This is a genomic window from Desulforamulus hydrothermalis Lam5 = DSM 18033 (assembly GCF_000315365.1).
GTDB classification, from domain to species: Bacteria; Bacillota; Desulfotomaculia; order Desulfotomaculales; family Desulfotomaculaceae; genus Desulfotomaculum; species Desulfotomaculum hydrothermale.
The window spans coordinates 115,344-230,686 of record NZ_CAOS01000003.1 but is presented as its reverse complement, the minus strand read 5'-3'; the positions used below and the strand labels follow the sequence as shown (position 1 = coordinate 230,686).

Below are 115,343 nucleotides of genomic sequence, written 5' to 3'. Positions count from 1 at the left end.
AAGCCGGTCTACTTCCCGCTGGGCCAGTTTTTGCCATAAGACATCCACAAGGCGAAGGACAGCCTCCGCCCGGGTTGCCAGAGCAGCTTCACCTTCCGATGGTAAAACCATACCGAGATGCTCCAGAGCAATATCCGGCAAATCATACTGTGTTTCAGCGGGGTTGAGCAGATAGGCTGCCACCATGGTGTCAAAGGCCAGATTCTGTAATTTAATGCCGTGGTGATGCAGCAGCCAGATGGCAGCCTTGGCATCGTGAAAATATTTTTTTATGGCGGCATTTTCGCAAACAGCTTTCAATATATTTAAACTGCCACCGGCAGGATTATCCGTCCTTTGTACAGGCAGCCGGCAGACATCCCGGTTTGGCACAGCCAAACAGATGGCCTTAATGCCTTGGTGCCGATCCCCTTCCAGCACAAGAGCCACCCGGCCGGCATAGCTGGTTTGCACCAATATTTCATCCCAGCCTGCCTGGTCGGCCACAGTTTGCCAACCTGCTTGATAGGTGTCCAGGGGCGGCAGAGCAGCCGTATTATCCCTGGCTGTGTCAGCCGGCCGGGCGGTTGCCGGTTGGCGTGTCAGCTGTTTAATTAAACTTTTAAATTCCAGCTCTTTAAAGATTTCTAAAAGTTTTTGCTGATCCGGCCCCCGCCAGGAGCACTGGGAAAGATCCAGAGCCATAGGTGCGTCCCGCATGATGGTGGCCAGTTTTTTTGAAAGCAGGGCTTGTTCCTCTTTACCCTGCAGCAGCTTGCGGTATCTGGGGGAGAGGTGCGGCAGGTTGGCCAAAATATTTTCCACCGAGCCGTATTCTTTCAGTAAGGCGACGGCGGTTTTTTCACCGACGCCCGGTACGCCGGGGATATTATCTGAGGGATCCCCCTGCAAGCCTTTCAGGTCAACAATTTGGCCGGGGGTTACACCAAACTTATCCCAAACTTTACCTTCGTCGAACAGCTCTGTTTCGGTAATGCCTTTTTTAGTTAGTATTACTTTGGTTTTGGGTGATACCAGCTGCAGGGCATCCCTGTCGCCGGTCAGGATTAATACGTTTAGCCCGGTGGCTTCAGCCTGGTTAACAATGGTGCCGATTAAGTCGTCTGCTTCATATCCTTCCATTTCAAAATAGGCAATGCGCATAGCCTTAAGAATTTCTTTGGCCAGTATGAACTGTGGCCGCAGTTCCTCCGGCGTAGCTTTCCGGGTACCTTTATAATCGGCATAAACCTGATGGCGAAAGGTTATTTTGCCTTTGTCAAAGGCTACGGCCACCAGGCCGGGTGCCTGTTCTTTCAGGATTTTCAGCATCATGTTGGTAAAGCCATAGACAGCGTTGGTAACCACCCCTTGACTGTTGGACAGCAGGGGGATGGCATGAAAAGCCCTGTGTATTAAGCTGTTGCCGTCAACTACAATTAATGTATCAAGGGACAAGTCAAGCACCTTCCTTATTTAGCATCATTAGTATTTTCAGCAGCCCGCTGCAAAATACCTTCAGGTCTTGAAAATAAACCTCAAGAGAACACCCAGGCAGGACTTTATTAAGAACCAGCGAAATTTAATAAGGTGAAATCATATAGTTATGAGGTGATCAATTGTTTAGAAGGTATATCCTAGCCATGATTTTGTTTTGCTTTATCTGGTCTGTGCCTGCCTATGCCGAAGAAGATAAGGCGTTGGCGGGGGCTTCGACCATTGGCGAGGTTTTTGGCTATATCAGTCGCTACCACCTTAAACAGACGGATATTGACCAATTAACCAAGGCCGGTATTAAAGGTATGCTGGAACAACTGGAGGACCCCTATACGGTATATTTCCCGCCCGGCGAGCTGGAACATTTCAGCGATGAATTAAACGGCGATTTTGAGGGCATTGGCGCCGAACTGGAAATAAAGGATCAGTATCCCTGTATTGTCCGGGTGCTAACGGGTACGCCGGCCGAGGCGGCCGGCCTGCAAAAGGGGGATGTTATCCTGGCGGTGGACGGTCAGGATGTGGCAGGCAAGGAAATATATGACATAGTTTCAATGTTGCGGGGGGAAAAAGGCACCCATGTTAACCTGACGGTAAAAAGGGACGGGCAGTCGGAGATAACTGTCAGCATTACCAGAAATACCGTAAACCTTCCCACGGTTCGTTCTGAAATGCTGTCCCATGGTATTGGCTATCTTGCTATAGAAAGTTTTGGTATGGAAACCGGTGCCGAATTTGCTGAGGCGTTAATAAAATTGCAGCAGTCAGGCAGCCGCTCGTTAATTATTGACCTGCGCAACAACGGCGGCGGTTATGTAGATGCAGCGGCAGAAATTGCGTCTTACCTGCTGGGTAAGGATAAAACAGTTTTTGTTACAGTGGACCGGGCAAAACACAGGGACGCCTTTATTACCGAACTTGATTCTCTGATTGAGGAGATGCCGCTGGTGGTGCTGGTGAATGAACAAACTGCCAGTGCAGCAGAAATCTTGGCCGGTGCCCTGCAGGACTACCAAACAGCCGTTCTGGTGGGAACTCCTACCTACGGTAAAGGCACTGTTCAGGATATTATCCCGCTTAGCAATGGCGGTGCTTTGAAATTAACCACCGCATATTATACCACACCCCGTGGGCGTTATATTGACGGCAGCGGTTTACAGCCGGATCATTGTGTTACCATACCGGAACTGCAGTTATCTATTGCTAAACAGCTGCTGCATCCAACTAAGCAAGTGATTCAATTTACCGCCGGCCAGGCTAAAGCTGTTGTCAATGATGAAATAATCCCTGTACCCGGCGGATTGTTAAAGGAACAGGGGTCAGCTATGGTACCCCTGCGTTTTACCCTGGAGGCCCTGGGTTACCAAGTAGCATACGACGGCCGGTCCCAAACTGTTAAGGTGACCGGCAAGCAGCAAGTTTGGCTGTTGCCTACAAAGAAAACCAACAGCCTGTTAAATGGGTTAACTAAACAACTTCACCTCCCGCTAAGGGAAAAGAACAACACAGTTTATATTTCGGCAAAAGACCTGATGTACCTGGGGCTGCAGGTAACCGTACAAGAAAACAAAGTTACTGTCAGCAGCAAGTAATACCGGCGGGAAGTTCCGCCGGTATTTTTTTGCCATTGAAGTCATATTTTTAAAAAACAGAGAAGGAGGGGGGAGATGGCTGAATTAACAAACTTAATTGATACCGTTTGGCAATGGCTGACTACAGTGATCGGTGCCCTGGGCTACTGGGGGATTGCTGTCGGCATGGCCCTGGAAAGCGCCAACATTCCCCTGCCCAGTGAAGTGATACTGCCCTTTGGCGGCTACCTGGTGTTTTGCGGGCGGTTGGATTTTTGGTGGACTGTGCTGGCAGGTACCCTGGGAGGTACCTTTGGTTCGGTGGTTTCTTACTGCCTGGGGCGCCTTGGCGGCAGGCCTTTTTTGGAAAAATACGGCCGCTGCCTTGGCCTTAACCGTCAAAAACTGATGATGGCCGACCGTTGGTTTGCCCGTTACGGCGAAGCTACCGTTTTTTTTACCCGGTTAATGCCCGTTGTTCGTACTTTTATTTCACTGCCCGCCGGCATTGCCGGTATGAATTTGCAAAAATTTGTCTTCTATACTGTATTGGGATCACTGCCCTGGAGTATCTTACTGGTTTATGCCGGTTATGCCCTGGGTGAAAACTGGCAGGCCATAAAGCCCTGGTTTCATCGGGCGGATGTTGTGGTGCTCATATTGTTGGGAGGTATCCTGATGTACTGTTTGTATCGCAAGCGGCAAGCCAAAAGATAACCCCGGGTATTATCCCGGGGTCAGAGTGTTGCCAAACATTAGCGGTGGTTTATGATCCCCTTTGGCTCCTTACGCTCATCAAGTGCTGTGACCGGTGCTTCGACAAGTCGCCGACAGGGGATCATAAAACCACCTCACTTTGTTTTACAACCTTTGTCGACAGTCTGCCCCGGGTATTATCCCGGGGGTGTCTTGGGAGGGGCCTCACCGGAGGTTTTTTTTAGTTTTCTTGAAATTAACGGCCAGGCCAGCAAGGTTAGCAGGATCAGCAGTAAAGTTATCTTGGTGGCCATACCTTCCGCCACGCTAAAACTGTGTCCCAGGGCGGTATAAATAATAATTTCGGGCAGTTTGCCTACGGCGGTGGCGATAAAAAAACCCCGGAAGGTCATCTTGCTTAAACCCGCCACATAGCTGATGATGCTGGAAGGTATGACCGGGATTAAACGGGCCATAAAGACCATCCAGGGGCCTTTATGGCAGCTCATGCGATCCACTTTGGACATTTGGGTTTCTTTGACAAAGCGGCAAACCAGCCCCCGGCCAAATCCCCTGGCCAGGAAGAAGGCGATGGAGGAACCGATGACAGAACCGGTTAAGGTTATTAGGATGCCGTACCAGAGGCCAAAGATAAAACCGTTGGCCCCTGCCAGCAAAAACAGCGGCAAGGGTGTAAACAGTGTCTGCAGTACCATCAGCAACAAACTGATAACAACCGTCATGGCACCAAAGGAGCGCAGATAGTCTGCCAATTGTTCCGGACTGCTATAGAGTGGTGAGCTACCCCAAAAGTGCCAGTGCGTATTTCGGGTATAATACAGAGCAGCTGTCACAATTATGCATACGGCAATTAATATAAAACTTTTACGTTTTATCATTATAGATAACCCCTAACTCATCGATTGCGGCCCAGCATTAATATATCAGAACCGGGATGTTTTGAAAAGAACCAGGCAATTCTTACCGGGTTATCATATATTATTAGGTTTAATTTTAAAAGGTATAAGGCCAAGTAAAATAATTCAGGGACTTGCCCTGAATCAGAGTGTTGCCAAACATTAGCGGTGGTTTATGATCCCCTTTGGCTCCGGTCTACGCACCGACAGCACTGTGATTCGCTCCGGTCGCCCTTGGGGTCGCCTCAAACGGGCCATCCTGGCCCGGTTCGGCTGGCGCCCACATCCTGTGGGCGCCCCCCCAATGGCTCCTTTCGCTCATCAAGAGCTGTGGCCACGCGTCGACTAGTCAGGGGGGGGGGGATCATAAAACCACCTCACTTTGTTTTACAACCTTTGTCGATACTCTGAATACAGGGACTTGCCCTGAATTTTTGCCTGTTTAATCAATGGCAGGAGACCCCATGGTCAGCAGTTCTGATACCGTCACCAAGCGGTACCCCTGCTTTTGCAGTCCCTCCAGCACCGGTGGCAGAGCAGCCGGCGTTTGCAGACAGGTATCGCTGGCATGCATTAATATAATGGCTCCCGGCTTAACCTTTTTTAACACATTATTGACAATAACATCAACGCCTGGTTTTTTCCAGTCCAGGGAATCCGCACTCCATTGAATTACTTTATAATTAAGTTCTTCGGCGGCAGTTAAAACCAAGTTATTCCAGTCACCGTTAGGGGTACGGATAAGGTTAGGTGCGACGCCGGTTACTTGTTTTATTTTTTCATGGGCAGCGAGTATATTTTTCTTTATTTCTTCTTTGTTATACTGGCTGAGATTTACATGTTCTTCGCCATGGCTGGCAATTTCATGGCCTTCGGATACAATCCGCTGCGGAAATTCAGGATGCTTAACTACCCAGGGACCGGATACAAAAAACGTGCATTTAACATCATACCTTTTTAAAGTATCGAGTACCGGGCCGGGTACTTTGGTTCCCCAACTGATATCAAAGGTTAAGGCTGCCACTTTTTCATCGGTTTTAACTTTATAAATTGCATATTTTTTTCCTGTCACCGTCACCGCTTGCTGGCGGTAAAGTAAGGTACCGAAAAATAACGCACAAATAAATATGGCACCCAGCAGCATTAACTGTTTTCTGCATTTGCGCCAATCAAAAATATATGCCTTCATTTTACAAAACACCTCCCTGTCAATTATTAATACTTGCCTGCCTTGGCAAATATGATATTTTATTGCAATTGTTACCTGTTATGGGTCGGCCCTTAGAGAGAAAAAATAGGCAGGGAGGCGGATACAAGGTGAATATTAAAAAAATCAGTAGGATTTTTATGCTGGCAATATGTTTGAGTTTGAGTTATCTTGCCGAGGGCCATGCCAATCCACTGCCGGAGCAAAAGCTGCCTGAGGTTAAAGCTTCTGCGGCCTGTTTAATGGATACGGCCACCGGTCTAATTTATTACGAAAAAGAAGGAGACAAGCGGCGGGAGCCTGCCAGTTTAACGAAAGTAATGACCGCCATTCTGGCAATCGAAAACGGCAATCTTAAAGATGTAGTTACGGTAAGCAAAAAGGCGGCAGTTATTTCCATGGGCCAGGATATTGGGCTGCAAACCGGTGACAGGTTGTATTTGGAGGATTTACTTAAAGCCGCCTTGATGCATTCAGCTAACGATTCCACTGTTGCTATTGCCGAACATATTGGCGGCAGCCATGATATGTTTGTCAAAATGATGAATGACAAAGCCCGGGCCCTGGGAATGCTGCATACCCATTTCGCTAATACCAACGGATTTCATCACCCCGATCATTACACCACAGCTAAGGACCTGGCTATACTTGCTTCTTATGCCTTAAAAAATAAAACGTTTGCCGAACTGGTCAAGACTCAGGAAGCTACCATTACCTGGCTGCCGAACCGGGATGAATTGAAAACAGGCGGCGCGGCTGACCGGCTGCCTGTGCGTCGGCTGGTGCTGCATAACACCAACCGCCTGCTCCAATCAGATTTTAAAGGGATTGACGGTGTTAAAACCGGAACCACCCCACGGGCGGGCAACTGTTTAATTGCTTCCGCCACCAGAGAGGGCAGACAATTGGTGGCTGTCATCCTGCACAGCAGTAATCGCTGGTCGGATGCCATTAAACTTTTGACATACGGCTTTACCGAGGTAAAACCGGTTGTGCTGGCCGAAAAGGATGAAGTGATGGCAGAACTGCCGGTAATCGGCGGGACAGATAAAAAAGTCACCCTGGTGGCAGCTCAAAAGGTTGAAGCATACCTTGTGGCAAGCGATACAGAAAAAGTGGTACGCCGGATAACCTTAGCTCCCGCTCCGGCTGCACCGGTTAAACAGGGCAGCAAACTGGGCACAGCCACCTATTATCTTAACGGCCGGGAGATCGCTGCGGTGGATTTGGTGGCTAACCGCCGGGTAGACCGCTTATCCTGGTTCAAACGTTGGTTTAGCTAGTACGGCCAAAATAGATAGGTGCCCTGGTATATGCAGACAGGGGATTATTAACTAAGCCACAGATTTTACAGCCAAGATCGCATTATTGATAAAGATGAATATACAGGCGGTTTAATAATTCCCTGTTAGCTGCTGCCAGAGCATTTGTTAGGTTTATCTAATTTATGCTTGACTTTTTAGCTGCTATTGTGCATAATAAGTAATGCAACTGCAGGAGATAAGGGACGTTAGCTCAGATGGTTAGAGTGCTGCGTTGACATCGCAGAGGTCACTGGTTCGATTCCAGTACGTCCCACCAGAAGCCCTTAAGGGGCTTTTTTCTTTTAATTTTCCGGGCCAGGCGGGCGTCTCTTTGGCAACCCCAATGGCAACCGGAGAATTATAGTGCTGCCGGTGCGTTGTCCGGATCTAAATAGGATTATAACATCGATAAATGTTTGTCGACGCTCGAAGGGCGCAATCATCCTGATTGCGCCCTTAATACCTTCTAACGAAAGTTTAAACTGTACCAACTGTACAGCTTACCTGCAACCTCAACCGCCTTTGCCGATCATGCGAAAAATTAAAAAAACAATAACAGCCAGCGCCAGAAACGAACCAATGCTTGTCCAGTCCAAACTACTCCCTCCTTTCGTATAATACAAAATTCGCTATGCTTGCTGTTAAATCCTTTCCTTATCTTCACCGGCCGGGTAAATCTTTAATCAAGGAGCCGAACCCCAAAACGGGGTGCCGCAACGAACCGGCCACCCGGCTCGGCGACACCCCGTTTCTCTTATGTGCTGATGCCATCCTATCGCTGTTTGACACCAATAATTTCTTTAATATCGTTTATTACCGGGATAACTTGTTCCGTTAGGTTGTCTAATTTAACCAACAACTGTTGAATCTTTTCTATTTTTTCTTCCGCTTTTTGAATGGTTGCTTTAGCGTCCCAGCGGGGGAAAAAGCTCCCCCTGGCTGCCGCAATTTGACGCCGCAAGGATTGAATTTCTTTTTGGCATAACTGTTTCAGTTCCTCAGTTTCCTGCCACACGAAGAAACACCTGCCTTTTTTCCCATAATATTGCTGTGGCTGAGAATTGGTGTTTCTTTATGCAATATTTATCTGACTGAAAATTTTAAAAACAAAAATCTTTAGCGGACTTGCTTAATATACTTGTTTTAAGATGAAAAAAGGCCAAAAGAAAAGGGGTGGACTTTTTGGCTAAAAGAAGGAAAAAAAACAACAAAGTAACCAGGGAGCCGGTTAAACGAAAGAAGATTATTCTTTTTACCTCACGAGGCAGTGAAGTAAAAGTCCCCGATTACACCTGCCTTGCGAAAAAGAAAAGAAAGCAGGACCAGGGGGCGTTTGTTGATGCCACCTGCCTCCAACAGCAATGCTCCCTGCCCTTAATAACAAACCACACGTCTGCAGGCGGTCAAGCAGTAATTTACGCAGGAAAACCGGTAAAAAAGGCCGTCAGAAAAAAACGATATCCTGCCATAACTCCCTTTGTACCGGTTAGCTGTTTGACTGACGCCATATCAAAGGTAGCTGCCCTACCTTCAGTATCCCCTGTCAAATCTTTTTACCCGTACCGGCAAGTAACAGGCAGAAAAAGGTTTAAGGGAACAAGCCGGTTTGTACCGGCCGGCTGTCTTACCGACCAGGTAGCCCGGGCGTATATCTGTTTGCCGCCGGCAATTTCAAGTCCGGTTGTACCGGTGGTCAGCCAACGAAAAACGGCCGCTAATGAAATTATTTTAACTGTAAGGAGAAAACGACGCCCCCAAAGCCGGCCGACAGTTTTTGTACCCCCTCAATGCATCACGAATCAAACTGCAACTGTATATATCAGGCAGCCGCAAGCGGTCAAAAAGCGGTTGATTAACCCTTACCCGGCTTTAGCCGGCCCGGCGCCGGATATTGTAGGCGGCGGATATGGCAGGCGGGTTAAAATAACAGCTTCCTTGCCCTTTATACCGGCCAATTGCGTGACTGATCAAATATCCCAGCCTTATCTGCCGGCGGCGCCGGCTGCACATGTTATACTGCCTTTACCAAGCGGTTATCGTTATATTGATCGTCCTAACAGCCCGGATATTGTAGGGCCGTCAAGAATAAAAAGCAAGAAAAAAAGCAGCCGGTTGGTGCCTTTTGTGCCTAAAAGCTGCACAGTGGATACAGTAAAGCCCCCGCCTCAATTACACTCCGCTACTGACATGTTGGCCCAAACGGCACCGGTTGCCCGGCCTGCGGCGGGCTCGCCATCTTGGCTGCCTGTGGCAGCACTTGTTCTGGCAATATTAGCTATTATAGGATATTTTTTGTACAAATGATTTAAGCTACGGCTGCCTGAACAGCAAATTTCCTCAATTACTCCATAGTAAGGTTTCTGCTATATTTTTTACATGGGATAGCAACAGCGGATTCTGCTTATACTGCAATTAAATCAATTTAGCTTTAATTTTTCGCTGTTTTTGCACCAGTATACCAAATAAGACCTCTCATATACTAATAGTAAAGGAAGGGGTGATAGAGGAGATGAATCAATGCCTCTCCATAGGTGCCACCCAGCATATCGACCTGTTAAAGAACTTGCTGGGCCGGGAATTGAGCATGAACGAAGGTCATTACATTAATATTAAACTTACCGAAAAACCGGCGGGTAATATTACCTTTTTATCATGCAATTTTAACGGAACGCTGTGCGGTGGCAGGCGTCATGATGATGAGTTGCTGTTCCGGCATTTTGTAGCCGATATTATTTCGGATTTAATAATAAATCACTGGGAGAAGGCCATCTTAACTGATTTTATTAGGGAAAATTATTATTTTTTTAATGAAGATGAGCGGAAAGTTATTTTCCAATATGCCCAGTCCTATACCAACGGCGAACGGGTGTTGCCGGGCAGAATGGACCGCCTGGACAGGAAAAATTTGATTATCAAAAAACTGGTGGAGTTTTTGGAACAAAACGACAGTATAGTTATTGACGGTTTTATTAATTTTCGTCTTAAAGAATACTTAAATGAAATTAAAGAAGCGGTAGACCAAGCGGTAGATGATTATTTAATGGAGCGGGAGTACCGTGAATTTATACAATTGCTCAAGTATTTTGTAGAAATTCAGGAGCCTAAGGCAGAGCTGGTTAATGTTTTAATAAATGACAAGGGAACCTATAAGCTTTTTGATGCGCAAAACTATCCTATCAGCAGCGAGTTTTTGGAAGGATTTATTTTAGATATTATTGACCATGAAATAAATTATGACGATTTGCTGATCAGCGCTTTGATTACCATAGCTCCCAAAAAAATAATTTTCCATGGAGAATCCTGCGACCAAAACGGGATGGTGGCGGATACCATTGCCACTGTCAAGCAGGTTTTTGAAGGCAGGGTCAGCCAGTGCAACGGCTGTCAATTATGTCAAAAACAGCAGCAATAATAAAGGGTGCCGGTTGTTGCTAAGACAACCGACACCCTTTTTGTATGGCTGCTCTTGCACCGGCCGGTACATTTTGATATAGTTAATGTCGTCAATTGACGAATTGGAGGTAATTTGCCAAATGCATTGGTGGACGGCCATACTGATACCTGTCATTGGGGCGTTTATCGGTTGGGTAACCAACTTGATTGCGGTAAAGGCTATTTTTAAACCGTACCGGCCCATACACATCTTGGGCCTGCCGTGGACTATTCAGGGGGTAGTACCCAAAAGAAGGGCGGAACTGGCCAGAAGCATCGGCGAAGTGGTGGAAAAAGAACTGTTAAAAGTGGAAGATTTGATAAACCAGATGAAATCCCCTGAGGTGCTGGATAAAATTGTGCTTTCGGCTAACGATTCCATCCGCAACATGGTGGTAGACCGTATCCCGCCCTGGGTGCCTGTTACCATTAAAACGGTAATTTTGGAAATGATGGGGGACATGCTGAACAAACAGATGCCTCAGGTTATAAACCAAATTGTTGATCAGGCCGGCCGCAGCGTCATTGAAAAAGTGAGGCTGGCCCAGCTGGTGGAGGAACGGCTGAATGCCTATGATATTAAATACCTGGAAAAAATAATTTTATCAGTGGCTGCCAGGGAATTAAAACATATTGAAATCATTGGCGGCGTATTAGGTTTTATCATTGGTCTGGTGCAGGTGGCCATTGTTTACCTGGCAGCTTGACAATTGACAGCAGTATCAATATAATGTTGCCGTAGCTGAATATATGCGATGACGAGGAAAAGTAGGTCAGGACGGTCGTTCAGAGAGGAGGCGCCGGGGCTGTAAGCGCTTCCCGATGCAGCTGACAGAAAACCACCTCGGAGCAGTTTGCTGAATCTCAGTAAGCAAACCGGTGGTGCGGCGCCGTTATTGCCTTTGAGGTGGGAGATATGTTCTCCAACCAGGGTGGAACCGCGGATAGATCCCGTCCCTGAATTAGCAGGGGCGGGTTTTGTTTTTGTTAGGCATGCGAAAGGAGAGAAAGCAGATGATTAAAGTTACCCTTAAAGACGGCTCAGTACGGGAGTATCCTGCCGGCACCACAGTGCTGGAAGTGGCTGCCGGTATAAGTCAGGGTTTGGCCCGGGAGGCACTGGCCGGCAAAGTTAACGGTAAGACGGTTGATTTACGTTACCCGCTGCAGCAAGATGCTGTGGTAGAATTATTAACCTTTCAAGATGAAGAAGGAAGGACTGTTTACCGGCACAGTACGGCCCACATACTGGCGCAGGCGGTCAAAAGACTGTTCCCGCAGGCTAAACTGGCCATCGGGCCGGCCATTCAAGACGGTTTTTATTATGACTTTGATGTGCCACAGCCCTTTACGCCGGCCCAATTAGAACAAATTGAAGCGGAAATGAACAAAATCATTAAAGAGGATTTGCCTTTTGAGCGGGTAGAACTGTCCCGGCAAGAGGCGCTGGCGCATTTCCAAACAAGCGGTGAGCCTTACAAAGTTGAGCTTATTAATGACCTGCCGGAGGATGCCGTAATCTCTTGTTACCGGCAGGGAGAATTTGAAGATTTGTGTGCAGGCCCCCATGTGCCTTCCACCGGCCGCATTAAAAGTGTTAAGCTGATGAGCATTGCCGGTGCCTACTGGCGAGGCAATGAAAAAAACAAAATGTTGCAGCGTATATATGGCACTTGTTTTCCCAAAAAAGCCATGCTGGACGAGTACCTGTTCCGTATTGAGGAGGCCAAGCGGCGGGATCATCGCAAGCTGGGACAGGAATTAGATTTGTTCAGCATTCAGGAGGAAGGTCCCGGCTTTCCTTTCTTCCATCCCAAAGGCATGATTATCCGCAATGAACTGGAAAACTTTTGGCGCCAGGAACACAAGAAACGGGGCTACCAGGAGATCCGCACGCCTGTTATATTAAACCGCGGTCTGTGGGAACAGTCCGGCCACTGGGCCCATTATAAAGAAAACATGTATTTCACCAAAATTGATGAGGCCGATTATGCGGTAAAACCTATGAACTGCCCCGGCAGTATTCTGGTGTATAAAACCAGCTTGCACAGCTACCGTGATTTACCGCTGCGGCTGGCTGAACTGGGCCTGGTGCACCGCCATGAATTATCCGGCGTACTGCATGGCTTGATGCGGGTACGCTGCTTTACCCAGGATGACGCCCATATCTTCATGCTGCCCGGTCAAATTAAGGATGAGATTATCGGAGTCATCGACCTGTTTGATTACTTCTATAACACCTTTGGTCTGAACTATCATGTTGAATTATCCACCCGCCCGGAAAAATCCATGGGATCAGATGAAATGTGGGAAGTGGCCACCAATTCTCTGCGGGATGCCCTGGCAGCCAAGAACATGTCTTATAAAGTAAACGAAGGTGACGGGGCCTTCTACGGGCCGAAAATTGATTTCCACCTGCAGGACAGTCTGGGCCGTACCTGGCAGTGCGGCACCATTCAGCTGGATTTTCAGATGCCTGAAAAATTTGATTTGACTTATGTGGGGGAAGATGGTCAGAAGCACCGCCCGGTAATGATTCACCGCGTGGTGTTTGGCAGTATCGAACGTTTTATCGGGATCCTGACCGAGCATTTTGCCGGCGCTTTTCCGGTTTGGCTGGCGCCTGTGCAAGTACGGGTCATGCCCATTACCGACCGGCATCATGCCTATGCCGGAGAGTTGGTTAAGAAGATGGAGGACCTGGACATCAGGGTGGAATTAGATGCCAGAAACGAAAAAATTAACTATAAAATCAGGGAAGCCCAGACGCAAAAAATCCCCTATATGCTGGTTATCGGTGACCGTGAAATGGAACAAAACGCTGTGGCGGTTCGCCGGCGGGGCCAAGGAGATATCGGGGCCATGGCGGTAGATGAGTTTATCGCCAGGGTTCAGGACGAGATTAAACAAAAGGCCATATTCCAGTAACCGCTTCAATTTATGCGAAATCCTTGACTCATTGGGCAGGATATGGTATATTACTTTAGGCGTTACAAGTTAACAGCTTTTGATGAAGAAGAAGCAGCCGCTTCTCACCTTACAACCATGGTTCGTAAGGTTACGGTGTTATACAATAAGTGTTGCTTGTTGTATTGCGTCTGTAAGCGGGTGTATTGCACCCGCTTTTATATTTGGTTCCACTTAATACTATGGAGGTGATTATGTATTTCGAAAGAGCAGCGCATCAATGAGGAGATTCGAGCTCGCGAGGTACGGGTGGTAGATGCCGACAACAACCAGCTGGGTATCATGTCTGTAAAGGAAGCATTGCGGCTGGCCGAAGAACGTCAGCTGGATCTGGTGGAAGTGGCACCCCAGGCCAAACCCCCCGTTTGCCGTATTATGGACTATGGCAAATTCAAATACGAGCAAAGCAAACGGGAAAAAGAGGCCAAGAAAAAGCAGCGTATTATCCAAGTAAAAGAGGTAAAGCTGCGCCCCCGTATTGAGGAACATGACTATATAGTCAAGGCCAAAAATGCCGAGCGTTTTTTGAAAGACGGTGACAAAGTAAAGGTTACCATTATGTTCCGCGGCAGAGAAATTGTTCATACAGAACTGGGCAAGAAATTACTGGACCGCCTGGCTGAAGATTTAAAAGAACTCTGCCTTGTGGAAAGGCAAGCTAAGCTGGAAGGTAAGAATATGATTATGATTTTGGCACCAAAAAATGATAAGCAGGACTAGAAAGGAGTTGCCTTGATGCCTAAAATTAAAACCCACCGCGGTGCTGCTAAAAGATTTAAGAAAACTGCCACCGGCAAAATTCGTGGCTGGCACGCTTTTCACAGCCACATTCTTGGTAAAAAGACTGCCAAGCGTAAGCGCAACCTGCGCAAGTCTTTAATCATCAGCGAGGCGGATGCCGGACGTCTGAGCAGACTGCTGCCCTATTAATCGCTGCTAATATTGTTCAAGTAAAAGGAGGTTATTATCATGCCACGGGCTAAAAGCAGTGTGGTTTCCCGTCGTAGACATAAAAAAATTCTCAAACTGGCTAAGGGTTACAGAGGTTCCCGCAGCAAATTATTCAGGGTGGCCAATCAGGCCGTTATGAAAGCCCTGTTTTACGCTTACAGAGACCGCCGTCAGAAAAAGCGTGATTTCCGCAAACTGTGGATTGCTCGTATTAACGCCGCTACCCGTATGAACGGCCTGACCTACAGCCGTTTTATCAACGGTCTGAAAAAAGCCGGCGTTGAAGTTAACCGCAAGATGCTGGCCGATCTGGCTGTTAACGATGCCAAGGCCTTCAGCCAATTGGTGGAAGTGGCAAAAGCCAACCAAGCTTAAGAGCACTGAATATAAAACATGTATACCAATAAATAATAAAGCATGGTCATAACGCCATGCTTTTGTCTTTTTTGATTTATTGCAGATATTGGTACCCACTGCTGTGAGATTTGATATAATTTAAACGTTAATTCTTTTACCCGAAAGAAGGGAATCATTTGCAAACCAAGAAAGGTCTTCTCAGCCATCCGCCCAGGGTGCTGGTTGGTGGCTTTCTGGTGGTTATTTTAATTGGTACCGTACTGCTAACTTTACCTGTGTCATCCGCTGCCGGACACGCCACTGATTTCTTAACGGCACTTTTTACCGCCACATCGGCCGTTTGTGTGACCGGTTTGGTGGTGGTGGACACCGGCACCTACTGGAGTACCTTCGGTCAACTGGTGATCATCAGCCTGATTCAAGTGGGCGGGTTGGGGTTTATGACCATGGCGGTCATGTTCTGGCTGCTGCTGGGGCATCGCGTCACCTTTCAAGAACGCATGTTAATCCAGGAATCTCTTAATGTAATTGAATTAAGCGGGCTTATCAGGTTGGCTAAACAGGTAATTGCCCTGACACTTATTATAGAACTGACAGCAGCGCTGCTGCTGGCCCTGCGTTTTGTACCGGAATTAGGGCTGGCCCGGGGTATTGGTTACAGCCTGTTTCATGCTATTTCAGCCTTCAATAACGCCGGTTTTGATTTGTTTGGCAATTTTCGCAGCCTGACCGGGTATGTGGATGCCCCCCTGGTGAATATTACCGTTACCGGCACTGTTATATTGGGTAGTCTTGGTTTTACGGTAATGGCTGACCTGCTGCGTTACCGGGAAAGAAAAAAGTTAAGTTTGCATACCAAGCTAGTGCTTTTGGTTACTGTTATTTTACTGCTGCTGGGTATGTCGGTTTTTTTGATGCTGGAATATAATAACACGTTGGCCGGCCTGAGTGCCGGCGGCAAGTTTTGGGCCAGTTGGTTTCAAGCGGTAACGCCCCGTACGGCCGGCTTTAATACCGTTGATGTGGCGGCCATGCGACCGGCTACTTTATTTTTTATCATGATACTGATGTTTATCGGCGCTTCCCCGGGCTCTACGGGCGGCGGCATTAAAACCACCACCTTTGGCATCCTTTGCTTAGCGGTGATTTCCCTGGCCAGGGGCAAAGAGGATGCGGAGATCTTTAACCGCCGTATTCCTAAAGAACAAATTTATAAAGGGATGGGCGTTGTCTTTTTGGCCTTGTGCTGGGTGGTTTTTGCAACTTTATTGCTTGACGTTACGGAAAAGGCAGATTTTCTTAAAATAATGTTTGAAGTGGTGTCAGCCATAGCTACGGTGGGGCTTTCGGCAGGATTAACCGCCGGTCTTTCGGCAGCAGGCAAAATCATTATAATAATTACAATGTTTTTAGGGCGCCTGGGACCCTTAACCATTGCTTTTGCCCTGGCTGTCCGGCAAAAGCGAAAACAGAAGTATCGCTATCCGGAGGAACGGGTTATTATTGGTTAGGAGGCTGTTCTTATGAAACAATTTGCAGTGATCGGGCTGGGGCGTTTTGGCAGCAGTGTCGCCCGGACTCTGGCCAAAATGGGTTATGAGGTTTTGGCCTTGGATAACAGCGAAGAACGTGTTAATGACATTATTGAAGATGTAACCCATGGAATACAGATAGATGCTCTGGACGAACATGCCCTGAAGGCGGTTGGTATCCGCAATTTTGATGTGGTGGTGGTGGCTATTGGTCAGGATGTACAGGCCAGCATACTGGCCACTGTAATATTGAAAGAAATGGGTGTAAAATATGTGGTGGCTAAGGCACAAAACAAACTGCATGGCAAGGTATTGCAACGCATAGGGGCAGACAAGGTGGTTTTTCCGGAACGGGATATGGGTGTTAAGCTGGCCCATGCCTTGGTTTCCAAAAATGTGATGGAACAGATTTCCTTGTCGGCCGATTACAGCCTGGTGGAGATGCTGGCGCCTGCACAGTTTGTGAATAAAACCCTGGCCCAGTCTGAAGCCAGAAACAGATACGGGGTAAGTATACTGGCTATCCGGCGCGGTGACCAAATGATTATTTCCCCCGGTGCTAACCAGGTGATTCAAAGCGGGGATGTACTGGTTGTAATTGGCAAAACAGAAAAACTACAACTTTTTGAAACGGTAGAGATATGATGCTTACTTCAGCCCAAAATCCGAAAATCAAGTACATACGCAAATTATCCCAACGGGCCTTCCGGCAAAAAGAGAAAAAATTTGTGGTTGAGGGTATCCGTTTGGTGGAGGAAGCGCTGCACAGTGACTGGCGCACCGAGTGTTTTGTATATACTGCCCAGGCTGTTCAGTCACCACGGGGGGCTCATTTGCTGGCTAAAGCGTCACAAAGGGGAGCCCAGCTGTTTGAGGTGACAGAAAGTATAATGGCTGATCTGGCGGCCACCGAAACCCCTCAAGGGGTACTGGCGGTGCTCTGGCAGCCTGATTACCGGCTGCCGGATTTACTGGCAGCAGCCCGGCCGTCACTGGTGGTAACGGTGGACGGGGTGCAGGATCCGGGCAATCTGGGTACCATCATCCGTTCCGCGGATGCGGCCGGTGCCGATGGGGTGGTTTTACTGAAAGGAACGGTAGATCTTTATAATCCGAAAACCCTGCGGGCCACCATGGGGTCTTTGTTCCACCTGCCGGTGGTAACCGCAGCAGATGTTAAGGTTACTCTGGACTGCCTGGCAGCCGCCGGCATTACTTTAGTGGTGGGAGATCCGGCGGGCGGGCAACCGATTTTTCAGGCTGACCTCACCGGGCCGCTGGCTCTGGTAGTGGGTAACGAAGGTTCCGGACCACAGCCGGCCGTTTATGAATACCGGCATCGGAAAGTAACCATTCCGATGCCCGGGCAGGCGGAATCTCTCAATGTGGCCATTGCCACTGCCATCATGCTGTACGAAGTTGTCAGACAGAGGACATAAAATTCAGTAAACTTCCTTGTTTTGCAAAAACCCTTATGATATAATCAATGTCGAAAGGTCCCCAAAAAAGCATGAAAGGTTGTGGTTACATGCTGCTAACCGCCGAATTTTTTTGGAGGCTGTTCGAAGCAACCGGTTCTGTAAATGCCTATATGATTTACAGAAGATTGCTTTTACATTAAATATGGTCTAAGGGTTATGACGGGGAGAAGTACGTGGATTTTTTCTTTGCAGGGAGAGAGGGTCGTGACTGAAAGCCCTCTTAAAGAAACTCTTCGGAAAGTTCGCCCCTGAGCTGCCATCTGAACGCGTGATTTTTATGCCAGTAGGGTGTGCCGGTTTCTTCTACCGTTATCAGAAGTGGATAACTTATTAGTTTATCCTCTGAGTGGTTCTTTACGGTTTTGTAGGAACAATTTTGGGTGGTACCACGGAGATATTCCGTCCCTGCTTTCAGGGGCGGTTTTTATTTTATGATAGATTATACAGGAGGTTGTTATGGAACAGAGGCTAAGAGAATTGGCTCAAGAGGCTTTACGGGCTCTCGAAGGGGCTAATACGCCGGAAGAACTTAATCATATCCGGGTGCACTACCTGGGTAAAAAAGGTGAAGTTACACAAGTTTTGAGAGGCATGGGTGCTTTGCCTGCCGAGGAGCGCCCCCGCATCGGTCAGGTTGCCAATGAAGTAAGGGAACAGATTGAAACAGCCCTGGCAGCCAGGAATCAACATGTGAAAGAAGCCCAAAGGTCTCTCCGGTTGGCAGCCGAAACCCTGGATGTTTCCCTGCCGGGCGTCCGGTTTGACCTGGGCAAATTGCACCCGCTGACCCAGGTGCTAAGGGAAATTGAAACAATTTTCCTGGGGTTGGGTTTTCAAATTGCAGAAGGCCCGGAAATTGAACTGGATTACTATAATTTTGAGGCTCTTAATTTGCCTAAAGACCATCCTGCCAGAGATATGCAGGACACCTTTTTCATTAATCCCGAGGTATTATTGCGTACCCACACCTCCCCGGTGCAGGTGAGAACCATGGAAAAAACCGTACCGCATGTACCGGTGAAAGTTATTTGCCCGGGTCGGGTTTACCGGCGGGATGATGACGCTACCCATTCACCCATGTTTCACCAGGTGGAGGGCTTGGTGGTTGATAAGCAGATTACCTTTGCAGATTTGAAGGGTGTACTGGCTACCTTTGCCCGGCAGATGTTCGGGCCGGCTACCCGTACCCGATTGCGCCCCAGCTATTTTCCCTTTACCGAACCAAGCGCCGAGGTGGATATTTCCTGCTTTAACTGCCAAGGCAGCGGCTGCCGGGTTTGCAAAGGCAGCGGCTGGCTGGAGATTTTGGGCTCCGGCATGGTGCATCCCAGGGTGCTGGAAATGTCCGGTTACAATCCGGAGGAAGTTACCGGCTTTGCCTTTGGTATGGGGGTTGAACGGATTGCCATGCTAAAATACGGTATTGACGATCTCCGTTTGCTGTTTGATAATGACATTCGTTTTCTGGAACAATTTTAAGTTAGCTGTCGGGAGGTCATAGAAGATGCGAGTTTCCTACCAATGGTTGCGAGAATATGTAGATGTTGATATAAGTCCCCGGGAACTGGCCGAGCGGCTGACGCTGGCCGGGCTGGCAGTGGATGCCGTGGATGAACCGGGGGCAGGCATCGAAAAAGTAGTCACCGGCCGTATTTTAAAAATTGAAAAGCACCCCAACGCCGATAAGCTGGTGGTGTGTACCGTTGATGTGGGCCAGGGGGAACCCCTGCAAATTGTCACCGGGGCCACCAACGTCCGTGCGGGGCACGTGGTGCCGGTGGCGCTGGAAGGGGCCAAACTGGCCGGCGGCCTGCAGATTAAGCGGTCTAAATTAAGAGGCGTTGAGTCCAGGGGGATGTTGTGTTCCGGTCAGGAGTTGGGCATGGAAACTAAGCTGCTGACGCCGGAAATGGCCCACGGAGTACTTATTTTACCTGAAAATGTGGCTGTCGGGGTTGACGCCAGAGAAGTGCTGGGTCTTAACGATGCTGTACTGGAACTGGATCTTACCCCCAACCGGGGTGATGCACTGAGCATGGTGGGGGTAGCCCGGGAAGTGGCAGCCTTGCTCAATAAAGAATTAAAAATGCCAAATCCTCAACCGGCTGAGAGCGAAGAAAAAATAGATCGCCAGGTTAGAGTGGATATTCAGGCGCCCGATTTATGTCGCCGTTATGTGGCCAGGTTAATTAAAGGAATTAAGATCGGTCCTTCCCCCATGTGGCTGCAAAACCGGCTGCGGGCAGCGGGTGTCCGCCCCATTAATAATGTGGTGGATGTGACCAACTATGTTATGCTGGAATTGGGGCAACCGTTGCATGCTTTTGATTATGATAAGATTAATAACGGTCACATAATTGTTCGCCGGGCAGCGGAAGGGGAAAAAACAGTTTCCCTGGACGGCGTAGAACGCACTCTGAGTGCTGATATGTTGGTTATTGCGGATGCCGCGGGGCCGGTGGCGGTGGCAGGTGTCATGGGGGGCCAAGACAGCGAGGTAACCGAAGCTACGGTAAATGTCTTAATTGAATCGGCTTACTTCCATCCCACCTGCGTGCGTCGCACCTCAAAGGGCCTGGGATTGCGCTCGGAATCTTCTTTGCGATTTGAAAAAGGTGTTGATATTAACGGCTGCCTGAAGGCGGCGGAGCGCGCCGTGGAATTAATCCGGCAATTGGCCGGCGGTACTGTGGTGGCGGGTGTGGTAGATAATTTTCCCCGGCCTGTCACTGAGAAAACCGTCTCTTTGCGTCCTTGGCGGGTTAACCGGGTGCTGGGAGTAGATATTCCCAGGCAAGATATCGTAGATATTATGCAGCGTTTGCAATTCAGGGTGCAGGAGCAGGGCGATGACTTACTGGTTACCGTTCCCACCTGCCGGCCGGATATTACCGGTGAATGGGATCTGGTAGAGGAAGTGGCCCGTATCTACGGCTTTGACCGGATTCCTGAAACCCTGCCCTTCGGAGCTTCTACCCAGGGCAGGCGGACACCGGAACAGCAGTTGCTGTGGGAGATCAGGGATGTCATGACCGCCTGCGGTTTTTATGAAACCGTTACCTATAGTTTTGTTCACCCCCGCATTTTTGATTTAATGAATTTACCGGCGGACAGCCCTTTCCGCAACGCTGTCAGGCTGCAGAACCCTCTCAGCGAAGAACAGTCGGTGATGCGTACCGTGCTGGTGCCCAGTTTGTTGGAAGTGTTGCAACGCAATTTGCACCGCCAGGTGCAGTACGGTGCTTTGTTTGAAATTGCGCGGGTCTTTTATCCGGTAGAGGGTCAGGCGTTGCCGGAGGAAGTACCGGTGTTAGCTGCGGTGGCCGTTGGCCAGCGGCCTCGAACCTGGAACCAGCCGGCTTTGCCCATGGATTTCTTCTTTATGAAGGGAGTGGCGGAACAATTATTGGCTTCTCTGGGCTTTACCGAAACAGTATTTGCCCGTCACCAGGACCCCAGCTTCCACCCCGGCAGGTGTGCCCGTATTGAAATAAACGGTCAACTGCTGGGTGTTGTGGGTGAGCTTCACCCGGACGTTATTGAAAATTACGAGCTGTCCCAGCGGGCTGTGGCACTGAAGCTGGATTTGCGGCAGCTGATTCTGGTTAAGCGTCCAATTAAGCAGTACCGGGGTTTACCTAAATTTCCCTTGGTGGAACGGGATTTAGCGGTTTTGGTAAAACAGGAAGTGTTGGCTGCCGAGTTGTTGTCTGTCATTAAAAAAGCCGGGGGCAACCTGCTCAAACATGCGGATATTTTTGACGTTTACCAGGGCTCCCAGGTACCGGAGGGTTACAAAAGTGTAGCCATCAGCATGGTATTCCAGGCCCCCGACCGAACCCTCACCGACGAAGAAATCAATGACAAGATGCAGCGCATTACCAATTCCCTGACGGCCCAAACAGGGGCGGTGTTAAGACAGTAAAACACAGGCCTTCACTCCGTTGTCGGTTTCAACAGGTTTGCCGGTCCGCTTGGGCCGGCGCCTGTCCGGATTTTACTAATTTGCCTGGATAATTGTAATAAATGCAGGATTTTGCAGGTTGACAGCGAATTAACAAACAGCAAAGGTTGGGGGAGGTACGTTTCATGTCCGATGTTACTAACAGGGTGGAGGTCGAGATCTTTGGTGAGTACTACACCTTAAAGGGCAATGAATCCCCGGAATACATGATTAAAGTGGCACAAATTGTTGATAAAAAAATGTATGAAATAAGCCAGCGCAATACCAGGCTGTCTGCTAATAAACTGGCTGTATTAACCGCTGTTAACCTGGTGGATGAACTGCTTAAATTGCAGGAGCAGTACAATAACCTGCTGCAAATGATGGATCCTGCCAATGATAACTCCGGCAACTCATGAGCAATCATGAGTTTTATTTTTCATGAACAGTCTTTTTATAAGATAACGTTAATTTGTAAAATATATAATTATTACAAAAACGGAGCGGTGTCCATGCAAAATTTTGAGATTGCCTGGATTTTCAGCGAGCTGGCTGATTTGCTGGAAATCAAAGGCGAGGATTTTTTTAAAGTGCGGGCTTACCGGCGGGCGGCCAAGGCACTGGCTCGTCTGGAGCAGCCGGTGCAGGAATTATACCGGAGCGGCAAGCTTTCCCAGGTGCCGGGCATCGGCAAGGCCATAGCAGCTAAAATAAAAGAAATTATTGAAACAGGAAAACTGGCCAAACACCAGGAACTTCTAAAGGAGATTCCGGCCGGTGTGTTGGCTGTTAGGCAGCTGCCCGGGATCGGGGCCGGGCGGGCCAGGGCCTTGTTTAAAGAATTGGCAATTACCGACTTGACTGAGCTGGAACAAGCCGCCAAGGAACGCAAGGTGCGTTCCTTAAAAGGATTTAGCGCCAAGCTGGAATCAGATATTCTGCATGGCATTGAAATGATGCGTAACCGCCAGAACAGTATCCGGCTGTCGGTAGCCCGGGAATTGGCGGCTGAATTAAAGGAATTCATTAAACTGTTACCGGGCGTTAAGGCGGTGTCTGAGGCCGGCAGTACCCGCCGCTGGCGAGATACAGTAGGTGATCTGGATCTGGTGGTTGCGGCCGACGATCCGGCAACAGTGCTGCATGCCATGGCCGCCTATCCCAGGGTGAAAGAAGTGGTGCGGCAAGAGAGTCAGCGCATGGTTGTTAATACCTGGTGGGGGCTGGCAGTGGACCTGCAGGTGGCAGACCCGGCGGCCTACATAACCACTTTGCACCGTAATACGGGTTGTAAAGCCCATTATGCCAAATTGCAGGAAATTGCCCAACAACAAGGCTTGCACCTGAACCACCGGGGTTTGTTTAACCAGGCCGGGCAACACCTGCCCATACAACATGAACAAGACATTTATGAAACCCTGCAAATGACATATATACCGCCGGAACTGCGGGAGGACAGGGGTGAAGTAGAGGCGGCCCGGGCCGGCCGGCTGCCCGCTGTTATTGAACTGGGTGATATTAAAGGGGATTTGCATATTCACACCACCTGGAGTGACTCGGCTTTGCAACTGGCGGATGTGGTACAGCTTTGCCGCCGAAAGGGCTATGCCTATGCGGCCATTACCGACCATTCCCGTTCCCTCAAGATTGCCAGGGGCTTGGAAATAGAACGGCTGCAGGAACAGCACCGGCTTATCCGGGAAATGAATGAACAAATGGAAGATTTTACCCTGCTCACAGGGGTGGAGGCAGACATCCTGCCCAACGGTGAGTTAGATTACCCGGATGAAATATTAGAAACTATGGATGTGGTAATTGCTTCGGTACACACCGGTTTTAAGCAGAGCAAGCAAGAGATCACCCGCCGGATTATGCGGGCCATGGAAAATGAACATGTGGATATTATTGCCCACATGACCGGCCGCATTTTAGGCCGCAGGGAACCCTATGAGGTGGATATGGAAGCTCTTATTGAAACAGCAGCAAAGACAAAAACCGCCCTGGAGATTAATGCTTCTCCCGACCGGCTGGATATTAATGAAATATATGCCCGCAAAGCCAGGGATGCCGGTGTAAAAATCTGCATCAACACAGATGCCCATGATGCCAAAAGGCTGGATGAAATGCCCTACGGGGTGGCGGTGGCTCGCCGGGCCTGGCTGGAACCGGGCGACGTTATCAATACACTGGATCTTCCTTCCCTGCGGGAGGTGCTGCGGTAATGTATCAACCGCTGCCCGAAGCGTTTTATGCCCGGGATACTGTTTTGGTGGCCAGAGAATTACTGGGCGCTTTACTGGTGCATATTAATGATGAAGGAATTACGGTTGGCAAAATAGTGGAGACCGAGGCTTATTTGCAGGGCGATCCGGCCTGCCATGCTGCCAGGGGTATGACGCCCCGTAACAGTGTTATGTTTGGCCCGCCGGGCCGTGCTTATGTTTATTTTACCTATGGCCTGCATTATTGCTTTAATGTGGTAACTGCTGCCGCAGGGATAGGTGAAGCGGTGCTGATCCGGGCAGTAGAGCCCCTGGCAGGTATACACTTGATGAAAAAACGACGGGGCAGGGAACGGTTGACTGAACTGTGTGCCGGTCCCGCCCGGCTGGTACAGGCCTTTGGCATCACCAAACAACATAATAATACAGATCTTACCAACGGCCCGTTATTTATTGCCGCTGCGGCGGCACCACCCCCGCAGATTCACGTTACCACCCGTATCGGCATAAAAGAAGGGGCAGATTTACCATTACGTTTTTATATTAAAGGAAATAAATTTATTTCCAAGAAGTAAAAGACAGTAAATCAGACTTTAGACAAAGGTTGAAACAAGTGAGGCGGTTTTATGATCCCCTGTCGGTGGTAGACCGGAGCCAAAGGGGATCATAAACCACCGATAATGTTTGTCGACACTCTGAGTAAATAATTTTTAGAGAGGGGAAATTATCGGATGAAATTAAAAGAAATCTACGACTTAATTATTAAAATGGGTATTGAATACGATCCCCGGGGCAGCGAGACGGTACAAAAGCAGTTGGCCAAAGAGAAAAAGAAAATCGAAGACCTAAAGGAAGAAGAAAGAAAAGAGGTCGACCCGGATCGTTTATTTAACCCGTATACCGACACCCGGGTGCTTTATGGTGACCCGGAACGGCCAATAAAACGCATTTTGGCAGGCATTGACATGGAGGTGGGCGAGGTGCTGCTGGCCGACCGGCTGGCTGAGAAGGGCCGCCCGGTTGATTTAATCATGGCCCATCACCCGGAAGGCAAGGCAACTGCCGGCTTGTATGATGTTATGCACCTGCAGGAGGATTTGCTGGCCCAGCTGGGTGTTCCCATTAATGTAGCCGAGGGAATTATGGCCGGGCGGATTGGTGAAGTGCGCCGGGGTCTGATGCCGTTAAACCACAACCGGGCGGTGGATGCAGCCAAATTGCTGGATATCCCCCTGATGTGCTGCCATACCCCTGCGGATAATATGGTAACCGAATACGTACAAAAGAAAATTGATCAAAGCAACTGCGAAACACTGGGCGATATTATCAAAGTATTAAAGGAAATTCCCGAGTATGCAGAGGCTGTGAAAACCGGGGCCGGTCCTACTGTTGTAGTGGGTTCCAAAGAACGTCGGGCCGGCAAGGTGTTTGTTGATATGACAGGCGGTACCAGCGGTTCCGAGGATGCCTATGCCAAACTGGCTGCCGCCGGGGTGGGTACCGTCGTGGTAATGCATATCAGTGAAAAACACCGGAAAGAGGCAGAGAAAAATCACGTCAATGTAATCATTGCCGGCCACATGGCCAGTGATTCCCTGGGCATGAATCTGATTCTTGATGAAATTGCCAAACAGGGTGTGGAAATCCTGACTTGTTCAGGTTTAATCAGGGTGCAAAGATAATTCCGGATAGGAGGCTACCCCATGAACCATAGACCCGAGCTGCTGGCCCCGGCGGGTAGCTGGGAAGCGTTGGTGGCGGCTGTGCAAAACGGGGCGGATGCCGTTTACCTGGGCGGCAAACTATTTAATGCCAGGCAATCAGCCCAAAACTTTGACAACCATGAACTGACCCGGGCGGTAGAGTACGCTCATATTCGTGGGGTTAAGATTTATGTTACGGTAAATATATTACTGGCGGATGAAGAGCTGGAGGAAGCCCTGGGCTTCCTCCGCTTCCTGCATAACGCAGGCGTGGATGCCGTTATTTTACAAGATTTGGGACTGGCCAGTCTGGCCCGAGAAGTGATACCTGAACTGTCCCTGCATGCCAGTACCCAGATGACTGTACATAACATACCCGGCGTACGTTTGCTGCAGCAGGCGGGTTTTGAACGCATAGTGTTAGCCAGAGAACTAAGCCTGGCAGAAATTACTGATATTAAACAGGCCACCGGGGCAGATCTGGAAGTTTTTATTCATGGTGCCCTGTGTATCTGTTATTCCGGCCAGTGCCTGATGTCCAGCCTGATTGGCGGCCGCAGCGGCAATCGCGGCAAGTGCGCCCAGCCCTGCCGGCTGCAGTACCAATTAGTGGACGAAAAAGGCAGGCGGCTGGCGGATCCGGGCCGGGTGGGAGAGTACCTGCTAAGCCCCCGGGATATTAATACCAGCCATCTTATCCCGCAGTTAATCGAGGCCGGGGTTAACTCCTTTAAGATTGAAGGACGTATGAAACGTCCGGAGTATGTGGCTACGGTAGTTCGTGTATACCGTAAAATAATTGACCGGGCTTTAAAAAACCCGGCTGACTTCCGGGTAACGGCTGATGAAGCCAGGGAATTGGCACAAATTTTTAATCGTGATTTTACCCCCGGCTATTTGCTTGGCAACCCGGGCAGCGATTTAATGAGTTTCAAACGACCCAACAACCGTGGCATAAGGTTGGGCAGGGTAAAAGGCTTTAACCAGGACAATAAAACGGTGGAAATTTTGCTGGAGGAACCACTGCAAGTGGGGGACGGGATAGAAGTTTGGGTGAGTGAAGGAGGCCGCCGCGGTATAGAGGTTAACAGCATTTTGTTGCAAAACCGGCCGGTTGATTTTGCTCCCGCCGGCACTCTGGTGGGTTTAACGATACCGGGCAAAATTAAACCAGGCGACCGGGTTTTTAAAACCCACGATGCAGCGTTGATGGAAAGGGCCAGGGAAAGTTTTGCCTCAGCCCGGGAGATTAGAAAAATTCCTCTGCAATTTTATGTGCGGGCCCGTTTGGGGGAACCTTTATACCTGCGGGTAACTGACAACCAAGGGTTTACCGCCGAGGGTTTAAGCAGTGAAGCATGCCAGCAGGCTCGTAACCGACCGTTAACCTTTGCTTATTTAAAGGAACAACTGGACCGGCTGGGCAATACTCCCTTTGCCCTGGCCGACTTGCAGGCTGACCTGGCAGAACAGGTTATCTTGCCGGTAAAGGAAATAAATGAGCTGCGGCGCCGGGTGCTGGCTGACCTGGCTCAAAAGCGAGCAGCGGCCTGGCAGCCATCCGGGCCGGCGGAGCATGTTTATCAACAGCGTGTGCAGACGGCCCTGCGCAAGATCCGGACGCACCGGCCGGCCCCACGGGAACCGCTGCTGGCGGTTAATGTAACAGACATTACCTCCTTACAGGCGGCAGTCAGCTACGGGGCGGATATTGTATACTTTGGCGGCGAAAGTTATCACTCTAAAGGAATTATCACCCCCAGTGATTTGCAGCAGGGGGCCGAATTTTGCCGTAAAAACGGTGTATCTCTGGTGCTTAATTCGCCGCGCATTTTGCATGACCGGGAGTTGCCAAACTATCTCAGTTTACTGCAACATGTTAATGACCTGGCCATAGACGGCATTTTGGCGGGCAATTTGGGTTTGTTGCAAATTATCCGGGATTATACCGACAAACCGGTGATCGGAGACTTCCCCCTTAATATTTTTAATAGCGCCGGCATCCACTTTTTAAAGGAACAAGGAGTTGCCAGGGCGGTGCTGTCGCCGGAATTAAATATTAAACAACTGCAGGATCTGGCTGCTGTCAGCCCACTGCCTGCGGAAGTTCTGGTGCAGGGGGCGCTGCCCCTGATGAGCTCCCGGTACTGCCCGCTGGGCAGCGTGTTGGGCAATTTTGCTACCGGCAAAACATGCACTCGTCCTTGTAGGGGCCGAGAATACGGCTTAAAGGATCGGCTGGGGTTGATCTTTCCCCTTGAAGTGGATCGCTACTGCCGCATGCATTTATTTAACGCCAAAGATTTGTGTGTTATTGAAGACCTGCCTTTGCTGTTGGATGCCGGAATTGCCGTGCTGCGCATAGAAGCCAAAAAGGAAAATCATGCATATGTGGCAAGGGCGGTTAACCATTACCGCCAAGCTATCAACAGATACCGTCATGGCATAAGGGATCAGCGGAAGGACAGGGAAGCCAAGGAAGATTTAGAACGGCTGAGTAAGGCCGGCCTTACCAAGGGACATTATTTCAGGGGAGTTATTTAAGGGAGTTTTTATTATGGAACGAACTATTAAACGGTTGGAATTTGATAAAGTGCTGGAACAACTGGCAGCTTGTGCCCAGTCTGAACCGGCACGGGAAAAAATTAAAGACCTGGTTCCCGGTAGCGACCCGGCTTTGATTAAGCGCCGGCTGGCAGAAACCAGCGAGGGCAGGGAGTTGCTGCGGTTAGACCCGCTGGCCGAGTTGTCCGGCTGGCATGATATTCGGGATGCCCTCGCCAGGGTCTCCCGTTACGCTGTATTGGCAGCGGAGGAATTATTGGCCGTGGGGGAAACCCTGGCGGCTTCCCGCCGGATTAAGAAGTTTTTTAACGAAAAGAGCCACCGCTATCCGCTGTTATCTGAAATTGCAGCATCATTAACGCAGCAGCCGCAGTTGGAAAAAGATATTTTACGGGCTATTTTACCCGGGGGAGAAATAGCGGATCATGCTTCGCCTCAATTACTGCAAATCAGGCGAGGTATCCTACGGGCCCAAAACCGTATCAGGGAACGGGTAGAAAGCATTATCCGGGCGCCGGAAAATCAAAAATACTTGCAGGAACCAATTGTTACGGTCCGCCAGGATCGCTATGTGATACCGGTTAAACAGGAATACCGCAATCAAATTCCTGGCATTGTGCATGATCAATCTGCCAGTGGCGCCACCCTGTTTGTGGAACCGCTGGCCGTGGTAGATGCCAATAACGAAGTACGCCGTTTAATGGCGGCAGAAAAACAAGAAATACAAAGAATCCTGGCGGAACTGTCCCAGGGCGTCAGTGCGGTTGCCCAGGAACTTTCCCTGGCTTTACAGGCACTGGCTGAGCTGGACTACATAATGGCAAGAGCCCGCTACAGCCTTAAGTTAAAGGCCTGGAGCCCCCAGATAACAGAAGGTTCACCATATATTTATATTAAACAGGGGCGCCATCCCCTGTTGCCCGGCGATGCGGTACCGGCCACCATAGAGTTGGGCAAAAACTTTAAAACCCTGGTTATTACCGGACCCAACACAGGAGGTAAAACTGTTACCTTAAAAACGGTGGGCCTGTTTGCCTTGATGACCCAGGCAGGGCTGCATATCCCGGCGGAAGCGGGGACGACCATGGGCGTTTATAAAAAAATATTTGCTGATATCGGTGATGAGCAAAGCATTGAGCAATCTCTCAGCACTTTTTCTTCCCATATGACTAATATTGTGCATATTTTGCAGCAGGTCGACGAGGATTCCCTGGTATTGTTAGACGAGCTGGGAGCGGGTACCGACCCCACCGAGGGGGCGGCCCTGGCCCGGGCCATCCTGGAAGAACTGCATAACCGGGGGGCCTGTACCATTGCCACCACCCATTACAGTGAGTTAAAAAATTATGCTTATACAACGCCCGGGGTGGAGAATGCCAGTGTGGAGTTTGATGCAGAGACCCTGCGCCCCACCTACCGCCTGTTGATCGGCCGCCCCGGCCGCAGCAATGCCTTTGAAATTTCTGCCAGGTTGGGTTTGCGGCCGGATATTGTTAACCGGGCCAGACAGTTTCTCACCACAGAACAGGTGCAGGTGGCCGAATTAATTAATAAGCTGGAAAAAACCCAGCAGGCAGCGGAAAAAGACCGGGCAGCAGCAGCAGCGCTGCGGCGGGAAAGTGAGCAGCTGCAGGAAGAATACCGTCGCCTGGCGGAGGAGTTAAGGACTAAGAAAGAGGAGATTTTAGCCCGGGCCCATGAAGAAGCCGGCAGTTTTGTACGCCGGGCCCGCCTGGAAGCGGAGGAAGCCGTGAAAGAACTGCGAGCCAGGCTGGCGGAGGAAAATACTAAAAACCGGGAAGAAGCCATCCAGCAGGCCCGCAGTAAATTGCAGCAGGTGACCAATAAAGTAACAACCGGCGCACCGCAGCCTGCCGCTGCCGGTGAGGTGCCCGACCAGGTGAAGCCGGGGGAGGAGGTATTTCTTCCCAAGTACAACCAGAAGGCCTATGTACTTAGCGTGTCGGGGGAAAATGTTCAGGTACAGGCAGGTATTTTAAAGATGGTTGTGCCTGTTCAAGAGCTGCGGCGGGTTAATACACCCCGGGTTACCACCGGTGAAAGCAAGGTGGGAAAGGTGTTGACAGACAAGGCGTTAACAGTCAGCACCAGCTTGGATTTAAGAGGCATGACCGGTGATGAAGCCTGGCCGGAAATTGAAAAATACCTGGACGATGCCTTTCTGGCCGGCCTCAACAGCGTTATTTTAATTCACGGCAAAGGTACCGGGGCCCTGCGAGCGGCGGTACACCGTGAATTAAAAAGCCATCCCCGGGTCAAGTCCTTCCGGCTGGGGGAAGCAGGAGAAGGCGGTGCCGGAGCCACAGTGGTATATCTCAAGTAACAATTAAACTGTCAATAACCCTGCATTTGGGCAGGGTTATTGACAGTAGACCAAAGGTCTGGGACCGGCCTGTAAGGCCTGGTCCTTTTTTATCTTTTGCTTATTATTAAATATTTTTTTCAGGTTAATTACAAAAAGATAAAATTTTAAGGCAATGCCAATACTGCCGGTTATTTATATGTATACTTTTGACAAAGGGGGGATTTGAGGGAAAGTGTAAAAAAAGCGGGCTTGCGCAGGATAAACTTTAATTAAATTGAGGTGAGGCTTATGACGGAAGTATTGCTGGCCAGGTGGCAGTTTGGCATTACTTCGGTGTACCATTTTTTATTTGTTCCGCTGACATTGGGTTTGTCTGTTTTGGTGGCCGTTATGCACACCATGTATGTCAAAACGGATAATGAAGTTTATAAAAAAATGACCAAATTTTGGGGCAAGCTGTTTTTGATTAATTTTGCCATGGGTGTGGTTACCGGCATTGTGCAGGAATTTCATTTTGGCATGAACTGGTCAGAATATTCTCGGTTTGTGGGTGACATTTTTGGGGCTCCCCTGGCCATTGAAGCATTGTTGGCATTTTTTTTAGAATCAACCTTTTTAGGTTTGTGGATTTTTGGCTGGGATAAGTTGCCCAAGAAATTGCATGCCTTAAGCATCTGGTTGGTGGCTGTGGGCAGTAACCTATCGGCTTTGTGGATTCTGATTGCCAATTCCTTTATGCAGCACCCGGTGGGTTATACCATCCGCAACGGACGGGCCGAAATGACAGACTTTTTTGCCCTGATTACCAATCCCCATGTGTTTTACCAGTTTCCGCACACTGTCCTGGGCGGTTATGCAACCGCAGCTTTTTTTGTTATGGGCATCAGTGCCTATTATTTGCTGCGTCAAAAACACATGGATTTATACCGACGGTCATTTAAAATAGCAATGATTTTTGGACTGATAAGTATTCTGGCGGTAACCCTGGTGGGGCATTGGCAGGCCCAGTATTTAGTGCAGTCCCAGCCCATGAAAATGGCGGCGGCAGAGGCTCAGTGGGAAACAGCCGACCCGGCTGCTTTTGCCCTGGTGGCGGTGGTGGACGAACAAAGGCAAACCAACAGCTTTGAGATTAGCATTCCGAAACTGCTTAGCTTCTTGTCATTTAACAGCTTCAGCGGCGAGGTAAAGGGGCTTAAGGATTTACAGGCGGCAGCTGTGGCTCAATACGGCCCGGGCAATTATCTACCGCCGGTCAGCTCGCTTTTCTGGAGTTTTCGCATTATGGTGGCGGCCGGCGGCTGGTTGGTGCTATTGTCCCTACTAAGCTTTTACTACTGGCGATCCAACCAACTGGAAGCCAAGCCATGGCTGCTCAAGGCCCTGCTTTGGAGTATCCCGGTACCGTACCTGGCTAATACTGCCGGTTGGTACCTGGCGGAGGTGGGGCGTCAGCCCTGGATAGTTTACGGTTTGCAAAAGGTGGAACATGCGGTATCGCCGGGGGTGACGACTGGTGAAATCATCACTACTTTAATTGGCTTTACACTGATTTATGGCATTTTAGCCCTGGCAGAAGTTTACCTGCTGGTTAAATTTATTCAACAGGGGCCAGACTACCGGCCTGAGACTGTTGACCTGCCCAGCACCGACAAGGGGGTGTCTTTATGGACTTAAACATACTTTGGTTTATTCTTATTACGGTGTTGTTTATGGGTTTCTTTTTCCTGGAAGGTTTTGACTACGGGGTAGGAATTTTGCTGCCCTTTTTAGGTGGTAACGATACAGAGCGACGAGTGATTATCAATACCATAGGACCGGTTTGGGATGGCAATGAAGTATGGTTGATTACAGCCGGAGGGGCGGCTTTTGCGGCTTTTCCTAACTGGTATGCCACTCTGTTCAGTGGCTTTTACCTGGCACTCTTTATCATCCTGACGGGGTTGATCGTGCGAGGGGTGGCTTTTGAGTTTCGCAGCAGTGACAGAAACCCTGTCTGGCGCAACCTGTGGGATGCCATGATCTGTGCAGGCAGCTTTATTTCGGCGTTGCTGTGGGGTGTGGCGTTAACCAACTTATTGCAAGGGGTGCCCATTAATGACCGCATGCAATATGTGGGAACTTTTTTTGACTTGTTAAGTCCCTACACTCTGGCCGGCGGGTTAACCACTTTACTGGTATTTACCCTGCATGGCGCACTTTTTATAAGCCTGAAAACAGAAGGGGAGTTGGCGCAACGAGCCGGTTCCCTGGCGGGAAAACTTGGGGTGCTGGCTTTGCCGGTATTTCTCTTATTAATCCTGCTTACTTATGTGCACACCGACCTGTTTGGCAAAAGCGGTGCAGCAGCAGTGTTACTGGGGGCCGCCGGGTGTTTGGCTTTGACCTGGCTGTTGCTGCGGAGCGGGAAAAACGGTTGGGCTTTTGCTGTTAACGGTTTAACCATTGTCCTGTTTACTGTTTCCATATTCTGGGGCCTTTTTCCTCGCGTGATGGTTTCCAGTCTGCGGCCCGAGTGGAGCCTGACAATCTATAATGCGTCGTCCAGCCCCTACACCCTGCAAGTGATGACTGCGGTAGCCCTTGTCATGGTGCCCGTTGTATTATTGTATCAGGGTTGGACCTACTGGGTATTTCGCCGTCGGGTTACCGTAAAAGATTTGCATTACTAAATCCGGCCACCTACGATGCAGTCCCGGCAGGGTCATAAAACCACATCGGCTTTGTTTTTACAACCTTTGACAACAGTCTGGCTTAGATTTAATTTGTGTAAGGGGTTAGATGGCATGATTGACCGACGGCTGCTGCGTGAAGCTAGGCAAGTTCGCCTTTTACTGGCTTTTACCATTGGACTTGGATTGTTGACCGGATTCGTGACGGTACTGCAAGCTGCTTGCCTGGCCCGGGTGGTGAATCGGGTTTTTCTGCAAGCGGGAAGCCTTAAGGAAGTGTGGCCCCTCTTAAGTATTATGTTGGTTTTAATTTTTATCAGGTGGCTGTTTTCCTGGGGCAGCGAGATTTTATCCCACCGGGCGGCTGCCCGCATAAAAGATAACCTGCGCACCCGCTTGTTGCAGCACTTATTTGGTTTAGGTCCGTTTTATGTTCGGGGGGAGCGGACCGGTGAACTGGTTAACCTGGTAACAGAAGGCGTAGAGGCTTTGGAAGATTACTTTGCCCGCTATTTACCGCAACTGGTGTTTGCTGTAATGATACCACTGACCGTGCTGTTTTTTGTCTTTCCTGTTGATTTAACTGCCGGACTAACTTTTTTTCTCACTGCACCGCTGATACCCTTGTTTATGATTTTGATCGGGAAATGGGCAGAACATTTAACCAAACGCCAGTGGGCTGATTTAAGCCGCTTAAGTGCCCATTTCCTGGATGTTTTGCAGGGACTTACCACCCTGAAAATATTTGGCAGAAGTAAAAGTCAGCTGAATGTGATAGCCGGCATAAGTGAAAATTTTCGAAATTCCACCATGGGCGTGCTGCGGGTGGCTTTTCTGTCAGCTTTGATGCTGGAACTGCTGTCCACCGTCAGCACCGCTTTGGTGGCGGTTGCCCTGGGTTTGCGCCTGGTGTATGACCGTATTTCATTTGAACACGCCTTTTTTTTGCTTTTACTGGCACCCGAATTTTACTTGCCTTTACGGCAGCTGGGCGGCCACTTCCATGCCGGCAGGGCCGGTCTGGCGGCTGCGGAACGGATATTTGAAGTTTTGCAAAATCATGTACCGCCAACCGGCAGCAAGCAAGACAGGCAGCAAATTAACGGGCAGTTGCATATCTCTTTCCGGGAGGTCAGTGCCTGTTATTCGGCCGGCCGATGCCCGGCATTACAGGAAATTACCTTCGATCTGCGGCAGGGAGAAAGGGTGGCCCTGGTGGGCCCCAGCGGCGCCGGGAAAACTACCGTAGCCAACCTGCTGATGCGTTTTATAGAGCCTGCGGCAGGCCTTATCAAGGTCAACGGGATACCGCTGGCGCAAATACCGGTCGATCAGTGGCGCAGTTTAATTTCCTATCTGCCGCAGCAGCCTTATCTTTTTTATGGGACGGTGGCCGACAATATTCTGTTGGGGCGGCCGGGTGCGTCCCCGGAACAGGTCAGAAAAGCAGCGGCGATGGCCGGCGCCCACGAGTTTATCAGTCAATTACCCCGGGGTTATGATACACCGGTGGGAGAACTGGGCCTGCGGCTGAGCGGTGGCCAGGCCCAACGTATTGCATTGGCCAGGGCCTTTTTAAAGGATGCCCCTTTGTTGATATTAGATGAAGCTGCCACAGGTTTGGATGCTGTGGCCGAGCAGGTTGTGCAGGAAGCAGTGGCGCACCTGATGAAGGAACGCACAGTTTTAATAATTGCTCACCGTTTATCCACTGTTTACCAGGCTGACCGTATTTTGGTTTTAGACCGGGGCCGGCTGGTGGAGCAGGGGCGGCATCAGGAATTACTGGCCAAGCAAGGGCTATATTATCAGCTGCTGAATGCTTACCGGGGTGAACCGGTATGAAAATATTGAACTTTTTGCTGCGTTTGCTGCTGCCTTACCAGCAAACGGTGATATTAGCCGGTTTGCTGGGTGTTTGCACCATTGGCAGCAACATAGGATTAATGGCTGTTTCGGCCTATTTGATTGCCTGGGCAGCGTTGCAGCCGCCGGTACTTCATTTAGTGGGATTGGCGGCGGCGGTGCGTTTTTTTGGCCTAGCCCGGGCGGTAAGCCGCTACCTGGAAAGATACTTGTCCCATCAGGTTATTTTGCAAATTCTCAGCGGCCTCCGGGTATGGTTTTATCAGAAATTGGAACCACTGGCACCGGCCTGCCTGCTTGATGAACGCAGCGGCGATTTATTAAGCCGTCTGGTGCAAGATGTGGAGACATTAAAGTATTTTTACCTCAAGGCGGTTGGACCGCTGCTGACAGCATTTTTGATCATGGTACCGCTTGTGGGGTGGCTGGCCGGATTTAATGTAAAATTTGCCTATATTATTATATTTTTCTTTTTGCTGTCCGGGATTGTGCTGCCGCCGGTAATTACGGCCCTGGGGCGTCGGGCGAGGATACAAAGGGCAGAGGTCAGGGCCAGGCTGTATGCCCAGCTGACAGACAGTCTGCAGGGGCTGACAGAAATAATTGCCTTTGATCTGGTTCCGCAGCGGCTGAACTTAATAAAACAGACAAGCAGAGAGCTGCTGGGATGGCAAAAACAGTTGATGGATTTAGGCGCATTAGGCAATTCCCTGAACGGTCTGGTTATGCATTTGGCTATGTGGGCGGTCTTGGTGACGGCTGTGGCCATGGTTGAAGCCGGACTTCTGCCAGGTATATATTTAGCAGTGCTGGCTTTAGTTGTGCTAAGCAGTTGGGAAGCGGTGACGCCGTTATCTTTTATCAGTTCTTATTGGGAAGAAAGCAGGGAAGCAGTCAGGCGTCTATTAAAAATTTGCGAGGCGGAACCGGCCGTGCAAGATCCGGCGGTTGCCGAGACCACGCCGGATAATTTTAACCTGCAGGTAACCGGCCTGCGTTTTCGTTATCATAATGAGGGTCCCTGGGTATTAGATAACCTGCATTTGCACTTGCCCCAGGGAGGGCGGGTGGCAGTGGTGGGGCCCAGCGGTGCCGGCAAAAGCACTCTGGTAAATCTGCTGCTGCGTTTTTGGGACTATCATCAGGGAGAAATTTTATTAGGCGGTAAGAGCATCAAAACATACTGCCAGGATGATGTTCTGAAATTAATTGCAGTGGTGCCACAGCGTACCCACCTCTTTAATGCCACTATAAGAGAAAACATTTGGCTGGCCAGACCCCAGGCCGATGAAGAAGAAATAATTATGGCAGCCAAGCGGGCCGGTATCCATTCTTTTATTGAAAGCTTGCCGCAAGGCTATGAAACTTATATCGGCGAGGGTGGCTTTAAACTCTCAGGCGGCCAGCGGCAGCGTTTAGCCATTGCCAGGGCGCTTCTAAAAAACGCTCCCATACTGCTGCTGGATGAAGCCACAGCGGGACTGGATCCGATCACAGAAAAAGAGGTACTGGCTGATATTTATAAATTAATGCAGGGACGAACCACTCTGGTGATTACTCACCGCTTAACAGGCCTGCAGGACATGGATGAGATCCTGGTTTTACACCGGGGACAGGTAGTGGAAAGAGGCCGCCACGATTATTTGCTTCGGAAGCGCGGGCTGTACTGGGCAATGTGGCAACAGTCACACGACAGGTTGTATTAAAATAAGCAAAGTTGCTTACAGTTTGTGTTAAATATTTGTTGAAACAAGCAGGTATTTAACAATATTTAACTAATTAATACATATAGAGCTTTTAAAAAGGATGTGACATTTGACTATTGGGCAGAATAAGTAAATTTATGTTACCTTTCTTATTCAGCAGCCTGTTGTTGGCCGGTGCAGCACCGTCAACGGCAGCCGACGGCCATAAGGCTAATATTGTCGTAAACGGTACACCGGTAACGATTGCAGCGGGGGATCAACCGGCGGTAATTTTGCAGGGAAGAACTTATGTGCCTTTGCGGGTTATTAGTGAATATCTGGGTTGCCAAGTACAGTGGCTGCCGTCGACCAGACAGGTGGTTATTAACAGGGAACAAAGCCAAACTGCAGGTTTGCCCGACCGTCCGGTTAAGCTCCGGGAGATACAGATTATTGTGGACGGTAAAGAGCTAGCCATCTCCCCCGAGGTGGGCCAGCCCTTCATCACTGCTGCTAACCGCACTGTTGTACCATTGCGCGTAATTGGGGAAGCCTTGGGCTGCCAGGTGAACTGGCGCCAGGCCGAGCGTACTGTTGAAATATACAAGGCACCTGAAACTGTTCCGCCAGCGCCGGTTGTACCTGTTGAGCCGCCGGCAACCGATATTCCTGCAGTTATGCCTGCAACTTCAGAGGTAGCTTTATTACAGGAACTGGCATCATTTAAAACAAACCTGCGGTTGCCGGATAAAACTATTATCTATTCTGAAGATTTGCTGAAGATGGATCCTGCCGGTTTTAGTCCGGAACACATGCAGCTATTCAGGCAATACAGGGATCAGCTGAGAAAATATGACACTCGGATCAAATTGCCTGACGGCAATATGATAAATACGGCAGATTTGACCATCTTAGGACCATCTATCGCTTCGGCGGACCAGTTAAGAGCCTGGATTGCAGCAGAAACGCCTCGCATTAAAAATAAAATGGAACAACAACTGAACCGTCAGTTTATTCCCATTCCTGATCTGGCAGACCTTTATATTAAAATTGGTGCTGCTTATGGCATAAGGGGAGATTTGGCTTTTGCTCAGGCTGCCAAAGAAACCCACTACTGGCAGTTTACCGGGGATGTCCAACCATGGCAAAATAACTATTGCGGCCTTTGGGCCACCGGTACTCCTTGTACCGGGCAGGAATCTCTCAATGGGGCTGATCCGGCCCAGGTACGTTTTGAACCCGGTGTACACGGGGCAATTTTTGCCACGCCGGAGGCCGGTGTGGAGGCGCATATCCAGCATCTTTATGCCTATGCCACCACTAACCCGTTGCCTCCCGGCAAGGTGCTGGTTGACCCGAGATTTACTCTGGTAAAACGGGGCATTGCTCCCACTTGGCAAAAATTAAATGCCCGCTGGGCAGTGCCCGGCACCACCTACGGGCAGAGCATTATTCATGACTACTGGAAACCCGCCTTAACTAAATAAATTAAGAGGCTGCCTTAAAGTGCAGCCTCTTTTTTATGGCGGCACTTAACGTAACCGTTTGATAACTCCGCAGGCTAAACGTTTGCCGGCTTTACCAGCAGGCTGGCTGCGGTAATCGTCCGGGTTTTCATGTATAATAACAGTTTTGCCGACAGCCTGTGCGACATGAAACTTGTTGGTAAAAAAACACATTCTGGCATAACCGTTATTGGAGAACAATACCGGAAAATCCCCGGCATGGTTGCCATGGGGCTGATCTGTGGGATTCCAGTGATCACCGGCAGCCTGGAAAGGGTTGGTGGGATCACCCACCTGGCAGCTTTGGTTGGCATGGATATGAAATCCGTGGGGACCAACGGGATCCTGGCCGTTCCAGGCCGGACGATAGGGCGGGAGACCGTATATTTCTACAGTGACCCAGGTACCGCCGGTTACTTCTTGCAAGTACATCACACCGGTAATTTGAGGAGCAAGCGGTCCCCCGTAGATTTCGGCAACACCGGTTATGCCGGAGCAGTAAGCGGTCTGAAACATTTTCATTATGGCACCTCACTTAATAAAGTTGATCAAGCCAAATTCCGCACTGCTATAATATGTAAACCAAAAGAAAACGGTTATTTCTTAAATAATTAAAACAAAAGAGTTTTGCATAAATATACATATATAGAAATAAATATTATATCATTTTACAGTTGACTTATGAATAGGGCTGTTATAATATTAAAAAGAAAAATTGAACATAATGCCTCATCTTAGCATTATAAAGGTGGGGTAGAGGTTGCGGGTTATTAAGAGTACTTGTAATGAGACAGGGAGAGTCGGTGATTTACAAGGAAAGGAATGCCCGCCGAAGTGTTGGGAGTGTCCCGCTCTCAATGCTGGGGTTGTGCCGAACAGGTACAACACTGTCACAGGAGGTATTTCCTTCATATTTCCTGTGGAGCACTATCTTACTATTTTCAGAAGGAAAGGGGGAGGCATATACTTTTGCAAGCAACTGGCGGTATTCCTCTGGTTGTTTTTTGTTTTGATAATATATACTAATAAAGGAGATGTGTTTATGGAATATCAATGGCTTTCTGTTTTACCGCCTGTGCTGGCCATTGGTTTGGCATTAATCACCAAAAGAGTGCTTCCTTCCCTGGCTTTAGGTATTATATCCGGTGCGTTCATTCTCAGCCAGTACCGGCCGGCGGCTACGTTAAATAAAGTATTTAGTATTGCCAGTGAAAAATTAACCGATCCATGGAACTTATCTATTTTATCTTTTCTGGTGATTTTAGGTATTCTGGTTCATCTGGTAACCGTTGCCGGTGGTTCTGCGGCCTACGGCAAGTGGGCTGCCGGCAAAATTAAGTCCAGGTCCGGAGCCCAGTTGGCCACACTGTTTCTCGGGATCATGATTTTTATTGATGACTATTTCAACAGTTTGACCGTTGGTACCGTCATGCGACCGGTGACTGATAAATTCAACATTTCCCGGGCCAAGCTGGCCTATATTCTGGATGCCACGGCTGCACCCATTTGCATTATTGCGCCTGTTTCCAGCTGGGTAGCTACCATTTTGTCAACCATGGGCGATAAATTTAAAACTTCAGGCGTTAATATGGAACCCTTTTCTGCCTTTATCATGACGGTTCCCTTTAATTTTTATGCCTGGTTATCGATTGCCATGATGCTGATTATTATTTTATACAAAATAGATTTTGGGCCTATGGCTGTCCATGAAGATAAAGCCCTCTTAAGCGGGGACTTGGGTGGCTTAAATATAGCTGAGAGCGCTACGGAGGAAGTCAGCCAAAAGGGGACGGTATGGGACTTGGTGATTCCGATTGCCGGCCTGGTGGTGTTTGTGTTAGTTGCCATGACCTATACCGGCGGTTATTTTGACGGCGGCATGACGGTTTTAGATGCAATTAAAAATACTGATGCTGCCAAGTCTTTGCTTTACGGCGGCTTGGCTGCCCTCGCGCTCAGTTTACTGATGTTTCTGCCCAGAGGAGTTGTTGCAGTCGGGCAATTACCCCGGGCTTGCTACAGCGGCTTTAAGGCTATGCTGCCTGCCAACCTGATTCTTATTTTTGCTTGGACCATCGGCGGCATTATCAGTGAACTGGAAACCGGTGTATTTTTGGCTAATCAATTGGGAGATAAACTGCCCTTCTGGGCATATCCTGCCATTGCTTTTATACTTTCCGGCTTTATGGCCTTTGCTACCGGCACCTCCTGGGGGACCTTTGCCATTATGATCCCCATTGCCGTTGATCTGGCCTTGGTGGTAGATCCCCAATTATTGATTTTGTTGATGGCATCCGTACTGGCCGGGGCGGTTTACGGTGACCATTGTTCACCCATTTCCGATACCACTATTTTGTCTTCCACCGGTGCCGCTTGCAAGCATATTGACCATGTTAACACACAACTGCCCTATGCTTCGCTGGTGGCTGGTATATGCTTTGTTGGCTACATTATCTCGGCTTTTCTGACAAGGATCACAGACAGCCTGCTGTTAAATGCTGCTTTCTCGATGATTATTTCACTGGGCCTGTTGGTCATTGCCATGAATTACTTGCATCGCATAAAAGCAGCCAGAGAGGCCAAAAGCAAAGTATCCGTAGTATAAGAGCCTCCAAAGCGAAGGGGGCAAGCAAACCTTACCATGCCGGTGTGCTGATCGGGGTTAAAGGAGGTTGTGCCCACAGCCTAGGAGCTGTCTCTAAAGGGTAACTCCAGATAACTGAAGCCACAAAATAAACAGAAAAGCATCCCGTTTCGCGATTAAAAGTGGGGCGGGATGCTTGTTTTTCATGTTATTTTGACATGAAAGCGGGGCTTCAAAATTGGAAAATGACCATTGAGAAAGCCCTTATCTTATTTAATTATCTTAGGTTAATGTCAGCAATCTGTTGCTTGTTTTTTCCTCGGATCGCTGTTAAAATATCTTAATTAACTCCGGCCTAAGTACCACATAAAGGGGATAAATTCATGAACGTTAGAGCGTATTCCGAAACGACAAAGCCAACATCGTCCGGTTGGACGGGTTTTTTACACTTGCTGATTGTTTATATTGTTTGGGGCAGCACCTATTTGGCGATCCGCGTGGCAGTTGGTCAAGAAGGCGGTTTTCCGCCTTTTACCATGGGCGCACTACGACTGCTGCCGGCCGGTTGTCTGTTGTTGCTGGGATCGTTTTTGTTCAGGCAAGCCCTTAAGCTGTCCTGGCAGGAGCTGAAGATATTGGCGGTGTCCGGTGTCTTTCTCTGGCTGGGTGGAAATGGTCTGGTCATGTGGGCGGAACAATATGCTGACTCAGGTTATGCAGCTTTGCTGGTGGGCACCACGCCCATGTGGGTAGCGTTAGCGGAAGCGGTGCTTGACAGAAAGGCGCCTGCCAAGCTGTTAGTACTATCTCTTTTATCGGGTTTTGCAGGTATAGTTGTTTTATCGTTACCTGTACTGCGACATGCTTCACAAGCCAATATTTTAAGTATTACGGCCTTACTATTGGCCCCCCTAAGCTGGGGGATGGGTTCGTTGTTGCAACGCAGGAACCCGGTTTCTTTAAGCCCGGTAGTAAGCTCCGGCTACCAGCAGATTTTTGGCGGTCTGGGTTTTGCCATGCTGGCTTTGCTGCTGGGTGAACCGATGCCCAATCCATCTGCTGAGGCCTGGTGGGCTTTTGTTTATTTGGTTGTGTTCGGTTCATTGCTGGCCTTTACTTCATATATTATGGCCTTAAGGCTGTTGCCCACCGGCATTGTTATGACTTACGCTTATGTTAATCCCGTGGTGGCAGTATTTTTAGGCTGGTTAATATTACATGAGCCAATCAGTTTGTGGACTATCGGTGGTACTACCCTGGTTCTGCTGGGGGTTGCCGGTACTTTTCGCAATCAAAATGTAAAGGTTAAAGTTAACCCAGTTACAAAGGCAACAGCAACTGTTAATAAATAATTGACCGGCCAGGGGGGCCGGTCTCAGAGCGTCGACATACATTATCGGTGGTTTTATGATCCCTTTGGCTCCCGGTCTACGCACCGACAGCACTATGATTCGCTACGGTCGCCCTTGGGGTCGCCTCAAACGGTCCATCCTGGCCCGGTTCGGCTGGCGCCCACGTCCTGTGGGCGCCACCCCAATGGCTCCTTTCGCTCATCAAGTGCTGTTAGCGGTGCTTCGACAAGTCGCCGGCAGGGGATCATAAAACCACCTCATTTTGTTTCACAACCGTTGTTTACAGTCTGTGACCGGCCAGGTGGGGCCGGTCTTTTGTTAGTCTATTCTTTGCTTGCTTCTCTAAAAGCAGCTTTGATTTTGGCCATGCGTTTTAGATCAGCTTTTTCATCAGCTTGCCGGCTGCCGGTAGTACCGGGAAGCCAGCTGTCGTTATTATTGGGTTGCTTGGTTGGTATATCATTGTTTGGCTGGCTGTCTGCAGGTTGCGATGTTTCAGGTGTTGGTAAAAACGGTGTTTTGTATTTTTCTGCTGCAGCAGGATCAATCCCGTTGGCGTTATGCAGGGTACACGTTTTTACCGGCGCTCGCAGGGCATAATCTGCTACATTGGACGGCACTGCGTAAGGAAGTTTAATTACCACTTTGGTAATCCGCTCCGGACAAAATTCATTGGGCAGATCGCCGGTGGTAGCACAAACCTCCATCACCTGATGCAAATTATCCGTTTCTGTGGGAACCGTACCGGCTGCAAACAAATCGGTAACCAGATGGTCCGGCGGGGTATTGGGTCCCGGCAGCAAACCGGATTTGCTGTCTACGGTAGCAGTAACAATACCTTCAGGTTTGTTAAACGGGCGAACGGGCACGTCCGCTAATACTTTACTCATAACCTCCCGCCAGATCATGGCCGGGTAAATACCTCCGTATGCCTGGGGCATTTTCTTTGGCGCATCATGTCCAATCCAGACAGCACCAACCAGTTCCGGGGTGTAGCCGATAAACCAAATATCTTTGCCTTCATCTGTAGTGCCGGTTTTACCCGCTACCGGTCTGGCGCCAAGATTAGCCCGGGTACCGGTGCCGGACTGTACAACCGAGCGCAGCATATCTGTGATCAAATAAGCAGTAGTGGCTTTCATAACCCGTTTCTTCTCGGGTTTAAACTCGTCAAGCAGAGTACCGTCAGGACCTTCTACCCTGGTAATGGCATGGGGCTTGACATAGATTCCCTGGTTGGCGAAGGCACCATAGGCGCCTGCCATATCCAGCGGCACTACCCCGGAACTGACCCCGCCTAACGCCATAGCCAGGCCGTCCCGATTGGCATCCAGCGTGGTAATGCCCAATTCATGGGCAAATTTTACCGCTTTTTCCAGGCCGGTTTGCTGCAGCAGTTTGATGGCTACGATGTTAACCGAATGCGTTAAAGCGGTACGCATGGTAATTAAACCCCTAAAATTACCGTCAGCGTTTTTAGGGCTGTAATTGCCAAAACTGGTAGGTATGTCATCAATCACTGACGCAGGTCCCAGGCCATTAAATTCAATGGCCGGGCCATAAGCTACGATAGGTTTAATGGCTGAACCGGGTTGGCGTCCTATTTTGCGTCCGTCGGGCAACACCTGGTACTGGGTAGCCCGGTTAAGCTGCCGCTGTTGCTTGTGTTCTCTGCCGCCGACAATTGCTCTCAGGTAGCCTGTACCCGGCTCCATAAAGACGGCCGCACCCTGGGGTTGGAGCAAGCCGTTTTTGTCAGGCGGGTAATTAGGAAAGTTTTTTGCATTAGCCATGGCTGTTTCGGCTGTTTTTTGAATTTTTGGGTCCAGGGTGGTGTAGACCTTAAGCCCGCCCTTATAAACCATATCGGGACCGTATTTTTGCACTAACTTTTCCGTCACATAATCAATAAAGTAAGGGTAGGGATACCTGGAAGTCGGCATTTGGGTGCCGTCCGGCAGTGGTTTGGCCGCTGCTTCCTGGCGCTGTTGTTCGGTGATTTTGCCTGCTTCTTTCATACGCAGTAATACTGTATTGCGACGGTTTAGCGCCAGATCATAATCTTTTTGCTGTTTTTCCAAATCTTGTTGTTTGTTTTTATCAAGTTTTTGTTTATTTGCATCCTCCTCAAGGGAGGAAACACTGTCCAGATAGCGGGAATAAACTGACGGAGCCTGGGGCAGCCCGGCCAGAAAAGCGGCTTCCTCCAGGGTCAGTTCATCTTTTTTCAGGTCTTTGCCAAAATAGGTTTGGGCAGCGGACTGAATACCGTAAGCACCTTGCCCAAAATAAATTTTATTGAGATACATTTCAAAGATTTCGTCTTTGGTAAAATGCCTTTCGACCTGCAGGGTTAAGACAATCTCCTGCAGCTTTCTTTTAATGCTGCGTTCCGGCGATAAATATGACAGCTTAACTAATTGCATGGTAATTGTACTAAAACCTTCTCGAATCTCGCCGGAAGCAAGGTTTTTAAACAATGCCCGGCCCAAACTACGAAAGTTAATACCGTGATGGTCATAAAAGCGGTCATCTTCAGTGGCCAGAAAGGCATCTTTTACCACTTGCGGCACTTCGTCCAACTTTATGGGTTCGCGGTTTTCTGTGCCGATTCTGGTGACTAAGTTTCCGTCCTTATCATAAACAGAAGTGGGCACCATATTCTCCAGCGATGCCGGATTAAATGCAGGCATATCTGATAACGCATAGGCCACATAACCCAGGGAAGCAATACCGCCAAGCAAAAATATAAAAACCGCTATCAGGAACATTAAGCGACCGGGCCGGAGCCTTCGGCTTTTGCGTCTGGTCAAAAGAATCTCTCCTTTATGGAAGATTAAAGCTCAACGATAACAGAATTATAACACAGTTGCCGGTTTTCTTGACAGACATTTTATTATTCTTGTCACATACTGCTGGCTCTGGTATAATTATTAAGATTTTGCAGGGCTATACTGTAATTGCTAAACAAGTTTTGCAGTAGTTTCTTGAAAGGAGTTTAGTAAATGCTAGACCTTCAAAAACAGTTGGAAATCATTAAAAGAGGCACGGCTGAAATTGTGCCTGAGGAGGAACTGGTTGAAAAATTAAAAAAATCAATTGCCAATAATAAACCTTTACATATAAAACTGGGTCTTGACCCTACAGCGCCGGACATTCACCTCGGGCATACGGTAGTGTTGCAAAAACTCAGACAGTTTCAGGAATTAGGTCACCAGGTTACCATTATTTTGGGCGATTATACCGGTCGCATCGGCGACCCGACCGGCAAATCGGAAACTCGTAAGCAGTTAACCGAGGAAGAGGTGTTGGCTAACGCTCGCACTTATGAACAGCAGATATTTAAAATACTGGATCCCCAAAAAACCAAAGTACAATTTAACAGTACCTGGCTGGCTCCGTTAAAATTTGCCGATGTGATCAGATTGGCGGCTACCACCACTGTGGCCAGGATGTTGGAAAGGGAGGACTTTTCCAAACGATTTAAAGAAAATCTTCCTATTAGTATACATGAATTCTTTTACCCTTTGATGCAAGGTTATGATTCGGTAGCTCTGGCGGCTGATATTGAGCTGGGCGGTACGGATCAAAAGTTTAATTTATTAATGGGGCGTACATTGCAAAAAGAGTTTGGCCAGGAACCCCAGGTAGCCTTGATGATGCCGATACTCGAAGGCTTAGATGGCGTTAACAAGATGAGTAAAAGCCTGGGCAATTATATCGGTATTGATGAACCACCGCAGGAAATGTATGGCAAAACCATGTCTCTTCCTGATGAATTAATGGTAAGGTATTTTGAGTTGGTGACACCGGTTCCCTTATCTGAAGTGAGGGCCATTGCCAGGGGATTAGAAGAAGGGACACTTCACCCCAGGGATGTTAAAATGCGCCTGGCACGAGAAATTGTAACTTTTTACCATGGAGCAGCAGCAGCTCAGCAGGCTGAAGAACATTTTACAAAGGTATTCCAAAAACGAGAATTGCCTGATGAAATAGAACAGTTCACTGTTACTTCAGACCTGTATGAAGAAGGATTGGTATCCTTGCCCAGGCTGCTTACCAAAGCAGGTTTGGCAGCCAGCAACAGTGAAGCCCGTCGGCTGATAAAAGAAGGTGCGGTAAAAATAGACGGAGCCAGGGTGGCTGATCCTAACTGGCGTTTTCAGCCTGAGGAAGGAATGGTAATCAGGGCCGGTAAGCGTCGGTTTGCTAAACTATCCCTAAAATAACAGACAAGTTGCTGAGGATTATCACCTTTTGCTTCACCTCCACATATAGATATCATGTGGAGGTGAATGTTTTGTTTAAAAGGCAAAGACAAGTGTCCGGAAAACTCTTGGCGTTGCTGCTGCTGCTGGGCTTGGCAATTGTTTTTATATTTATTGATCGCTGCCTGCAGCCAACTCTGTTTGCTATTGCCAGGGTGCAAGCCATTCAAGCCGCCACGGAGATTATAAATAAATCAGTCATGGAACATCTGGCCCGACAACATGTTGAGTATCGGGATATAGTGCAAGTTCACAAAGACGACCGGGGAAAGATTGTGCTGGTGCAGGCGGATACCATTAAAATAAACCGTCTGTCAAATGAAATTACTTTAAACATTCAAGAGCAATTTCGGCAGTTGGACAATGAAACCATCAGAATACCTGTCGGTCAATTGTTAGGTATCCGTTTAATGGCTGCTTTGGGGCCGCAGCTAAGCGTTCGTATGATTCCCCTGGGGATTTTACGAGTGGATATTATTGATAAGTTTGAAGGTGCAGGTATTAACCAAACCAGACACCTTATATGGCTGGATCTTAATTCGGAATTTCAAATTGCTGTTCCTTTGTATAAAGAAGTATTTAAGGTACACACCAAGGTACCACTGGCCCAAGATATTATTGTAGGCGACGTGCCGCCGGCAATTCTAACCCTGCCGGGCGGAGTGTTGGGCAATTAAAAAATAACTGTGAAAAAATAAATTTATCAGTAAAATAATCTTCATGTGATATAATTTTGAGCAAGGCATTAAAACATAAGGTGAACAGAAGGAGCGGAGTAATGGGTAAAAGCCTTAAATTACAAGATAAATTTACTTTTTCTTGTCATGCCCAATTGGCTTGTTTTAAAAAATGCTGCCGGGATATAAATATTTTTTTAACTCCTTACGATGTATTGCGGATTAAGAATTATTTAAAAATATCCTCTGAAGAATTTTTAACCGGCTATACTCATGTCTTAAGAACACCTAAAGTCGGGTTTCCGGTGGTTATTCTTAAGATGCGGGAGGACAACCTGGTTTGCCCTTTTATTTCTGATGTGGGATGCACTATTTATCAGGTGCGCCCGTGGTCTTGCCGTATGGCGCCCTTAGAGGTGAGGGGGGTCGGGGAGTATGGTGTTGCCTTTGATCAAGCCCGTTGTCTTGGCCTTAATGAAACCAAGGAATGGACTGTTCAGGAGTGGATGGATAACCAGGGGTTAGCTGCCTATGAAGAGCCGGAAAAATATTTCAGCCAAATACCTTCTAAAATTAAACTAACCGGCGCAAAAGAGCTGGATTCATTTATTATGCAAATGATTTTGTTGGGTTGTTATAATCTGGATGAATTTAGAAGCATGCTAAGGAGTCATCCCGTTTTAACACAGGATGTTGGGGAACTTGAGTTGCAGCAAATCATGTCTGATGATGTTGCTTTAATGAAATTTGCCTTTAAATGGTTGCCGGAACAGCTTGGCAAACTGCAAAATTTATTACAAATCAAACTGATTTTAAATAAAAACAGTTAAACTGTGTTGGCAGGGGTTACCAAACCACCCTGCTCATTTTATTTTGGCTCTAAAATAAATGTTGGGGTGACAGGAAAAAGAAAAGCATTTGGTCGAATACCTTAGTCGCCAAACCAAACCCTCAAAGAGGAGGTATTCTTCCAAATGCAATTTCAGTCTATCAGAAATTTTATTAATTTGAAAGATGTTATTATTAGCAATGTTGAGCATTTTGACAGCCACTCTGAAATCTCTCTATCAATGCCCGTTAGACCCCATAAGTGCCCTGCTTGTGGGACATTAACTAAATCTATCCATGACTACCGAACTCAAAAGATTAAGGATATTCCCTGGCTAAATAAACCCCTTTACTTAATATATCGCAAGCGACGATATAACTGCCGTAAATGTAACAAGAAGTTTTACGAACAAGTTGACTTTGTCGGTAAATATCAAAGAATGACTAAACGACTGATTATGGCCGTTGTGGATAGGCTCCGCTCAAACTCCAGTATGTGCTCTGTCGCTGATGATTTTTCTCTCTCTCCATGTACTATCACTAGAATCCTTGATTACCTATCCTATAGCCTTAAGGAATTGCCTACTGTCCTCTCTATTGATGAGTTTAAAGGCACTACTGACAAAGGTAAATACCATTGCATTCTGGCTGATCCCATTAGTTCCAAAGTCCTTGACATCCTTGAAAGCCGTACCCAGGATTATCTGGTTAGCTACTTTAAAAAGTTTAATAATCTCGATAAGGTTAAGTATGTTGTTATTGATATGTGGGGCCCTTATAAGCGGGCTGCCGAACTGGTTTTTCCTAACGCTACGATTGTTATTGATCGCTTTCACTACGTCAGAAACTGCATTTGGGCTATTGATAAGGTCAGAAAACGTGTTCAGCAGTCTTTACCTTATGAAAAACGCCGATTTTTAAAATTCAGCCGTAGACTCCTTCTCTCAAGACCCGATAAGTTAAGCGATGATTCTAAAATCAAATTGGCCAACATCCTTCGTTTTAATGATGAACTTAGAGTTTCTTATCTTTTGAAAGAACAGTTCATGGATTTTGTAAAGGCAAGTTCCTCTGTTGAAGCAGAATCAAAACTTAACCGGTGGCTAAATCTCGTTAAACAACATAAAATCAAAGAATTTTACTACCTGGCTAATACAATCGTAAACTGGAAAACTGAAATTCTAAATTCATTTGATGTCCCTTACTCAAATGGGTGTATTGAAGGCTACAACAACAAAATTAAAGTCATCAAGCGTAATGCTTTTGGTTTTAGAAATTTTAATAGATTCCGCTCACGTATTCTTCACTGCTGCGCTTAATTTTGGACATAAAAATATGGCGACAGGTATCCGTAGACACCTGTCACCCCAACATTTGACATAGAGCCTAAAAATTTTAATGATGATCACCGCTTGGTACCCTTTCAGGCAGACCCTCGGGCTTTCTGTAGACACCCCGCGGTACATAGTGGGTGTGCAACAGCTTATGGGATTTTTCGCCCAGAGGTTGACCCAGGAATTCTTCGTAAATTGCTTTAATGGCCGGGTTTTCGTGAGATTTGCGGATAGGCAGGTCTTCGTCAGCCTTATAGATACCACCGATACGCTTGAGGCGTACTTCCAGGTTGGTGGGGATGGGCTGGCCGCCGCCGCCGATGCAGCCACCGGGGCAGCACATGATTTCAATAAAGTGATAATCTGCTTCACCGGCCCGTATTTTATCCAGCAGCTTGCGGGCATTGCCCAAAGTGTGAGCAACCGCCACTTTAACGTCCAGGTCGCCAACTTTTAGAGTGGCTTCTTTAATACCTTCCATACCGCGAACCGGAGTTAAGTTGATGTCCGGCATCGGTTCTTTGGTAATTACTTCGTATACGGTACGTACGGCAGCTTCCATAACACCGCCGGTAGCACCAAAGATAACCGCAGCACCGGTGGAAAGACCCATGGGAGCATCATAATCCTCATCCGGCAGATTTTCCCAATCAATGCCAATTTCCCGCAGCATGCGACCCAGTTCACGGGTAGTCAGTACAACGTCAACATCCTGATAACCGCTGTCTTTCAGTTCATCTCGCTGGGCTTCAAATTTTTTAGCGGTGCAAGGCATGATTGATACGCTGACAATACTGGCGGGGTCAATACCTTTCTTTTCAGCATAGAAGGTCTTAACCAGGGCGCCAAACATTTGCTGGGGTGATTTACAGGTGGACAGGTGAGCCAGCAGGTCAGGATAGTACATTTCAATATATTTAATCCAGCCGGGGCTGCAGGAGGTAATCATTGGCAGCACGCCGCCTTCGGTAACACGCTTAATAAACTCGTTGCCTTCTTCAATAATGGTAAGGTCGGCTGTGAAGTCAGTATCCATTACGCTGTCAAAGCCCAAGCGACGCAAGGCTGCTACCAGTTTGCCGGTGCTGACGGTGCCGGGCTCCATGCCAAATTCCTCAGCAATGGCTACACGCACGGCCGGTGCGGTTTGCACCACCACGTGTTTGGTGGGATCATCCAAGGCTTGCCATACTTTACCGGTATCGTCCACTTCGGTAATGGCGCCGGTGGGGCAGACCAGGGAGCACTGGCCGCACATGGTGCAGTTAACATCCATAAGGCCCTGATTAAAAGGAGGAGCAACAATGGTTTCAAAACCGCGGTTTACCGCACTGATGCACTTAACGCCCTGTACCTTTTCGCAAACAGCTACACAACGGCGGCACAGAATGCATTTACGGGGATCCCGGACAATTGAGGGTGACGAACTGTCAATATCGTCCTTGCTGTGGCTTTGGGCCGGTCTTACGAAACGTATTTCTTTAAGACCCATGGCCTCTGACAAAGCTTGCAGTTCACAGTTGTTGTTGCGCAGGCAGGTATTGCATTCCTGCGGGTGGTTGGATTGAATCAGTTCCAGGGTCATTTTGCGTGAAGCCCGTACGGCCGCAGAATTGGTTTTGACAACCATTCCTTCGGCCACGGGAGTTACACAGGCAGCCTGCAGGGCCCGGGCACCCTGGACTTCAACCACGCAAATACGACAGGCGCCAATGGCATTAATTTCCTTCATATAGCAAAGGGTAGGAATATTAATACCAATTTTTTTGGCAGCTTCTAAGATGGTTGAACCCTGTTCAACTTCAACTTTTATATTATCAATCGTCAGTGTTACGGTTGCCATGCCTTTTCCCCTCCTATCCTCTAGGATTTTAGGCCTTTGCGGGGCATTTTACAAACGCCGGCCGGGCAGACTTTATCCTTAATGTGTGCTTCATATTCATCGCGGAAATAACGCAGGGTGCTGAGGATGGGGTTCGGAGCAGTTTGACCCAGGCCGCAAAGGGCAGAAGCCTTAATGGAGTTGGCCAGTTCAATTAACAGTTCCAAATCGCCTTCCTTGCCTAACCCCTTTGTGATTCGTTCAAGAATTTCCAGCATACGCTTGGTGCCAATGCGGCAGGGGGTGCATTTACCGCAGGATTCGTCCTGGGTAAAGCCCAGGTAGAATTTTGCCAGGTCAACCATACAGGTTCCTTCGTCAACGATAATCATACCGCCGGAACCAACAATGGAACCAAGGGCAGCCAGGTTTTCATAATCAATCGGTGTGTCAAGATAAGCGGCCGGGATGCAACCGCCGGAGGGACCACCGGTTTGGGCAGCCTTAAAGGCTTTACCGCCCGGTACACCGCCGCCAATATCTTCTACCATTTCCCGCAGGGTAATGCCCATAGGCACTTCCACCAAGCCGGTATTGGTAATTTTGCCGGCCAGCGTGAAGACTTTGGTACCTTTGCTCTTTTCGGTACCCATAGAGGCATACCAGTCGCCACCGTTAATAATTATTGGGCAAATGTTAGCCCAGGTTTCCACGTTATTAATAACGGTGGGTTTGCCAAATAAGCCGGAAACGGCGGGGAAGGGCGGACGTGGCCGGGGCTCACCGCGACGACCTTCAATGGAGGCCAGCAGGGCGGTTTCTTCGCCGCAAACAAAGGCGCCGGCACCAACCCGGATTTCAATATCAAAACTGAAATCACTGCCCAAGATATTGTTGCCTAACAGGCCCACTTCTCTGGCCCGGTTAAGGGCTTTGGTGAAGTGATCAATAGCCCTGGGGTATTCCAAACGAATGTAGGCATAACCCTTATTGGCGCCCACCGCAAATCCACCAATGGTCATTGCTTCAATAACAGAATAGGGGTCATCTTCCAGTACAGAGCGATCCATAAAGGCACCCGGGTCGCCCTCGTCGCCGTTGCACACGATGTATTTCTGGTCTGACTTTTGATCTAATACGAATTGCCACTTAACGCCGGTGGGGAAGCCGGCGCCGCCGCGACCGCGCAGGCCGGATTTTTTAATTTCATCTACGACCTGCTGGGGTGTCATTTGCTGCAGAACCTTTGCCAAAGCAACATAGCCGTCCATGGCAATGTATTCTTCAAGGGAAGTTTGGTTAATCAGGCCGCAGTTGCGCAAGGCATTGCGTTTTTGCTTTTTAAAGAATGTCATGTCTGATTTGCGGGGTTGTACGGTTCCGTCAGGAGCGTGGTAGCAAAGCCGCTCCACATATTTACCTTGTTTGAGGTGGGAAGTAACGATTTCTTCAGCATCTTCGGGTTGCACGCGGCAGTAATAATATCCTTCCGGGAAAACCGTGATAACCGGTCCCATTTCGCAGGTACCCATGCAACCGGTTACAACCAATTTGACAGTATCTTGTAAGCCGTGACTGTCTATCGCTTTCCGGAGAGCTTCCAGGGTATTTTGGCAACCGATTGATATACATCCGGTACCGCCGCATACCAGCACATGATATTTATAATTGTCAGAGGGTTCTTGACCCAGACGTAATTTAACAGCTTCCTTAGCAGTTGCTCTTAATAATTCGAGTTCAGTAAAATTCATATATTTCACCTCCCTGGAGGTATTATTCATATTTGGCCAGAATTTCAGCTACTTTTTCCGCTGTCATTCGCGGGTAAACTTCTCCGTTAACGGTCATTACCGGCGCAATGCCGCAAGCTCCCAAGCATCTTACCAGATCCAGGCTGAAGCGGCGGTCTTCGGTGGTGTTGCCGGCCTTAATGCCCATTTCTTTTTCCAGCATGGCTTGTACTTCGGGAGCACCTTTCACATAGCAAGCGGTTCCCAGGCAAAGGTTGACGGTATGTCTGCCCCTGGGGCGGAGGCTGAAAGCTGCATAAAAGGTAGCTACACCGTAGACATCACTGAGGGGAACGCCCAATTCCTCGGCTGTTCTAACCAAAAGATCTTTGGGCAGGTAACCTTGGGATTCCTGGATGGCGGCCATTACGACAATAAGGCCGTTGGGATTGCCCTTATATTGCGCAAACAGGGCATCCAGCTTATTATCCTGTTCACATTGGCATTTGCACTCTGCACCCATGCAATGGTTCCTCCTTTCGTCGGAAGCACTTTTTTTGCTGCCTGTTTGTACACTGTGTCTTGGCAGATAAAGGGCTTGTACTGCTTGGTTGTAAAAAGAAAGGCAGCTTTATAGTTGTCTTGCTAGCCCACCAAAACCCTTAACCATTTGATAATTATGAAGAATCAAAAAATAATGCTGATACCACCACCTTCCAAAAAATAACTGTCATGACTTTACTATAACTGATTGAAATACTAAATAAAAGAGGTTAAGGGGAAAAATAAAATTTTCACATTGAATATATTATGATTAAACCCTGGCGTTAAGACCATGTGATTTTGTCGGTTAACAGTTATGGTAAATTAATCAGTTAATAAAAATTAACCAGTTGACCGTAACAATCATAGGCAGGATTTATCTCCGGGGGAGTGTCGGCAACCAAATAGATAAGTTGATCATAAGCGTCGATGCATGGCTCAAATTTTGGTAAATTTAGGCTTTCTTCCTTGGTGATGGAGTATTTGGCAATACTTGTGATAATCATTTGCCCGTTGACCAGTTGTTGCGTACCCAACCGTCACACCTCCATTCCCTGTATAGTATTTTAACGGTTTTCATTGTTGAAAAATGTCTGAAAAATGACATAATTGAAAAATAAAATAGATAAATTAAACTAATTTAAACATTATAAATATTCTTACAATTAACTACAATAATTCTAACCTAGAACGTTCGCGAGCGTCAAGTAGTTTTAAGGGTATTTTAAAGGGTTTTTTCGACATGAAATATTACGGCGAAAAAATTATATATTATTATAAATCAGACTGTAGATAAAGGAAATTCAAGTGGTTTGATGATCCCCTGCCAGCGACTTGTCGAACCACCGGTTATTGCACTTGATGAAAGAAGGAGCCGCTGGGGTGGCGCCCACAGGATGCGGGCAACAATAAAAGGTGGTGGAAATTGAAAATTCCACCACCCCGCGCTGAATAAAGCCGTAAAAATAAAGTTATTTTGTGAATCTCCGACGGCAGCTTGCCAAATCAGCGTAACAGCATTTAATGAAAAGCATTGGCATTTCCACAGGTTTTCCATTTGGGCGCCTGCCGTACCGGCCGGGAGGCCCCGGTGAGATTAGAAATACTCCGCCATTACCTGTTTGCCCTTTTGTTTTAACATATCCGCCAGTTCTCTGACAAACCGGCTTTTCACAATTGGTTTGGCCGGCAAGCTCAGACTACGCTGCGATTTATTAACGGCCATGCCAATAAGAAAAGATACTGAATCAGCTTCCAGCAAAGCCACCGCCAGCCGGTGCGCATCATACTGTTTTTCGGGAAGATTCGGCCGGGAATTGCTGGCCAGGATGTCCAGCACCTCGCTTAATATTAAGGTGCCGTCCGTTACCATAGCCAGTCCGGGCACATCGGACAGCTTTTGACCTGCAGGCAAGTAGCGGGCCACCATGTTGGCGGTACTGGCCCCACAGATGAATTTTTCGCCTGGCTCCGCTAAAAACAGGGCCACCATTCTGGCGTCGTCTTCAGGGTACTTAGCCGGTCCGATTATTAAACAAAGATGTTTTTTCGACATAATGACATCACCAAACATATTTTAACATAAAAAAAAGGTGCTAACTACTGTCAGCACCCAGAGTATCAAAACTTATGAACAGCTACTGCAGTTGCAGCCGCAGTTGGCTTTGATGAAAGCCAGTACATTATCCGGTTCGACGTTTTGTATTTGGCCGTTTATTTTAACGGATACGCCGTTGCCGCAGTGTTCAAGGCAGAAAACGCCTTTCAATTTAACCGGAAAGGGCAGCAGTTTTTCCACTACAGCCAGAGAGCCTTTCTTTAAGCAACCTTCGCCCAGGCAAACGGTAATCTCCGGGCCTGTCCCGTCTTTAATGAGGATTTCGTTGCCGACTATACGTTTTTTAGGCTGGTAATGGGTGTGCAAATCATGATGGGTTTCATGGTTGCAGCAACCACCCCAATATTTTTGGAAAATATTTTCCAGGTCTTCATTGTCCTGAGCCTTATGCAATTCCAGCTGGGCATCAATATTATAAATTTCCTTGGCGCGAGCCAGGCGGTGTTCCTGATCGTTAACGAAGGGCTGTCCGCCGCCGCCGACGCAGCCTCCCGGACAAGCCATAACTTCAACGGCATGTACCTCAATTTGTCCGCTCTGAATTTTCTTGATCAATTCTTCTGCGGCAGCTAAACCGTTAACTACGGCCAGCGTTAATTTGTGTTCACCGACATTGATGCCGGCTATCTTAGTGTTTTCCATGCCTCTGGTAAATTCAACGTCAACCCGCCCTTCGGCATTCAGCATTTTGCCTGCAACATATCTTACTACAGATTCCATCACGCCGCCGGTTGTACCAAACAAAACACCGGAGCCGGTAGCCTGTTGCATGGGTTGGTCAAACTCCGAATCCGCCAGGGAACTGAAAATGATGCCGGCTTCTCTGAACATGCGGGCTGCTTCGACGGTTGTTAAAACAGCGTCCACGTCATAAGCGCCTTCAGTCATAAATTCCGGCCGTTTGGCTTCGTATTTCTTAGCGGTACAGGGCATGATGGATACCACAAACATGTCTTGTGGTGCAATGCCTAGTTCTTTGGCATATTTTTTCTTTAATAGCGAGCCAAACATTTGCTGCGGCGAGCGGCAGGAAGATAAATTATTTAACAGTTCCGGATGGAATTGTTCGGCATATTTGACCCAGCCGGGGCAGCATGAGGTAAAAAGCGGCAACTTTTCACCTTTCACCAGCCGGCTGAGAAATTCGTTGGCTTCTTCAATGGTGGTCATATCAGCGGTAAAGACGGTGTCAAAAACTTTGTCAAAACCGATTTTGCGTAAAGCTGCTACAATTTTTTTGGTTACATCAACAGAGCCAAGGCCAAACTCCTCGCCCAGGGCAGCCCGGGGCGCCGGGGCAATCTGGCAAATGACGGTTTTCTTGGGGTTCCGGATTGCTGCCCATACTTCGTCAATGGCAGTAGAATTTGAAGTTAAAGCGCCACAGGGACAAACAGCTATACACTGGCCGCAGTTAATGCAAGCGGACTCAGCCAAGGGTTGGTCCATGGCAGCCACTATTTCAGTGCGGGAACCGCGGTTTTTAAAGTCCCAAACACCGATGCCCTGGATTTCTTTGCACACCCTGACGCAAAGGCCGCACAAAATACATTTGTTGGGATCCCGAACCACCGACAGGCTGGAGGTGTCCAGCGGTGCCGGTGCAGTGCGGCCGGGATAGCGCAGGCGCTTAATGCCGTAATCACTGGCATACTTTTGCAGCTTGCAGGCACCGCTGGATTCGCAGGTGGTGCACTCGCGGTCGTGATTGGCCAACAGCAGTTCCAAAACCATTTTGCGCACTCTGTTAACACGCTCGGAATTAGTGTAGACGACCATTCCGTCCACCGGAGCGGTAGAACAGGAAGCCTGAATACCCATGCGCTCAATTTCCACTACGCACAGGCGGCAGGCGCCGGCAATGGTTAATTCCGGATGATAGCACAGGGTAGGTATTTCGATACCGGCCTTGCGTGCTACGGATAAAATGTTCTTCTCATCGGTAAAGTCTATTACTTGTCCGTTAATGGTTATTTTACCACTCATCACGTCACACCCTTTCACTAACTAAATATTCCAATAGTTATCTGATAATAATGGAACCAAATTTGCATTTTTCCATGCAGGCACCGCACTTCAGGCAAAGATCCACATTAATGACATGGGGCTGCTTCTTATCTCCGGTAATGGCACCGGCCGGACAAACCCTGGCACATACTGTGCAGCCTTTGCATTTAGCAGGATCAATATAGTATTCTTTTAAAGCCTGGCAAGCGCCGGCCGGACACTTCTTATCCCGTACATGGGCAACATACTCATGGCGGAAGTAACGGAGAGTGGTAAGAACCGGGTTCGGGGCGGTTTTGCCCAGGCCGCAGAGGGAACCGTCTTTAACATTTTGCGCTAATTCTTCCAGCAGCGCCAGATCCTCCTCGGTACCCTTACCCTCGGTAATCTTGGTCAACAAAGCTAACATTTGTTTGGTACCCTCACGGCAGGGAACACATTTACCGCAGGATTCGTTTTGGACAAAACCCATAAAGAATTTGGCAGTTTCAACCATACAGGTATCCTCGCCCATGACAACCAGACCGCCGGAGCCAATCATAGCGCCTACCTTCATGAGCTCATCATAATCCAAAGGAAGATCCAGTTTATCTTCAGTTAAGCAACCGCCGGAGGGTCCGCCGATTTGTACAGATTTATATTTTTTGCCTTCCCGTAAACCGCCGCCGATATCAAACACAATTTCCCGCAGGGTCATACCCATGGGGACTTCCACTAAACCTGTGTTCTGAATTTGACCGGCCAGGGCAAAGGTTTTTGTGCCGGCGCTGTTTGGTGTACCGAAACTTCTGAACCAGTTGGCGCCGTTATTAATAATGGCGGGCAGGTTAGCCAGTGTTTCAACGTTATTAATAATAGTGGGGCAACCCCATAAACCTTTGACAGCCGGGAAGGGGGGGCGGGGCCGAGGCATGCCGCGTTCGCCTTCAATAGAAGCAATTAACGCTGTTTCCTCACCGCAAACAAAAGCACCGGCACCTTCTTTAATGTGAATTTTAAAACTAAAATCAGAGCCTAAAACCCGGTTGCCCAGCAATCCCAGGGCTTCCGCATCAGCGATGGCCTTGCGCATGCGCTTAATGGCCAGCGGGTATTCTGCCCGGGCATAAATATAACCTTCGTCTGCCCCAATGGCGAAACCGGCAATCATCATACCTTCCAGTACTGAGTGCGGGTTGCCTTCCATTACGGAACGATCCATGAATGCACCCGGGTCGCCTTCATCACCGTTGCAGATAACGTATTTTTTAGGGCCCGGTTGCGAGGCGGCAAAGGACCATTTGCGACCGGTAGGAAAGCCGCCGCCGCCGCGACCGCGCAGTCCGGAATCAGTCACTTCTTTTATGACATCTTCGGGTTTCATGCCCTCAAGTATTTTGGCAATAGCCTGGTACCCGTCATGGGCAATGTAGTCATTAATATCGTCCGGGTTAATACGTCCGCACTCTTTTAATGTAACTCTTACCTGACGTTTATAAAAAGGAATTTCATCCTGTGTTTTAACTTTTTCCCCGCTGTTGGGATCCTGATAAAGCAAACGTTCAACCACGCTGTTGTTGATAATAGTAGTTTCAACGATTTCGGCACAATCCTCCGGCTGAACCTTGCAGTAAAGCAAACCGGAGGGTTCAAAACGCACCAGCGGACCCAACTGGCAGAAACCATGACAGCCGCTGATGTTGACGCCGATACCTTCATGACTGACATCCTTAACCAGGTCAACTTCTGCCAGTAAGCCATGTTCAGCCACCAAGTTTTTTAAGCGCTCATATACTTTTAACGAACCGTTGGCCACACAGCCGGTACCGGCACAGACCAAAATGCGCATGGTTTGTTCGGCCAGTGCAGCCTTCGCTTTTTGTTGCAGCTTATATAAATCTTCACGTGATTTAAGCATTGATGGCCCCCCTTAGTTTTCACTGTTAGACTTAGCTAATTTTCTGACAATCTCCACTATGCCATCCGGTGTCATTTGCCCGTGAACTTCTTCATCAGCAACCACAACCGGGGCCAATCCGCAGGCACCCAAACAGGAAACGGTTTCCACGGTAAACATCAGGTCGCTGGTAGTGGGGTTGTCAGGCGTAAGGGACAACTCTTTACGCAGTGCCATCATGATGGGTTCGGAGCCGCGCACATGACAGGCGGTACCGTCGCAAACCCGGATAACGTATTTGCCTTTAGGTATGAGAGAAAACTGGGCATAAAAAGTTGCCACCCCCAGAACAGTGGCAGGGGAAATTCCCATAGCCGTGGCTATGTACGTCAGTGCTTCTTTTGGCAGATAACCGTATTCTGCCTGAGTTTCTTGCAGAATGGCAATTAAGTGAGAAACCTTGCCTTCATGGGCATCAATTATTTGCTGTAACTTTAAAAATTTTATCTCTCTGTTTTCCATCATAAAACCCCCTTTGGTGTAGAAAGCCCCTAATAACCTCATAACAGACCGTAGTTTGTGACAATTGTCAGCCATCACCCCTTTTCTAAAAAAGCAAAACTATACAAGAAAAATAAAAAGGAAAGTGTTAATTTTCATTAAATAATTTAACTATTTGGAGTGAAAACTTAACTTTCCCTAAATAGCCAAAATTGAACATCTTGTTTTTATTTTTAGACAATTAACTAGACAAATTAATTATATAATAATTAGTCAAATCTTACTATTCTAAACCTGCCAATCAGCCTTCAAATACTCCCAAAATGCATTAAAATATATAATAATTACAAATTTTTGCCTAAATTTTAATTAAATGTGAAAGATTCTGAATATATTATAAGCATGCAAATATTTCCTTGTCAATTAAAGAATATCAAATGCAAAACAAAAACGTCTAATAAATTGCACAAATTAACAATATAGTATAACTAAATTTACTATTAAAAATTTAATTAAAAATCAGACAATAGTGATAATTTATTAGTTGAAACAAAGGCTTTTTGTGAAGTTTTTCATCAAGCTGTTTTAGTTTGCGCCTGGTGCTGCAGTTGTGATATTATGAATTTATTAATGGCCTGGGGAGGCTTGTCAATAATTATGAAGGAGTTAGCTGACAAACTAACACAGTGGATTAAGCAGGAAGTGTTAAAGGCGGGTGCCCGGGGAGCGGTAATTGGTTTAAGCGGTGGCATTGATTCTGCCTGTGTAGCTGCGCTTTGCAAAAAAGCTTTTCCGGATCACGTATTAGGTGTAATTATGCCGTGTTACAGCAATCCGCAAGATGCTGAGGATGCCAAATTGGTGGCAGAAACATTGGCGGTGCCCTATCAGGAGATAAACCTTAATGAACCTTTTGATTGGTTTGTGCGGCGTTTTACCGGTCAAGACTATGACTTATACAGTTGCGATCTGGCAATTGCCAATATAAAACCGCGCCTAAGAATGATTACCCTGTATTATCTGGCCGCCAGACATAATTATCTGGTGGTAGGTACCAGCAACCGGGCTGAACTGGTAGTAGGCCATTATACTAAATATGGTGATGGTGGCGTAGATTTGTTGCCAATTGCCAACTTAGTTAAATTTCAGGTGAAGGAACTGGCTAAAGAATTAGGCATTCCTCAGCGAATAATTGATAAGGCGCCTTCAGCCGGTTTGTGGTTTGGACACTGCGATGAGCAAGAAATGGGTATTACTTATCAAGATCTTGATCATTATATTCTTACCGGCGAAGCTTCCGAAACGGTCAAGAAAACCATTCAAACTTTAGAAAGAAAACGAGCTCATAAAAGATTTATGCCACCCATGCCGCCGGAGTTCTAACTATACATAAAAAATTAACAGAAATGTGATAAAAGCTGGGTTCATCCGGTAAGGTCCGGAATGAACCGGGCTTTTTTCAAGAGTGAGGTGTTTTTATGTCAGGTCATTCCAAATGGTCCACGATCAAGCGCAAAAAAGCCAAAATTGATGCTCAACGAGGTAAAATTTTTACTAAAATATCTAAAGAAATTATTATTGCAGCGAGAAACGGCGGTCCTGATCCGGCCGGCAACATGCGGTTGAAAGCTGCCATTGAAAAGGCTAAAGCGGCTAATATTCCTAATGAAAATATACAGCGAGCCATTCAAAAGGGTGCCGGCGGCGGCGAGGGTACCCAGTTCGAAGAATTTACTTACGAAGGATACGGACCGGGCGGTGCCGCTATTTTACTTTATGTTGCCACTGATAACCGTAATCGCACCGCCGGGGAAGTGCGACATATTTTATCAAAGCACGGTGGCAATCTTGGTGAGTCAGGCTGTGTCAGCTGGTTGTTTAAAGAAAAAGGAATCATTATTATTGACCGCCAGGAGACCGGCATCAGTGAAGATGATATTATGCTGCTTGCGGTGGAGGCCGGTGCAGAGGATGTCAAGGTGGAAGAAGACAGCTTTGAAGTGATTTCCGCACCGGAAGATTTTGCAAACGTTAAGACTGCCTTTATTGAACAGGGAATTCCCGTGGCGGATGCGGAAATTGCCATGGTGCCCCAAACCACAGTTAAGCTGCAAGGGGAAGAGGCCGAGAAGATGGTTAGAATGATTGACTTGCTGGAAGATAACGACGATGTGCAAGCGGTGTACACTAATTTTGAACTGGCTGATTAAGTTTTGAAACCGGGTGCTGCCCGGTTTTTATTTCTTCAGGTATAATCCCAGTTAAATTGGCAATACTAGCCATTTGAAGGAGTGGTTAGTATGTTGCTGAGATTTGTCTGGATTGCGGCAGGCGGTGTGATGGGCGCAGTGTTGTTGGGAATTTTGATTATGGGCGGCCGTGTACAGCAAGCAGACAGCGGTGCTGTTCTGTCTGTGCTGCAAGTTTTTGCCCAGCAGGTTCAGGCCACTCTGCCGGCGGATTTTGTTATTAAGGAAGAAAAAATATATTTGTGTGGTGACAGTGAAGAAACGGCCAGAAAAACGGCGGCTTCTTTGGGAATTAAGACGGCTCGGGAATTACAGGATGCTTATAACGGTTCTGAATATACAACAGAAATATTTAAGGACCAAGCGCTGGTTAAACAAAAAGTTAACGACTTTTGCAGTTATCACCGTTCTTTCCGGCATTTAGGTATTCATAACAATTATTTGGCGGTATACCAGGGTCCCTTGGGCTATCAGCACAAATTGCTCAAAGTAGAACGGTCTTTTCCTATGTCAAGTCTCTCGGCAGCCTTTCAGGTAAAGCTACAGCAGGCTATGGAATATCACCGGATGACACCGGAAACACAGGCTAAACTCCGCTATGAGCTGGAATTTGCCAATGAAGAAGCACTCAATGCCATTTTAGAAAACCTGGATGAAATGCAGGACTAACGACCCTTGATTCAAGAGTTATTTATTTTTAATTTATTTCCTACAGAACAGAAGTTTGTAGTATAATATTGGCAGCTAATATTATTAGGAGGCCAAAATGATTATTTTAGGCATTGACCCAGGCACTGCCATAACCGGTTTTGGTTTGGTGGAATACTTGGGAAACAGCTATCGGCCCATTGCTTACAGCTGCCTCAGAACAAGCCCGGATCTTTCGCCGGAGATAAGATTGCAAAGGCTTTACCAGGGCCTGCAGGAAATTATTAACAGCTACCGACCTGAGTTTATGGCGGTGGAGCAGTTATTTTTTAATAAAAACACCCGCACTGCTTTGGCAGTGGGGCATGCCCGGGGCATTGCCCTGTTGGCCGGAGCTAATGCAGGTATTCCGGTAGCTGAGTACACACCCTTGCAAGTAAAACAAGCAGTTACCGGCTATGGCAAGGCGGCAAAACAACAGGTTCAGTTTATGGTCAAGACACTGCTGTCCTTAAAGGAGATTCCACAACCGGATGACGTGGCTGATGCTTTGGCGGTTGCCATTTGCCATGCTCACTGGAGTACCAAGCCGGGAGGACTAAAAATAAAAAATGATTGACTTCATTTGCGGCAAACTGGCTGCCGGCGGCTCGGGCTGGGCCGTGCTGGAGGTGCAGGGGATTGGCTTTTATTTGCATGTGCCGGCCGCTACCAGGCTGCCGGCTTTAGGACAGGAAATAAAGCTGTATGCCCATATGGCTGTCAGGGAAGACGGTATACAGCTGTACGGTTTTGCTGATCAAGAGCAGCGCGATTGTTTCCTGGCGTTGTTGAATGTGGCCGGGGTTGGTCCTAAGGTAGCTCTGGCAGTGGTATCCCACCTGCCGCCGGGACAATTGCAGGCAGTTATTGCCGGCGGGGATGTTCATCAACTGGTCAAGGTGCCGGGGGTTGGTAAAAAGACTGCCCAGCGCATTTTACTGGAACTGAAAGACAAGTTGGCCGTACCTGTTGTATCCGCCGGTACGGTTGTCCCGCAAGACACCGCAGGCTCTGACCTTACAGCGGAAGATGCGGTGATTGCTTTGGTTTCACTGGGTTACGCCCAGACAGAAGCCAGGGAGGCTGTTGGCAGAGTGCAGACCAAGGCTGCAACCAAAGACGTATCCACCCTGATCAAAGAGGCATTAAAAGTATTGGCGCCCATTAAATAACCAGGGAGGAAAACATGATTGATAGATTGCTATCTGCGTCAGTACAATTAGAAGACAGTGAATTGGAAACAAGTTTGCGCCCGAAAAAATTAAGCGAATACATTGGGCAGGCTAAAGTAAAAGAAACCATTGACATCTTTGTACAAGCAGCTAAACAAAGGGGGGAACCCTTGGATCATGTGCTGCTGTTTGGCCCGCCAGGTCTGGGCAAAACCACTTTGAGCAACATTATTGCTAATGAAATGGGGGTTAATATTCGTATTACTTCCGGCCCGGCCATTGAGAGGCAGGGGGATTTAGCTGCCATTCTTACTAACCTTGCCCCCGGTGATGTGCTTTTTATTGACGAAATACACCGCTTAAGCCGGTCGGTGGAGGAAATCTTATATCCGGCCATGGAAGATTTTGCCTTGGATATTGTGTTGGGGAAGGGCCCCGGCGCTCGTTCCATTCGCTTGGAATTACCAAAGTTTACTCTTATCGGTGCCACTACACGGGCGGGCATGCTGGCTTCCCCGCTGAGGGATCGCTTTGGCATTATCAGCCGCCTGGAGTTTTACAGTACGGAAGATTTGGCCATGATCATTACCCGGGCAGCCGGAATCCTTCGGGTCGCCATTGAAAGATCAGGCGCTGAGGAAATTGCCCGGCGTTCCCGGGGTACCCCCCGGATAGCCAACCGCCTGTTGAAACGGGTGCGTGATTATGCTCAGGTAAGGGCAGCGGGGGAAATTACAGCAGCGGTGGCGGCAGAGGCATTGGAATTCTTTGAGGTTGACTCACTTGGTCTGGATCATACCGACCGGCAACTGCTGCGTACCATTATTGAAAAGTTTAATGGCGGACCGGTAGGGCTTGACACCCTGGCGGCCTCCATCAGTGAAGAAGCAGATACTGTAGAAGATGTACTGGAACCCTTTTTAATGCAGTTGGGTTTCCTTGCCCGGACACCCCGGGGCAGAATTGTCACTCCTTTAACCTACCGGCACTTAGGAATCCCTTGTCAAAACACGGGTTCTCACCAGGTTGAACAAAAAACGCTGTTTTAAAGGCGGGTATTATGAACAGCGGTAATAAATGTTAGCCGGGAGGAAGTAAAATAAGTGAAGAAAGACTGGCGTTATAAATTTTAAACAACGGGCGATATTATTTATCATCACAAATCAACATACAAGGGAAGTAAGTTTATATGAAAAAAATTTTGCTGCATACCTGTTGCGGTCCCTGCACCATTTACCCGCTGGCAAAGTTAAGACAGCAGGAATTTGAAGTTTACGGGCTGTTTTATAATCCCAATATTCATCCCTATACTGAATTCCAAAAAAGACTTGATCAATTGGCACAGTATGCTGGACAGCAGAATTTAAAAGTAATATTTGACGATACCTACCGGTTGGAAGAATACCTGCAGGAAGTCGTCCACCGGGAGGCCAGACGCTGTCAGATATGCTATTATATGCGCCTGAAAAAAGCGGCTCAAATGGCTAAAAAGGGGAAGTTTGATGCTTTTTCCACTACCCTGTTGGTCAGCCCCTTTCAAAAGCATGATTTAATCAGACAACTGGGAGAAAGCCTGGCTGAGCAATATGGCATACCCTTTCACTATGAAGATTTCCGCCCCGGTTTTCCGGAGGCAGTGGCAAAATCAAAAGAATTAGAAATGTACCGCCAGCAATATTGCGGCTGTATCTTCAGTGAAAGAGATCGGTATTACCGACCCCGGCGAAATGCTGTCAACAAGGTGGTTGAAAAAAATGACACCCTTTGAATCTATGGCTAAATTGCTATTATTGGCCGGTTTGCTGCTGTCCTTGCTGGGCGGCTTGCTGCTGCTGGCCGGCAAGCTACCGGGTTTGGGTAAGTTGCCGGGCGATATATTTATCCAAAAAGGAAACTTCACTTTTTATTTTCCGGTGGTTACCTCTGTTATATTAAGCATACTGCTGACTTTCATTTTAAATATCTTGTTCAGGCGTTAAAACATGCTCTTTGGACTAAGAAGATCGTGAACCGATTTGTTGACAGTGCAGGCGTCCTGTTGTTGACACAGGACGTTTCTTTATTAACCGGCCGAAAAGCAGGAATTTGCCAATAAATGTCGAACAAAGCATAAGTTACCTGAAACAACAAAAATGACGGGCGACTGCCAAGGTTCGGCGGTTATAACCTTAGAAAAATTTTGGCATACTATTACCCAGGCATTGGGATTAATTGCCCGGAAATAACAAAGGAGTTAATGCTTTGAAATTAATAGATTTTGATTATCATTTGCCGGAACAGTTGATTGCCCAGGAACCTCTTGAAAAACGTGACCAATCAAGGTTAATGGTGGTTCACAGGGACAACCGGCCCCTTGAACATAAAGTATTTCGCGATCTGGTGGAATATTTGCGGCCCGGCGACGTGCTGGTGATGAACGAGAGCAAAGTATTACCGGCCCGTATCTATGGCACAAAAACTTCCACCGGCGCTAAAATAGAAGTATTGCTGCTCAGGCAGATTGCCGAAAGACGTTGGGAGGCCCTGGTGAAACCGGGCAAGAAGGCCAGGGTAGGGGATATGCTGGATTTTGGGGAAGGTTCAATGACAGGCAGTATCCTTGACCATACCGAGGCTGGCGGCAGGATCATAGAATTCAGTCACCGGGAACCTTTTCTGCAAGTGTTGGAGCGGCTTGGTACCATGCCGTTGCCGCCTTACATCAAAAAACCACTGGCAGACCGGCAACGCTACCAGACGGTATACGCCCGGCAAGAGGGATCTGCAGCAGCTCCCACCGCCGGGCTTCACTTTACCCATGAGTTGCTGGATGAAATAAGATCCATGGGAGTTAAGACTGTAACAGTGTTGCTGCATGTGGGCTTGGGTACCTTCCGGCCGGTACAAACGGAGGACATAGAACAACATGTTATGCACAGCGAATATTATGAGATTGCCCCCCAGGCAGCGGAGGAGATTAATAAAGCTAAAGAACAAGGCGGACGGGTCATTGCCGTAGGCACTACCAGCGTAAGAACCCTGGAAACTGCCGGCAATGCCAAGGGGTTGGTATTACCCGGTTCGGGCATGACTGATATTTTTATTTACCCCGGTTATAAATTTAAAATAATTGACGGTTTGATTACCAACTTTCACCTGCCCAAGTCTACTTTATTGATGTTGGTAAGTGCTCTGGCGGGCAGGGAAAAAATATTGGCTGCTTACCGTACGGCAGTACAGGAAAAATACCGTTTCTTCAGCTTTGGAGATGCCATGCTGATTATTTAGGAGGAAACATGCCGGTTAAAATTATTATTGAAAAGGAAGAAAAACATACCAGAGCCAGGCTGGGCAAACTTTACACACCCCACGGGGTGGTGGAGACACCCATTTTTATGCCTGTGGGTACCCAGGCAACCGTTAAAACCATGACACCCGAAGAAGTATGGGAGACAGGCGGCCGGCTGATACTCAGCAATACTTATCATCTGTACCTACGGCCGGGACACGATTTAATCCGGGAGGCCGGCGGGCTGCATCGCTTTATGAACTGGCACGGGCCTATACTGACAGACAGCGGCGGCTTTCAAGTTTTCAGCTTAGGCCCCTTGAGAACCATTACCGAGGAAGGCGTTGAGTTTCGTTCCCATATTGACGGTTCCAAGCATTTTTTTACGCCGGAAAAAGTGATGGAAATAGAACAGGCACTGGGAGCAGACATTGCCATGGTTTTTGATGAATGTGCCCCCTACCCCTGTGACCGGGAGTATGCTCTGGCTGCCTTAGAACGCACAACCCGCTGGGCAGCCAGGTGCCAAAAGGCTCATCACAGGAAAGACCAGGCCTTGTTCGGGATTATTCAAGGCGGTGTTTTTAACGACCTGCGTGCACGCAGTGCCCGTGAATTAATGGAATTGGACTTTCCCGGTTATGGCATCGGGGGATTGTCGGTGGGGGAGCCGAAAGAATTGATGTATGATGTTTTAGATCATTTAATTCCCTTGTTGCCTAAGGACAAGCCCCGTTATTTAATGGGGGTGGGTTCGCCTGATTGCCTGATTGAAGGTGTGATACGCGGGGTTGATATGTTTGATTGTGTGCTGCCCACCCGAATTGCCCGCAATGGAGCAGTGTTTACTCATAAAGGCCGCTTAACTGTGCGCAATGCTGAATATGCCAAAGATTTTCGGCCTTTGGATGAACAATGCGACTGTTATACCTGTCGCAATTATTCCCGTGCTTATATCCGGCACTTAATAAAAGCAGATGAAGTATTGGGAATTCGCTTAACAACCATCCATAATTTGCATTTTATTCAGCGTTTAATGGATAAAATAAAAGAAGCCATCCGGCAAGACAGGCTGTTAGAGTACCGGGCTGAATTTTTATCCCATTTCCAGGCAGGTTAAATTTGTGCTGTTGGCAGGGAAAACCTGACATGAAGCAGAAAAAGTTGTTATGCTAGCAGAAAGGAGGGTGCAATTTGGATTTAGGACCACAAACGGCTTCTATTATTTATATTGTTGCCTTGTTTGCCATTCTTTACTTTTTAATGATCCGGCCGCAACAAAAAAGACAAAAGCAGCATGCTGCCATGATCAAAGCATTAAATATTGGCGACAATATTATAACCGTTGGCGGACTGCTTGGCTCGATTGTAAAGATTAAAGACAACACGGTTGTTATCAGAGTGGCAGATAAAGTACACATCGAGGTATTAAAAAACGCCATTGCTCAAGTGACAGAAAAGAAAGAAACCGAGTAATCGATTAGAAAAGAGAGTAGGCAAGGCCTACTCTTTTTACAATCAATGCGTTAAATACAGGAGTGAAGCAAGGATGAGTATCACCCTTGAAGACGTCAAGCAGAATCCTGTGGTGGATGCCTGCATTAGGAAAGGCAATGAATATTTGGGAGTTATGGGGTTCACAGAACACAGTTACCGCCATATTAACCTGGTGGCCAGCATTGCCAGAAATATTTTAGAAAAACTGGGCCGGCCGGCCCGGGAGTGCGAGCTGGCAGCCATTGCGGGCTATTTGCATGATATCGGCAATGTTATCAGCCGTAATGATCATGGTATTTCCGGTGCCAATATCGCATTTAATCTGCTGTTAAATATGGGTATGCCGCCGGATGAAGTTTGTACGGTGGCCTCAGCCATTGCCAACCACGAAGAACAGTACGGTTATCCTGTCAATGCGGTGGCGGCGGCTTTGATTGTAGCGGATAAGTCGGACGTTCACCGGTCAAGGGTGCGTAACCAGGACTTTGCCACCTTTGATATTCATGATCGGGTTAACTATGCTGCTTCACATGCTTTTGTTTATGTTAATGATGACCGCCGCACCATCACCATGGAGCTAAGCATTGATATAGAAATTTGTCCGGTGATGGAGTATTTTGAAATATTTCTCACACGAATGATACTATGCCGCCGCGCAGCCAATTACCTTGGCTGCAATTTTGAGTTAGTAATTAACGGCGCCAAGCTGTTATAAACGCTCATACTTAATTGACATGCGATTTTGGCAGGTATATAATTAAATTTGTTTATTTGCAGTATATAAAGGGGGAAATTGGAGATGAAATGGGGCAAGGTACTCAGACTGTTCGCAGTTATTATTGCCGTAGCTGTTATTGCTGTTGCCGGCACACAGCCCATCTTCCCAAATGTCAAATGGTTGCCTTTAACCAAAGAAATTCCGCTGGGCCTGGATTTGCAGGGCGGTGTGCATGTAACCCTGGAGGCTAAAGATACGCCGCAGGCCAAGGTGAATGACGAAACCATGAAGCAATTGCTGGAAACCATTGAACGGCGGGTAAATGCCTTTGGTGTAGCCGAACCAATTATCCAGCGGGAAGGCAAAAACCGAATTATTGTCGAGCTGGCAGGTATTAAAGATCCGGAAAAGGCTGTTAATGAAATAATAAAAACAGCTTATCTGGAATTTAAAACCGAAGACGGTAAGACAATCCTTACCGGTGCTGATTTGAAAAATGCGGTAGAATCAAAGGACGCTGTTTCCGGTTTGGTGGAAGTGGATCTTGAATTCAACAAAGAAGGCACAGAAAAATTTGCCGCCGCCACCTCTGCCAATGTCGGCAAGCGGATAGCCATCATCTTGGACGGTCAAGTTTTACAAAACCCTGTGGTACAAGAACCCATTACCGGAGGTAAAGCCCGCATTACCGGTTACAACAGTTTGGAAGAAGCCCATACCATTGCCGTACTGCTGAAATCCGGTGCCCTCCCCCTGAAAACGGATGTTATCGAAAAGCGTACCGTAGGCCCCACCTTGGGTGCTGATTCCCTGGATAAATCGATTAAAGCAGGCATCATTGGCATTATTGCAATTTTAGCTTTTATGCTGGCTTATTACCGGATACCAGGCATGGTGGCCAATGTTGCACTGGTAGTATACGCACTGATTGTGCTGGGTATTTTTGCGGCCATGCATGTGGTGCTGACGCTGCCGGGAATAGCTGCTTTCCTGTTGTCTATGGGTATGGCGGTGGATGCCAATGTTATTATATTTGAACGCTTAAAAGAAGAACTGAAAAGCGGCAAAACACTGCGTACGGCCATTGATGCCGGATTTAAGCGGGCCTTGGTGGCGGTGCTGGATTCCAACGTAACCACCTTGATAGCCGCTGCCGTACTGTTTTACTATGGTTCCGGCCCCATTAAGAGCTTTGCGGTGGCCCTGTCTGTAGGCATTTTAACCAGTATGTTTACGGCCATTACCTTTACCAAATGGCTGCTGCACAGCACGGCTGATACCGGCATCAAAAACACAAAACTCTACGGGGCGTAAGGGAGGTAAAAAGTATGTTTCATATCATTAAAAATCGTAAGATATACTATATTCTCTCCCTGGCCATCATTGTCCTGGGGCTGGTTTCATTAACCACCCGGGGGCTTAACCTGGGTATCGATTTCACCGGCGGCAACCTGGTGGAATTAAGGTTTAATAACCCCACAACAGTGGAACAAGTACGGACGGCCTTAGATGAATATGATTTGGCCGACAGCAAGATCCAGAGCAGCGGCGAAAACACCTTTATTATCCGGACTAAAGCGATGTCCCAACAGGAAAGCGACAAAGCCTTTAACGGCATCAGTGAAAAACTGGGCGGGGCTACCCTGTTGCGCAATGAGCTGGTAGGGCCGGTCATCGGTAAGGAATTAACCCGTCAGGCTTTAATGGCTTTGGCAATTGCATCAGTACTGATGGTACTGTACATTACCTGGCGTTTTGAATTTTTGCAGGCGATGGCTGCCATCGGTGCCCTGCTGCACGACGTGCTGGTGATGGTAGGTATGGCCTCCCTGCTGCAAGTTGAAATAGACAGCTCCTTTGTGGCAGCTGTATTAACCATTATTGGTTATTCCATTAACGATACAATTGTTATATTTGACCGTATTCGTGAAAACCTGCGTCAGAACCGTAAAGAAGATTTGGCTGACCTGGTTAACAAATCTTTGTGGCAGACCATGGCCCGTTCCATCAATACCGTGTTGACTGTGGTGTTTGTGTTGTTGTCCCTGTTCTGGTTTGGTGGCAGCACCATCCATAACTTTGTCACCCTGTTGCTGATCGGTATTATCAGCGGAGCCTACTCATCCATCTTTAACGCCGGCCCTGTCTGGTATGATTTAAGGCGCTTGAACAGGGAACGCAAACGTGCTGCCAAGGCAGCTGCCTAAAATAAAAATACTGCGCGGGGTAACCCCTCGCGTTAATTTTTTATAACTGCAAGGAGGAAGTTTATGCTGGAGCAAATAAAAAGCGAAATGTCCCGCAACCGTATTATTGTGACTGTTATCGGACAGGATAGGGTTGGCATTATTGCCCGGGTTGCCACCATACTGGCAGACCATCAAATTAATATTCTGGATATCAGCCAAACAATTTTGCAAGAGTTTTTTGCTATGGTGTTAATTGCCGACATGGAAAAGAGTTCCCTGGAGCTTGACTCGTTAAAAGAAAAACTAAATCAACTGGGGAAAGAAATGGGTGTCAAAATTGAAGCCCAGCACGAGGATGTTTTTCGCTATATGCACCGCATTTAGTCATAGGGTTAAATGAGCAGGAGGTTGTCATGTACAGCATCAATGAAGTTTTAGAAACCATACGCATGGTGCAAGAAGAAAATCTGGACATTCGCACCATTACCATGGGTATCAGCCTGCGGGATTGTGCGGATGCTGATTACAAAAAAGCTTGTCAAAAAATATATGACAAGATAACCGGCCGGGCTGCCAACCTGGTGCGTGCCGGAGAGGAAATAGAGCGGGAATACGGTATTCCTATTATTAACAAACGAATTTCTGTTACCCCTGTGGCACTGGTGGCAGAAAGCAGCAATGCCGATAATTATACTGCCTTTGCGGAAGCAATGGATCGTGCGGCTAAAGAAGTTGGCGTTAATTTTATTGGCGGTTTCTCTGCTTTGGTTCATAAAGGTTTTACTAAAGGTGACCGCATTTTAATTAACTCCATCCCGGAGGCCTTATCTGTCACCGAGCGGGTGTGTTCATCCGTTAATGTGGGTTCTACCAAGGATGGCATCAACATGGATGCGGTCTATCTGATGGGACAGGTCATTAAAGAGTGTGCCGAACGTACCGCCCCGCAAGACGGGCTGGCCTGCGCCAAGCTGGTGGTATTTTGCAACGTGCCGGAGGATAACCCCTTTATGGCCGGTGCTTTTCACGGTGTGGGAGAGCCGGAGTGTACCATTAACGTAGGGGTCAGCGGTCCCGGCGTGGTGAAAAATGCAGTAGAAAAAGTAAAGGGTTGCGATTTTGGCACTTTGGCAGAAACCGTGAAAAAAACTGCCTTTAAAATAACCAGAATGGGCGAACTGGTGGGCCGGGCAGCCGCCCAAAAATTGGGGGTGCCTTTCGGAATTGTTGACCTGTCCCTGGCGCCTACGCCTGCTGTCGGAGACAGTGTGGCGGAAGTATTAGAGGCTATGGGCTTGGAAACCTGCGGTACCCACGGTACCACAGCGGCGCTGGCTCTTCTGAATGATGCAGTGAAAAAGGGCGGCGCCATGGCTTCCTCTTATGTAGGCGGTCTTTCCGGGGCATTTATACCCTTAAGCGAAGATGCCGGCATGATTAGGGCTGCTGAGCAAGGGGTATTAACGTTAGAAAAACTGGAGGCCATGACCTGCGTATGTTCGGTGGGCTTAGACATGATTGCCGTTCCCGGGGATACCACAGCGGAAACCATTGCAGCAATTATTGCTGATGAAATGGCCATCGGCATGGTGAACTTTAAGACCACTGCCGTACGCATTATTCCCGCCCCCGGCAAAAAAGTGGGGGATCATGTGGAGTTTGGCGGCTTACTGGGACATGCACCGATAATCCCAGTAAAAACAGCTGCTGCAGTAGATTTTGTGTCCCGTGGCGGACGCATACCGGCTCCCATACAGAGTTTGAAGAACTAGTGCTGTTGTTTTTCAGACAGGCAGTTAATAGCTGCCTGTCTGAAAAGTACTGTGGGCTGTTGAGTGCCGGAGCACCGGAAAATCAAGGGCCTTTTTCTTTTGCCTCTGTGGCGAAAATTTCGTTCGGCAGATGCTTTATGTTATAATGCTCTTGAAAAAAGGTTTACGAATGTTGCCGAAGGCAAGGTTTATCAAACTGTTGATAAAATTTTGGCATGAGGTGTATTTGTGCAGCCCCTTGTATTTGTTATCAAACCGGAACATGCGAAAACCCGCCTGGATGTTTTTTTAGCGGGTGTTTGCCAGGATATCAGCCGGTCTTATATACAAAAACTGATCGATGAAGCAATGGTGACAGTAGACGACCGGCCGGTTAAGGCCAACCATAAATTAAAAGCCGGTGAAAAAGTTTGCCTGATTGTCCCGCCGGCGGCGGAATTGAAGGTGGAACCTGAGAACATTCCGTTAGACATTTACTATGAAGACAGTCACTTAATAGTCGTGAATAAACCCAGGGGGATGGTTGTTCACCCGGCTGACGGTACTGTTTCAGGCACTCTGGTAAACGCCCTGCTGTACCATTGTCAGGACTTGTCAGGCATCAACGGTGTGATGCGTCCCGGTATCGTCCACAGATTAGACAAGGATACTTCCGGCCTTCTGATGGTGGCCAAAAATGATAATGCTCATCAAGCGCTGGCTCAACAGTTGAAAGATCGCACAGTGACCAGGCGCTACCTTGCCCTTGTCCATAACAACCTAAAAGAAGAACAGGGAACGGTTAATGCGCCCATTGGCCGTGACCCCAGGGACAGACAAAAGATGGCGGTTATTGAACGCAACTCCAAACCGGCCGTGACTCATTACCGGGTGGTGGAACGGTTTGGCCGTTACACCTTAATTGAGTGCCGCCTGGAAACAGGGCGCACTCACCAAATCAGAGTGCATATGTCGTACCTGGGATTTCCGCTGGTGGGTGACCCCAAATATGGGCCAAGCAAACCTCATTTCAACTTGGACGGTCAACTGCTGCATGCCATGGTGCTGGGTTTCCGGCATCCGGTCAGCGACACTTACTTGGAATTTACAGCCCCGCTGCCCCGGGTGTTTGCAGATGTTCTGCAGTATTTAAGGGAAAATTTTACACCGTAAAGATCTTCAGCCAATACCAGATAAAAAGAATGTCCCGGGGTACACTAAAAGCCGGGAGGGTTTGGCGTGGAACAGCTTAAACATCAATTGTGTGCGCTGCGGGAAAGGATAGATGCGCTGGCCAGGAATATGGAAAAAATGAAACTGGCTGAGTATGTGGCACTGTTGGAGGATACCAGGCGCTTGCTATGGGTGAACTTTATTTCAGGCATTGCCCGGGGCTTAGGTATTGCGGTGGGTTTTACAATTTTGGGTGCGGCGGTACTGTATTTTTTGCAAAAATTATTATTGCTTAACTTGCCGCTGGTAAGTGATTTTATTGCGCAGATTGTTCAAATGGTGCAAATAAAAATGTATTGAAGAAAACTAGCGAAACCAGTTGAGCGCTTCGACGAAAAGGGCGGTCACTCCGGCGGCCATTAAGGGGCCTACCGGCTGACCGTTAAAGAACAGTATACCGATCACCGACCCTAAAATAAGACCAAAAATAATGCCTGGGTTTATCTGCATCAACTTTAAACCCTCACTGTTTAAATGAGTGGCCAGCACGCCAGCCAAAACAGCCAGCAGGCCGGGCAAAGAGGTTATATTATATAGAAGTTCGCCGGTTGTAACTTTGTCGGTGGCGATGGGAATAAGGATTGAGAGAAGCAGAAAAAGCAAACCCACCTCTAAACCGTGGGTTTCCAGATAAGGAAACAGTATTTCCAGTTTGCTGAATTGCAGGACTAGCAAAATACAGGCACAGACGGAAATGAGATTAGACCTGGCTGCCAGACCGATGAGAAGTAATATGAGCATGGAAATTTCGCCCCCGTGCATTGTCTTAGCTCCTTTTCCGGACAAGTTTATTACAATATATGCACACCTGTCCGGTTCTAGCACAAAGGGCAGACCCCCGGCCGGCAGGCCGGGGCTGTGCTGCAACGGCATTTTAGGGTTCAGGCAGAGGGTCACCAATCAGCGCAGTCCCTGCTTAATAAATGTTTACGTTCTCTGCAGTACCGCCTTTAATGTATCCGCCCTGAGACCAGCCCGCAAGGCTTCCAGGGCCAGAACTTCATGGGGATTAATGTTGCCCATGTTGACATTGGGGCCAAAACGGATAATTAGTTCCTGCTGCTGTTCTTTAAGCGGCGCTTCCCAAATTAATTTAGAAGCGTCCCGGACGCTGTAAACTAATTCTTCCAGTTCGGACATAATGAGATTGCCTTCCCGGTCGTACAGTCCTACAGCTTTGCCTGATTCCCGCCCCTCCACTATAACATGGCAGGCGCCGCAGGACAGGTCATGGTTAACTAACCTGATAATATCTTTTATCTCAAATTCGTTGTCAGGGTCTTTTTTACCTACCTCTGAAAGTACCTTAAAACCCATTTCGCAGGCTGTGGAGATGGCCTGGGCGCGCAGCTGCAAACTCATATCAATGGTGCCGTCAGAAATTTCTACCGCAGTAAAGCCAAAATCTCGGGCCATTGCCAGGTATTGCCGCAGCTTGTCTTGGAGCACCGCCACTTCTAAAAAGGTACCACCTGGGTAGATGTCCACACCGTGGGAGGTAACCAGATGAATTTTTTCCTCCAGAACCTCATTGTAATACAGTGCGGCGGTACCAAAACCCAACTTTAAAAAATCAATATAATCACCTGCCAAATTTAACAAATCTCTGGTTTCTCCCAAACCAAGGCCTTTGTCAATAATCATGGTAATACCGGTGGTGCGTGGCTTAGCGGTCCGTTTTCCCATCGGAAATTGCAGCAGTTCCTGCCACATTTTTTCTGTCCCTTTTTTGGTCATCAGGCTAACACAACTCCTTTCCGGGCTCGCTCACGGTTAAGCGAGATCCCTCTGGCACCTCCTGTACATACCCGTATCTTTGGGAGTGGTTTACCTGAGTTTAATCTATGCCAACAGTAGAGCAGAGGTCACATGTTTCAGAGATCGCCATTATTTACCTGTCCATCCTTATTTCCCCTTGGCATCTCCGGCAAAGGCTTACGGGCTACCAGCAGCTCATGGGGGCGACCGGCCAGGCTGTTATAAATATAAGCCGGCCTGGCTACCGGTTTGACCATGATTTGTTTTGAGACTTGCTGATCTTCCGGGCTGTTAGACGGCTGGGAAGCCTGGATGGCTCTGACCTTAATCAAAAAGAAGGCCAGTAATCCCGCCGTTGCTGCCAGTCCGGCGGCAGCCCAAAACATGATGTGCTGTCCGATGCCCACCAGCCAGCCAAACAAGGGGGGGCCTGCCGCAACACCAAGAAAACGAACGCCGCCGTACAGGGAAGTGACCAGCCCCCGTTCATCTTTATCTGTGGATCCTGTAATCAAAGTATTTAAACAGGGCAATACCAAACCGGTGCCGATGCCGGCCAGCGAGATGCCGCCGAAAAAAGCATAAATATTGTTAAATACGGGCAGCGTCAGCAGGGAAGCTGCCATTAGGCCCAGACCGGAAACAACCAGCCACTTCATAACGGCTACATGCTTTTTAATTAAAGCTCCGGTAATATAAGAGGTGGTGCTCATAAATAAGACAGGCACAGCCAAGGCAGCTCCTTTTAGTAGGCCATCCATGCCAAATTTTTTTTCCAGATAATCTGACAAATAAAATAACACGCCAAACAGGATTAACAAGGCGGCTGATCCGGCGAAAAAGCAGCTGAGCAGTAAAGGCGCTTTCTTTTTAAAGATTTTTCGGATGGCGTTAAGGTACTGCTTTACTGTTTTGGGTTCTTGTTGCCTGTCAGGTTCTTTGGTGAGAAGCCAGACGGCTAATATTACCACGGCAATAATCAGGGGGAAGAAGAAAAAGACAGCCCACCAGGCAATCAGGCCAAGTAAAGAACCCAAAATGGGGCTGGCCACTTTACCCATGCCGTTGGCAGCCTCGATAACCCCCAGAGATTTAGCCCTTTCTTTTCCCTGCCAAAGGTCGCCGCAAAAGGCCATAGCGATGGGGGCGGTGCCCGCCGCACCGATGCCCTGAATAATCCTGCCCCCCAAAATTAAAGGAAAAGCCTGTTCTTTTAAAAAAACAGCGCCTCCCCCGGCGATTAAACCGCCCAGCCCATAAAGAAACAGGCTGGGAATAATTACTTTTTTACGCCCGAAACGATCGGATAAAAAACCGGCTAAAGGGATAACCAGGCCAGCCGGAACTGAAAAAAGGGTTATGATCAGGCTGATCTGCATTTGAGATACCCGGAGAGTTTTGGCCATTTGCGGCAGTACCGGAATTAACATGGAATTTCCCAAGACCATAATCAGTGGCACCCCGGCCAGGGCGGCCAGGGTAAATTTATTTACCGGTTTATTTTTATCTCCTGCTGCGGCTGCCTGTGCCAAACATACCACGTCCTTTATATAAACTTTAAAATAAGGGCAAATGTATTCTTTCTCTGAAAACTTATTGCTATGCATTTTCCCCTCTGCTGCGGCATATCTAAGAATAGGTAATGCTGACAAGCGGCGGAGGTTAATTATGTTTTATGTTGCCGATAAAATTGTCATAGCCATGGCCTTGCTGCGTTGTTGTTCGGCCAGCTTGGAATTAACGGCTGCTTTTCTGATGATAAAGTTTGGCAGAGTGGAAACGGCTTTGAAAATTAATGCTTTACTGGCTATGGTGGGTCCTACGGTGATGGTGTTGGTGACCACCCTGGGCCTGGTGGGGCTGGCCGGTAAAGTTTCATTAAGCAAAATGGGCATTATCCTGGCCGGGGTGGCACTTATTTTTTACGGTATCAGCCGACCGTAACCCAGATGAGACAATCTTGCCGGGGCTTATGAGGCTCAGGCATCTGTCAGTACCGTGCAGCGCAGGCATTTGCTGCGGTCATCACAAGCGGATGGGTCGACAGTCCGGTATAAACATTTCTTAATGGCATCCGGTGGTTGACAGGGGCGGCGGCGGGTGCTAAACTTATACCAGCAAAACCTTTAATTTGGTCCAGTGAGGCCGGTAAGGAACATAAAGAACCTTATTTTAGGTTAAACTATGCGTGCTTACCGTAACGGTAAGCGTTTTTAATGCCTATTGGCTGGAGGTGTCCATTAATTTTATGAATGAGCGGGATCTCAAGGAAAAGGCGCAGATTCTGGACGACAAAGGAATGAGACGGGCGCTGGTGCGGATTGCCCATGAAATTATTGAACGCAACAAAGGGGTAGAAAACGTAGCTTTAATCGGTGTACGCCGCCGCGGAGTTCCTCTGGCCCAGCGACTGGCCAAATTTATCAGTGACATTGAAGGCACCACTGTGCCGGTGGGGATTTTAGATATTACCCTCTACAGGGATGATTTAACTACCCTGGCTAATCAGCCCCAGGTTCACCAAACAGAAGTGAACTTTCCGGTTACCGGCAAAAAACTGGTGCTGGTGGATGATGTGCTTTACACAGGCCGTACGGTGCGGGCTGCCCTGGATGCCATTATGGATCTGGGCCGGCCGGAAGTGGTGCAACTGGCGGTGTTAATTGACCGGGGACACCGGGAAATTCCTATCCGGGCAGATTATGTGGGGAAAAACGTTCCCACTTCTCGTAAAGAGGTGATTTCCGTCCGGTTAACCGAGATTGACGGCGAAGAAAGAGTTGTTATTTTAGAAGGAACAGAATAACTCTACCTGACAAACCTTTAAAAGCGGTCCAGTGAGGCCGGCAAGGTGATTCCCGGGTGGGAATGCAGGCAGCAATGCAAAGATTGCTGAATTTATAGCCTTATTGCCGGCCTCAGCCAGGTATTACAACCTGGTTGGGGCTGTTTTATTTGTAACCTGTAACTGCTAACCAATAATTTAAAGGAGGGATGGGTGTGTTTTGGCAAAGAAAGGACCTGCTTGGCTTAAGACAACTGACACCGGAGGAAATAAACCTGATTCTGGATACTGCGGTACCTATGAAGGAGATAATCGGCCGCAAAATTAAAAAAACACCCACTTTGCGGGGACGCAGTATGGTAACCCTGTTTTATGAAAACAGTACCCGCACCAGAGCCTCCTTTGAGCTGGCAGCCAAGTTTCTCAGCGCCGACACCATAGGACTGGCCGCCTCCGGCAGCTCGGTGGCCAAAGGTGAAAGCCTGCGGGATACCGGCCTTACTCTGACGGCCATGGGAGTAGATGTGGTGGTGATGCGCCACCCGGCCAGCGGTGCTGCTGAGTACCTGGCTAAATGCATACCGGCGGCAGTAATCAATGCCGGAGACGGCACCCACGAGCACCCAACCCAGGCCCTGCTGGACCTGTTCACCATCAGAGAAAAAAAGGGGAGCCTGGCAGGACTGAAGGTAGCCATCGTAGGAGATATTCTGCACAGCCGGGTGGCCAGATCAAATATATGGGGACTCAGCAAACTGGGGGCGGAGGTAAGGGTAGCAGGGCCGAGCACCTTGCTGCCGCCGGAACTTGAACAATTAGGAGTTAAAGTATTTACAGAAGTGGAAGCCGCCCTGGAGGGGGTAGATGTAGTAAATGTATTGCGCATCCAATTAGAAAGGCAACAGCAAGGCTTATTTCCCACCCTGCGAGAGTACAGCCGTTTATTCGGTATCAACCAGAAGCGGCTGCAATTAACCGCACCGGATGCCTTAATCATGCATCCGGGCCCCATGAACCGGGGCGTGGAGATTGATCCACAGGTGGCCTACGGCAGCCGGTCGGTCATAAATGAGCAGGTTACTAACGGGGTGGCAGTTCGCATGGCGTTATTATACCTGTTAACAGGAGGTGAATATCATGCGCTTGCTCATTAAGGGCGGCACGGTTGTTGACCCGGTGGCTGACAGCTTAACCACAGCTGATATTTTGGTGGATAACGGCTTCATATTAGAGATGGGTGATGACCTGACAGATCCCGCCGCCCGGGTTATTGAAGCCGGCCGGCAATACGTTTGTCCCGGTTTGTTAGATATGCATGTCCACCTGCGGGAGCCCGGCTACGAGTACAAAGAAGATATCCTTAGCGGCACCCGGGCCGCAGCTATGGGTGGCTTTACCGCAGTGGCTTGCATGCCCAATACCAACCCGGTGGCAGATCATGGGGCAGTAATCAGCTATATTAAAGAAAAAGCCCGCCAGGCCGCTGTGCAGGTATATCCCATCGGAGCCTTGACCAAAGGGTCGCAGGGCAAAGAGATGACTGAAATGGCAGATTTAAAGGAAGCCGGGGCAGTGGCCCTGTCTGATGACGGCCGACCGGTGACGGATGCCGGCACCATGTACAGAATTATGCAGTATGCTGCCATGTTGGGATTGACGGTAATCTCCCATTGTGAGGATGTAAACCTGGCTGCTGACGGTCAAATGCATGAAGGGGCTGTTGCCGCCATGCTGGGGTTAAAAGGGATACCCCCGGCTGCCGAAGAAGTAATGGTAGCCAGGGATATCCTGCTGGCTGAGGCCACCGGCTGCCGGCTGCATATTGCTCACCTTAGCACCCGGGGCAGTGTGCGGCTGGTGCGGGAGGCCAAAGCAAGGGGGGTCAGAGTTACTGCTGAGGCTACGCCCCATCATTTTACACTGACGGATGAGGCAGTGCAGGGATTTAATACCAACGCAAAAGTAAACCCGCCTTTGCGCCGGCAGGAGGATGTGGCGGCTGTGCAGGAGGGGCTGCGGGACGGCACCATAGATGTTATTGCCACCGATCATGCTCCCCATGCTTACCACGAAAAAGATGTAGAGTTTGCCTATGCGCCCAACGGCATGATTGGCCTGGAAACCGCCGTAGGACTGGTATTTACCCGGCTGGTGCAGCCGGGGGTGCTTACCGTACCCCAGGCGGTGGCCAAACTGAGCTGGCATCCCAGACAGGTGCTGGGGCTGCCCGGCGGCAGACTGCTGCCCGGCACAGAGGCAGACATTACCGTAATTGATCCCCACTGCAGTGAAGTGGTGGACCCTGCCAAATTGCAAAGCAAAAGCAAAAACACGCCTTTTGCCAGATGGAAATTAACCGGCTTGCCGGTACTGACGATGGTAAAGGGCAGGGTTGTTATGCAAGAAAGACAACTCCTGGTGTAAATCAATACTAGATAATTATACAGTTTAATGTATAATTATACAAAGAAGCAACTTGACGGAGGTGTCTTTGCATCATGCAAGCATATTTAGCCTTGGAAGACGGAACTGTATATGCCGGCACGGGTTTTGGTGCCGGCGGCGAACAATGGGGAGAAGTGGTATTTAATACCGGCATGACCGGTTATCAAGAGGTGTTAACCGATCCCTCCTATTGCGGTCAAATAGTGGTAATGACTTACCCGCTGATTGGTAATTACGGCATTAATAAAGATGATTTTGAGGCTAAGAGTTCTTTTGTGCGGGGCTTTGTGGTTAAAGAAGCCTGTTACCGCCCCAGCAACTGGCGGGTCAGCAATAAAATAGATGAATTTCTGGCCCGGCAGGGTATCATCGGTATTGCCGGCATTGACACCCGGGCTTTGACCAGGCGTATTCGCAACTACGGTACCATGCGCGGTGTAATATGCACCGGAGCGGTCGACCCCCGTGAACTGGTAGAAAAAGCCAAATCATGCCCGCCAATTTCCGGACAGGAGCTGGTGCCCACCGTAGCTACCAAGGAAATTTACACGGTGCCCGGCAGCGGACCCCGGATAGCATTGCTGGATTTTGGTGCTAAAGCCAATATTATTCGCTGTCTTAATAACCGCGGTTGTGAAGTGATTGTGCTGCCGCCCACCACCGCTGCGGCGGACATACTGGCTTTAAATCCCCAGGGAGTTATGCTGTCCAACGGTCCCGGCGACCCCACCGACGTGCCCTATGCCATTCAAACCGTCAAGCAGCTCATCGGTCAGCTGCCGATTTTCGGCATATGCCTGGGCCATCAAATTCTTGGTCTGGCTGTGGGAGGGAAAACCTACAAATTAAAGTTTGGTCATCGGGGCGCCAACCACCCGGTTAAGGATTTGGTCAGCGGCCGGGTGTATATCACATCTCAGAATCATGGTTTTGCAGTGGCTGCCGAATCGCTGCCGCCGGATGTTGCAGTGTCCCATCTCAACTTAAACGATAATACCGTAGAGGGCTTGTGCCATAAGTATCTGCCGGTTTTCTCGGTGCAGTATCACCCGGAAGCCGCACCCGGTCCCATGGATTCAGAATATCTGTTTGACCGCTTCCTGGCAAACATTACGCAACAGGCAGCAAGTTGAAGGAGGTAACTCATGCCCAAAAAGCAAGGGATACAAAAAGTGTTGGTGATTGGCTCCGGTCCCATTGTTATCGGTCAGGCAGCGGAGTTTGATTATGCCGGCACCCAGGCCTGCCGCTCTTTGCGGGAAGAGGGTTTGGCAGTGGTGCTGATAAACTCCAACCCTGCCACCATCATGACAGATGCCGACATGGCCGATAAAGTTTATATCGAACCACTGACGCCCGAGTTTGTCACCCGGGTAATTCGGCAGGAGAAGCCGGACGGCCTGCTGCCTACCCTGGGAGGACAGGTGGGACTTAACATTGCCCTGCAGTTGGCGGAACAGGGAATTTTAGAGGAAGAAGGGGTTGCCCTGCTGGGCACCCCCCTGGATGCCATCCGCAAAGCAGAAGACAGGGAAATGTTTAAGTTGATGATGGAACAAATTGGTGAGCCGGTGCCTGAAAGCGCCATTGTTTGTTCTGTCAGGGAAGCGGTGGAGTTTGCGGACTCCATCGGCTACCCGGTAATTGTGCGGCCGGCTTATACCCTGGGGGGAACAGGCGGCGGCCTTGCCCACAGCCGGGATGAACTGGCGGCTGTTGCCGTGAAGGGACTTAAACACAGCTTGATTGGGCAAATACTCGTAGAGCGCAGTGTGGCCGGGTGGAAAGAAATAGAGTATGAAGTCATGCGGGACAGCGCGGATAACTGTATTACTGTTTGCAATATGGAAAATATTGATCCGGTAGGTGTTCATACCGGCGACAGCATTGTGGTGGCCCCCTCACAAACCCTGAGCGACCGTGAATACCAGATGCTGCGCAGTGCAGCCATAAAAATTATCCGGGCCCTGGGTATTGAGGGAGGGTGCAATGTTCAGTTTGCCCTGGATCCCCACAGTTTTAAATATTATGTCATTGAAGTAAATCCCCGGGTCTCACGTTCCTCAGCCCTGGCTTCCAAAGCTACCGGTTATCCTATCGCCAAAGTGGCGGCTAAAATTGCCGTCGGCCTGACCCTGGATGAAATACGCAATGCAGTGACCGGGCAAACCTATGCCTGTTTTGAACCGACGCTGGATTATGTAGTGGTTAAATTTCCCCGTTGGCCCTTTGACAAATTTACCGATGCGGACCGTTCCCTGGGTACCCAGATGAAAGCCACCGGTGAGGTGATGGCCATCGACCGTACCTTTGAGGCGGCCCTGTTAAAAGCTATCCGTTCACTGGAGATTGGCCTGGAAGCCCTGCAGCTGCCCGAAACGGCTGCCTGGCCCGACCGGCAGCTAGCCGACAAATTGAAGCAAGCAGAAGACCGGCGGATCTTTGTCCTGGCAGAATTTTTCCGGCGGGGCGGTACCGTTGAGGAAGCTCATACACTGAGCGGTATCGACAGGTTCTTTCTGGAAAAAATACAGGATGTGGTTAAATTTGCCGAAAACCTGCGGCAGGCAGCGGGGGGCTTAAGCCGGGAATTATTGCTGGCAGCTAAAAAGTATGGTTTATCGGATAACTACATCGGTTATTTAACCGGCCGGTCGGCGGAACAGGTAAGGCAGGCCAGGTTATCTTCAGGCCTTCAACCGGTTTATAAAATGGTGGATACCTGTGCGGCTGAATTTGCCGCGGTGACACCTTATTACTACTCCTGCTACGAATCAGAATCCGAGGCGCTGCCCACCCAGCGACCTAAAGTGGCGGTGCTGGGTTCAGGGCCCATCAGGATTGGACAAGGCATTGAGTTTGACTACTGTTCGGTACACTCGGTTTGGGCTCTTCGGGAAGAGGGGCTGGAGACCATCATTATTAACAATAACCCGGAAACTGTCAGTACCGATTTTGATACCGCCGACCGACTGTATTTTGAACCACTGGTGCCGGAGGACGTCTTAAATATCTTGGATCAAGAAAAGCCCCAGGGGGTAATTGTGCAGTTTGGCGGCCAAACCGCCATCAACCTGGCTAAACCGCTGGCTGCCGCCGGTTACCGGATAATTGGCACCACGGTCGATGCCATAGATCAAGCCGAAGATCGAAAAAGGTTTGATCAATTGCTGAGCCGGTTAAATATTGCCAGGCCGGCCGGACGAACCGCCTGTTCACTGGCGGAAGCGGCGGCCATTGCCGACGAAGTGGGTTTTCCGGTGCTGATACGCCCTTCCTATGTGCTGGGTGGCCGGGCTATGGAAATTGTCTATAACCAACAGGAACTTTTAGCTTACATGGAAAAGGCGGTTAAAGTAACGCCGGAACACCCGGTGCTGGTGGACCGCTACCTGGTAGGTCGGGAATTTGAGGTGGATGCTGTTTGCGATGGCAGTGAGGTTTTGATTCCCGGCATTATGGAACATATCGAACGGGCCGGTGTCCATTCGGGAGACAGCATGGCGGTTTACCCGGCCCAAACCTTGACCGGCCGGCAGACAGCCCGGATAGTTGATTACACCCGGCGCATTGCCCGGGCCCTGCAAGTTAAAGGGTTGGTTAATATCCAGTATGTGCTGCATGAAGATCAAATCTATGTCATTGAAGTTAACCCCCGTTCCAGCCGGACAGTTCCTTATTTAAGCAAAGTTACCGGCATCCCGATGGTGCACCTGGCTACCAAATGTGCTTTGGGGAAAACCCTGGCAGAATTGGGGTATCAAGGAGGGTTGGTGCCGGCTGCCGGTCTGGTGGCGGTTAAGGCGCCGGTATTTTCCTTCGGAAAACTGCTGGATGTGGATGTTTCCCTGGGGCCGGAAATGAAGTCCACCGGTGAGGTACTGGGCGTTGACAGGGATTTTTCAATGGCCCTGTACAAAGCTCTGCTGGCTGCCGGCAACCGATTTCCCAAACAAGGAACGGTGCTGGCCACCATTGCCGACCGGGACAAAGAAGAATCACTGCCCGTTATACAGGGGTTGCTGGAGTTGGGCTACAAGATATGCGCTACCCGCGGCACAGCGGATTATTTAGGCCGGCACGGTATTCCGGCGACCGTTGTCAACAAAGTGGGAGAAGGCGGGCAAACGATTGTAGACCTGATTAAAGCGGGCCAGATCAACCTGGTTATTAACACCATCAGCCGAGGAAAAGAGCCCTGGCGGGACGGCTTTAAAATCCGCCGGGCGGCCGTGGAACACGGTGTTCCCTGCCTGACTTCCATGGATACCGCCTGGGCAGTGGTAGAGGTGCTTTACGGCATCCAGGAAGGGGAAATCCCCGACTTAATTCCCCTGCAAAACTATCACAGCTTTGCCAAACGGTAACAAAATTAATATTAACAGGTTAGTGTTAGGGAGAAATTCTTGCCAAAATCCGCTTATAAAGAGTAAACTTAAGGCAGATTGCGGCAATTTAACAGGTGGGGGGATGGTTGTGTCTAAAGTATCAGATGCTAAAGTGGCGGCGGTTTTTCCTGTGGCGCCGGAAACTTATTATATGGAGTTAGAGGCTCCGGAGATTGCCCGGCTGGCTGTGCCGGGCCAATTTGTGCATGTAAGCTGCAGCAGTGCACATGATCCGCTGCTGCGCAGGCCCCTTTCCATCCACATGGTCAGCCGACAGCAGGGGATTGTAGCTTTGCTGTTCAGGGTAGTGGGTAAGGGTACAGCTATCCTGGCGCAAAAACGAACCGGTGATGTGGTTAACGTAATGGGGCCTCTGGGGCGCGGCTTTACTTTGCCGCTGCCGGGCTCCCGGGTAGCGCTGGCGGCGGGCGGTATCGGGGCGGCTCCCCTGGTCTTCCTGGCCCAGGAATTAGCCAATCTGAAATGCCCCATAACAGTATATCTGGGTGCCAAAAACAAAAAAAGCTTGCTTTGTGACGGGCAGTTTGTCCAGCTGGGGGCAGAAGTGGTGATTGCTACCGATGACGGTTCCTTGGGTTTTCAAGGAACTGTGCCGGACATGATGCGCCGTCACCGTGATTGGCGACGCACGGCCATGACTTACCTGTGCGGTCCCAAGGCAATGATGCAAGAAATATCGGCTATGCTGGCGTCAGCTGACGTGCCCGGGGAAGTAACCTTGGAAGAAAAAATGGGGTGCGGGGTGGGTGCTTGCCTGTCCTGTGCGGTTAAAATCGCTCATCATGGCCAAGTTAGGCAGCAAAGGGCATGTGCCGACGGTCCGGTATTTCCCTCCTGGCAGGTGGTGTGGGATTGAAACCTAATTTAGCAGTCAATGTGGGCGGTATTAAAATGAAAAACCCGGTCACCACCGCTTCCGGCACCTTTGGTTTTGGCCTGGAGTACCGGCCGTACTTTGATCTTAACCGGCTGGGGGCTGTAGTGGTCAAGGGAACAACCTGGGAACCGCGACAGGGGAATAAGACCCCCCGGCTGGTGGAAACACCGGCCGGCATACTAAATGCCATTGGCTTACAAAATCCCGGCGTGGATTACCTGGTGCAACATTATGCTCCGTATTTTGCAACCCTGCAAACCAAAGTTATTGTTAACATAGCCGGCAGCACGGTTGAGGAATATGCCCGGGTGGCGGAAAGGCTCAACGGTGTACCGGGCATTGCCGGGCTGGAAGTAAATATTTCCTGCCCCAATGTAAAAAAAGGGGGCTTGGCCTTTGGCAGCCGGCCGAGCACAGCCGCCCAGGTTACCAGGGCGGTTAAAGGGGCCACTGACCTACCGGTAATTGTCAAGCTGTCGCCCAATGTAACGGATATCGAAGAAATTGCCAAGGCGGTGGAAGAAGCGGGGGCAGATGGCTTGTCACTCATTAATACCCTGCTGGGAATGGCCATTGATATTCGCCGGCGTAAACCGGTACTGGGCAACGTTATGGGCGGTTTGTCCGGCCCGGCTGTAAAACCGGTGGCAGTACGGGCGGTCTGGCAGGTTTACCGGGCGGTCAAATTACCCATTATTGGCATGGGCGGCATCAGCACTGCTGCCGACGCTCTGGAATTTATCCTGGCCGGGGCAACCGCAGTGGCGGTGGGAACCGCCAGCTTTATCAATCCCCGGGCTGCTCTGGATGTACTTGAAGGGATTGAGTTGTACTTAAAAGAAAATAAAATTACTGACATTAAAGAACTGGTGGGTGCGGCACAGGTACCCGGCAACTAAGTTATTTATGGTGGGATGATATGGAAAACAAATTAAAATTGGCAAAAGAAAAATTAATTGTTGCCCTGGATGTTGATACCGGTGAGGCAGCCCTGGACCTGGTAAAAAAATTGTCAACCCAGGTGGGCATGTTTAAGGTGGGCATGCAGCTTTTTTACCAGGCCGGGCCTGATATAGTAAAACGGCTAAAAGAAGCCGGCGTGCGGGTCTTTCTTGATTTAAAGCTGCACGATATCCCCAACACAGTGGCGCAAGCGGCCCGGGGGCTGACCGCACTGGGGGCGGATATTATCAATGTGCATGCTGCCGGCGGGACTGCTATGATGCGGGCCGCTGCAGAAGCGGTGCGGGAACAGGCGGCGGCCCTTGGCCGGCCGGCCCCACGGGTAATCGCGGTGACGGTTTTAACCAGTATTGACCCGACGGCTTTTCAGTACGAGCTGGGGTTTACCTGTGATATTCAAAGAAAGGTGGCAGACTGGGCTCTCCTTACCCGCCAAGCAGGTTTGGACGGCGTGGTGGCGTCACCCCGGGAAATTGCCGTTATCCGCCGGGCCTGTGGGGAAGATTTTCTTATCATTACCCCCGGTATTCGACCGGCCTGGTCGGTGGCGGGCGACCAGAAACGCATTATGACACCGGCGGCCGCCCTTGGCCAGGGGGCCGGTTACCTGGTAGTGGGTCGCCCGATTACCGGCCAGGCTGACCCGGCGGCGGCGGCGCAAAAAATAATTACTGAATTGGCTGAGGTATTGTAAGATGCGGTTTGTGGTAATCATGCTGGCGACTCTTTTTATTGATTTGTTATCCAAGTTTTTTGTCATGCAGAAAATGTCTGAAGGGCAGTCAATTGCTGTCTGGCCGAACCTGTTTCACCTGACTTACATTCAAAATCCAGGGGCTGCCTTTGGCCTGCTGGCCGGCCAAACATGGTTTTTTATCGGCGTCACCGGCCTGGTGCTGGCAGGTATGGCGGTCGGCTATGGCTGGATCCGCCAGGCCGGCCCCCTGTACCAGTGGGCTTTTGGATTGGTGGCGGGGGGAGCGGTCGGCAACCTGGCGGACCGTATACGCTTCGGTAAAGTGATTGATTTTCTGGATTTTCGTATCTGGCCGGTTTTCAACCTGGCAGATACAGCCATATGTCTGGGTGTCGGGCTAATATTGCTGGATGCTCTGCGAGAGTTTCGCCGCCAACAAAGTTAACAATAATTAGTATTATGTAAACTCATCTTCATTATTATGGGAGTAGTTTTGCTCATAGCAACAAGGCAACGGCAGTAATTCAGGCGACCGGCAAACAGGGCCGGCTGACCATAACCGGGGGGTTGACAAATGACCAGAGAAGAAATTCTTGAAATTTTTACCAAAACAGGTGCCATGTTAACCGGGCATTTTCTCTTGACTTCCGGCAAACACAGCAACCGTTACTTCCAATGTGCCCAGGTGCTGCAATACCCGCAATACACTGAACGGTTGTGTCAAGCCCTGGCACAGCCGTTTGCCGGGCTGGACGTGGATACTGTGATTGGCCCGGCCATGGGAGGCATCCTGGTTTCTTATGAGGTGGCACGGGCGCTGGGGGCACGCAGCCTGTTTACGGAGCGAGAAAACGGCCATATGAAGCTGCGGCGCAACTTTTCTGTCTCACCTGGTGAAAGGGTGCTGGTGGTGGAGGATGTCATTACCACCGGCGGCTCGGTGGCTGAGGTAATCCAACTGGTGCGCAGTTTGGGCGGTCAGCCGGTGGGGGTGGGAGTACTGGTGGACCGCAGCGGCGGCCGGGTGGATTTGGGAGTCCGCACCGAAGCCTTGTTAAGAGTAACTGTGGAAACCTTTGAGCCGGCTGACTGCTCCATGTGCGCCCAAGGCTTGCCTGCCAGCAAGCCCGGCAGCCGACGGTTGTAAAAAGACAGAGAAATAAAACTTCTTGCATAAGCGCAAGCTATTAACAACTCAGATAGTGTTATTTTGGGGGCAGCAAATTGCCGAAGCACCGTTATCACAACTTATTGTGCCAAGATGAGCAGGGGTGGGGCGCCCAATCAGGCCGGCCAAGGCAGGTTGAACAAACAAGGACAGAATTTTGCAGTTGCTTCAGGGAGGGTCTGTCATGCCGACAACCAAAGGGATGATTTATATTATTATTGACTCCTTTCACCCCAGGGCGTTGGCACAGGGGCTTCAGCAAGGCAAACTGCCGGCCTTGTCCTTTCTGATTAAGAACGGCAGCCTGGATGAAGGCTGTGTTTCTAATTTTCCCACCATGACACCCGCCTGTACTTCCGCACTGGCTACCGGGGCACCGCCCAGCCGGCATACCGTTCCGGGCATTGTCTGGTACCACCGGGGCGAGCGAAGAATTATTAATTATAATTTTAATTGGTTATCGCTTTTTCAAAGGGGTTTGCAGCAAAAGGTTCAGGACCTGGTATTTAATTTAAACCACCGGCATCTCAGCTGGGAAGTACAAACTATTTATGAGCAATTGGAAGTTAAAGGCATCTTGACCGCTGCGGTAAACCCTTTTTTTTACCGTGCCAACACAGCATACTCTGTCCGCCTGCCCTTTATTATCAAATTACTGACCCTGTTTGAATTGTCAGACATGAAAATTTTCGGGCCGCAAGGTTTTTGCTTGGGTCAGTTATACCAGCCGCCGGGTAAGCTGCGGCAGATTATTAAAGATATACGATACTGGCGCAAGTTTGGTCTTAATGATGAATTTTCCGTCCGGGCGGCAGCATGGTTTTTGCAGCAAAAACAGCGCCCCCGCTTATTAACAATATATTTTCCTGATACTGACAAAGCGGCTCATGCGCAAAATGCTGATTGTTGCCATCCCTGTTTAACTAAACTCGATCAAAAGATTGCCGAACTGCTGAACTGTTTTCCCAGTTGGCAGGAGGCTTTAAATCAATACACCTTTCTGGTGGTGGGGGATCATGCCCAATCAACATTAACCAAAGGCAGACAAGCGTTAATTAAAATTCCGCGCCGCCTGGCTATGTATGCCCAGGCTAAACCGGCTGATGAATACATTGAAGAAAAGGACATTGCCATTTGTTCCAATGAGCGGATGGCCTACATATACATCCTCAGATACCGGCCGGGCATGCGAAAACATATGGTTAAATGCCTGTTAGAGGAGCCGCAGCTGGATCAAGTGATTTGGCAGGAAGCCGGCTGGTATCATGTGGCAACTCACCGGGGTAACCTTTCTTTTCGTAAGGGCGGGCAACTCAAGGACGACTATCATAACCGGTGGGAGGTAGTGGGAGATAAAGCGGCTCTGGATATGACGGTGGAAGGGGAACAAATAAGGTATGGCGTATACCCCAATGCCTTGGAACGCATCAGTCATTGCCTGGATAACCCGCATGCCGGCGAACTGGTAATTACAGCCAAACCAGGCTATATCTTACAGGGGGAAGGCAACCCGGGCCGCCCCGGCAAAGGCAGCCACGGCTCGCTGCATCAAGAGGATTCACTGGTGCCGTTAATCATCAGCGGGACTTCTCAAAGGCTTGACAAGCCCCGCCTGATTGATATTGTACCGTTTATCAAGTCTTTATTGTTAAATGATGATAATAAACAGTAAAGAATAATTCAGCTATTGTAATCACTGCGCCGGTTTTTCTGCCGGTTCTTCGGCCGGAGCAACATACAGGGTTTTCTGGTTATCATATAACACCATACCGGGTTTAGCACCTTTAGGTTTCCAGACATGGCGGCGCCGGGTATAATCCACCGGAACTTTGCCGGCTTGCCGCCCTTTACTGAACCAGGCAGCCAGGGCAGCGGCTTCTAAAAGGGTTTGCTCAGGCACCGCCTCAAGATCACGGGGGCAGCGGATAATAACATGGGAGCCGGGAATTTCCTTGGCATGCAGCCAGATATCATGGTCAGCCGCCAATTTGAAAGTAAGGTAATCATTCTGCTTATTGTTTTTACCCACTATAATGGGGTACCCGTCCGAAGATTTAAAGGACAGTGGCTGCGGTAGCTGCTGTTCTTTTTTTGTTTTATGCCTTCCCGGCTGCTTCTGCGGTTTAAGATAGGCTTGTTCTTCCAACTCACTGCGTACTTCTTTTAGGGCCTCTATATCCGAGGCCTGTAACAAAGCGGTTTCTACCCCCTCCAGATAAGACAGTTCGGTAGCGGTCTGGGTCAGTTGACTGTGTACCGCCTCCCGGGTGTTTTTGGCTTTAAGGTACTTTTTAAAATAGGCCTGGGCATTCTGGGCTGGAGTTAAGGTCGGGTCAAGGGGGATGGTTAATTCGCTGCCGGCCGGGTCATAAAAATTTATCACCCTGGCCTCCGGCCCCTGTTCTAACTGATAAAGATATGCCGTTAAAAGCTCACCGTATATGCGATAGTTATCTGCCTTGGCCGCCTCGGCCAAAGACTTTTCGTATAAAGCCGTTTTTTTCTTAAGGCGTGTTATTTCCCGGCGTACAGTTTGCCAGAGGGATTGGCGGTAATTTTCCAGCAAGCGCCTCTCGTGCAGTTTTTCATAGTACCGGTCTAAGATGCTGCTCATGCTGCCCGTTTCTTTATGGTGTGCCTTAATATGAGTTAAATCCTGCGCGGCAAAGGCCAGAGGCTGTCCCCGGCGGTCCAGCAGCAGGGTGGGCGAAAAGCGACCTTCCTGCAGCATTTGGCCAAGCAGTTGGATTTGTTGCCAGAGCTGCCTTAACTCGTATGCCCCGCAATGTTCCACCCGGAAATCCAGGGGCAAACCGGCCCGGAATACCATTTCCCGGCAGGTCTGGGGGCCAATACCGGCAATTTTTTGCAGCAAAACGTCCGCTAGCCGGGCAGATTCATCACTGTGCAATACTTCGTTTGAAAATTGTTCTTCCGTAAGGCTGCGGGGATCCAGTTTGGCCTGCTCAGGCGGCGGCAAGTAAGGTCGGTTGGGCAAGACTTCCCGGTAACGTGACACAGCATGAGAATAGCGGTGTATGCCATCCACAATGGTATTGCTGTTCGGGTCCACCAACAAAATATTGCTGTGTTTGCCCATTACTTCACATATTAGAAGTTTTTCGCCTGGCCGCCCCAGCTCATCCCGGGAATCAACGGAAAACTGCAAAACACGCTCTAACCCTGCCTGACTTACTTGGCGAATGCGGCCGCCTTCCAGGTGTTTGCGCAAAACCATACAGAAGACGGGCGGGGTTAAAGGGTTGATGTGGTTGCTTTCGGTTAAATGCACCCGGGCGTCCCGGGCGTCTGCCGAGAGCAGCAGCTTTCGCCGGCCCTGCTCACGGGTATGCACAGTCATAATAATTTCACCGGGGCCGGGCTGCTGTATTTTTTCCACCCGCCCGCCTGTTAATATATCTGCCAGTTCTCGGGCTACGGCAGCCATAACCAAACCATCAAAAGCCATCGCATCTTCTCCTCTCACTCATCTTATTTTAACCAACCGGGCCTTTCCTGTCACTCTAAATTAAAAGGAATCGGGAAGCCCAAACCTGAAAGCCGGTGCCTTCGATCGCGCCTATTAAGGGATTATTGATCGATGGCCGGTCTTTTTTTCGGACGGGCTGCATAAATTTAAAAAGGTACAAGCATTAGTCAGGCAGAGGAATAATATTTGCAACTTTGACAGTTTGTCAAACTCTGGGGGCTTAACCGGTCAGCCGCTTAAAAAACGCCGCTGACCGGCACATACAATGTGTGCAATAAACATTTTGGGAGGGAAGACATCATGACCGCGCGATGGTTTGCTTTGACAAGGCAGGAGGTAACAGACAAACTGGCCACTTGTCCCCACAAGGGATTGGACGAGCAGCAGGCCAGGGAAAGGCTGGCCCAGTTTGGTCCCAACCAATTAGTCAGCAAACACCAAACGCCGCCCTGGAAAATGTTTTTCGATCAGTTTAAAGATTTTATGGTATTAGTTTTACTGGCCGCCACTCTGGTATCCGGCTTTTTAGGCGAATGGGCTGATGCGGTTACGATTATGGTGATAGTGGTGGTTAACGCAGTTCTTGGTTTTATCCAGGAATATCGAGCGGAAAAATCCATGGAAGCCCTTAAGGCTTTGACTGCCCCGGAGGCCAGGGTCATCAGAAGCGGTTTGGAAAGAAAAGTGCCCGCCGCCCAGCTGGTACCCGGCGATATTGTTTTGCTGGATACCGGGGATAAGGTGCCGGCAGACATGCGGCTTTGGGAAGCTGCCAACCTGGAAGTGGAAGAATCCGCCCTGACCGGTGAATCAAACCCGGTCAAGAAACGGGTAGCCAATATGGCGGGACAAGAGGACGTCAGCCTGGGAGATACCCGGAACATGGCCTATATGGGGACAGTGGTAGTTCGGGGCAGGGGCAAAGGTGTTGTGGTGGCCACCGGCATGCAGACTGAAATGGGCCAAATCACCAAGATGATCCAGGAGGCAGCAGAGGATCAAACCCCTTTACAAAGGCGCTTGGAACAGTTGGGCAAGACCTTGGTCGTGTTTTGTTTAATTATCTGTGCCCTGGTGGTGCTGTTGGGTGTAATGCGGGGAGAACCCCTTTACCAAATGTTTTTAGCCGGTGTCAGTTTAGCGGTGGCAGCCATTCCGGAAGGACTGCCGGCTATTGTTACTATTGCTTTGGCAATCGGAGTCCAGCGGATGATCAAACGTAACGCTATTATCCGCCGTCTGCCGGCAGTGGAAACTTTGGGTTGTGCCACGGTTATCTGCAGCGACAAAACCGGTACCCTTACTGAAAATAAAATGACAGTGCGTGAAGCTCTGGTAGGTAAAGCACGCATAAAAGTGTCGGGAGAAGGATATGATCCCAAAGGTGAATTTCGATTTGAAGGAACCAGGGGGCCGGAATTTGAGTTATTTTTAAAATGTGCGGCGCTTTGTAATAATGCTCGTTTAACCCGGGGCGAAATACCTGTGGGAAACCTGTTTCGCAGCCTGAAAGCCGGCCAGTTAACCAATGTTTGGGGAGTGGCGGGTGACCCTACCGAGGGTGCTTTGCTGGTGATGGCAGCCAAGGGTAAGGTTTGGCGCCAGGATGTGGAACAAACTGAAAAAAGAATATTAGAATTTCCTTTTGACAGTACCCGCAAAAGAATGTCGGTAGTTTATCAGAAGGAAAACGGTGGTCTCACCGCCTATGTTAAAGGAGCACCGGATATTATACTGGATATGTGTACTCATATCTGCCGTGACGGTCGCTTGGTCCCCCTGACGGAAACCATCAAACAGGAGATTTTGCAGCAGAATTCTGATTTGGCCAAGGAGGCTCTGCGGGTGTTGGCGCTGGCCTATCGCGATTTGCCGTCCGTAAACGAAGGGGAAGAACTTAAAGAAGATTTTATCGAGCAGCAATTAGTCTTTTTAGGTTTGGCCGGTATGCTCGACCCGCCACGACCGGCAGCCGTGCAAGCCGTACAAGCCTGCCGGCGGGCCGGCATCCGGACGGTAATGATTACCGGCGACCACCGGCTTACGGCGCAGGCAGTGGGCAAAGAACTGGGTCTGCTGTTTAAGGGCTGCCGGGTAATATCGGGTACGGAACTGGACCGTATGAGTGATGAGGAGTTGCAGGAAACGGCTGTTAATACGGCAATTTATGCCCGGGTTACGCCACGGCACAAACTTCGCATTGTACGGGCTTTGAAGAGGAACGGACATGTGGTGGCCATGACCGGCGACGGGGTTAATGATGCGCCGGCGGTGAAAGAAGCAGACATCGGTGTGGCTATGGGGCAGGCAGGTACAGATGTAACCAAGGAAGCTTCCGCCATGGTGCTGGCGGATGATAACTTTAGCACGATTGTGGCTGCTATTGAAGAAGGCAGGGCCATTTACGATAACATTCGCAAATTCATACGTTATTTGCTGTCTTGCAATGTGGGAGAGGTACTGACCATGTTTTTGGCCGTATTAATGGGTATGCCGCTGCCCCTGCTGCCCATTCAGATTCTGTGGATGAATCTGGTTACCGACGGCCTGCCGGCCATGGCTTTGGGTGTTGACCCGGCAGATAAAGATCTGATGTACCGGCGCCCCCGGGATCCCCAGGAAAGTGTTTTCTCCCACGGTTTAGGGCGGCGCATTGTCAGCACCGGCATCCTGTTTGCCCTGGGCACCCTGGTGGCCTTTGCTGTGGGACTGATGATGGGGCCGGTAGAATTGGCCCGCACCATGGCCTTTAACACGCTGGTATTTTTTCAATTGTTCTTTGTTTTTTCCTGCCGCTCAGAAAGACACTCGATATTGGAAACCGGTTTGCTGGGTAATCCGCAACTGGTACTGGCGGTGGCAGTTTCGGCCTGTTTGCAGTTGGCCGTCAACTACATCGGTTTCCTGCAGCCGGTTTTCCATACAGTGCCGCTGGCCTTGAAACACTGGCTGGTGGTGCTGGCTATAGCTCTCTTGCCCCAGTTGTCAGGCATTATTATTAAAGCCATCAAAGACCGGGCTAAAGAACGTATAATGTACATCAGGGCATAACCTGTGATTAATACCGGTTCTTTACATCCGTTGCAGACCGTATTCAAGCACCGGCAACAGCACTTGATGAGCGAAAGGAGCCATTGGGGTGGCGCCCACAGGACGTGGGCGCCAGCCGAACCGGGCCAGGATGGCCCGTTTGAGGCGACCCCAAGGGCGACCGTAGCGAATCATAGTGCTGTCGGTGCGTAGACCGGAGCCAAAGGGGATCATAAACCGCCGCTAATGTTTGTCGACACTCTGACTGATCCATTACAATGGGATCAGTTTTTTGTTGACAGATATACAATGTACAATCAGGGAGCCGGCAGGAAAAGCATGCAGCAAGTAGAAATCTATCGTTCACAGGACATAATACATAAAATAACGACATTGCGTAAACTGAATAAAAGACTCCGGGGAGGTAGCATCATTGTTTTTTACCAAAGTACATGGTTTAGGCAACGACTTTATACTGATTAATGCCGGCACCGGTGAAGGATTACCGGATGATTGCAGTACGCTGGCCCGGGAGATGTGCGACCGCCGGTTCGGCATCGGGGCTGACGGACTGGTACTGCTGCTGGATTCGGAAGTTGCTGATGTCCGGATGAAGATTATTAACTCGGACGGCAGCGAAGCGGAGATGTGCGGCAATGCCATTCGCTGTGTGGCTAAATACCTATATGAACATGGCATTGTCAGGAAAGACGAGATTAAGGTTGAAACCCTGGCCGGTATCATGGTGCCGCAAATCATCCATAATAACGGTGAAGTGTCAGCGGTACGGGTAGATATGGGCGTTCCCCGTCTGGCGAGGGCCGACATTCCTATGCTGGGGCCGGTGGGGCAAGTGATTAATGAACCCCTGGAAGTGGCCGGACAAACCTTTAATGTTACAGCGGTTTCTATGGGCAACCCGCACTGTGTTATTTTTGTGCCGGACGTGGCGGCAGTTCCTCTGAGCGAGATTGGTCCCTTGCTGGAAACCCATCCTTCCTTTCCCAGAAAAACTAATGTAGAGTTTGTTCAAACAGTAAGTCCCGGCGAAGTCCGCATGGTAGTATGGGAGCGGGGGGCCGGTCCAACCCTGGCTTGCGGCACCGGTGCCTGTGCGGTGGCTGTGGCCGGTGTTTTAAACGGTTATACAGAAAAAAAAGTAACTGTACATTTGCCCGGCGGTTCTTTGTTCATTGAATGGGCGGACAATGGCAGGGTATTTATGACCGGACCGGCTGAGGAAGTTTTTAACGGTGAATATACAGTATACAAGCAGCCTTAAGGTTGCCAATGCCTGGCTGACATTGTTATACTTGGCACGAATGTACCAAAAGGAGGAGTTTGTTTTGCGCTTTGAAGAAGCTCAAAGAATAAAGAATTTGCCCCCTTATTTATTTGCCCGCATTGAAAAAGTAATTGCTCAGAAAAAAGAAGCAGGCGTAGATGTAATCAGCCTGGGTATCGGTGACCCGGATATTCCTACACCGGAACACATTATCAAAGAAGCCCGGCAGCAAGTGGCCGTGCCGGCCAACCACCAGTACCCTTCTTCAGCAGGCATGCTGGCTTATCGACAGGCGGTGGCAGACTTTTATGCCCGGCGTTTTGGCGTAGAACTGGACGCCGGAACCGAAGTGGTTTCTTTAATTGGCTCCAAGGAAGGCATTGCTCACATTTCATGGTGCTATCTTAATCCCGGCGACACCGTGCTGGTTCCCGACCCGGGCTATCCGGTTTACAGCGGGGGTGCCATTTTGGCCGGTGCCGAACCGTACTACATGCCGTTAACCGCCGAGAAAGGTTTTCTGCCTGATTTGGCAGCTATTCCCCGGGATGTGGCCAAACGGGCCAAGATGATGTTTATCAACTATCCCAACAACCCCACCGGAGCTGTGGCAGATGAAAAATTTTATCGGGAAGTTGTTGACTTTGCCAAACAGTACGAAATTTTAGTTTGCCATGATAATGCTTATTCAGAAGTTGCCTTTGACGGCTATAAACCTCTTTCTTTCCTGCAAATTCCCGGTGCCAAAGAGGTGGGTATTGAGTTTAACTCCGTTTCCAAGGCTTACAACATGACCGGCTGGCGCATTGGCTGGGCGGCCGGCAACCCGGATGTTATTGAAGCGCTGGGACGCTTTAAAACCAATATTGATTCCGGACAGTTCCAGGCTGTGCAGTATGCTGCCATTGCCGGCCTTACCGGCCCGCAGGACAGTGTGGCGGCCAACAATGAAATATACCGGGAACGGCGGGACCTGGTGGTGGACGGTCTGAATGCCATGGGCTGGCAGTTGGCCAAACCAAAGGCCACCTTCTATATCTGGGCGCCGGTACCTAAGGGCTTTACCTCGGCTTCCTTTGCGGAATTTGTCATTGAGAAGGCCGGCGTGGTAATAACCCCCGGCAACGGTTACGGCCAACAGGGAGAGGGGTACTTCCGTATTTCCGTTACCGTTCCTAAGGAGCGGATTGCAGAAGCCCTTGAACGGATGAAAAAGTATATCGGCAAGGTGGAGTTTTAAATAAATATTAATAATAGTTGGGAGAGACTGTTATGCGATTAGCGGAACGAGCTTTGGGTATCAGCCCGTCACCCACTTTGTCCATTGATGCCAAAGCCAAGCAAATGAAAGCCGCCGGCATCAAAGTGATCAGCTTTGGGGTGGGGGAACCGGACTTTGATACACCTGACCACATTAAAGAAGCAGCCGTGGCAGCCATTCAAGCGGGGGAAACCCGCTATACACCGGCCGGCGGCACACTAAAACTGAAACAAGCCATTGTTGATAAATTCCGCAGGGAAAACGGTCTGGAGTACCAGACCAATCAAATTGTGGTTTCGGTGGGGGCCAAACATTCACTGTACAATGCTTTTCAGGTGCTCTGCCAGCCCGGTGACGAGGTTATTTTGCCGGCACCCTACTGGGTCAGCTACCTGGAACAAATTAAACTGGCCGGTGCCCAGGCTGTCATTGTACAAACCAGGGAAGCCAACGGCTTTAAACTGACTCCCCGGGAGCTAAAGGCAGCCATTACGGACAAAACCAGAGTTTTTCTGCTCAACAGCCCCAGCAACCCCACCGGCGCCGTCTACAGCCGCGACGAACTGGCTGCTCTGGGCGAGGTTTTACTGGAACACAACATTACCGTTATTTCTGATGAAATTTATGAAAAACTGCTGTACGACGGTTTAGAACACGTCAGCATTGCCTCCCTCAGTCCGCAGTTAAAAGAAAATACCGTAGTCATTAACGGGGTTTCCAAGGCCTACGCCATGACCGGCTGGCGTATCGGCTATGCAGCCGCTCCTGCTCCGGTCGCGAAAGCCATGGCCGACCTGCAGTCGCACGCCACCTCCAACCCCACTTCCATTGCCCAAGCAGCCAGCGTGGAGGCCCTCAATGGTTCCCAGGCTGAGGTGGCAGCCATGGTGGTTGAGTTTGCCAAACGCCGCGATTATATGCTGGAGCGGGTAAAGGCCCTGCCCGGCGTCAGCTGCCCGAAACCCGGCGGTGCTTTTTACCTGTACCCCAATGTCAGTGCTTACTTCGGCAAGTCTTATCAGGGCAAAACGGTGAACAGTGCCACTGACCTGGCGGACCTGTTGCTGGAAGTGGCTGAAGTGGCGGTGGTACCCGGCATTGCTTTTGGCGGGGATGACTTTATCAGATTGTCTTACGCTACATCAATGGAAAATATTAAAGAGGGTATGGATCGCATCGAAAAACTGCTGCGCCAGTTGCAATAACAGATTATTTTTGAAAAGCCCCGGGCAAATTATAGTTAATTTAGCCCGGGGCTTTTTAGCCCCGCAGGTGGAAACGGGGGTATGGTTTTGTTAACAGAACAGCAACTGGCAGTATTTAAACAGCGCCTGCAAAAGATGCGACAACATATGCAAAACCGTATTAACAACTACAATAACCAGGAAAGGGGCGGCGGTCTGGGACTTTCTACGGATGAATCACTGGAAGAACTTTCTTCTTATGATAACCATCCGGCCGACCTGGGCAGCGAGATGTTTGAGCGCAGCAAAGACCTGGCTTTAAAGGGTGATGCCAAGTTTATTTTGCTGGCTGTTGAGGATGCCTTGGCTAAGCTGGAAACGGGCAGATACGGCATATGCGAGGTATGCGGCCGGGAGATCCCCCCGGCCAGACTGGAAGCTGTTCCTTATACTACCCAGTGCAGCCGGTGCAAATCTAAGGATGAAAGCCTGCCCCGGCCTCGGGAGCGGACAGCGGAAGAAGATGTATTGGCGGACCCCTTCAGCCGTGCCTGGCGAGACAACGAAGACTACAACGGTTTTGACGGCGAGGATGCCTGGGAAACCGTGGCCCGCTGGAATGAGCATGCTGACCGCAGCCAGGCCGGGTCCTATTACGGGGACGAAGAATTGATCAACGAAGAACACACAGAGAGTTTTACAGATCCTGACAGTGTTCCGTATGAAGTTGACGACGGGGTTTTTTACCAGTCCTTTCGTGAATTTGCAGATGAACGCACCCCGCTGGAAAAAGAAAACAACAACCACCGGGGCAACAATTTTTAATTTAAAGTTGCGGGCCAGGCGGGCCCGCAGCGAATTAATCATCGTGCTGCCGGCGTAAAGACCGGAGCTAAAGGAGATCATAAACCTCCCTTAGGTTAGCAACACTTTGTAATTTTTAATTGAAAAATTTCTAATACGGGGCCGGACCGGGCATAACTATGAAATAAAGAGTTATGATCAGGAAACGGCTCTTTTGCTTTTAAATCTTAGTTTTTAAGCCAAATTTAAAGGATAATCTAAGTTTAAGTAGAAACATTATACTGTTAAAAAATTATTTAAAAAATAACAAGTAATTGGGTGATGGCATTTTGATCAAAAGCATGACCGGCTATGGCCGGGGGGAGTCTTGCGCCGCCGGACGCAAATTTATAGTGGAACTAAAGTCAGTCAATAACCGTTTTTGCGAAGTTATTCTTCGGCAGCCCAAAACCTTAAGTCAAATTGAAGATAAAATTAAGAAGCGAATTCAAGAACGAGTGGCCAGAGGCCGGGTGGACGGCTATATTTCCATTGAGGAAACCGGGGAGACGACGCCCGAGGTAAAAGTTGACAAAGCCCTGGCGGTGGCGTATCATAAGGCAATGGAAGAACTGAGGGGTTGTTTGGGTATTTCCGAGGCAATTTCTATTAAAGATATTATTGCCCTGCCTAACGTCATTACTCTGGAGCAGCCGGCAGAAAACGTAGACGAATGGTTGGCCGCCATTGAACAAGCCACTGACCAGGCCCTTGATGGGTTGCTGGCCATGCGGCAAACGGAAGGGGAACGCTTGACGGCGGATATTCTGCAGCGGGCGGCAGCCATTAAGCGCTTGATGGTAGAAGACGTGGCTGCCAGGGCGCCTCTGGTGGTGCAGGAGTACCGGGATAAGTTGTCCCAGCGTTTGGCTGAATGGCTGACCGGCGGGGTTATAGACGAGGCCCGCTTGGCTGCAGAAGTAGCTATCTTTGCGGAACGGGCAGATATTGCCGAGGAAATTGTCCGACTGCAAAGCCACCTGCAGCAGTTGGAACAAATTCTGACAGAGGGAGGCCCCGTAGGGCGCAAATTGGATTTTTTGGTGCAAGAAATGAACCGGGAAATCAACACCATTGGCTCCAAGGCCAATGATCTGGTGATCACCAATGCTGTGGTAAATGCCAAAAGCGAACTTGAAAAAATAAGGGAACAAGTGCAAAATATAGAATAATGTAATAGGGGGAACTGTCTATGGATATCAAGCTTATTAATATTGGCTTTGGCAACATCGTTTCAGCCAATCGGATCATTGCCATTGTAAGCCCTGAATCTGCTCCCATCAAGCGCATTATCACCGAGGCCAGGGACAGGGGGATGCTGATCGATGCTACCTACGGCCGCCGCACCAGGGCAGTAATTATTACTGACAGCGACCATGTAATCCTCTCAGCCGTGCAGCCGGAAACCGTGGCCAACCGCCTGGTCAGCAAAGAAGCCGCTCAGGTAGACGAGCCTACGGACTAGGTGCAGATAAATGAACAGGCAAGGACTGCTTATTGTCATTTCAGGACCTTCAGGTGCGGGAAAAGGCACAGTTTGCCAACGATTGCTGCAGAGGAATCAAGATTTATGCCTGTCTGTTTCGTGTACTACCAGGCCGCCCAGGCCGGGTGAACAAGAAGGAATCAATTACTTTTTTGTAGACAGGCCAACCTTTGAACAAATGATTGCCAATAACCAACTGTTGGAATATGCCAGGGTTTACGATAACTATTACGGCACCCCGCTCAATTATGTGCAAGAGAAATTAGCAGCCGGCCGGGACGTCATCTTAGAAATTGATATTCAGGGTGCGCTGCAGGTTAAGCAAAAATACCCCCAGGGGGTATTGATTTTTCTGGTGCCGCCTTCCTTATCGCTCTTGAAAGAAAGACTTATCAAACGTGGCACTGATTCACCCGAAAGTATAGCCGGTCGTTTGCGCTGTGTGTATGACGAACTTACCAACACCGGACGGTATGATTATCTGGTTATTAATGATACGGTGGAAAACGCGGTAGATCAAATCGAATCAATTATTAAGGCGGAAAAATGTCGGCCGTCACGTTTTAACTTTGACTTGAGAGAATTTTTAGCCTGCTGATTGACAGTCTTGACATGTGGGGGGAAGCAGCCATGATGAATAAACCTACGCTGGATGAGTTAATGACCAGGGTAGACAGCCGCTATACGCTGGTTGTTGCTGCCGCCAAAAGGGCACGTATGTTGACGGAAGAAGAAATGAAGACAAACCAGTCTTTGAAAGCGAAACCTGTCACCCTGGCTCTGGAGGAAATAGCAAAGGGTTTGGTAACCTATCGTCGCACTCGCTCGGGTCAAAAGTAACGGAGGTGTCAAAATAGTTGCCGGCAGGAAAAAGCGTTACCGTTGGCATCACCGGCGGTATTGCGGTTTATAAAGCCGCCGAGCTGGTCAGTTCCCTGGTAAAAGCCGGGGCGGATGTGCATGTAGCCATGACAGCAGCGGCCCAGGAATTTATGACACCGCTTACCTTTGAGGTTCTCACCGGCAACCCGGTTCATACCCGACTTTTTCGAACCGGGGCAGAAGGCGGTGTATTGCATATTGATTTAGCGCAAAAAGCCGATCTTTTAATCATTGTTCCCGCTACGGGCAACATTATCGGTAAAGCCGCCGGCGGTATTGCCGATGATTTGGTATCTACCTTAATCATGGCCGCCTCCTGTCCGGTTTTGTTTTGCCCGGCCATGAATACGGTTATGTATCATAGCCCGGCGGTTCAGCAGAATATTAATAAATTAAAGAAACTAGGTTATCGTTTTGTTGAACCGGGGCAGGGTCGATTGGCCTGCGGTGCCACAGGAAAAGGTCGTTTGGCTGATTTGGCGGACATTTTGTATAATGTTGAAAAACTCTTGACCCCCCAGGATCTGGCGGGGTTAGACGTTCTTGTTACCGCCGGTCCTACCAGGGAGCCGCTGGATCCGGTGCGCTACCTGACCAACCGCAGTTCCGGCAAGATGGGGTATGCCCTTGCTCGGGCAGCTGCGCTGCGCGGTGCCGAAGTAACGCTGGTGAGCGGCCCCACCGGTTTGACAGCGCCGCCGGATGTAGTAACCATTGCGGTAGAAACAGCCAGAGAAATGTATGAAGCTGTTTTGCAGCATTTTGAACAGGCCGATGTAGTTATTAAAGCAGCAGCCGTGGCTGATTACCGGCCCCAGGATGTGGCTGGCCGGAAAATAAAAAAACAGGGGCAGGAATTACAACTGCAGCTGGTGCACAACCCGGATATTTTAGCCGAATTGGGACGCCGGAAAAAAGACTGTCAACTGCTGGTGGGTTTTGCGGCTGAGACCAATGATCTGGAGCGACACGCCTTAGCTAAATTAAAAGGCAAAAACCTGGATTTGTTGGTGGCCAATGATGTTACGGCACCCGGCGCAGGATTTGACTGCGATACCAATCAGGTGAAAATTTTTGCCCGTAACGGCGAGGTTGTGTCATTACCTTTAATGGATAAAAATAAAGTGGCCCAACAGATACTGGATCGGGTGGCTGGTTTGCTGACAGATCGGCGGGAGGCAAACTAAATGCAGTACGCCGAGGTGGCTGTTATCGTTCCGGTGCGTTTATACCAAACTTTTCATTACCGGGTGCCTTCGCAGTTGCAGAGTGAGCTGAAAAAGTTCAGCCGGGTTGAGGTGCCTTTTGCCGGCCGCCTGGTGCAAGGGTTTGTAGTTGGGTTTAGCCGGCCGCCGCATTTACAGAAAGTAAAAGACATAAAAAGGGTGCTGGAACAGGCCCCCTTTTTAAATGATGATTTATATGAAACGGCGTGTTGGATGGTGCAGCGCTACCTGTGCAGCCTGGGTGACGCGCTACAGTGTATAGCCGGTTCGCCGGTTGGCAGCAGTCAGGCCAGGCAGGAAAACGGGCTGGTGGTGGCAGACGGGCAGTTTAACCAGGCCGTTTTAGCCAGGGCCCCCAAGCAAAAAATAACCCTGGAAGCGGCCCGGGCTTGTCCCGGTTTAACCAAAAGCCAACTGGCGGCGAAGGCAGGGGTATCGGCAGCAGTTGTTAATGCACTGCTGGCTAAAGGCCTCCTCAAGGAGGCGGCAGCTGTGCAGGCGGGCGGACATGAGGCGATGCCCCGCGCGGCTATACCCCCACTAACTGCTGAGCAGGAATTGGCTGTCAGCCAACTGCGGCAAGCCCTCCGGGCAGCCGGCCCCTCCGCTTGGCTGTTGCATGGTGTCACCGGCAGCGGTAAAACAGAAGTATATCTGCGGCTGATTGACGAAACCTTAAACATGAGGCGGCAGGTCATTGTGCTGGTGCCGGAAATCTCATTAACGCCCCAGATGGTTGAAAGATTTCGGGCTCGCTTTGGCCAACAGGTGGCCCTGCTACATAGTGCCCTGTCCCAGGGGGAAAGATATGCCGAAAAGGCGCGTATTCGTGCAGGCCAGGCTGCGGTAGTGTTAGGTGCTCGTTCGGCAATTTTTGCTCCGGTGCCTGATTTGGGGTTAATTATCATCGACGAAGAACATGAACATTCTTATAAACAGGAAGAAAGCCCTAAGTACCATGCCCGTGAGGTAGCGCTGCAAAGGGCTGCCCAAAACAAAGCAGTGGTGGTGCTGGGCAGTGCTACCCCGGCCTTGGAGAGCTATTGCAGGGCCAGGCCAGGCGGTCCTTACGGCTTAATTACCATGACCAAACGTGTGGATCAAAGGGAACTGCCCAAAGTACATATAATTGATCTGCGCAAGGAACTGGCCGCAGGCAACACAAGCATTTTTAGCGTTGCTTTACAAAACGCCCTGGCCGGGCGATTGGCCAAGGGAGAAAAAAGCATCTTATTTCTTAACCGCCGGGGACTGGCCACAGTGGTGATCTGCCGGCAGTGCGGCGGGGTTATGAAATGTCCCCGCTGTGAGATTTCTTACACGTTGCACAGTGACGGCTGGCTAAAATGCCATTATTGCGGTCATGCTGCCCGGGCGCCCGGTATTTGCCCTTGCTGCGGCGGGCAAACCATACGGAGTTTCGGCGTGGGTACCCAGCGGGTGGAAGAAGAAGTGAAACGACTTTTCCCAGACTGCCGGGTCTTGCGTATGGATGCTGATACTACCGCCCGTAAGGGATCCCACCGGCAGTTGCTGCATGAGTTTGCACACGGGGACGCCCAGGTGTTGATCGGTACCCAGATGATAGCCAAAGGGCTGGATATTCACCAGGTAACCTTAGTTGGTGTGATCAGTGCGGATATTACCCTGCATATGCCGGATTTCCGTGCTGCCGAGAGAACTTTTCAATTACTTACCCAGGTGGCCGGCCGGGCCGGCCGGGGCAGCAAACCGGGCGAAGTAATTATTCAAACCTATGATCCCGGACATTTCAGCATTATTACGGCACAAAACCATGACTACCTGGGATTTTACCACAAAGAAATGGCGGTGCGCCGCTCGCTGCGATACCCGCCCTTCAGCTATTTAATCAAGATACTGTTTACCGGCCTTAATGAAGGTGATGTTATGGCAGCTGCCCAATACTGGCAGGAACGTTTAGCTGAGGCAGGCAGAAATTTGGCGGTCCGGGACTGGGAAATACTGGGCCCTGCCCCGGCGGGCATTCCCCGCATTAAGAACCGTTACCGCTGGCAGCTGATTCTTAAAGGCATGGCCAGCCGGGATATTCGCCGCTTGGCAGCTGCCGTATTGGAACAAGCCGGCACCCGATATAAGCAAGTAGCCGTGAGCATCGATGTAGACCCGCTTAACTTATAGCCTGCCGGCGGAATTAAAAAGGGCTCCCAAAGATACTTCATAATAAAAAGGTTTGCTTAAGAACAGGAGGACCAGATAATGGCTGTTTATCAAATTGTAGAAATCGGTGATCCGGTGCTGCGGGAAAAGGCGAAGCCGGTTAAAGAAGTAACGCCCCATATTTTAAAACTACTGGACAACATGGCCGACACCATGTACGCAGCCAAAGGAGTCGGTTTGGCCGCACCCCAAATAGGAGTTTCTAAGCGTGTTATCGTGGTGGACGTAGGTGAGGGGTTGGTAGAGTTAATCAACCCGGAAATAGTGGAAGCATCCGGCCAGGCGGTGGATACGGAAGGTTGCCTTTCGGTACCGGGTATGATTGGTGAGGTGGCCAGGGCGGATAAATTAATTGTCAAGGGATTAAACCGCCAAGGCAAAGAGGTGGTTTACCAAGCAAAAGGCTTTATGGCCCGTGCCTTGCAACATGAAATTGATCACCTGGAGGGCATTATTTTTGTAGACAAAGCCAGCAACCTGCGTAAAGCAGAATAAATCAGCCAGAGGAGACAGTTTTATGCGCATTGTTTTTATGGGTACACCGGATTTTGCTGCATACTCCCTGCGGGCTTTGCTGGCTGCCGGCAAGCAGGTGGTGGCTGTGGTGACGCAGCCGGACAAACCTAAGGGCAGGGGTAAGCAATTGCAACCGCCGCCGGTAAAACAGCTGGCACTGGCCAATCATTTGCCGGTACTGCAGCCGGACAGCATCCGAACCCAGGAGTTTGTACAAAACTTGCAAGAACTCCGGCCGGACTGTCTGGTGGTGGTGGCTTACGGCAAAATTCTGCCGCCGGCCGTCCTTGCGCTGCCCCCCCGGGGCTGCATTAACCTGCATGCTTCTTTGTTGCCCCGTTACCGGGGTGCTGCTCCTATCCATTGGGCTGTCATTAACGGGGAAACGGAAACCGGTGTTACCACCATGTTTATGGATCAAGGCATGGACACCGGCGATATGATTTTAAAGCAAAAAGTGATTATCGGACCGGATGATACAGTGGGGATGCTGCATGATCAATTGGCCCTGGTTGGGGCCGAACTGTTGGTAAAAACCATTGATTTACTGGAACAAGGTTTGGCGCCCAGGACACCCCAGGATCACAGCCAAGCCACCTATGCCCCCATGCTGCAAAAAGAACATGAACTGATACACTGGGATAGGCCGGCCAGAGACATCCATAACCAGGTCAGGGGCATGAATCCCTGGCCGGGCACCTATACCACCTGGGAAGACAAAATATTAAAGATTTGGCGGACGCGGGAGATTTCGTCAGAAACTGTCGCCGCGCAGCCGGGTACTGTTTTAGAAGCCGGTTCTTCAGGCATACTAGTACAAACCGGTCGTGGACACCTATTAATCTCTGAATTGCAATTGCAGGGCAGTAAAAAAATGGCGGCTGAAGATTTCCTGCGGGGAAAACCTATTGCTCCCGGTACGGTTTTGGGTGGGGGAGGAATGTTCCGGTCATGATTACTCCCGGTCAAATGCAGGCGCCACAGGTTCGCAAAAGACTGTTCTTAGGGTTGCTGGTGGCCAGCCTGCTGGTGGTAGGGTTGCTGGCGGGAACCGTCTGGTACCTGCTTTATCACCCTACGACATTGCTGCATCAGGTAATTTTAATCGCGGTGGTTGGTTTGGTTATTCTGGCCATTTTAGCGGTAGGTTTCGGCATCGGCGGCATAGTTCTAACCATCTGGCTGGCGCAAACCATCAGACCGCTGCAGCCTTTGATGCGCGTTGCCATGTCAGCGCTGTTTCCCTTTGCCATCGGGCTGGGGCGTCTTTTTAAAATAGATACAGATAAAATAAAAAATTCTTTTATTGAAGTTAATAATGAGCTGGTACGCACCAATCAGCAGGCTTTGCGCCCGGAGCAAATTCTTTTGCTGGCGCCCCACTGCCTGCAAGAGAGCCATTGTCCCCACAAGGTGACCCACGATATCAATAACTGTCGGCGGTGCGGCAAATGTAAAGTGGCTGATCTGCTGATGCTGCGTGATAAATACGGTATCCGAGTAGGGGTAGCCACCGGTGGCACCCTGGCCCGTAAATTTGTTAAAGAGTACCGGCCCAGGGCCATTGTGGCGGTTGCCTGTGAAAGGGACCTGGCCAGCGGTATTCAGGACTGCAGCCCAATACCGGTGCTGGGCGTGTTAAATGATCGCCCCTATGGACCCTGTTTTAATACTTCGGTTAATATTGCCGGCGTCAGCCGGGCTGTTGAATTCTTTTTGGGCTGCACCACTGACAGGTATGAGGAAGGGATGAAAAATTGAAAAATATCACCGCCCGGGAGCTGGCTCTGCTGGTTGGCAAAGCAGTGGAAGAAGAAGGTGCTTACGCTAACCTTGCTCTCAATAAGGTGCTTGAACAATATCAGCCCGGCAAATTGGACCGGGCTTTTGCCACAGAATTAGTTTATGGGGTATTGCGACATTTAAATACCATTGACTGGATACTGGCCCATTTTTTAAAGCAGCCCTTGGCTTCGCAAACCGTTTGGATTCGCAACATTCTGCGCATGGGGACTTATCAAATTATGTTTATGCCCAGGATACCCGATTCTGCAGCCTGTAACGAATCTGTCAACCTGGCTAAAAAATACGGCCATGCCGGTGCAGCCAATTTTGTTAACGGGGTGTTGCGCAATGTGGTAAGACAACGGGATAATTTGGATTTTCCTGATCCCGAGCAAGACCCGGTAGATTTTATAGCTCTTAAATATTCTCATCCCACCTGGCTGGTGGAACGGTGGTTAAAAGAGTTTGGTTTTTCAGCCACCATTGCCCTGTGTCAGGCCAACAACAGTCCGGCTCCCAATACGGTGCGCACCAATACTTTAAAAATTTCGCGGCAGGAACTGCAGGCGCGCCTGCAGGATGAAGGGGTTAAGGCAACTGTTACTGCCTACGCTCCGGAAGGATTAAATTTAAGCGGTTTTTTATCTTACCGATCGCTGACAACATTCCGGGAAGGCTTATTTCAGGTGCAGGATGAAAGTTCCATGTTGGTGGCGCATGTCTTAAATCCGGCTTCGGGAGCCCGGGTAATTGATGTGGCGGCAGCACCGGGCGGCAAGACAACCCACCTGGCTCAGTTAATGGGTGATTCGGGTCAGATTTTAGCTTTTGATTTATACGCCCATAAACTGGATTTAATAAATGACAATTGCCGGCGCCTGGGTATTAACTCCATTCAAACCAAAGTGGCGGATGCCCGGGACATCCATCAGGAATATCAAGGCTGGGCTGATTATGTGTTGGTGGATGCCCCTTGTTCCGGTCTGGGCGTATTAAGGAGACGACCGGACGCCCGCTGGCGCAAAGACCCCTGCCAGCTGCCGGGTATAGTTAAGCTGCAGAAGGAGATTTTGACATCTGCGAGCAAATGCTTGCGCCCCGGCGGGGTGCTGGTTTACAGCACTTGCACCATCTCCCATGAAGAAAACCTGGGGGTCGTGGAGGACTTTTTAGCGAACCATCCGGAGTTCAGCCTGGGTGACCTAAGACAGTTCCTGCCGCCGGGTTTAGACCGGGAAGCAACCGCTGCCAGGGGATATTTGCAATTACTGCCGCATGTCCACGGCATGGACGGGTTTTTCCTGGCTCGCTTGAGAAAAAAAGGATTTGAGTAAAAATGTGTAGAAATAGCAACTCCAAAGTTAATTTAAAGGATTTAAACCTGACCGAGCTGCAGCAACTTCTCAGCCAATTAGGCGAAAAGCCTTTCCGGGCGGAGCAAATCTGCCGTTGGATTTTTGCTAAAGGGATAACCGGTTTTAGCGAAATGACCAACCTGTCCAAAGAATTAAGAAGCAAGCTGGCTGAGCTGGCCTGGCTAAGTTCCCCTCAAATGGCAGTTCGCCGGCAATCAGCCGACGGCGACACCGTAAAATATCTGTTTACCCTGACGGACGGGCATGCGGTGGAAAGTGTTTTAATGAAACATAGTTACGGCAATGCTGTCTGCGTTTCCACTCAAGTAGGTTGCCGCATGGGTTGTTTGTTTTGTGCCTCAACCCTGGGCGGCTTGGTGCGCAACCTGAGCCCGGCCGAAATATATGATCAGGTATTGGGCATTCAGCAGGACAGCGGGCTGAGGGTCAGCCACATAGTCATCATGGGCACCGGAGAACCTTTAGATAATTACGACAATGTATTAAAATTTTTAGCCAATATCAATGCCCCATACGGCCTTAATATCGGTTTCCGCCATATCACGCTCTCTACCTGCGGTTTGGTACCCCGTATGCGGGAACTGGCTCGAAAAAAACTGCCGCTCACGCTGGCGGTTTCACTGCACGCACCCAATGACGCTTTACGGGATCAACTGGTACCGATTAACCGCCGCTATAAATTAGCGCAGTTAATTGAGGCCTGCCATGATTATGTAAACCTGACCGGACGGCGGATTACTTTTGAATATGCTTTGCTGGCCGGCGTCAATGACCGGGAAGAACATGCAAGGCAACTGATCTCTCTGGTAAAAGGGTTGCTGTGTCATATTAACTTAATTCCAGCCAACCCGGTGCAGGAACGGGGCTTTCAGCGGTCTTCGCCGGCCCAAACCGAAAGGTTTCGTGCTATTTTAAGCCGAGGAGGCTTGCATGTTACCGTCCGAAGGGAAATGGGCGGTGATATTGATGCCGCCTGCGGCCAATTAAGACGCCGGTATGAAAAGCAAAAGCCGGGAGGTGACTGACGTGCGACTGTTCGCGGGGCTGGAAAGCAGTTTGGAAAAGTACATTGAAGGTTTTTTTAAAGATAAGTTCAGTGCTGATGCCCGGGTACAGCCCACGGACATAGCCAAAAAGTTGGCCCGGGCGATGCGGGATAAACGGCGGGTTAGTGTTTCCCATGTCTACGTACCCAATGAATATACCGTAAAACTGCATACAGCGGATTATCAAGCGATCTTCCCTATGGCTGCCCTGTTGTCGGAAGAACTGGCAGACTACCTGGTACAAAAAGCGTCGGAAAAAAAGTTTACCCTGGTTGGACGGCCTCGTATTACTTTTGCCGAGGGGGAAAAGGTGGCAGCAGGGGATATTGTGATAGAAAGTAAATTTGGTGTGCCGGATACAGGACAGGTGGCAGACCATGCCGGTACCCCCCCTGCAACTCTGCCGACGGATAATCAGGATACTATAGATTACAGGCCTTTATCGGACACTGCTCCTTTATTTGATGTCAAGCCAAAATATTCGGCGGTTTTAGTGGTTGAGGAAGGAAAGGATGCCGGCAAAGAATTTCCCTTGACCGATTACCGCACCAGCATTGGCCGCCGTGATACCTGCGACATTGTTCTGGCAGACAGCAGCGTGTCCAGAAGGCATGCCCAAATAGAAAAAACAGGCGGCCGTTTTTGGCTGACCGATCTCAACAGTACCAACGGAACCTATGTGAACGGTTTGCCTGTAGATAAAACAGAATTAACTACCGGCGACGTCATTACGGTGGGTAATACAGTTCTTATTTTTAAGGAGATTTAAAGTGCTGTCACTGGCCATAACCGTCTTAAGAACCATCTTTTTAATTTTACTATATTTATTTATTTTTCGCTTAACTGTCAGCATGTTCGACCGTCTGCGGGAGAATGCCCGGGAAAACCGGCAGCCGGTGGAACGCGTGCCTTCCTGTCCGGCGGTTTGCGGGGGCGACGGTGCGGTTTTACAGGTGGTGACCTCCGCTGATCAAGAAATCCGGCCCGGTGACACCTATCCCCTGGGCGACGTAACCAGGCTGGGGCGGGGAGCGGGTAATCATATTATTTTCAGCGGTCCGCATGCTTCCCATGAACATGCCCGTATTTTTTATCAACAGGGTCAGTATTGGTTAGAAGATTTAGGCAGTTTAAACAGCACTTATCTTAATGAAATGCCGCTGACAAAACCTACTGTACTGGCCAACGGAGACCGTATTAGAATTGGTGAAGTTATTTTTCGATTTGTGAGGTGGGCGTATGAAATGGAGTCAAATTACTGATGTCGGACGGGTGAGAGCCGGCAATGAAGACAGTCTGTGCGCCTGCCCGGATATTGGCCTGTTTGCTGTGGCTGATGGCATGGGAGGGCACAAGGCAGGAGAAATTGCCAGCAGCACGGCCCTTAATTACCTGGCGGAAAATTTGCGACAAGCATTAAAGACAACGAAAGATATCCAAGCCTCTATCCAGCGTATTTTACAGGAAGCTAATCAAAGGATTTTTCGGCTGTCCAGTGAATTTGAGGCATACCGCGGCATGGGCACAACCGTTACCGCCGGCCTCTTTCAGGAATACCAACTGTTTATTGCCCATATTGGCGACTCACGGGCTTACCTGGTAAGGGATGATGACATTATCCAGCTTACGGACGACCATTCCCTGGTCGGGGAAATGCTCCGCCATGGCGGTATTACCGAAGAACAGGCCCTCTGTCATCCCCAGCGTAATGTTTTAACACGGGCCATGGGAACTGCGCCGGCCGTTACCTTTGATTTTTACAACCGTCGGCTGCAGCCCGGAGACAAAATATTATTATGCACTGACGGCCTGGTTAACCACATGCGGCCCGAAGAAATAAAATCAACCATTCTGGCTCAAAAAGATTTAGACCTTGCGGTTAAGCTTTTATTGGATACTGCCCTGGCACGGGGAGGGCATGATAATATTACTATGATTCTGGTCGAAATGGAGTAACCTTCGGAGGTGTACAGCCATTTGACAGCCAACCTGCGTAAAGAAGAACGAACCTTGTTGTATTACATTGCCGCTTATCTGGCTGTAGGGCTGGTTACCCTTTATTTAGGGGACCCGGAGCTGCGGCAGGTTTATCAGTTGTCACTGGCCGGCGGTAAACAGTTACCCTTCTGGTGGTTTGTTATCTTGCTAAGTGTCGGTACTATGGTTGGTTTTTGGCTGATCAGTGTGTATTGGCGGCTGGCCGGATTTTGCTGTGATCCTTATTTATTGCCTATTACAGCCGGCTTAACTGCCCTGGGTTTAATCTTTCTGTTTCGTTTGCGTCCCCAGTATGCCGAGAGGCAGTTTGCCTGGTTATTAATTGGTTTACTGGTGCTGGTCATCCTGACCACCATGTTCAGGAAACCGGACTGGTTGGCTGATTACAAGTATATTTATGCTGCTGTCGGTGTACTGCTGTTGGTACTGCCTATCTTTTTCGGCCAGGAACAGTATGGTGCCCGCAGCTGGTTAAATCTTGGCATATTACAAATTCAGCCCTCAGAATTTGTTAAAATATTATTGGTTTTGTTTTTGGCGGGTTTTCTAGCAGAAAACAGGAGAATTTTATCGGCGGGCCAGCAACAAATTTTTGGCATCAGCATACCGGGCGTCCGCGAGTATGGTCCCCTGGTGGTGATGTGGGGGATTTCCCTGCTAATACTGGTCTTCCAAAAGGATCTGGGAACTGCACTGATTTATTTTTGCACCTTTCTGGCTATGGTATATGTTGCTACCGCCCGCATGTTTTATGTGGGCATAGGATTAGCTTTATTTTTCCTGGGAGGAACCGCAGCTTATCATATTTTTGACCATGTGAGATCAAGGGTGGAAATATGGTTAAATCCCTGGCCTTTTCTGGAGGGGAAAGGGTATCAAATTATTCAATCATTGTTTGCACTGGGATCGGGCGGGATTGCCGGCAGCGGCCTGGGGCAAGGATTGCCTGAATTAATTCCTGCCGTACATACAGATTTTATTTTCTCCGCCATTGTGGAGGAATTGGGGCTGCTGGGCGGCTGTGCAGTACTGCTGCTTTATATGTGCTTTATTTACCGCGGCCTGCTGATTGCCCTGGCGGCCCGCCATGATTTTGCTGCCTTGACAGCCGTTGGCTTAACGGCCCTCATGGGGCTGCAAACCTTTATTATTATTGCAGGAGTGATTAAGCTGCTGCCCATGACCGGGGTAACGCTGCCCTTTATCAGTTACGGCGGCAGTTCCCTGGTGGCCAACTTTGTGTTGCTGGGCTTGCTCCTTAATATTTCCCACGAGGTAAACCGTAACCATGCAGCATAATATTAGAAATCTGGGTTACTTTTTGCTGTGTAACTTTATTTTGCTGATTTTATATTTAAGCTACCTGGTTTTGCAGCAAGGTCAGGAGCTGGCTGTACACCCGCAAAACCGCCGTTTGGCAGCCAGAGAAGCCGGTATAATCAGAGGCACCGTCTATGATCGGCAGGGTGTTGTACTGGCGGAAACAAAATGGTTAGGGGAGCGGGGAAAAAGGATTTATTTAACAGAAAACCATATTTCTCCCTTTGCCCACGTGGTGGGTTATGTTTCTGAGAGATATGGCGCCGCCGGTTTGGAGGCTTCCTACAGTAAGGAATTATTGGGCCTTACCGAGGCAGACACTTTGAATAACCTGTTGGATAAAGTATTAAACCGCCGCCCCCGGGGGCATGATCTGGTGCTGACCCTGGACGCTGCTTTGCAAAGAACAGCCTGGCAGGCCTTAAAGGGCAGGCGGGGGGCGGTGGTGGCACTGGATCCGCAAACCGGTGCAGTACTGGCCATGGTCAGTTCACCGGCCTTTGACAGCAATGCCATTGACCGGCCCGGTGTGTGGCAGGGCTTAAACCTTGATGAGGAAAACGCCCCCCTGCTTAACCGCGCGACCCAAGGGGCCTATCCCCCCGGGTCGGCCTTTAAAATCATTACCGGGGCAGGCATCTTGGCCCGGGCAACTGCTCAAGCGTCCTCAACCGTTGATTGTCCCGGCTATGTGACGGTAGACGGCAACCGGATAGCCGACAACCGGGCTCACGGCACGGTAGATTTTATTAAAGCAATGGCTGTTTCTTGCAACACCTACTTTGCCACGGCAGGAGTAAAAATGGGTTGGCAGGGACTCAGCGATACTTTTAAGAGATTTGGTCTTAATCAAGATCCCGATTTAGGGATACCGGTACGTCCCGGTACTCTGGCTGTCCCTGAGCGACGCAGCCGGAGCCAGCTGGCGGAAACCTCCTTTGGTCAGGGGGATACCTTAATCAGCCCGTTGCATATGGCGCTGGCGGGAGCAGCCATTGCCAACCACGGTGTAATTATGAAGCCTTACCT

General features: G+C 49.3%; 105 protein-coding genes, 1 tRNA gene, 1 riboswitch and 3 other annotated features (2 of these 110 cut by a window edge). Of the genes, 86 read left to right on the top strand and 20 right to left on the bottom strand.

Annotation, left to right across the window (positions count from 1 at the left end; genetic code table 11):
* Positions 1-1,437: the 5' portion of a DNA polymerase I gene (gene polA / locus DESHY_RS02200; RefSeq protein WP_008410103.1), read on the bottom strand. 1,218 nt of this gene lie to the left of the window's left edge; 1,437 of the gene's 2,655 nt are visible here — the first part of the coding sequence; the start codon lies at positions 1,435-1,437; the stop codon falls past the left edge of the window.
* 161 nt (positions 1,438-1,598) lie between these two features.
* Between polA and DESHY_RS02195 the strand changes: the two genes are divergently transcribed.
* Both DESHY_RS02195 and DESHY_RS02190 read left to right on the top strand, forming a co-directional pair.
* Complete coding sequence (locus DESHY_RS02195; protein WP_008410102.1) at positions 1,599-3,068, top strand: S41 family peptidase; 1,470 nt, start codon at positions 1,599-1,601, stop codon at positions 3,066-3,068.
* A 75-nt stretch (positions 3,069-3,143) separates the two neighbouring features.
* Positions 3,144-3,764: a DedA family protein gene (locus DESHY_RS02190; RefSeq protein WP_008410101.1), complete on the top strand. Its 621-nt coding sequence runs from the start codon at positions 3,144-3,146 to the stop codon at positions 3,762-3,764.
* 176 nt (positions 3,765-3,940) lie between these two features.
* Here DESHY_RS02190 and DESHY_RS02185 read toward each other — a convergent pair whose 3' ends face one another.
* The gene (locus DESHY_RS02185; RefSeq protein WP_008410100.1) at positions 3,941-4,642 is read right to left on the bottom strand and encodes a TVP38/TMEM64 family protein; all 702 of its coding nucleotides are present in this window, start codon (positions 4,640-4,642) and stop codon (positions 3,941-3,943) included.
* A 193-nt stretch (positions 4,643-4,835) separates the two neighbouring features.
* On the opposite strand from DESHY_RS02185, the gene DESHY_RS14195 reads away from it, so the two are divergent.
* Positions 4,836-5,009, top strand: coding sequence for a hypothetical protein (locus DESHY_RS14195; RefSeq protein ID WP_162829791.1), 174 nt, complete (start codon positions 4,836-4,838; stop codon positions 5,007-5,009).
* Positions 5,010-5,102: 93 nt separating this feature from the next.
* Here DESHY_RS14195 and pdaB read toward each other — a convergent pair whose 3' ends face one another.
* A complete protein-coding gene (gene pdaB, locus DESHY_RS02180; RefSeq protein WP_008410099.1) occupies positions 5,103-5,849 on the bottom strand; it encodes a polysaccharide deacetylase family sporulation protein PdaB in 747 nt (248 codons plus the stop codon).
* A 128-nt stretch (positions 5,850-5,977) separates the two neighbouring features.
* Here pdaB and DESHY_RS02175 point away from each other — a divergent pair, with 128 nt between their 5' ends.
* Positions 5,978-7,150, top strand: coding sequence for a D-alanyl-D-alanine carboxypeptidase family protein (locus DESHY_RS02175; RefSeq protein ID WP_008410098.1), 1,173 nt, complete (start codon positions 5,978-5,980; stop codon positions 7,148-7,150).
* Between the two features lie 221 nt (positions 7,151-7,371).
* Positions 7,372-7,448: transfer RNA gene (locus tag DESHY_RS02170), tRNA-Val, on the top strand.
* A gap of 495 nt (positions 7,449-7,943) precedes the next feature.
* Here the strand turns inward: DESHY_RS02170 and DESHY_RS02165 are convergent.
* Positions 7,944-8,186: a hypothetical protein gene (locus tag DESHY_RS02165; protein ID WP_008410097.1), complete on the bottom strand. Its 243-nt coding sequence runs from the start codon at positions 8,184-8,186 to the stop codon at positions 7,944-7,946.
* Between the two features lie 167 nt (positions 8,187-8,353).
* Between DESHY_RS02165 and DESHY_RS02160 the strand changes: the two genes are divergently transcribed.
* From DESHY_RS02160 to DESHY_RS02050, 23 genes are all read left to right on the top strand, one after another.
* Positions 8,354-9,475: a hypothetical protein gene (locus DESHY_RS02160; RefSeq protein ID WP_008410096.1), complete on the top strand. Its 1,122-nt coding sequence runs from the start codon at positions 8,354-8,356 to the stop codon at positions 9,473-9,475.
* A gap of 205 nt (positions 9,476-9,680) precedes the next feature.
* Positions 9,681-10,583: a putative sporulation protein YtxC gene (gene ytxC, locus DESHY_RS02155; protein WP_048817802.1), complete on the top strand. Its 903-nt coding sequence runs from the start codon at positions 9,681-9,683 to the stop codon at positions 10,581-10,583.
* 121 nt (positions 10,584-10,704) lie between these two features.
* On the top strand, positions 10,705-11,310 hold the full coding sequence (locus DESHY_RS02150; RefSeq protein WP_008410094.1) for a DUF445 domain-containing protein: 606 nt from the start codon (positions 10,705-10,707) through the stop codon (positions 11,308-11,310).
* A gap of 39 nt (positions 11,311-11,349) precedes the next feature.
* Positions 11,350-11,565, top strand: a binding site (T-box leader).
* Positions 11,566-11,617: 52 nt separating this feature from the next.
* Positions 11,618-13,531 carry a threonine--tRNA ligase gene (gene thrS, locus DESHY_RS02145; protein WP_008410093.1) on the top strand — a complete coding sequence of 638 codons (1,914 nt, stop codon included), beginning with the start codon at positions 11,618-11,620 and terminating at the stop codon, positions 13,529-13,531.
* Positions 13,532-13,610: 79 nt separating this feature from the next.
* Positions 13,611-13,740, top strand: a sequence feature (ribosomal protein L20 leader region).
* A 28-nt stretch (positions 13,741-13,768) separates the two neighbouring features.
* Positions 13,769-14,290 (top strand): translation initiation factor IF-3, encoded by a 522-nt coding sequence (infC, locus tag DESHY_RS02140; RefSeq protein WP_072866154.1) that lies wholly within the window; start codon positions 13,769-13,771, stop codon positions 14,288-14,290.
* 15 nt (positions 14,291-14,305) lie between these two features.
* The gene (rpmI, locus tag DESHY_RS02135; RefSeq protein ID WP_008410091.1) at positions 14,306-14,500 is read left to right on the top strand and encodes a 50S ribosomal protein L35; all 195 of its coding nucleotides are present in this window, start codon (positions 14,306-14,308) and stop codon (positions 14,498-14,500) included.
* A gap of 39 nt (positions 14,501-14,539) precedes the next feature.
* Positions 14,540-14,896 carry a 50S ribosomal protein L20 gene (gene rplT / locus DESHY_RS02130; RefSeq protein ID WP_008410090.1) on the top strand — a complete coding sequence of 119 codons (357 nt, stop codon included), beginning with the start codon at positions 14,540-14,542 and terminating at the stop codon, positions 14,894-14,896.
* 158 nt (positions 14,897-15,054) lie between these two features.
* A complete protein-coding gene (locus DESHY_RS02125; protein ID WP_008410089.1) occupies positions 15,055-16,389 on the top strand; it encodes a TrkH family potassium uptake protein in 1,335 nt (444 codons plus the stop codon).
* 12 nt (positions 16,390-16,401) lie between these two features.
* Positions 16,402-17,055 (top strand): potassium channel family protein, encoded by a 654-nt coding sequence (locus tag DESHY_RS02120; RefSeq protein WP_008410088.1) that lies wholly within the window; start codon positions 16,402-16,404, stop codon positions 17,053-17,055.
* Complete coding sequence (locus DESHY_RS02115) at positions 17,055-17,849, top strand: TrmH family RNA methyltransferase (RefSeq protein ID WP_235695500.1); 795 nt, start codon at positions 17,055-17,057, stop codon at positions 17,847-17,849. The genes DESHY_RS02120 and DESHY_RS02115 overlap by 1 nt, the downstream gene beginning before the upstream one ends.
* Before the next feature lie 189 nt (positions 17,850-18,038).
* Positions 18,039-18,301, top strand: a binding site (T-box leader).
* 46 nt (positions 18,302-18,347) lie between these two features.
* Positions 18,348-19,370, top strand: coding sequence for a phenylalanine--tRNA ligase subunit alpha (pheS, locus tag DESHY_RS02110; protein WP_008410086.1), 1,023 nt, complete (start codon positions 18,348-18,350; stop codon positions 19,368-19,370).
* Between the two features lie 25 nt (positions 19,371-19,395).
* A complete protein-coding gene (gene pheT / locus DESHY_RS02105) occupies positions 19,396-21,816 on the top strand; it encodes a phenylalanine--tRNA ligase subunit beta (protein ID WP_008410085.1) in 2,421 nt (806 codons plus the stop codon).
* A gap of 164 nt (positions 21,817-21,980) precedes the next feature.
* Entirely contained in the window at positions 21,981-22,253 is a 273-nt protein-coding gene (gene zapA / locus DESHY_RS02100; protein WP_008410084.1) for a cell division protein ZapA, read from the top strand.
* Between the two features lie 93 nt (positions 22,254-22,346).
* A complete protein-coding gene (gene polX, locus DESHY_RS02095) occupies positions 22,347-24,056 on the top strand; it encodes a DNA polymerase/3'-5' exonuclease PolX (protein ID WP_008410083.1) in 1,710 nt (569 codons plus the stop codon).
* The gene (locus tag DESHY_RS02090) at positions 24,056-24,631 is read left to right on the top strand and encodes a DNA-3-methyladenine glycosylase (RefSeq protein ID WP_008410082.1); all 576 of its coding nucleotides are present in this window, start codon (positions 24,056-24,058) and stop codon (positions 24,629-24,631) included. The genes polX and DESHY_RS02090 overlap by 1 nt, the downstream gene beginning before the upstream one ends.
* 156 nt (positions 24,632-24,787) lie before the next feature.
* Entirely contained in the window at positions 24,788-25,738 is a 951-nt protein-coding gene (locus DESHY_RS02085; RefSeq protein ID WP_008410081.1) for a Nif3-like dinuclear metal center hexameric protein, read from the top strand.
* 21 nt (positions 25,739-25,759) lie between these two features.
* Positions 25,760-28,303 (top strand): U32 family peptidase, encoded by a 2,544-nt coding sequence (locus DESHY_RS02080; RefSeq protein WP_008410080.1) that lies wholly within the window; start codon positions 25,760-25,762, stop codon positions 28,301-28,303.
* A gap of 13 nt (positions 28,304-28,316) precedes the next feature.
* Positions 28,317-30,668, top strand: a complete 2,352-nt coding sequence (locus DESHY_RS02075) for an endonuclease MutS2 (RefSeq protein WP_008410079.1) — start codon at positions 28,317-28,319, stop codon at positions 30,666-30,668.
* A gap of 270 nt (positions 30,669-30,938) precedes the next feature.
* Positions 30,939-32,327, top strand: a complete 1,389-nt coding sequence (locus tag DESHY_RS02070; protein WP_008410078.1) for a cytochrome ubiquinol oxidase subunit I — start codon at positions 30,939-30,941, stop codon at positions 32,325-32,327.
* Entirely contained in the window at positions 32,318-33,322 is a 1,005-nt protein-coding gene (gene cydB / locus DESHY_RS02065; protein WP_008410077.1) for a cytochrome d ubiquinol oxidase subunit II, read from the top strand. Before DESHY_RS02070 ends, cydB begins: the two co-directional genes overlap by 10 nt.
* Before the next feature lie 114 nt (positions 33,323-33,436).
* Positions 33,437-35,167 (top strand): thiol reductant ABC exporter subunit CydD, encoded by a 1,731-nt coding sequence (gene cydD / locus DESHY_RS02060; protein ID WP_008410076.1) that lies wholly within the window; start codon positions 33,437-33,439, stop codon positions 35,165-35,167.
* Positions 35,164-36,894, top strand: coding sequence for a thiol reductant ABC exporter subunit CydC (cydC, locus tag DESHY_RS02055; RefSeq protein WP_008410075.1), 1,731 nt, complete (start codon positions 35,164-35,166; stop codon positions 36,892-36,894). Before cydD ends, cydC begins: the two co-directional genes overlap by 4 nt.
* A gap of 137 nt (positions 36,895-37,031) precedes the next feature.
* On the top strand, positions 37,032-38,360 hold the full coding sequence (locus DESHY_RS02050) for a stalk domain-containing protein (RefSeq protein ID WP_048817854.1): 1,329 nt from the start codon (positions 37,032-37,034) through the stop codon (positions 38,358-38,360).
* Positions 38,361-38,405: 45 nt separating this feature from the next.
* On the opposite strand, the gene DESHY_RS02045 is transcribed toward DESHY_RS02050, so the two are convergent.
* The gene (locus DESHY_RS02045) at positions 38,406-38,900 is read right to left on the bottom strand and encodes a superoxide dismutase family protein (RefSeq protein WP_008410073.1); all 495 of its coding nucleotides are present in this window, start codon (positions 38,898-38,900) and stop codon (positions 38,406-38,408) included.
* A 224-nt stretch (positions 38,901-39,124) separates the two neighbouring features.
* Positions 39,125-39,316: riboswitch (Lysine riboswitch) on the top strand.
* 104 nt (positions 39,317-39,420) lie between these two features.
* On the opposite strand from DESHY_RS02045, the gene DESHY_RS02040 reads away from it, so the two are divergent.
* From DESHY_RS02040 to DESHY_RS13435, 3 genes are all read left to right on the top strand, one after another.
* Positions 39,421-40,983 carry a Na+/H+ antiporter NhaC family protein gene (locus DESHY_RS02040; RefSeq protein ID WP_008410072.1) on the top strand — a complete coding sequence of 521 codons (1,563 nt, stop codon included), beginning with the start codon at positions 39,421-39,423 and terminating at the stop codon, positions 40,981-40,983.
* Positions 40,984-41,345: 362 nt separating this feature from the next.
* Positions 41,346-42,314: a DMT family transporter gene (locus tag DESHY_RS02035; RefSeq protein WP_008410071.1), complete on the top strand. Its 969-nt coding sequence runs from the start codon at positions 41,346-41,348 to the stop codon at positions 42,312-42,314.
* 55 nt (positions 42,315-42,369) lie between these two features.
* Positions 42,370-42,564 (top strand): hypothetical protein, encoded by a 195-nt coding sequence (locus DESHY_RS13435; protein WP_008410070.1) that lies wholly within the window; start codon positions 42,370-42,372, stop codon positions 42,562-42,564.
* 73 nt (positions 42,565-42,637) lie between these two features.
* Here the strand turns inward: DESHY_RS13435 and DESHY_RS02030 are convergent, their stop codons facing one another.
* On the bottom strand, positions 42,638-45,127 hold the full coding sequence (locus tag DESHY_RS02030) for a transglycosylase domain-containing protein (protein WP_008410069.1): 2,490 nt from the start codon (positions 45,125-45,127) through the stop codon (positions 42,638-42,640).
* Positions 45,128-45,319: 192 nt separating this feature from the next.
* Between DESHY_RS02030 and tyrS the strand changes: the two genes are divergently transcribed.
* The 4 genes from tyrS (at position 45,320) to DESHY_RS02010 (ending at position 49,406) form a co-directional block, all read left to right on the top strand.
* On the top strand, positions 45,320-46,543 hold the full coding sequence (gene tyrS / locus DESHY_RS02025) for a tyrosine--tRNA ligase (RefSeq protein WP_008410068.1): 1,224 nt from the start codon (positions 45,320-45,322) through the stop codon (positions 46,541-46,543).
* 71 nt (positions 46,544-46,614) lie between these two features.
* Positions 46,615-47,259, top strand: coding sequence for a sporulation protein YunB (yunB, locus tag DESHY_RS02020; protein ID WP_008410067.1), 645 nt, complete (start codon positions 46,615-46,617; stop codon positions 47,257-47,259).
* A 101-nt stretch (positions 47,260-47,360) separates the two neighbouring features.
* Complete coding sequence (locus DESHY_RS02015; RefSeq protein WP_008410066.1) at positions 47,361-48,089, top strand: YkgJ family cysteine cluster protein; 729 nt, start codon at positions 47,361-47,363, stop codon at positions 48,087-48,089.
* A gap of 144 nt (positions 48,090-48,233) precedes the next feature.
* Complete coding sequence (locus tag DESHY_RS02010; protein WP_008410065.1) at positions 48,234-49,406, top strand: ISL3 family transposase; 1,173 nt, start codon at positions 48,234-48,236, stop codon at positions 49,404-49,406.
* A 76-nt stretch (positions 49,407-49,482) separates the two neighbouring features.
* Here DESHY_RS02010 and DESHY_RS02005 read toward each other — a convergent pair whose 3' ends face one another.
* The 9 genes from DESHY_RS02005 to DESHY_RS01970 all read right to left on the bottom strand — a co-directional run bounded on the left by DESHY_RS02005 (position 49,483) and on the right by DESHY_RS01970 (position 59,539).
* Positions 49,483-51,264, bottom strand: coding sequence for an NADH-dependent [FeFe] hydrogenase, group A6 (locus tag DESHY_RS02005; RefSeq protein WP_008410064.1), 1,782 nt, complete (start codon positions 51,262-51,264; stop codon positions 49,483-49,485).
* 20 nt (positions 51,265-51,284) lie between these two features.
* Positions 51,285-52,994 (bottom strand): NADH-quinone oxidoreductase subunit NuoF, encoded by a 1,710-nt coding sequence (gene nuoF / locus DESHY_RS02000; RefSeq protein WP_008410063.1) that lies wholly within the window; start codon positions 52,992-52,994, stop codon positions 51,285-51,287.
* A gap of 22 nt (positions 52,995-53,016) precedes the next feature.
* Positions 53,017-53,496, bottom strand: a complete 480-nt coding sequence (gene nuoE / locus DESHY_RS01995; protein ID WP_008410062.1) for an NADH-quinone oxidoreductase subunit NuoE — start codon at positions 53,494-53,496, stop codon at positions 53,017-53,019.
* Between the two features lie 352 nt (positions 53,497-53,848).
* On the bottom strand, positions 53,849-54,052 hold the full coding sequence (locus DESHY_RS01990) for a hypothetical protein (protein WP_008410061.1): 204 nt from the start codon (positions 54,050-54,052) through the stop codon (positions 53,849-53,851).
* Positions 54,053-54,297: 245 nt separating this feature from the next.
* Positions 54,298-54,573 carry a hypothetical protein gene (locus tag DESHY_RS13840; protein ID WP_143147771.1) on the bottom strand — a complete coding sequence of 92 codons (276 nt, stop codon included), beginning with the start codon at positions 54,571-54,573 and terminating at the stop codon, positions 54,298-54,300.
* A gap of 39 nt (positions 54,574-54,612) precedes the next feature.
* Complete coding sequence (locus DESHY_RS01985) at positions 54,613-55,071, bottom strand: hypothetical protein (RefSeq protein WP_048817801.1); 459 nt, start codon at positions 55,069-55,071, stop codon at positions 54,613-54,615.
* Between the two features lie 72 nt (positions 55,072-55,143).
* Positions 55,144-57,120, bottom strand: coding sequence for a [FeFe] hydrogenase, group A (locus DESHY_RS01980; protein ID WP_008410059.1), 1,977 nt, complete (start codon positions 57,118-57,120; stop codon positions 55,144-55,146).
* A 37-nt stretch (positions 57,121-57,157) separates the two neighbouring features.
* The gene (locus DESHY_RS01975) at positions 57,158-59,038 is read right to left on the bottom strand and encodes an NADH-quinone oxidoreductase subunit NuoF (RefSeq protein WP_008410058.1); all 1,881 of its coding nucleotides are present in this window, start codon (positions 59,036-59,038) and stop codon (positions 57,158-57,160) included.
* Between the two features lie 12 nt (positions 59,039-59,050).
* A complete protein-coding gene (locus DESHY_RS01970; protein WP_008410056.1) occupies positions 59,051-59,539 on the bottom strand; it encodes an NADH-quinone oxidoreductase subunit NuoE family protein in 489 nt (162 codons plus the stop codon).
* A 636-nt stretch (positions 59,540-60,175) separates the two neighbouring features.
* Here DESHY_RS01970 and nadE point away from each other — a divergent pair.
* The 18 genes from nadE (at position 60,176) to DESHY_RS01880 (ending at position 74,585) form a co-directional block, all read left to right on the top strand.
* Positions 60,176-60,901 (top strand): NAD(+) synthase, encoded by a 726-nt coding sequence (nadE, locus tag DESHY_RS01965; RefSeq protein ID WP_174269692.1) that lies wholly within the window; start codon positions 60,176-60,178, stop codon positions 60,899-60,901.
* Between the two features lie 95 nt (positions 60,902-60,996).
* Positions 60,997-61,728: a YebC/PmpR family DNA-binding transcriptional regulator gene (locus tag DESHY_RS01960; protein WP_008410053.1), complete on the top strand. Its 732-nt coding sequence runs from the start codon at positions 60,997-60,999 to the stop codon at positions 61,726-61,728.
* A 90-nt stretch (positions 61,729-61,818) separates the two neighbouring features.
* Complete coding sequence (locus DESHY_RS01955; protein ID WP_008410052.1) at positions 61,819-62,436, top strand: hypothetical protein; 618 nt, start codon at positions 61,819-61,821, stop codon at positions 62,434-62,436.
* A gap of 97 nt (positions 62,437-62,533) precedes the next feature.
* The gene (gene ruvC, locus DESHY_RS01950; protein ID WP_008410050.1) at positions 62,534-63,034 is read left to right on the top strand and encodes a crossover junction endodeoxyribonuclease RuvC; all 501 of its coding nucleotides are present in this window, start codon (positions 62,534-62,536) and stop codon (positions 63,032-63,034) included.
* Entirely contained in the window at positions 63,027-63,629 is a 603-nt protein-coding gene (ruvA, locus tag DESHY_RS01945) for a Holliday junction branch migration protein RuvA (protein ID WP_008410049.1), read from the top strand. Before ruvC ends, ruvA begins: the two co-directional genes overlap by 8 nt.
* Before the next feature lie 14 nt (positions 63,630-63,643).
* Positions 63,644-64,678 carry a Holliday junction branch migration DNA helicase RuvB gene (gene ruvB, locus DESHY_RS01940; protein ID WP_008410046.1) on the top strand — a complete coding sequence of 345 codons (1,035 nt, stop codon included), beginning with the start codon at positions 63,644-63,646 and terminating at the stop codon, positions 64,676-64,678.
* A gap of 140 nt (positions 64,679-64,818) precedes the next feature.
* Positions 64,819-65,397 (top strand): epoxyqueuosine reductase QueH, encoded by a 579-nt coding sequence (locus DESHY_RS01935; protein WP_008410044.1) that lies wholly within the window; start codon positions 64,819-64,821, stop codon positions 65,395-65,397.
* Positions 65,384-65,608 carry a DUF2905 domain-containing protein gene (locus DESHY_RS01930; RefSeq protein ID WP_008410042.1) on the top strand — a complete coding sequence of 75 codons (225 nt, stop codon included), beginning with the start codon at positions 65,384-65,386 and terminating at the stop codon, positions 65,606-65,608. Before DESHY_RS01935 ends, DESHY_RS01930 begins: the two co-directional genes overlap by 14 nt.
* 262 nt (positions 65,609-65,870) lie before the next feature.
* Positions 65,871-66,896, top strand: a complete 1,026-nt coding sequence (gene queA, locus DESHY_RS01925; protein ID WP_008410040.1) for a tRNA preQ1(34) S-adenosylmethionine ribosyltransferase-isomerase QueA — start codon at positions 65,871-65,873, stop codon at positions 66,894-66,896.
* An 8-nt stretch (positions 66,897-66,904) separates the two neighbouring features.
* Positions 66,905-68,017 (top strand): tRNA guanosine(34) transglycosylase Tgt, encoded by a 1,113-nt coding sequence (tgt, locus tag DESHY_RS01920; protein WP_008410039.1) that lies wholly within the window; start codon positions 66,905-66,907, stop codon positions 68,015-68,017.
* Positions 68,018-68,091: 74 nt separating this feature from the next.
* Positions 68,092-68,373 carry a preprotein translocase subunit YajC gene (gene yajC / locus DESHY_RS01915; RefSeq protein WP_008410037.1) on the top strand — a complete coding sequence of 94 codons (282 nt, stop codon included), beginning with the start codon at positions 68,092-68,094 and terminating at the stop codon, positions 68,371-68,373.
* A gap of 73 nt (positions 68,374-68,446) precedes the next feature.
* On the top strand, positions 68,447-69,109 hold the full coding sequence (locus DESHY_RS01910; RefSeq protein WP_008410034.1) for an HD domain-containing protein: 663 nt from the start codon (positions 68,447-68,449) through the stop codon (positions 69,107-69,109).
* Between the two features lie 84 nt (positions 69,110-69,193).
* On the top strand, positions 69,194-70,426 hold the full coding sequence (secD, locus tag DESHY_RS01905) for a protein translocase subunit SecD (RefSeq protein WP_008410032.1): 1,233 nt from the start codon (positions 69,194-69,196) through the stop codon (positions 70,424-70,426).
* Between the two features lie 14 nt (positions 70,427-70,440).
* Positions 70,441-71,319, top strand: a complete 879-nt coding sequence (gene secF, locus DESHY_RS01900) for a protein translocase subunit SecF (RefSeq protein WP_008410030.1) — start codon at positions 70,441-70,443, stop codon at positions 71,317-71,319.
* 63 nt (positions 71,320-71,382) lie between these two features.
* Positions 71,383-71,685 (top strand): ACT domain-containing protein, encoded by a 303-nt coding sequence (locus DESHY_RS01895; protein WP_008410029.1) that lies wholly within the window; start codon positions 71,383-71,385, stop codon positions 71,683-71,685.
* 29 nt (positions 71,686-71,714) lie between these two features.
* Entirely contained in the window at positions 71,715-73,073 is a 1,359-nt protein-coding gene (locus DESHY_RS01890; protein ID WP_008410028.1) for a PFL family protein, read from the top strand.
* A 228-nt stretch (positions 73,074-73,301) separates the two neighbouring features.
* Complete coding sequence (locus DESHY_RS01885; protein WP_008410024.1) at positions 73,302-74,225, top strand: RluA family pseudouridine synthase; 924 nt, start codon at positions 73,302-73,304, stop codon at positions 74,223-74,225.
* A 66-nt stretch (positions 74,226-74,291) separates the two neighbouring features.
* The gene (locus DESHY_RS01880; protein WP_008410022.1) at positions 74,292-74,585 is read left to right on the top strand and encodes a DUF5665 domain-containing protein; all 294 of its coding nucleotides are present in this window, start codon (positions 74,292-74,294) and stop codon (positions 74,583-74,585) included.
* A gap of 6 nt (positions 74,586-74,591) precedes the next feature.
* Here DESHY_RS01880 and DESHY_RS01875 read toward each other — a convergent pair whose 3' ends face one another.
* The 3 genes from DESHY_RS01875 to DESHY_RS01865 form a co-directional block, all read right to left on the bottom strand.
* Positions 74,592-75,047, bottom strand: coding sequence for a DUF441 domain-containing protein (locus DESHY_RS01875; protein ID WP_008410020.1), 456 nt, complete (start codon positions 75,045-75,047; stop codon positions 74,592-74,594).
* 165 nt (positions 75,048-75,212) lie between these two features.
* The gene (gene comA, locus DESHY_RS01870; RefSeq protein WP_008410018.1) at positions 75,213-76,022 is read right to left on the bottom strand and encodes a phosphosulfolactate synthase; all 810 of its coding nucleotides are present in this window, start codon (positions 76,020-76,022) and stop codon (positions 75,213-75,215) included.
* Between the two features lie 137 nt (positions 76,023-76,159).
* Positions 76,160-77,575 (bottom strand): MFS transporter, encoded by a 1,416-nt coding sequence (locus DESHY_RS01865; protein WP_048817850.1) that lies wholly within the window; start codon positions 77,573-77,575, stop codon positions 76,160-76,162.
* Between the two features lie 136 nt (positions 77,576-77,711).
* On the opposite strand from DESHY_RS01865, the gene DESHY_RS01860 reads away from it, so the two are divergent.
* The 12 genes from DESHY_RS01860 to DESHY_RS01805 all read left to right on the top strand — a co-directional run bounded on the left by DESHY_RS01860 (position 77,712) and on the right by DESHY_RS01805 (position 91,059).
* Positions 77,712-77,987, top strand: coding sequence for a YqhV family protein (locus tag DESHY_RS01860; protein ID WP_008410015.1), 276 nt, complete (start codon positions 77,712-77,714; stop codon positions 77,985-77,987).
* Between the two features lie 304 nt (positions 77,988-78,291).
* Positions 78,292-78,849 (top strand): bifunctional pyr operon transcriptional regulator/uracil phosphoribosyltransferase PyrR, encoded by a 558-nt coding sequence (gene pyrR, locus DESHY_RS01855; RefSeq protein WP_048817849.1) that lies wholly within the window; start codon positions 78,292-78,294, stop codon positions 78,847-78,849.
* Positions 78,850-79,043: 194 nt separating this feature from the next.
* Complete coding sequence (locus DESHY_RS01850; RefSeq protein ID WP_008410011.1) at positions 79,044-79,982, top strand: aspartate carbamoyltransferase catalytic subunit; 939 nt, start codon at positions 79,044-79,046, stop codon at positions 79,980-79,982.
* Positions 79,966-81,252, top strand: coding sequence for a dihydroorotase (locus DESHY_RS01845; protein WP_008410008.1), 1,287 nt, complete (start codon positions 79,966-79,968; stop codon positions 81,250-81,252). Before DESHY_RS01850 ends, DESHY_RS01845 begins: the two co-directional genes overlap by 17 nt.
* 74 nt (positions 81,253-81,326) lie before the next feature.
* Positions 81,327-82,406: a glutamine-hydrolyzing carbamoyl-phosphate synthase small subunit gene (gene carA / locus DESHY_RS01840; protein WP_008410006.1), complete on the top strand. Its 1,080-nt coding sequence runs from the start codon at positions 81,327-81,329 to the stop codon at positions 82,404-82,406.
* A 12-nt stretch (positions 82,407-82,418) separates the two neighbouring features.
* A complete protein-coding gene (carB, locus tag DESHY_RS01835; RefSeq protein ID WP_008410003.1) occupies positions 82,419-85,640 on the top strand; it encodes a carbamoyl-phosphate synthase large subunit in 3,222 nt (1,073 codons plus the stop codon).
* 103 nt (positions 85,641-85,743) lie between these two features.
* Positions 85,744-86,538 (top strand): dihydroorotate dehydrogenase electron transfer subunit, encoded by a 795-nt coding sequence (locus tag DESHY_RS01830; protein ID WP_008410001.1) that lies wholly within the window; start codon positions 85,744-85,746, stop codon positions 86,536-86,538.
* Positions 86,535-87,458, top strand: a complete 924-nt coding sequence (locus DESHY_RS01825) for a dihydroorotate dehydrogenase (protein ID WP_008409999.1) — start codon at positions 86,535-86,537, stop codon at positions 87,456-87,458. The genes DESHY_RS01830 and DESHY_RS01825 overlap by 4 nt, the downstream gene beginning before the upstream one ends.
* A gap of 20 nt (positions 87,459-87,478) precedes the next feature.
* On the top strand, positions 87,479-88,216 hold the full coding sequence (gene pyrF / locus DESHY_RS01820; protein WP_008409997.1) for an orotidine-5'-phosphate decarboxylase: 738 nt from the start codon (positions 87,479-87,481) through the stop codon (positions 88,214-88,216).
* 1 nt (position 88,217) lies between these two features.
* Complete coding sequence (gene lspA, locus DESHY_RS01815) at positions 88,218-88,664, top strand: signal peptidase II (RefSeq protein ID WP_008409996.1); 447 nt, start codon at positions 88,218-88,220, stop codon at positions 88,662-88,664.
* Between the two features lie 129 nt (positions 88,665-88,793).
* The gene (gene pyrE, locus DESHY_RS01810; RefSeq protein ID WP_008409994.1) at positions 88,794-89,366 is read left to right on the top strand and encodes an orotate phosphoribosyltransferase; all 573 of its coding nucleotides are present in this window, start codon (positions 88,794-88,796) and stop codon (positions 89,364-89,366) included.
* A 205-nt stretch (positions 89,367-89,571) separates the two neighbouring features.
* The gene (locus tag DESHY_RS01805; RefSeq protein WP_008409992.1) at positions 89,572-91,059 is read left to right on the top strand and encodes an alkaline phosphatase family protein; all 1,488 of its coding nucleotides are present in this window, start codon (positions 89,572-89,574) and stop codon (positions 91,057-91,059) included.
* Positions 91,060-91,080: 21 nt separating this feature from the next.
* On the opposite strand, the gene DESHY_RS01800 is transcribed toward DESHY_RS01805, so the two are convergent.
* The gene (locus tag DESHY_RS01800) at positions 91,081-92,856 is read right to left on the bottom strand and encodes an Rqc2 family fibronectin-binding protein (RefSeq protein ID WP_008409990.1); all 1,776 of its coding nucleotides are present in this window, start codon (positions 92,854-92,856) and stop codon (positions 91,081-91,083) included.
* A gap of 321 nt (positions 92,857-93,177) precedes the next feature.
* On the opposite strand from DESHY_RS01800, the gene DESHY_RS01795 reads away from it, so the two are divergent.
* A complete protein-coding gene (locus tag DESHY_RS01795) occupies positions 93,178-95,928 on the top strand; it encodes a calcium-transporting P-type ATPase, PMR1-type (RefSeq protein WP_008409988.1) in 2,751 nt (916 codons plus the stop codon).
* 21 nt (positions 95,929-95,949) lie between these two features.
* On the opposite strand, the gene DESHY_RS13430 is transcribed toward DESHY_RS01795, so the two are convergent.
* A complete protein-coding gene (locus tag DESHY_RS13430; RefSeq protein WP_008409985.1) occupies positions 95,950-96,141 on the bottom strand; it encodes a hypothetical protein in 192 nt (63 codons plus the stop codon).
* A 199-nt stretch (positions 96,142-96,340) separates the two neighbouring features.
* Here DESHY_RS13430 and dapF point away from each other — a divergent pair, with 199 nt between their 5' ends.
* The 20 genes from dapF to DESHY_RS01695 all read left to right on the top strand — a co-directional run.
* The gene (gene dapF / locus DESHY_RS01790; RefSeq protein WP_008409982.1) at positions 96,341-97,189 is read left to right on the top strand and encodes a diaminopimelate epimerase; all 849 of its coding nucleotides are present in this window, start codon (positions 96,341-96,343) and stop codon (positions 97,187-97,189) included.
* 64 nt (positions 97,190-97,253) lie between these two features.
* Positions 97,254-98,432, top strand: a complete 1,179-nt coding sequence (locus DESHY_RS01785; RefSeq protein ID WP_008409980.1) for an LL-diaminopimelate aminotransferase — start codon at positions 97,254-97,256, stop codon at positions 98,430-98,432.
* Positions 98,433-98,464: 32 nt separating this feature from the next.
* Positions 98,465-99,658: a pyridoxal phosphate-dependent aminotransferase gene (locus DESHY_RS01780; protein ID WP_008409978.1), complete on the top strand. Its 1,194-nt coding sequence runs from the start codon at positions 98,465-98,467 to the stop codon at positions 99,656-99,658.
* Positions 99,659-99,739: 81 nt separating this feature from the next.
* A complete protein-coding gene (locus DESHY_RS01775; protein ID WP_008409976.1) occupies positions 99,740-100,462 on the top strand; it encodes a TraR/DksA C4-type zinc finger protein in 723 nt (240 codons plus the stop codon).
* A 308-nt stretch (positions 100,463-100,770) separates the two neighbouring features.
* On the top strand, positions 100,771-101,652 hold the full coding sequence (locus DESHY_RS01770) for a YicC/YloC family endoribonuclease (RefSeq protein WP_048817799.1): 882 nt from the start codon (positions 100,771-100,773) through the stop codon (positions 101,650-101,652).
* A gap of 20 nt (positions 101,653-101,672) precedes the next feature.
* A complete protein-coding gene (remA, locus tag DESHY_RS01765) occupies positions 101,673-101,945 on the top strand; it encodes an extracellular matrix/biofilm regulator RemA (protein ID WP_003541102.1) in 273 nt (90 codons plus the stop codon).
* Between the two features lie 10 nt (positions 101,946-101,955).
* On the top strand, positions 101,956-102,564 hold the full coding sequence (gmk, locus tag DESHY_RS01760) for a guanylate kinase (RefSeq protein WP_008409973.1): 609 nt from the start codon (positions 101,956-101,958) through the stop codon (positions 102,562-102,564).
* Between the two features lie 32 nt (positions 102,565-102,596).
* Positions 102,597-102,806 (top strand): DNA-directed RNA polymerase subunit omega, encoded by a 210-nt coding sequence (gene rpoZ / locus DESHY_RS01755; RefSeq protein WP_008409972.1) that lies wholly within the window; start codon positions 102,597-102,599, stop codon positions 102,804-102,806.
* A 17-nt stretch (positions 102,807-102,823) separates the two neighbouring features.
* Positions 102,824-104,035 carry a bifunctional phosphopantothenoylcysteine decarboxylase/phosphopantothenate--cysteine ligase CoaBC gene (coaBC, locus tag DESHY_RS01750; protein WP_008409970.1) on the top strand — a complete coding sequence of 404 codons (1,212 nt, stop codon included), beginning with the start codon at positions 102,824-102,826 and terminating at the stop codon, positions 104,033-104,035.
* Positions 104,036-106,234: a replication restart helicase PriA gene (gene priA / locus DESHY_RS01745; RefSeq protein WP_008409968.1), complete on the top strand. Its 2,199-nt coding sequence runs from the start codon at positions 104,036-104,038 to the stop codon at positions 106,232-106,234. It begins immediately after the preceding gene.
* Between the two features lie 78 nt (positions 106,235-106,312).
* Positions 106,313-106,768 carry a peptide deformylase gene (def, locus tag DESHY_RS01740; protein ID WP_008409966.1) on the top strand — a complete coding sequence of 152 codons (456 nt, stop codon included), beginning with the start codon at positions 106,313-106,315 and terminating at the stop codon, positions 106,766-106,768.
* Between the two features lie 22 nt (positions 106,769-106,790).
* Positions 106,791-107,744 (top strand): methionyl-tRNA formyltransferase, encoded by a 954-nt coding sequence (gene fmt / locus DESHY_RS01735; RefSeq protein ID WP_008409963.1) that lies wholly within the window; start codon positions 106,791-106,793, stop codon positions 107,742-107,744.
* Positions 107,741-108,550 (top strand): DUF116 domain-containing protein, encoded by an 810-nt coding sequence (locus tag DESHY_RS01730; RefSeq protein ID WP_008409961.1) that lies wholly within the window; start codon positions 107,741-107,743, stop codon positions 108,548-108,550. Before fmt ends, DESHY_RS01730 begins: the two co-directional genes overlap by 4 nt.
* Positions 108,547-109,908: a 16S rRNA (cytosine(967)-C(5))-methyltransferase RsmB gene (rsmB, locus tag DESHY_RS01725; RefSeq protein WP_008409959.1), complete on the top strand. Its 1,362-nt coding sequence runs from the start codon at positions 108,547-108,549 to the stop codon at positions 109,906-109,908. Before DESHY_RS01730 ends, rsmB begins: the two co-directional genes overlap by 4 nt.
* Before the next feature lie 2 nt (positions 109,909-109,910).
* Complete coding sequence (rlmN, locus tag DESHY_RS01720) at positions 109,911-110,975, top strand: dual-specificity RNA methyltransferase RlmN (RefSeq protein ID WP_008409958.1); 1,065 nt, start codon at positions 109,911-109,913, stop codon at positions 110,973-110,975.
* A 1-nt stretch (position 110,976) separates the two neighbouring features.
* Entirely contained in the window at positions 110,977-111,765 is a 789-nt protein-coding gene (locus DESHY_RS01715) for an FhaA domain-containing protein (RefSeq protein ID WP_008409957.1), read from the top strand.
* A gap of 1 nt (position 111,766) precedes the next feature.
* A complete protein-coding gene (locus tag DESHY_RS01710; protein WP_008409956.1) occupies positions 111,767-112,258 on the top strand; it encodes an FHA domain-containing protein in 492 nt (163 codons plus the stop codon).
* Positions 112,236-112,952 (top strand): Stp1/IreP family PP2C-type Ser/Thr phosphatase, encoded by a 717-nt coding sequence (locus DESHY_RS01705; protein ID WP_008409955.1) that lies wholly within the window; start codon positions 112,236-112,238, stop codon positions 112,950-112,952. The genes DESHY_RS01710 and DESHY_RS01705 overlap by 23 nt, the downstream gene beginning before the upstream one ends.
* A gap of 21 nt (positions 112,953-112,973) precedes the next feature.
* Complete coding sequence (locus tag DESHY_RS01700; protein ID WP_048817798.1) at positions 112,974-114,293, top strand: FtsW/RodA/SpoVE family cell cycle protein; 1,320 nt, start codon at positions 112,974-112,976, stop codon at positions 114,291-114,293.
* Positions 114,283-115,343, top strand: the 5' portion of a protein-coding gene (locus DESHY_RS01695; RefSeq protein ID WP_008409953.1) for a peptidoglycan D,D-transpeptidase FtsI family protein. The gene runs 370 nt beyond the window's last position; only the first 1,061 of its 1,431 coding nucleotides appear in the window; it begins with the start codon at positions 114,283-114,285; the stop codon falls past the right edge of the window. The genes DESHY_RS01700 and DESHY_RS01695 overlap by 11 nt, the downstream gene beginning before the upstream one ends.

Excerpts from the sequence above, each read along its gene's own strand:
- DESHY_RS02190 (WP_008410101.1), top strand. The coding sequence starts at position 3,144 with ATGGCTGAATTAACAAACTTAATTGATACCGTTTGGCAATGGCTGACT.
- DESHY_RS02185 (WP_008410100.1), bottom strand. The coding sequence starts at position 4,642 with ATGATAAAACGTAAAAGTTTTATATTAATTGCCGTATGCATAATTGTG.
- DESHY_RS14195 (WP_162829791.1), top strand. The coding sequence starts at position 4,836 with ATGATCCCCTTTGGCTCCGGTCTACGCACCGACAGCACTGTGATTCGC.
- pdaB (WP_008410099.1), bottom strand. The coding sequence starts at position 5,849 with ATGAAGGCATATATTTTTGATTGGCGCAAATGCAGAAAACAGTTAATG.
- ytxC (WP_048817802.1), top strand. The coding sequence starts at position 9,681 with ATGAATCAATGCCTCTCCATAGGTGCCACCCAGCATATCGACCTGTTA.
- DESHY_RS02150 (WP_008410094.1), top strand. The coding sequence starts at position 10,705 with ATGCATTGGTGGACGGCCATACTGATACCTGTCATTGGGGCGTTTATC.
- thrS (WP_008410093.1), top strand. The coding sequence starts at position 11,618 with ATGATTAAAGTTACCCTTAAAGACGGCTCAGTACGGGAGTATCCTGCC.
- rpmI (WP_008410091.1), top strand. The coding sequence starts at position 14,306 with ATGCCTAAAATTAAAACCCACCGCGGTGCTGCTAAAAGATTTAAGAAA.
- rplT (WP_008410090.1), top strand. The coding sequence starts at position 14,540 with ATGCCACGGGCTAAAAGCAGTGTGGTTTCCCGTCGTAGACATAAAAAA.
- DESHY_RS02120 (WP_008410088.1), top strand. The coding sequence starts at position 16,402 with ATGAAACAATTTGCAGTGATCGGGCTGGGGCGTTTTGGCAGCAGTGTC.
- DESHY_RS02115 (WP_235695500.1), top strand. The coding sequence starts at position 17,055 with ATGCTTACTTCAGCCCAAAATCCGAAAATCAAGTACATACGCAAATTA.
- pheS (WP_008410086.1), top strand. The coding sequence starts at position 18,348 with ATGGAACAGAGGCTAAGAGAATTGGCTCAAGAGGCTTTACGGGCTCTC.
- pheT (WP_008410085.1), top strand. The coding sequence starts at position 19,396 with ATGCGAGTTTCCTACCAATGGTTGCGAGAATATGTAGATGTTGATATA.
- zapA (WP_008410084.1), top strand. The coding sequence starts at position 21,981 with ATGTCCGATGTTACTAACAGGGTGGAGGTCGAGATCTTTGGTGAGTAC.
- polX (WP_008410083.1), top strand. The coding sequence starts at position 22,347 with ATGCAAAATTTTGAGATTGCCTGGATTTTCAGCGAGCTGGCTGATTTG.
- DESHY_RS02090 (WP_008410082.1), top strand. The coding sequence starts at position 24,056 with ATGTATCAACCGCTGCCCGAAGCGTTTTATGCCCGGGATACTGTTTTG.
- DESHY_RS02085 (WP_008410081.1), top strand. The coding sequence starts at position 24,788 with ATGAAATTAAAAGAAATCTACGACTTAATTATTAAAATGGGTATTGAA.
- DESHY_RS02080 (WP_008410080.1), top strand. The coding sequence starts at position 25,760 with ATGAACCATAGACCCGAGCTGCTGGCCCCGGCGGGTAGCTGGGAAGCG.
- DESHY_RS02075 (WP_008410079.1), top strand. The coding sequence starts at position 28,317 with ATGGAACGAACTATTAAACGGTTGGAATTTGATAAAGTGCTGGAACAA.
- DESHY_RS02070 (WP_008410078.1), top strand. The coding sequence starts at position 30,939 with ATGACGGAAGTATTGCTGGCCAGGTGGCAGTTTGGCATTACTTCGGTG.
- cydB (WP_008410077.1), top strand. The coding sequence starts at position 32,318 with ATGGACTTAAACATACTTTGGTTTATTCTTATTACGGTGTTGTTTATG.
- cydD (WP_008410076.1), top strand. The coding sequence starts at position 33,437 with ATGATTGACCGACGGCTGCTGCGTGAAGCTAGGCAAGTTCGCCTTTTA.
- cydC (WP_008410075.1), top strand. The coding sequence starts at position 35,164 with ATGAAAATATTGAACTTTTTGCTGCGTTTGCTGCTGCCTTACCAGCAA.
- DESHY_RS02050 (WP_048817854.1), top strand. The coding sequence starts at position 37,032 with ATGTTACCTTTCTTATTCAGCAGCCTGTTGTTGGCCGGTGCAGCACCG.
- DESHY_RS02045 (WP_008410073.1), bottom strand. The coding sequence starts at position 38,900 with ATGAAAATGTTTCAGACCGCTTACTGCTCCGGCATAACCGGTGTTGCC.
- DESHY_RS02040 (WP_008410072.1), top strand. The coding sequence starts at position 39,421 with ATGGAATATCAATGGCTTTCTGTTTTACCGCCTGTGCTGGCCATTGGT.
- DESHY_RS02035 (WP_008410071.1), top strand. The coding sequence starts at position 41,346 with ATGAACGTTAGAGCGTATTCCGAAACGACAAAGCCAACATCGTCCGGT.
- DESHY_RS13435 (WP_008410070.1), top strand. The coding sequence starts at position 42,370 with ATGATCCCTTTGGCTCCCGGTCTACGCACCGACAGCACTATGATTCGC.
- tyrS (WP_008410068.1), top strand. The coding sequence starts at position 45,320 with ATGCTAGACCTTCAAAAACAGTTGGAAATCATTAAAAGAGGCACGGCT.
- DESHY_RS02015 (WP_008410066.1), top strand. The coding sequence starts at position 47,361 with ATGGGTAAAAGCCTTAAATTACAAGATAAATTTACTTTTTCTTGTCAT.
- DESHY_RS02010 (WP_008410065.1), top strand. The coding sequence starts at position 48,234 with ATGCAATTTCAGTCTATCAGAAATTTTATTAATTTGAAAGATGTTATT.
- DESHY_RS02005 (WP_008410064.1), bottom strand. The coding sequence starts at position 51,264 with ATGGCAACCGTAACACTGACGATTGATAATATAAAAGTTGAAGTTGAA.
- nuoF (WP_008410063.1), bottom strand. The coding sequence starts at position 52,994 with ATGAATTTTACTGAACTCGAATTATTAAGAGCAACTGCTAAGGAAGCT.
- nuoE (WP_008410062.1), bottom strand. The coding sequence starts at position 53,496 with ATGGGTGCAGAGTGCAAATGCCAATGTGAACAGGATAATAAGCTGGAT.
- DESHY_RS13840 (WP_143147771.1), bottom strand. The coding sequence starts at position 54,573 with ATGGAAAACCTGTGGAAATGCCAATGCTTTTCATTAAATGCTGTTACG.
- DESHY_RS01985 (WP_048817801.1), bottom strand. The coding sequence starts at position 55,071 with ATGTCGAAAAAACATCTTTGTTTAATAATCGGACCGGCTAAGTACCCT.
- DESHY_RS01980 (WP_008410059.1), bottom strand. The coding sequence starts at position 57,120 with ATGAGTGGTAAAATAACCATTAACGGACAAGTAATAGACTTTACCGAT.
- DESHY_RS01975 (WP_008410058.1), bottom strand. The coding sequence starts at position 59,038 with ATGCTTAAATCACGTGAAGATTTATATAAGCTGCAACAAAAAGCGAAG.
- DESHY_RS01970 (WP_008410056.1), bottom strand. The coding sequence starts at position 59,539 with ATGGAAAACAGAGAGATAAAATTTTTAAAGTTACAGCAAATAATTGAT.
- nadE (WP_174269692.1), top strand. The coding sequence starts at position 60,176 with ATGAAGGAGTTAGCTGACAAACTAACACAGTGGATTAAGCAGGAAGTG.
- DESHY_RS01960 (WP_008410053.1), top strand. The coding sequence starts at position 60,997 with ATGTCAGGTCATTCCAAATGGTCCACGATCAAGCGCAAAAAAGCCAAA.
- DESHY_RS01955 (WP_008410052.1), top strand. The coding sequence starts at position 61,819 with ATGTTGCTGAGATTTGTCTGGATTGCGGCAGGCGGTGTGATGGGCGCA.
- ruvC (WP_008410050.1), top strand. The coding sequence starts at position 62,534 with ATGATTATTTTAGGCATTGACCCAGGCACTGCCATAACCGGTTTTGGT.
- ruvA (WP_008410049.1), top strand. The coding sequence starts at position 63,027 with ATGATTGACTTCATTTGCGGCAAACTGGCTGCCGGCGGCTCGGGCTGG.
- ruvB (WP_008410046.1), top strand. The coding sequence starts at position 63,644 with ATGATTGATAGATTGCTATCTGCGTCAGTACAATTAGAAGACAGTGAA.
- DESHY_RS01935 (WP_008410044.1), top strand. The coding sequence starts at position 64,819 with ATGAAAAAAATTTTGCTGCATACCTGTTGCGGTCCCTGCACCATTTAC.
- DESHY_RS01930 (WP_008410042.1), top strand. The coding sequence starts at position 65,384 with ATGACACCCTTTGAATCTATGGCTAAATTGCTATTATTGGCCGGTTTG.
- tgt (WP_008410039.1), top strand. The coding sequence starts at position 66,905 with ATGCCGGTTAAAATTATTATTGAAAAGGAAGAAAAACATACCAGAGCC.
- DESHY_RS01910 (WP_008410034.1), top strand. The coding sequence starts at position 68,447 with ATGAGTATCACCCTTGAAGACGTCAAGCAGAATCCTGTGGTGGATGCC.
- secD (WP_008410032.1), top strand. The coding sequence starts at position 69,194 with ATGAAATGGGGCAAGGTACTCAGACTGTTCGCAGTTATTATTGCCGTA.
- secF (WP_008410030.1), top strand. The coding sequence starts at position 70,441 with ATGTTTCATATCATTAAAAATCGTAAGATATACTATATTCTCTCCCTG.
- DESHY_RS01895 (WP_008410029.1), top strand. The coding sequence starts at position 71,383 with ATGCTGGAGCAAATAAAAAGCGAAATGTCCCGCAACCGTATTATTGTG.
- DESHY_RS01890 (WP_008410028.1), top strand. The coding sequence starts at position 71,715 with ATGTACAGCATCAATGAAGTTTTAGAAACCATACGCATGGTGCAAGAA.
- DESHY_RS01875 (WP_008410020.1), bottom strand. The coding sequence starts at position 75,047 with ATGCACGGGGGCGAAATTTCCATGCTCATATTACTTCTCATCGGTCTG.
- comA (WP_008410018.1), bottom strand. The coding sequence starts at position 76,022 with ATGACCAAAAAAGGGACAGAAAAAATGTGGCAGGAACTGCTGCAATTT.
- DESHY_RS01860 (WP_008410015.1), top strand. The coding sequence starts at position 77,712 with ATGTTTTATGTTGCCGATAAAATTGTCATAGCCATGGCCTTGCTGCGT.
- pyrR (WP_048817849.1), top strand. The coding sequence starts at position 78,292 with ATGAATGAGCGGGATCTCAAGGAAAAGGCGCAGATTCTGGACGACAAA.
- DESHY_RS01845 (WP_008410008.1), top strand. The coding sequence starts at position 79,966 with ATGCGCTTGCTCATTAAGGGCGGCACGGTTGTTGACCCGGTGGCTGAC.
- carA (WP_008410006.1), top strand. The coding sequence starts at position 81,327 with ATGCAAGCATATTTAGCCTTGGAAGACGGAACTGTATATGCCGGCACG.
- carB (WP_008410003.1), top strand. The coding sequence starts at position 82,419 with ATGCCCAAAAAGCAAGGGATACAAAAAGTGTTGGTGATTGGCTCCGGT.
- DESHY_RS01830 (WP_008410001.1), top strand. The coding sequence starts at position 85,744 with ATGGTTGTGTCTAAAGTATCAGATGCTAAAGTGGCGGCGGTTTTTCCT.
- pyrF (WP_008409997.1), top strand. The coding sequence starts at position 87,479 with ATGGAAAACAAATTAAAATTGGCAAAAGAAAAATTAATTGTTGCCCTG.
- lspA (WP_008409996.1), top strand. The coding sequence starts at position 88,218 with ATGCGGTTTGTGGTAATCATGCTGGCGACTCTTTTTATTGATTTGTTA.
- pyrE (WP_008409994.1), top strand. The coding sequence starts at position 88,794 with ATGACCAGAGAAGAAATTCTTGAAATTTTTACCAAAACAGGTGCCATG.
- DESHY_RS01805 (WP_008409992.1), top strand. The coding sequence starts at position 89,572 with ATGCCGACAACCAAAGGGATGATTTATATTATTATTGACTCCTTTCAC.
- DESHY_RS01800 (WP_008409990.1), bottom strand. The coding sequence starts at position 92,856 with ATGGCTTTTGATGGTTTGGTTATGGCTGCCGTAGCCCGAGAACTGGCA.
- DESHY_RS01795 (WP_008409988.1), top strand. The coding sequence starts at position 93,178 with ATGACCGCGCGATGGTTTGCTTTGACAAGGCAGGAGGTAACAGACAAA.
- DESHY_RS13430 (WP_008409985.1), bottom strand. The coding sequence starts at position 96,141 with ATGATCCCCTTTGGCTCCGGTCTACGCACCGACAGCACTATGATTCGC.
- DESHY_RS01780 (WP_008409978.1), top strand. The coding sequence starts at position 98,465 with ATGCGATTAGCGGAACGAGCTTTGGGTATCAGCCCGTCACCCACTTTG.
- DESHY_RS01775 (WP_008409976.1), top strand. The coding sequence starts at position 99,740 with ATGGTTTTGTTAACAGAACAGCAACTGGCAGTATTTAAACAGCGCCTG.
- remA (WP_003541102.1), top strand. The coding sequence starts at position 101,673 with ATGGATATCAAGCTTATTAATATTGGCTTTGGCAACATCGTTTCAGCC.
- gmk (WP_008409973.1), top strand. The coding sequence starts at position 101,956 with ATGAACAGGCAAGGACTGCTTATTGTCATTTCAGGACCTTCAGGTGCG.
- rpoZ (WP_008409972.1), top strand. The coding sequence starts at position 102,597 with ATGATGAATAAACCTACGCTGGATGAGTTAATGACCAGGGTAGACAGC.
- priA (WP_008409968.1), top strand. The coding sequence starts at position 104,036 with ATGCAGTACGCCGAGGTGGCTGTTATCGTTCCGGTGCGTTTATACCAA.
- def (WP_008409966.1), top strand. The coding sequence starts at position 106,313 with ATGGCTGTTTATCAAATTGTAGAAATCGGTGATCCGGTGCTGCGGGAA.
- fmt (WP_008409963.1), top strand. The coding sequence starts at position 106,791 with ATGCGCATTGTTTTTATGGGTACACCGGATTTTGCTGCATACTCCCTG.
- DESHY_RS01730 (WP_008409961.1), top strand. The coding sequence starts at position 107,741 with ATGATTACTCCCGGTCAAATGCAGGCGCCACAGGTTCGCAAAAGACTG.
- rlmN (WP_008409958.1), top strand. The coding sequence starts at position 109,911 with ATGTGTAGAAATAGCAACTCCAAAGTTAATTTAAAGGATTTAAACCTG.
- DESHY_RS01705 (WP_008409955.1), top strand. The coding sequence starts at position 112,236 with ATGAAATGGAGTCAAATTACTGATGTCGGACGGGTGAGAGCCGGCAAT.